Here is a 99062-nt window from a genome sequence, read left to right on the forward strand (position 1 = left end):
AATTGAAAAAGCTTATGAGCATGGAATTGAACGTGATCAGTTAATGAACGCGTATCGACGATTTAAAGAAATTGTACCGAGTAAATCAGAAGAAAAAAAGATTTGTGGAGAGTTTGAAGAAATGAGCGGATACTCTACTTATCGCACTATACAATTAAGTAAGGGACGACAAGCTGGAGATAAAATCAGAATGAAAAAATAATAAGTCTATAAGAAACCCTCGAATACGAATATCGTTCGAGGGTTTCTTGTGTATTAACCTATTCATAGACAAAAGCCTAATATTACCATAAAGAGCCTAAATAAAGCTTTTTTGAGTTTATGCTAGTTTATATAGGGGTAAGAGTTCTTTAAATACAACTTCAACTTTATTTAAAAATTCAGCAGGCTTCATCGAGATTGCTTCCTCTCTAGGAATGTGGAAACCACATAAAATCTCAGCCTTTTTAACCTTCTGTAATCGTTCAAACATATCTTTTAATTCATCTTTTGATAAATCTCTATGTACTTTAGCTTCAGGTTTTGTATGATCAGTTGACCAAACAAACTCACCTGGTGTTGATTTGTATAATTCATCTATTTTTGCCTCAAGTGTTTTTCCGTAATCATCTTTATTAGGAGCTTCATAAATAACGGCGAACCAAATAAAAACATGAGTCTCCCATAAGCCAATTTGGAAATGGGGAAGCATTTTGTACCCTCGATTGTTGCTAGCGAATGCTACCCAAGTATCCTTAGGTGGATTAATAGTTCTTCTAGCATGTTTGGCAACATGAGCATACATTTCATTGCCAGTAAGGTTAGCGAGAGTAGGAGAAAAGTGATTACCTAAATACTCAAGTTTTGGTCGAATAGTGTGGATTAAAGCCTCCATTCTATCTTCCAGACCATCTATGTGGAATACTTCAAAATCTTCATTAGTAAAACCTGTAAACTCCATCTATATACCTCCTAGGGGATTTGTCAGTATTGTAGCATAATAAATTTAAAACCTAAAACTAGTTTGCCTACCAAGAACTGAAATGCTTGTATCATTCTAACTGAAGCTTTGTAAACACCTAATTGAATAGGTTTCTCTAAGGTTCTAAAAAAATAAAAAATAAAAAAATACAGGTTATGAACAAAATGGTTACAACAATACAAGGTTCTTCATATTATAATATCAAAAATAATTTGAAAAGTTTGAAAAGTAAAGAGTGAAAGGGGGCACCTCTTGTGAAACAAGTGATGAATTCTTTAAAAAAGAAAGCAGTCGAAAAAGAAAGAACAGCAGTATTGAGATTAGAAATGGACTATGAATTAGCACTTTTATTTGAAGCAATGACAGAAAACAATGAAAAACAAAAAACGAAAAGTATTGAAAAATTGGAAAATATCCGAAGTGAACTAATTAAATTAAAAGCTTTTTAGAAAAGAGTATAAGGAGAACTTCGGAAATAATGAGTAGTTATTATAGACCCAATCCTGGTTAATTACGAACTCCACATCCAAGTAGGGGTTCGTTTTATTTTACCAGGTAATGTATCACAACATTTGGAAAGTATATATGTTGAAGGAAGACTTGCTTTACTATAATCTAAATACAAGCTCTACCCTTTCCAATCAAGCTATTTACATAAATAAATATATAAACGTCTTAATAATAAGCCTTATAAACAAACAAAGGATGTTGATGATGAATGTATTGGGTTGAAATTGATAATTACGCCAAACAGTGGATAAAAGAAGCAGGGACAAGAATTAAAAAATCGTTTGATCAAACATTGACGATTGAAACAAAGTCCAATGCCAATGATCTTGTCACCGATATGGACAAAGATACAGAGCAATTCTTTATTTCAAAAATTAATGAAACATTTCCTGAACATAAAATTTTAGGTGAAGAAGGTTTAGGGGATGAACTTGAAGAACTAAAGGGAATTGTTTGGATTATAGATCCTATAGATGGAACTATGAATTTTGTCCATCAACAACGTAATTTTGCTATATCAGTCGGAGTATATGAAGATGGCGTAGGAAAGATTGGCTTAATTTACGATGTGGTCCATGATGAGTTATACCATGCTATTGAGGGTAATGGAGCGTATATGAATGATTTACGTTTAAAGCCTTTAAAGGAAGTTCCTATAGAAGAAGCGGTAATAGGATTAAATTCTACGTGGGTCATTAAAAACAAGAGGATTGATTCTAATTTATTAGCACCGCTAGTAAAAGCGGTTCGCGGGACGAGATCTTATGGTTCTGCTGCCATGGAGATGGCTTATGTGACAGCGGGAAGATTAGATGCCTATATTACATTACGTTTGTCTCCATGGGACTTTGCGGCTGGCTTAGTATTAATTAAAGAAGTGGGAGGAGTAGCAACTACTCTTAACGGAAAACCGATAAATTTATTGGAACAGAATTCAGTTTTTATCTCTAAACCTGGTTTTCATCAAGCTGTATTAAAGGAATTCCTCAATAATGGTGAATGGTGAACTTAAATATCGAGACTTGTCTCATCAAGATATTCCTTTTTTTCTAGAGCTAGCTCGGGAAAATAAAATATGGAGAGAGATTGAGTTAAAAGGCGAAAAGCTTGAAAACTATATAGAGACTTATAGTTATTTGAATGGTGAGTGGAGATTATGGACCCTTCAAAAAGATTTTATTGGAGTAAGTTTTCATACAAAATTAGCTCCTTCAAACGGTAAGCCTTGGTTCGGGACACTAATCATAACAGTAAAATTTCAAAAGCAAGGAATCGGCAAAGCAATAATCGAGAAAATAACTTCAGAATTAAAAGAAGAAGGAATGAATGTCATATTTGCGGGAATTCCTTTTGACCAGTACAATTGGATTGATTTTTTAGGAAAGTGCTCTTTTGAACAATTCAAAATAGAAAAAGATGACCAAGGGAATTCCTATTTAATAATGATTAGACCAATTCAATAGCGAAAAAACGATTGGTTACGCACCAATCGTTTTTTTTTCGTCTCATTATAAAAGTCCCTGTTCACGCATTTTCTTTTTTGTTTTAAAGCCAAATCCCATAACTACAATTAAAGCAACAATAGCGGCTGCAATGCCAAGGAAGCTTCTAAAACTTATGGCAATTCCAATTCCCATCATACATGCTGCAGAGGCAATTGCAAAAAATAATAAGGGCCATTTAATTTGATTCATGTGGGTAAACCTCCTTGAATGGAGTAAATTAATAGAAATTTTAAGAGAATTAGCTTCTAATTTACGTTTAAACATCATAAATATGCTATTCTTTACTATTTTACACAAAAATCTTTTAGGTTTCCACTTTAATTATGGTATAATGTTTCAGTTAGTCAAAAGGATTCGATTTAAATGAAAAAAGTCTTCTGAAATTAGCTAATCATTATTTTTTATAAATTAGGTAGGAGTGAATTTTTTGAAAATTAGAGAAGATATTCGCAACATCGCAATTATTGCCCACGTTGACCACGGGAAAACAACCCTAGTTGACCAGCTGTTAAAGCAATCCGGAACTTTCCGTTCGAATGAGCATGTTGAAGAACGTGCAATGGATTCGAATGATTTAGAAAGAGAACGTGGAATTACAATCTTAGCTAAAAATACGGCTATTCAATATAAAGATACTCGTATTAACATTCTAGATACACCAGGACATGCTGACTTTGGTGGAGAAGTAGAACGTATCATGAAAATGGTTGATGGTGTACTTCTTGTTGTAGATGCATATGAAGGTTGTATGCCTCAAACACGTTTCGTTCTTAAAAAAGCTTTAGAACAAAACTTAACACCAATTGTGGTTGTAAACAAAATTGACCGTGATTTTGCTCGTCCGACTGAAGTAATTGATGAAGTACTTGACTTATTCATTGAACTAGAAGCAAACGAAGAGCAGCTTGAATTCCCAGTTGTTTATGCTTCAGCTATTAATGGTACTGCAAGTTTAAATCCTGAAAAGCAAGATGAGAATATGGAATCATTATACGAAACAATCGTAGAACATATCCCTTCACCAGTTGATAATCGTGAAGAGCCATTACAATTCCAAGTAGCTTTATTAGACTATAATGACTATGTAGGGAGAATTGGGATTGGTCGTGTATTCCGTGGAACAATGAAGGTTGGCCAACAAGTTGCCTTAATGAAGTTAGATGGCTCTGTAAAGCAATTCCGTGTAACTAAAATATTCGGTTTCTTTGGTCTAAAACGTCAAGAAATTCAAGAAGCATATGCGGGTGATTTAATCGCTGTTTCAGGAATGGAAGATATTAACGTTGGTGAAACAGTTTGTCCATCTGAACATCAAGAAGCACTTCCTGTATTAAGAATAGATGAGCCTACACTTCAGATGACGTTTGTAGTAAACAACAGTCCATTTGCAGGTAGAGAAGGAAAATACGTAACTTCTAGAAAAATCGAAGAGAGATTACGTGCTCAGCTTCAAACAGATGTAAGTTTACGTGTAGATAATACGGACTCTCCAGATGCATGGATTGTATCAGGACGTGGTGAGCTCCACTTATCAATTCTAATTGAAAACATGCGCCGTGAAGGTTATGAGTTACAAGTATCAAAACCAGAAGTTATCGTTAGAGAGATTGATGGAGTCCGTTGTGAGCCTGTAGAACGTGTTCAAATTGATGTTCCAGAGGAGCACACAGGTTCAGTAATGGAGTCAATTGGTGCCCGTAAAGGTGAAATGGTTGATATGATTAACACTGGTACAGGAACAGTTCGTTTAATATTTATGGTTCCTGCTCGTGGTCTAATCGGCTATACAACTGAATTCTTAACGTTAACTCGTGGTTATGGAATCATCAACCATACTTTCGATAGTTATCAACCAATGGCTTCTGGCCAAGTCGGTGGAAGACGTCAAGGTGTTCTAGTATCAATGGAGGCAGGTAAAGCTTCTACTTATGGGATTATGGGCGTTGAAGACCGTGGTGTAATCTTCGTAGAACCTGGTACAGAAATCTATGAAGGTATGATTGTTGGAGAGCATAATCGTGAAAATGATATTACTGTTAATATCACTAAGGTTAAGCAAGCAACGAATATTCGTTCTGCAAACAAAGATCAAACAACAACAATGAAAAAACCAAGAATCATGACTTTAGAAGAAGCTTTAGAGTACTTAAATGAGGACGAGTATTGTGAAGTAACTCCTGAATCTATTCGTTTACGTAAGAAAATATTAGATAAAAATGAGCGTGAAAGAATCGCTAAGAAAAAGAAATATGCTGAAATGAACTAGGGCTCCAAAAAGGGGGAGTAGAGGACTATGAACGTAACCGAACGCCTATCTTTTTTTGCTGCACTTTTTAAAGTAGATGATAATCCTACTACAGGTATGTGGTGGCTATATATAACAATTGTTATTTTATCCATCATTGTCTTCAAGTTAGGATTTGCGAAAAAATTACCGTTAGTGAAAGCTGCGGTAATTTACCTCTTTTTAATACTTGGCTGTACCGTTTTAACATTTTTAGGTGTGTTTTTACCTGTAGCTGAAGGGTTAGTTGTTGCGGCTTTAATATTAATCATTTATAAAATCCGTCTGAACCAAGAGAGAAAACAAAAGGGAAATGAGACCGCATGAATTCTCTTCAAGATGCATTATATAATTGGCTAACTATTAAAGTAGTTATTGACGAAAGACCAGATGACACAGCTGCTGTTGAAACAGAAAATATGTTTTACAAGATGTTAACGGAAGACCATGCCCTTAGCAACATTGAAGTGACTAAGGATGATGTAATGTATTATGTTCATTATGATCAAAACGGGGATCGCAAGAAAAATAGGTTCCCTTGTGAGTTGATTGATGTTATGTTAGAACAAATCAATGATGAACCAGAAAAATACATTAATTATCCGACAGAATAAAAAAATCCACTCGCTACCGAAGGCGAGTGGATTTTTTATATAGAAAGTAAGCTGTAATTCCAAGAATGAGGCTATAGATGATATGCCCTAGCGTCCAGTAGAAAAAAGCGAGCATATCTGTTATAGCGGGGACAGCTTGAATAGCTAGCATAGAAAGCGGAAAAAACAAGAAAACGGTTGGAAAGGTTATAAAAATAGCCAATCTTAAAAATTGATTTGCTTTCTGCGCTTTTGTTTTTTCAATCAAGCTCAAATATACATAGCATAATAATATAGAAAAAATTAGATGAAAAATAAATTCACCTATTTCCCCCCACCTTATTTCATTCAATAGTGGGATAAAGTCAATATTAAGCAAAAGTGTATAGACTTTAATTGTTGTGAATGATTCCACTATCTTCAGTAGGAATCCAAGGAAACAACCAGACACAACCCCGAGAATGAAGGATGCTTGAATTTTACCACTCATCTTCTACTTGTGCCGGTTTATACAAATTAAAATTTCCGGTAGCAATTCTTTCGTTTGTACGTCTAGTAATTCTCTCCTCGCAATCTTTACACATAAATGTGTGAATAGGTCGGTTACGAAGTCTTTTTGCTTGAACAGAATCATCAATAATGGATTCAATTTTATCACATAAAACACATTTGACTCTCATATGGTAACACCTCTAATTTATAATTCGACAATTTAAGTTTATTTCATTAATCTTACAGTAAAAGTTGTAATCATAGGAATGTTTAATTTCAGCAGTTTATAATGGAGCGGAAATGAACAATCAAAGATATTAACTATATTATAGTATAACATGTATAAGGAGGGGAATCTCTTTTCCAACGTGAAAGTGTTTAAAATGTTGAAAGATAAGGATAGTAGTTATATGATAAAGGTAGTTCTGAAGGAGGGAATGGGATGGCAAACCAAGTTGAACCAAAGTTAATTAAACCATTATATGATGTATTACAAAAAGAGCGCTTTGTCACTTTATCTACAGTGGATTTTGAATCAGGAGGACCGAATGTTAGTGCAATTTCTTGGGTGCTAGCAAAGGATGAAGAAACGATTTATTTTGCTGTTGATAACCGTTCAAGAATCATCCAAAATATTAATCAAAACCCATTAGCAGTTATTAACTTAATTGCGAATGAATCTACATATGCTGTTACGGGCACAGCTTCAGTTAAAGTTGAAAAATTAGATGAGGTTCCTTTAAAACTAGCATTAGTCGAGATTAAAATTAAAGAAGTTCGTGATGTTATGTTTTATGGATCAAAAATCACTGTGGAACCTGCATATGATAAGACCTATGATAAGGTTGCAGCAAACCGTCTAGATACACAAGTAATGGATGCAATGAGAAAAGCTTAGTCCCGTTTGGACTAAGCTTCTTTAAATTTATTAGAGACGAATTTAATTTTGTTCGTTTCTGTTTTCTTTATGGTGTTTAGATTGTTTTTGCTGATTTTTTTCAAGCTTTTGGCTTTCGCTTGTATTGAGTTTATTTTTAGGCTTCTCAAGGGACTCTTTCGGGTTAGGGTCAACGATATCTGCTGGAATCTCTGGCATTAAACGCCCAGCGATATCCGCAAGTTCATTCATAATACCTTGAACAGGCTTACCGCTTTGAATATCCTCTGAAATTTCCCTTAATCTAGCATTTAAATCAGGATCTGCAATAACAATTGCATTTGCACCATGGGGATCTTGTTTTAAGCTTTCAGCTACAGAGTATTTAATCGCCCCTACTTGAGAGCGTTCAATATCTTTATCCACATCGATTCCAACTACAGCATATCTCCCTAGTACAACGGCAGTTGCATCATGAACGTTTGGTCGACTCGAAGCAAGCTCAACCAAGTGGCGTGAGATTTCCTGTCCAGTTTGTCGGTCAACAACCGGTATCGTACTGTCTTTTACACCAACTGTACGTCTACCTTGTGCCTCACTTTGATTATTTTCCCCAGCTTGATTGTTAGTGCCACACCCCGCTAGAAGGGCAATGGATAAGATAGCAAAGAATAACTTTTTCAATTCATAATCACCCCTTAAAAGTAAAATACACAAAATTATCTTCCGAAAAGGATTTATTCTCTATTCGGCCAAAACACTTATCAATAAACAGCCGCTAAAAAGATTTTTTAAAATATATAGGGTTCATTACTGATTATTGTGCAAAATTTCTTCTATCTTTATTCTAGAAAACATATATTTTACCAAGAGGATAAGCCATCTGGAAGAAAGTACTAAATTTTTGCTAGACAGACATTAATAAAGACCCAAGAGGAGCAGGAGGCATCAGATTGAGTAAAATTTACGTGTTAGATACCAACGTCTTGTTACAAGACCCGTATTCCATATTTTCATTTGAAGAAAATGAAGTAGTCATCCCAGCTGTTGTTCTTGAGGAAGTCGACTCAAAAAAGCGATATATGGATGAAATCGGAAGAAATGCAAGACAAGTATCAAGGTTAATTGACAACCTGAGGCAAACCGGGAAACTTCATGAGAAAATCCCTCTTGAAAATGGTGGGGTATTACGAATTGAACTGAATCATCGTTCTTTTCATCAGCTCCAAGAAATATTTGTGGAGAAGACAAATGATAATCGTATATTAGCTGTTGCAAAAAACCTTTCATTAGAAGAAGAAACAAAAGAAGATGGAAGAAAAGTGGTGTTAGTTAGTAAGGATGCACTAGTTCGAGTAAAGGCAGATGCAATTGGACTTCATTCTGAGGACTTTCTAAGTGATAGGGTAATTGAAAATGATCATATTTATACAGGTAATCTCGAGGTATATATAAATGTCGATTTGTTAAATCGTTTTTATGAAAAGGGCGAATTACCTTTATCGGAAATCTCAAACCATCCCTTCTATCCTAATCAATTTTTAATTATGAAGGATGCTCTTGGTTCCTCTGCCTCTGCAATCGGAATGGTTGATCCAAGAGAAAAGAAAGTAAAAAAACTCATTTTTGATCATGACCACATATGGGGAATACGTCCAAGAAATGTCCAACAAACGATGGCGATGGAACTGTTATTAAGAAAAGACTTGCCATTAGTTACTCTTATTGGTAAAGCAGGGACAGGGAAAACGTTATTAGCTTTAGCAGCAGGGCTTATGCAAACAGAAGATTTTAGAGAATATAAGAAGTTGTTAGTAGCAAGGCCGATTGTACCTGTTGGTAAAGATATTGGCTATTTACCTGGAGAAAAAGAGGAAAAACTTCGTCCATGGATGCAGCCTATTTATGATAATCTAGAGTATTTATTTAATGTAAAAAAGCCGGGTGAATTAGATGCTATTCTAGCTGGAATGGGATCAATTGAGGTAGAGGCTTTAACCTATATAAGAGGGAGAAGTATACCTGAACAATTTATTATTATTGATGAGGCGCAAAACTTAACTAAACATGAAATAAAAACAATCCTCACTCGTGTGGGTGAAAAGAGTAAGATTGTTTTAATGGGAGATCCTGAGCAAATCGACCATCCGTACCTGGATGCTTATAATAATGGCTTGACTTATGTTGTTGAAAAGTTTAAGGATCAATCCATCGCTGGGCATGTAAAACTATTTAAAGGTGAGCGATCAGGTCTTGCTCAATTAGCGGCCGATATACTCTAGAAATTGAAGTATAAAACCTTAACTACAAGATACAACAGTTTTTTAATAGGATATTTATTAAGGCGGCTCTAACGAGAAAAGGGGCCAAATTTGGTCCCTTTCGCGCGCCGTTCTTATAGATTTTTAACTTTTATTTCTTGATCCGAAGAAAGTGCTTACTCGACTCGAAACGCTTTTACACTTTTAATTGGGTTCTTCTCATTAGAGCCATCCCCATAATAGATATGGACAGGTCCACCGTCCTTCAATGGCTTTCCTTCCTTTGAAAAACCTAAAATCAGGTTTTCGCCCTCTTCTAGTGGAAGCTTCATTTCTCCATCTTCTAGTTCAATGAATAAGTACTTTGCATCTTCATTTATCCCTGCATTCTTCAAAAAGGGCTTTAAAGGAAGCCCGAAGCTGCCTGTCAAAACTTTCTCTTTTTCAAACTTTTTTTCAGTAGCTAAGGTAGGTGGGTAGACAGCACCTTCCATAATCTCACGGTCCCAGTGTTTGGAGATTGACTTTTTATATTCTTCCAGGTCGTCTCGATCTTCATTTGAAGAATGGAAAAAAGTATTTAAATCCACTCTTCTATCATCAAAAATCCATACACCAGGATCTAAAGTAATATTAAACGTTACATTTCCTTTAATCATGATAATATTTTCCATAAAATAAATTGCCTCCTAAACATGTCCCTAAACAGAGTTACTAATATATAGACATTTTTTTTCTTACATTGTTATGCCTATTCCTGAGTATAACGATAAAGTTGAAAAAAGTCATATTTCTCGTGTAAAATAGAAGAATTTTGGGAACTCCTAAAATAGTTAAAAATCATAGTCCCAAAAAACTCTTGATTACTTCTAATTTCTAAAAAAAGAATTGAGCGAATAAATGATGGTGAAACTTAGTTAAGGGGTAAACATAGATGACATGTAAAACGAATGAACATTTAGAAGAGTTAATTGCAAGTGTTAGACATTACACCCAATTTGGAAAGGTTGCCGATTATATTCCCGCTTTAGGTAAAGTAAATGGTCAAGATTTATCAATTGCTATATATGACGTAAATTCAGGTTGTTTATATGCAGGTGATTATCGAAAAAAATTCACATTACAAAGTGTATCAAAAGTATTGTCCTTGGCTTTAGTACTAATGGATAGAGGAAAAGACTACGTATTTGAAAGAGTGGGAATGGAACCAACAGGTGATCCTTTTAACTCCATATCTAAGTTAGAATCCTCTATTCCTTCAAAACCACTAAACCCAATGATTAATGCAGGCGCGCTTGCTGTAACGGACATGATTATAGGTGGGAGTTTAGAGGAGAGATGGAAAAGATTATTAACTTTTATTAAGGAATTAGGAAATGATATCGAAATTGAGTGTAATATGGAGGTTGCCCAATCTGAATTTGAAACTGCTTATCTAAATCGTGCACTATGTTTTTTCATGAAACAGCATGGTATTATCCAAGGGGATATAGAGGAACTAATGGACTTGTATACTAGACAATGTGCGATTGAGATGGATTGCTTTGATTTAGCTAGAATTGGTGCTGTCTTTGCTTTAAACGGGAATGATCCAGAAAGTGGTAAACAATTAATACCTAAGGAAATTGCCCGTATTTGTAAAACATTTATGGTTACGTGTGGAATGTATGATGCTTCGGGTGAGTTTGCAATGAAAGTAGGGATTCCTGCAAAAAGTGGTGTTTCAGGTGGTATTCTAGGAGTGGTACCAGGAAAGCTAGGAATCGGTATATTCGGTCCATCCCTAGATGAGAGAGGAAATAGTGTAGCGGGATTGAAACTATTGGAGAAATTAGCAAATGAGTATGATTTTAGTATATTCTAGTAAATGTTGGGTCTTAAATAAGTAAATTAGATTCATTTGTCAATTGTATTTCCCCTGATAATTCTTGCATTTTCTAGGCCTTGCGTTTAAAATTTAAGGATAGGATAATCGCTCGGAAACGGGGGGATCAATGTTGGCGTCCGAAATGATAATCGATCACAGTGAAAAGGCAAATGCCCTACTAAAGGCTGATGCTGATAAAATATTAAAGCTAATTAAAGTGCAGATGGATAACTTAACTATGCCTCAATGTCCGTTATACGAAGAGGTACTAGATACACAAATGTTTGGTTTATCTAGAGAAATAGATTTTGCTGTTCGTCTAGGTTTAATTGAAGAAAAGGATGGTAAAGCCATTCTTGCCGAACTAGAAAAAGAACTATCAGCTCTACACGAAGCATCACAAAGAAAATAAACAAAAAACTCAAACACCTTTTTATGGTTGTTTGAGTTTTTTTATAAATAAATTTATACTAATCTATACTCAAAGTAGGTGGAAGCTTATATTACAAAACGGTTACTTATTGGCTGAAAAGATGGGTTTCCTTTAAGTCTAATGATAGAATAAATTAAATAAGGTTTATTATATAAATTGAGGTCTGATAATCTAAAATGTTAGCTAGCTTTAAATTATGTATCATAATTAATAAAAAGTATAACACTTTTGTGTAGAAAAGTCAGAAATAATGTGTTACATTTAAATTGACTTTTCTTCTCTTTAAATGAAGGATATTTAATACTATCGTAGAATAAGTAATACAACGAGAAGATGAGGAAGAGATAGCATGTTCAAAAAAATAATAAAATCATATGATTATTCCCTAATATTAGTCGTACTTCTACTATCGGTATTTGGTCTGGTAATGATTTATAGCGCTAGTATGGTCACTGCCATCCAAAGGTATGGCTATGAGAGTTCTTTCTTCTATGACAAGCAAAAATTACATCTCATAGTGGCGGCTTTTGTGTTTTTATTTTTTGCATTGATGCCGTATAAAATTATGTTGAGTAATAAAATCCTTATTCCAATGGTGTTCGGATCTCTTGGAGCATTATTACTCATAAAGGTTTTTGGTCATGTTGCAGGTAATGCACAGAGCTGGTTTAAACTAGGTACTTCAAGTATTCAGCCTGCGGAATTTGTAAAGATTAGTATGATTATTTATTTATCAGCTGTCTATGCAAAGAAACAAACATACATAAATGAGTTTAACAAAGGGGTCATACCTCCTTTAGTTTATTTAATCTTAGCTTGTTTCCTAATTGCTTGGCAGCCAGATTATGGAACAGCTGCTCTTATTGTTATGATTGCAAGTACGATTATCATTGCATCTGGTATGAATATAAAAAATATGCTCAAATTGGCGGGATTAGGTACAATCCTTTCAATCCCCTTGCTCATATTCTTGAAGGATAAAATCTTTTCTGATGTAAGAATGGGGAGATTTATCTCCTTTATGGATCCTTTTGCTGAAGGTGTAGCAAATAAAGAGGGCTATCAAATTATAAATTCATACATCGCACTTGGTGCAGGTGGTGTCAAAGGATTAGGTTTAGGTCAAAGTATTCAAAAACTAGGATATTTACCAGAACCACATACGGATTTTATTATGGCTGTTATTGCTGAAGAATTAGGGCTTTTTGGGGTGTTATTCGTATTATTCTCACTCGGGTATATCGTATTAAAGGGGATATATATTGGCTTAAAAGGGAAAGATCCATTTGGTAGTTTACTAGCTATCGGGATTTCTAGCATGATAGGTATTCAGTCTTTTACCAACCTTGGTGGATTATCAGGTGTTATTCCATTGACTGGGGTACCCCTACCATTCGTTAGTTATGGAGGATCCTCTTTGCTGCAGCTTTCAATTGCTATGGGGATATTAGTAAATGTTTCAATGTTTGTTAATTATGAAAGAAAATATAAGAATAAAGATAGTGTTAAGCAGCAAGCTAACCAAGAAAATACGGTAACTGGCAATGCTATTCAATTTCGTAAGTAAGCGCTCAGGTATTCCTAGCGCTTTTAATATAAGTCTCATTCACCATTTAAATTGGAGAATGTAGACCAATATATGTAGAAAATACAAAATTTTTCGAAAGTGTTCTATATTAGGTAACTAGTGAAATATTTTTATTTCATGTACTTACCTATACTATCGCACTCTAATTAATTGACGCGTTAATTCTGTTCTTTATTTCAATAGTGAATTAGGGGACATACTATATAGAATAAGATGAGGTGTTTCTTTTGAGTAGAAGAATCAACAAAGTACTAGTAGCTAACAGGGGAGAGATTGCTATTCGCGTATTTCGCGCATGTACCGAATTAAATATTCGTACCGTAGCAATCTATTCTAAAGAAGACTCCGGTTCCTATCACCGTTATAAAGCTGATGAAGCTTACTTAGTTGGAGAAGGAAAAAAACCTATTGATGCTTATTTAGATATTGAAAATATTATTGAGATAGCAAAATTAAGTGACGTTGATGCCATTCATCCAGGGTATGGTTTCTTATCAGAAAATATTCAATTTGCTAGAAGATGTGAAGAAGAAGGCATTATTTTTATTGGACCAAAATCTAAGCATCTTGATATGTTTGGGGATAAAGTAAAGGCTAGATCCCAAGCGCAGTTAGCGAATATTCCAGTTATTCCTGGTTCAGACGGTCCAGTTAAAGGCCTAGAGGAAGTGGTCAGTTTTGGTAAGCAACATGGATTCCCGATTATTATAAAAGCATCTCTAGGGGGCGGAGGTCGAGGCATGAGAATTGTCCGAAGCCCAGAAGAAATAAGAGAGTCTTATGATCGAGCGAAATCTGAAGCTAAAGCCGCCTTTGGCAATGATGAAGTGTATGTAGAGAAGTTTATTGAAAAACCAAAGCATATTGAAGTCCAAATTATTGGTGATAATAGCGGGAACATCATTCACCTTTTTGAACGTGACTGTTCTGTTCAAAGAAGGCATCAAAAAGTAGTAGAGGTAGCACCATGTGTATCCATTTCAAGTCAGTTACGTGATGATATATGTAATGCAGCTGTAGAGTTAATGAAAAATGTAGACTATATAAATGCAGGTACGGTAGAATTCTTGGTCGCGGGGGGTGAATTCTATTTCATCGAAGTTAATCCACGAGTACAAGTAGAACATACCATTACAGAAATGGTTACAGGCGTGGATATCGTACAAACACAAATATTAGTAGCAGAAGGACATCATTTACACTCTGAAGTGATTGGAATACCGAAGCAAGAGGATATTAAAATCAATGGCTATGCTATACAGTCTCGTGTAACGACTGAAGATCCATTAAATAATTTTATGCCTGACACGGGTAAAATCATGGCTTATCGTTCAGGTGGTGGGTTTGGTGTACGTCTTGACGCAGGTAACGGATTCCAGGGAGCAGTTATTACACCGTACTATGACTCATTATTAGTCAAATTATCTACTTGGGCTATGACTTTCGAGCAAGCGGCAGCAAAAATGGACCGAAATTTACAAGAGTTCCGTATCCGTGGTATAAAAACAAACATTCCATTCCTAGAGAATGTAGTAAGGCACCCTAATTTCATATCAGGTGAGTATGACACATCTTTCATTGATAAAACACCTGAATTATTCCTGTTCCCAGTTAGAAAAGACCGTGGTACAAAAATGTTATCTTACATCGGTAATGTGACTGTCAATGGATTTCCGGGAATTGAGAAGAAGAAGAAACCTGTATTTGAAAAACCTCGTGTACCAAAAGTAGGTAGTATAGAGTTTGCAAAAGGAACTAAACAAATTCTAGATGAGCAAGGTGCCGATGGATTAGTTAAATGGATTAAAAATCAAAAAGAAGTATTATTAACAGATACAACTTTTAGAGATGCACATCAATCATTATTAGCTACTCGTGTTAGAACAACGGATATTAGTCACATTGCTGAACCTACTGCAAAGCTTTTACCAGAGATGTTCTCCTATGAAATGTGGGGTGGAGCAACGTTTGATGTTGCCTATCGATTCTTAAAAGAAGATCCATGGGATAGACTACTAACTTTAAGAGAGCAAATACCAAACGTATTATTCCAAATGCTTCTAAGAGCATCCAATGCTGTTGGATATAAAAATTACCCTGACAACGTTATTCGAGAGTTTGTTGAGAAATCAGCACATACAGGAATAGACGTATTCAGAATATTTGATAGTTTAAACTGGGTTAGAGGGATGGAAGTAGCGATTGACGCTGTTAGACAGACAGGTAAAATCGCTGAAGCTTCTATTTGTTATACGGGTGATATCTTAGATCCGAGTAGAAGTAAATATGACTTAAATTACTATAAGAGTATTGCAAAGGAATTAGAGCAACAAGGTGCACATATTTTATGTATTAAAGATATGGCTGGTTTATTAAAACCACAGTCAGCCTACAAATTAATCTCTGAGCTAAAAGAGACAATTGATATTCCTATCCACCTACACACTCACGATACTAGCGGAAATGGTATTTACACCTATGCTAAAGCGATTGATGCAGGAGTAGACATTGTAGACGTTGCTTTAAGTACAATGGCTGGACTAACTTCACAACCAAGTGCAAATACACTCTATTATGCTCTAGAGGGAACAGACAGAAAGCCAAACGTAAACATTAAATCACTCGAACAATTATCTTATTATTGGGAAGATGTTAGAAAATACTATAGAGATTTTGAAAGTGGTATGGTCGCTCCACATACGGAAGTATATGAGCACGAAATGCCAGGAGGTCAATATAGTAACTTACAGCAACAAGCTAAGGCAGTCGGGTTAGGAGACCAGTGGGAACAAGTTAAAGAAATGTACTCTCGCGTAAACAAAATGTTTGGTGACATCGTTAAAGTTACTCCGTCTTCCAAAGTAGTAGGTGACATGGCACTATATATGGTTCAAAACCAATTATCTGAAGAGGATGTTCTAACTAGAGGGGAAAACCTTGATTTCCCAGACTCAGTAGTTGAGCTATTTGAAGGGTACCTCGGTCAGCCATATGGTGGATTCCCTAAAGAATTACAGAGAGTCATCTTAAAAGGGAGAGAACCAATTACAGTTCGTCCTGGAGAACTTTTAGAAGAAGTGAATTTCAATGAAATTAAAGAAGAACTCTTTAAAGAACTGGCTCGCCCAATTACAGATTTTGATGCAATCGCATATGCCTTATACCCTAAAGTGTTTAAGGAATATACAAATATCGTAGAACTATTTGGAGATATTTCAGTACTAGATACTCCTACATTCCTTTATGGTATGAGATTGGGAGAAGAAATTGAAGTAGAGATTGAAGTTGGTAAAACATTGATTGTTAAGCTCGTTTCTATTGGTCAGCCTCAAGCTGATGGAACGAGAGTAATCTATTTCGAGCTGAATGGCCAGCCACGTGAAATTGTTGTTAAGGATGAAAGTATTAAATCAACAGTAGCAACGAAAATGAAAGCAAATCCAAAAGATGAAAACCATATTGCTGCATCTATGCCAGGTACAGTCATTAAAGTATTAGTAGAAAAAGGGGAGAAAGTGGAAAGAGGAGATCACCTCATGATTACGGAAGCTATGAAAATGGAAACCACTGTTCAAGCACCTTTCTCTGGAGTAGTAAAAGACATCTATGTAGCTAATGGTGAAGCAATACAAACAGGTGATTTATTAATTGAGTTGTCTAAATAGTAAATAAAACAAATAAAAAGTTGCGGCCAATTGGCTGCAACTTTTTATTTATTATCTTTTTTATGGAGTCATGGAAGTTGGCTTAGAATTAACTTCTGTATTTCCTAATGACTTTTCATTCTTCTTACTTCTAGACACTAGTAAGATGAAATAACTTAAAACACCGAATAAACAAGAGATGAAAAACGCATGAGAGAGAGCAATATAAAGATTTAGTCTAGTCAGAACAACTAATGCTCCTGACATAACTTGAAGTGAAACTAAGGTAAAGGCTATAATTGAACCCCAGTACACAACTTTTTGGTGTTTATAGTGTTTAATTGCTAGATAGGTAATATAACCAATCCAAATAAAGATTAAACCAGCAGCAAAGCGGTGTCCCATTTGAACCCACTCATAGAAGTTTGTTGGTAGCCCAGGTTCTGAATTTATACATAAAGGCCAATCCCGGCAAACTAAACTAGCATTTACGTGGCGAACTAACGCCCCAGTATACACTACGATATAACTATATAAGCTCACTCCAATAATATGTTTCCTTAATCTACTATCAATGATAAGTTTTTCAGCTTCAAATCTTTTATCTACTTCAAAAATTAAGAGAGTTAATAGCAATACTGCAGAAAATGAGATAAGCGAGATTCCGAAATGTAGGGCAAGTACAAAATCAGATTGCCCCCAAACTACAGCAGCAGCTCCTATTAGCCCCTGAAGGACTAAGAAAAAGAATGACAACAATGATAAAAATTTAGTTTCCCTAATATGGCCGATTGCTTTCCATGTCCAGACAGATAAGATTAAAACCATAATCCCAACTCCACCTGAAACGACGCGGTGTGCAAGTTCTATAACCAATTCTGGGGTAATATCCGTTGGAATTAATTGTCCGTTACATAATGGCCATGATCGTCCACATCCCATACCGGATTCTGTTTTAGTAACAAGTGCTCCTCCTAATAAAATGAGTAGCATTCCAAAAGTTGTTAACACAGCAAACCATTTTAGTGCACGTTGCAAGTAATCACCTTCTACTATTAATTAATAATCGGAGATATAAAAAATTCTAATATATATTTAAAATCCTTCTTTGGAAATAAAAATATAGTGAATAAGGTAAAATACTCTTTTTATCCACCTTTTCGATAGTACACAATATTAATCGAATTTACAACAATAAAAAATATCAATGTAATTATATTAAAAAAGGTTGAAACTTGGGAAGGAGTTTGCTAGAAATATATAGGGGGTATATGGTATTGCTGATTTCTAGGGGCAATAGTCGTAAGTGGCATGAAGGATTAAGCATATATAATATGAAACGACAAAAATTATATCGGATTTTACGAATTGCTATTTTACAAAAATATCCTCATGTTCCTGTAATTTTATAATTAGGTCACAAATTATTCATAAATATTTCAAAAAAAATTCACAAAAACCTTTGAAAGTGTGATTTAATATACAGGAGGAATACATGTTTTTCGACATAATTCTTTAACAATATTACTACAATTTAGATAGTGAAAATATTTCATTTCTAAATTTTTATCCTTATCTTTATATTGTATATAGCTTTAGATGTGGATAAGTAGTATAGTTGTTATAGTTTGTTTTTTTATGACATTAGTTTATTTCCTATTATTCTTGATGATGTGGGTGTTAGTATTTGTTACCGCTACCATTTTATTATGGATTCTTGAAGGTACTTCTGCCACGGTTAGGATTATAGGATGGCTATTTATCGGTTAATATGGATACAAAGAATGAAAGTTGATAAAAAGGGTTTAAATTAGATGTTCTGTGCTCTACAATATCTAACTATCATGTTTGTGTCTATGTTAAATGTCACACTCAATAATTTTGTTAGGGGATTCTTTCTTTACTAGAGAAATAGTAAAGAGAATTTATCTATAAATTTTTTTGATCAAACAATTCAAAGAAATATTTCACGAAAGAGGGGTTTGATTAAGCTATGAAAAGGCTTGCGAAATGGCGTCTGTTTTCACTTTTTACGATCATGACGCTCATTCTCTCCGGTTGTGGTGAACCGTTCCTATCAACGTTAAGACCAGCCGGTGAAGTTGCGAAAACGCAATATGATTTAATGCTGTTATCTACAGCAATTATGGTGGGAGTAATTGTTGTTGTAACACTGATCTTCCTTATTGTTATTTTTAAATTCCGTCGTAAAGATGAGAAAATTCCAAAACAAGTAGAGGGAAGTCACACTTTAGAGATTATCTGGACAGTTATTCCGATTATCTTACTTTTAATTCTTGCTGTACCAACTGTTACATCTACATTTAAACTTGCAGATGTATCACCAATGGAAGAATTAAATGAAAATGGTGAAAGAGATGTGCTCGTAGTAAATGTACGTGCAAATCTATATTGGTGGGAGTTTGAATACCCTGACCAAAAAATCGTTACATCCCAAGATTTAGTAGTCCCAACAGGTGAAAGAGTGTACTTCAACATTAAAGCTTCTGATGTTAAACACTCATTCTGGATTCCTGCTGTCGGTGGTAAAATGGACACAAACACTGACGGAGTTAACAAATTCTGGTTAGAGTTTGACCAAGAAGCTGCTAATGAAGCAGGAGACTTATTCTATGGTAAATGTGCTGAGCTTTGTGGACCTTCACATGCTCTAATGGACTTTAAAGTTAAGGCTTTACCTCGTGCAGAGTTTGACCAATGGGTTACTGCAATGCAAGATGTAGAAGATCCAGCTAAAGCTGAAACACCTTTAGCACAACAAGGTCAAGAAATCTTTAACAACAGCTGTATTGGATGTCACGCTGTTACACCTTCTAACAGTGCGCCTGAGGCGGCTCGACTTGCACCTAACTTATCTAACTTCGGTGAGCGTTCTCGTATCGCTGGTATTTTAGATTACAATGAAGAAGAATTAAAAAATTGGTTAAGAGATCCTGAAGTATACAAACCAGGTAATAAAATGACTGGAACATATGGTCAATTATCTGAAGAAGAATTAGATGCTCTTGCTGAGTATTTAATGAACTTAAAAGTTCAGGATTAATTGGGGAATTGTTTGAAAGGGAGGTAAAATTGTGAGTACCTATACTCAGAAAAAAGGGTTTGGTGCGACGCTTTGGGACTATTTAACAACAGTAGACCATAAAAAAATCGCCATCCTTTATCTAATAGCTGGTGGTATCTTCTTCGTCCTTGGTGGACTAGAAGCTATGTTTATCCGTATTCAGCTTGCTGTACCGAACAATGATTTTGTAAGTGCTGGTTTATATAACGAAATTTTAACCATGCACGGTACAACAATGATATTCTTGGCAGCGATGCCTTTAGTGTTCGCATTTATGAATGCCGTTGTGCCTCTTCAAATTGGTGCACGTGACGTTGCATTCCCATTCCTAAACTCATTAGGATTTTGGTTATTTTTCTTTGGTGGTGTGTTCCTTAACCTTTCATGGTTCTTAGGTGGAGCACCTGACGCTGGTTGGACTTCTTATGCTTCTTTATCATTAGCATCTGAAGGTCACGGTATTGATTTCTATACGCTAGGATTGCAGATTTCCGGAGCGGGTACATTAATCGGTGGTATTAACTTCTTAGTTACAATCATAAATATGCGTACTCCTGGTATGACTTATATGCGTATGCCATTGTTTACTTGGTCATCGTTTGTAGTTTCTGCACTTATTCTATTTGCATTTCCTCCATTAACAGTTGGTCTTTTCTTAATGATTTTCGATCGACTATTTGGAGCTAATTTCTTTGATGTAGCCAACGGTGGTAACACAATTATCTGGGAGCATTTATTCTGGATTTTTGGTCACCCTGAAGTTTATATCTTAATCTTACCTGCATTCGGTATCTTCTCTGAGATCTTTGCAACGTTCTCTAGAAAACGTCTGTTTGGTTACTCTTCAATGGTATTTGCAACTGTGTTAATCGGTTTCTTAGGATTCATGGTATGGGCTCACCACATGTTTACAACTGGTTTAGGTCCAATCGCTAACGCTATTTTTGCTGTTGCTACTATGGCAATTGCAGTACCAACGGGTATTAAAATCTTTAACTGGTTATTTACGATGTGGGGTGGAAGTATCTCTTTCACAACTCCAATGTTGTATGCCATTGCATTCATTCCATCATTCGTAGCAGGTGGAGTAACTGGTATCATGAACGCAGCAGCTTCTGCTGACTATCAGTTCCATGATAGTTATTTCGTAGTAGCTCACTTCCACTACGTTATCGTAGGTGGGGTAGTACTAGGATTATTAGCTGGAACTCACTTCTACTGGCCAAAAATGTTTGGAACAATGTTAAATGAATTCTTAGGTAAAATTACTTTCTGGTTATTCTTAATCGGTTTCCATTTAACATTCTTTATTCAACATTTCTTAGGATTAATGGGTATGCCACGTCGTATCTTTACATTCTTACCAGGTCAAGGTTTAGAAACAGGTAATATGATTAGTACAGTTGGTGCATTCTTCATGGCTGTAGCAGTTGTTATCTTACTAATCAACGTTGTTATTACTCAAGTTAAAAATGTTCAAGTTGGAAATGATCCTTGGGGTGATGGCCGTACACTTGAGTGGGCGATTCCTTCTCCACCTCCATTCTACAACTTTAAGCAACTTCCATTAGTTCGTGGTTTAGATGCTTACTGGTTAGAAAAAATGGAAGGTAAAAAAGGTATGACACCAGCTGAACCAATTGGTGACATTCATATGCCAAACTCTTCATTTATTCCATTTATGATTTCATTTGGACTATTTGTAGCTGCATTTGGTGCAATGTATCGTGTGGATTACTCTTGGGGCTTACCGGTATTAGTAATTGGTATGTTAATTACTATCCTGTCTATGGCGGTCCGTTCTGTTAAAGACGATCACGGATTCCATATTCACAAAGAAGATTTAATGAATGATGATGATAAAGGGGGTAAGGCATAATGGCAGCTGAAGAAAAAATGACTTTAGAAACATGGCCAGCTTCGCCTGAAAAACAAACCCTCGAGGGAAAAAATAAATTTTTAGGTTTCTGGTTATTCTTAGGGGGAGAGACAGTTCTTTTCGCTTCTCTCTTTGCCACTTACCTTGCTTTAAAAGATAAAGTTCCTAGTGCAGAGCACGCACTTGCTAAGGATTTATTTGAATTACCACTAGTATTTGTAGCAACAATGCTACTTTTAACAAGTTCATTAACAAGTGTTTATGCAATGTACCATATGAAGAACTTTAACTTTAAGAAAATGCAACTATGGTTAGGAATCACTGTTCTACTAGGATTAGCATTCTTATTGCTTGAAATTTATGAGTTTAATCACTATGTTCATGAATTTGGGCATACATTTACTAGTAGTGCCTTTGGTTCGGCATTCTATACATTAGTTGGATTCCATGGTGGTCACGTTGCTTTCGGTTTACTTTGGATTACAACATTAATGATTCGTAATTCAAAAAGAGGATTAAACCTTTACAATGCTCCGAAGTTCTATGTTGCAAGCTTATACTGGCACTTCATTGACGTTGTTTGGGTATTCATCTTCACAGTAGTATATTTAATGGGAATGGTGGGATAAACTGATGGCGAGTCAACAAACGAACTCAGGTAACCCAAGAGTAGACATTGAATATCGTCGCAAAAAAAGTGCAGAGGAAATGAGACACCAAATTATCTCATTCGCTCTAATGATATTCTTAACACTTGTAGCATTCGTAGCTGTAGGATATGAAGGATTTTCTAGCTGGTTCATTGTTCCTTTCATCTTGCTATTAGGATGTGTTCAAGTAGTTTTCCAATTGTATTATTTCATGCATATGAGTCATAAAGGGCACGAAGCTCCTGCTTTATTCCTATACTCTGGCTTATTAGTAGGATTAATTACAATTCTTGCTTTTGTAACAATTGTTTGGATCTAATAACAAAGTAAAATCGGCTTTTTAAAAGCCGATTTTATTTTTGTCATTTTATTGTTTATCCATTCTTATGGAGTTGTTATCACCGAAATAGTTAAGAAAATAAAGGAAGTTTTGTTTCATTGTTTACCTGCTTTTGATAGAGTATAATTAATAGAGAATGTTCAATCTTTATGTATGAACATATATTTACTGGGCAATAATTTTGACAATGCCTTCATGATAAAAGAGGTGAACTATATATGTTATCACTAGATATTTTTGGATTTAAAGCTTTATGGAGTCCGTTCTTTTTTCTTTTATTGGTAGCTGTTTTAATTGGATATTTTCTATTAACGGTTACTTACCGTAATCGATTTAAGCATAGTGAACCTTTAACTAGAAAAGAAGCAATTATATTTACAATTACAATACTTCTATTATATATAGTTAAAGGATCTCCCTTGGACTTAATGGGCCATATTACGTTTTATGCTCATATGACACAAATGGCTATTCTATATCTTGTTATTCCTCCTTTATTAATAGTGGGGATTCCACAGTGGGTTTGGAGAACCGTTTTAAGTAAGCCAGTAATAAAAAGGGTTTTTAACTTTCTAACGATGCCCTTAATTGCATTAATTTTATTCAATGGAGTATTCTCTATTTACCATATTCCTGATGTATTTGATGTCATTAAGGTGGATATGTGGTTGCATGCTATATATACTAGTTTGATTTTCATTCTTGCTATATGTATGTGGTGGCCACTTGTGAATACACTTGAGGAATACCAGACTTTAAGTGGATTAAAAAAAGTAGGGTATATATTTGCTGATGGAATTCTTTTAACCCCGGCATGTGCCCTTATCATATTTGCAGATACTCCTATGTATGCTACATTCTCAGATCCACGTGCATGGATGCAAGCCCTTGAGCTTTGTGTGTCTCCATCGATGTTAGCTACATTAGATTTAAGTGGTCCTGAAATGTTTAATTCGATGTCTTTACTCCATGATCAACAACTTGGTGGAGTACTGATGAAAATCATTCAGGAGATTGTGTATGGATATGTATTAGCGCAAATCTTTTTTAGTTGGTATCGTAAAGAACAAAGAGATAGTGAAAAAGTTGATAAAGAGGCACTAAATCAATCAAATCCTCAATTTGTAAAATAAAAGCATCGGAAAACGATGCTTTTTTATTTGATACTCACTATTTTCATGTTAATTATGTCTAATTAAGTAACTTTCCTTAAACAACTAGTTTGCGTGTTGAAAAATAAGACTATGTCTACTAAAATTAAAAATGTGTGATTAATGAACAAACTTAGTTTAATGAACAAACATTAGAACGATGAGAACTTTTGCACAGAGAGGAAGACACTATGGAATATTCATTACCAGTACTACCAACGATAAGTACTACATTTATAGTTCTTAGCGCTATAACTGTTGCTATTGGTTGGTGGCAAATTAAGCAGAGAAAAATAGAAGCGCATAAAAAGACCATGTTTCTAGCGGCTATTTTTGCTATTATCTTCTTTATCATTTATGCTTCAAGAACCATCTTTGTCGGAAATACAGCTTTTGGTGGACCAGAGGATATTAAGATTTACTATACTTTATTCTTAGTCTTTCATATCATACTTGCCACAACGGGAGCAGTGTTTGGAATTGTAACTCTTTTAACAGGATACAATAATAAATTGGCCAAACATAGAAAGTTAGGTCCCATTACGAGCATTATCTGGTTTTTTACAGCTATAACTGGTGTAGCCGTTTATTTGCTTTTATATGTTTTCTACCATGGTGGAGAAACAACTTCAGTCATCAAAGCAATCTTAGGATTTTAATGTAAACCGTCACTAAACGAGTGACGGTTTTTTGCTTGAAAAATAAAGGGCTACTATAATAGTCTTAAATAAAGGGGTTATTGGATGGAATAAAGAATATAAGTAACAGAAATAGTTTTAAGGGAGAAAGAGATATGGAAATTAAAAAATTGACCGAAAAAGATTATTTAGAATCGATGAATTTGTCTATGTATGCCTTTCAATATGAAGTGCCAGAGGCGGATATTCCAAAGCGAAAGGAAACGCTTAAAGAACATAATGTATTGTGTATATGGGATGATGAACAACTTGCTGCAAAGCTACATATTTTACCGCTATCTGTTTATGTACAGGGTCAGGAGTGGAAGATGGGAGGGGTAGCTGGTGTTGCTACTTATCCAGAGTATAGAAGAAGAGGCTTTGTGAAATCTCTCATCCTAGAATCTTTGAAAGAAATGAGAGAAGCAAAACAAATTATTTCTTTATTACATCCATTTGATATCGGTTTTTATAGAAAATTTGGATGGGAAATCATGTCCGATTATAAGAAGTCGACGATTGAAAAGTTGGATCTAAAAAAAGTAGGAGAAGTGTCTGGAGTAGTAAAGAGATTTACGAAGGAAAAGCACACCTCTCAAATTGAGGACATATATAAGGAGTTTGCAAAGCAGTATTCTGGAACACTTGTTAGAACGACTAAATGGTGGCTTAATCACGTCTATCATAATCAACAGGTAGCAGTATACTTTAATGAGCAAGGGCATGGAAAAGGCTACATTGTCTATAGTTTAAAAGACAATGTTATGGATATACAAGAAGTGGTAACATTGAATCATGAAGCTGAAAAGGGTTTATGGAATTTTATTTGTCAGCATGATTCTATGGTTGATAAAGTGAATATAATCACTTCCATTCACACAAACTTCCCATACTATTTAAACCAGCCGAAAGTAAAAATGGAAGTTTACCCTTATTTTATGGCTCGGATTGTGGATGTTGAGAGATGCTTAGAGTTATTTACATTCAATTCGACTGATAAGGATGTATTTCTCCATGTAGATGATTCATTCTCTCCATGGAATAACGGTACATACCAAATTTCTAGTACTGGGGTTAAAGTTTTTAAGAACAAACCAGGTAGTCAGTGTACTAATCCACCTAAAGTAGGAATACATCTAAATATAAATGCTTTAACAGCCATTTTACTAGGCTACAAGCGACCACAAGAGTTATTTTATCTTGAAGAGATCTCAGGACGTACTGAAGACATTGAAGCATTAGAAAGCCTAGTTCCAAATCAAAAATCATTTTTCTATGATTTCTTTTAAAGGAGACAAATTAAAAAGGTGAACCACTTTTATTAAAAGGGTTCACCTTTTTTCAATAGAGAGCAAATCGACTCAAAATGTACAGTTGCTTACAACTTAAAGTTTAATTTTATAATCCCTGCTTCTTTCGCTGAGTTAAAGGCGATTAAGATTAGTGGTCCAATAATGAATCCTAGTATTCCAAATAATTTTAAGCCTAAATACATGGCGATTAATGTTGAAAGTGGTGATAAGCCAATATGACTTCCCATCACTTTAGGTTCAACTGTACGTCTAATAATTAAAAGAATTGCTGCTAAGATAGCCAGCTGCGTACCTAGAGCGACATTTCCAATAATTAAATGGAAGAGCGCCCAAGGTCCTAATATGACGATGGAACCGATTATAGGTATAAAATCAATTAGCCATAAGATAAGGGCCATAACCAATGCTATTTCCGGAGTAATAAATAATAGACCAATAAATGATACGAGAAAAATAATGACACTAACTAGAAACTGAGCTTTAAAGAAACCAAATATAACGTACGAAAGTCGAGACGTCATAAAGTGCACTTTATCAGCCGTTTTCTCTGTTAAATGATTGTATAATCCGTCTCGCAGTCTCGGTAAATCTATTAAGAATAGAAATAACGCAATCAAGTATACCAAAAAGCTGACTAAATAATTCGGGATATTCGTTAAAAATGCTTTTAAGTTATCTATATTTACATAAGCGACAAGGTCATCTTTTGTTTTATTCAAAAATGATTGAACTTGGTTACTAATTTCATCAACAAACTCAGCAGGTAAATCCTTAGCCGCATTTGTTAAGTTCTCTTCTGCATCTAACCAGGCGTGGGTAATTTCATTAATATATTGCGGTGAATTTTCAACAATCTTAATGGCTTCTGCAACTACTTTTGTCGTAATGAAATATCCAGATAAGCCAATGAAGAAGACAAATGTTAAAAATACAATTAATACCGACAACTGTCTATTTATTTTTGCCTTATCTTGAAGGAGCATGACAAGTGGATGCAAAAATAATGCTGTTATAAAGGCAACTATTAAAGGTACAGATACCGGTAATATGATGTAAGCAAGTAGAGCTAACAAAACAACCACTAATGTGATAATAAAGAACCTCTTAGAGAAGAATGTGGACAAAGTGGGACTCCTTTCTTATGACAAAAATTAAGCGAAATCTTTATAGGTTTACAATGTCTATATGTACTTTTTTTATATAAAGTTCGATTACCAAAATAAGTTAATTTTATCTTCCTAAAATCATTAACAATTAAATTATATTATGCATTTAATGTAATAAACAACAAAAATCCATTATTGTAAGATATTTATTTGTTTATTGTTTTAAAAGTAAGCATCTTAATTTAGATTTTCTTTATATATTCCATTCAAATACATTTTTAAAGTATTACTAATATAGATTAATTGATGAAAGTGGTGAGCCATATGAGTAAGGGGCACATTTCAAGTGAGAAGGAATTAGCCTTAAACAATGTGATTACTGCCATCATAGAATCTAATGTTTCAGAACATGGGGAAATAATCATTTACAAATATAAAAATGATCTCTTAGCGACTCTTCTCAAAAAAAGGTCTGTCGTTAAAAACGGCGTAAACATTAAAATATTTGATGATAAAGATGTGCTTATTCAACTAAATTTAATGATACAAAAGGGTTATAACATGATTAAAAAAATTGAACGCTTACAAAAAACGATTCAAGAAGAAATACAATTATTAACAGGTTTAACAGTTAGACAGATTAATGTTACCTTGTTAGATGTGTTTACTAAATAAAAGCAAAGAAAAAGACGCTATTTGCGTCTTTTTTCTGTTATTACGATTAGTTAGCAAATTTCTCAATCTCAGCTTTTACATCAGTTAAGATTTTTTCACATTGGCTTACTAGAGTTTTAGGGAAAGATTCTCCTTCACCATATTCAATTCCATGTGGATAATAATGTTTGCCTAATAGTGGAGTTAATAATTGGATCACAGCTTTGTGTGCACCAACATCTCCTTCTACTGCATATCCTTGAACTCGAAGGTAGAATACTCCTTCCTTTAATTCAAATTTACGGTCATATGTAACTCTTTCATAATCCCATTGTCCTTCACGAACTAAACCATGCTCTAACATAACTTCATCTAAACGGCTTAAATCCGCTTTTAATTTGTCTAATCCAGTATTACCGAACTTCATAATATTCCCTCCTACTACAAATACATCTTAAGTGTCTGAAAGCGTTATATCAGACATTTTAAGCAAGTTTAACTCAAGTTTAATAATAGTAGAAAAGTGTTAAAGTTGCAATGACAACGTAAAAGAAAACACAGTTCCTTCACAATTTATGATGAAAAAAGGCTCTTTTCTAAAACTTTGTTGCTACTCACATATTTAAATTTTTCTATAAAGTATACGTGTTATATTGGGCTAAAAAGTTATCTGGTTTAGAAAAAGCCTTACCATCTAAATTTGTAGCACTCCTTAACTAATTAAGGGTAAAAATCGGCTTTTGGATTTTTACAATAACAACAATCAAGGAAAACAGCCAAAAAAATGAATTATTTTTTTATTGTTATTGGGGAAACTAGCTTGGAAATAGTTTGGAAGGAGATTTAAGGATGTCTTTTTGGAGAGTAATCATTATTTTTCTTTGTACTTTTGTATGTTTATTCGGTAAGGCAACAGCTTCTATTTCTTCTATCTACCATGTGAAAAAAGGAGACACTCTTTGGAATATTTCTTCTTCATTAAATTTAGATTTTAAAGATTTATTGGATGTTAACCCACAACTTGAAAATCCAGATATTATTTTTCCTGGTGATGAAATAAACATTCCTAGAAAAAAAGAAAATAAATCTCGTTTTATCGGTAAAACACAGAGTATAATCTTTGAGTATGCCAACGAGAAAAGAATAAAGGCGGGACTAACACCTCTCATATTAGATGACGAATTATCGAAAGCTGCAGTATTAAAGGCAGAGGATATGAGAAAAAATGAGTATGTTGCACATAATTCTCCAACTTATGGGAATCCTACAGTTATGTTAGAGGCTTTACATATTCCGTTCCAAACAGTTAAAGAAAATATTGGTGCTGGGCAGAAGTCTGAACAGGAAGTTTTTCATGCCTGGATGAATTCCATCATTCAACGTGAAAATCTTTTAGACAAAGAGGCTACACACATTGGAATTGGATATGCTGAAGGTGGATTGCATGGACATTATTGGACAACCTTCATAATTAAAAGGTAGGAGGAGTAATAATGGATAAAATTCGGGATGTTATGACTAAAGATGTTGAATGCTGTACTTTATTAGATAATGTGTTTGAAGTAGCTGTAAAAATGAAGGATTTAAATGTGGGAGCTATCCCTATTGTAGACAATGAAAAACTAGTTGGGATGATAACCGACCGGGATATTGTTGTTAGAGGAGTAGCGGAAAAAAATCCAGGGTCTACGAAAGTGGAAGAAATCATGAGTGGTGAGATGATCACTTGTACTCCTGATACATCGACGAAAGAAGCAGCTGGTTTAATGTCTAAGCACCAGATTCGACGCCTTCCAGTGGTGGAAAACGATAAGTTAGTGGGGATTGTGGCTCTTGGAGATTTAGCAGTTAGAAAGCGATCAGATGAACAAGCAGGAAGAGCTCTATCAGATATTTCTGAAACGAATGAAACAGGCTACCAACACTAAAAAAGGCACCTCAAGGTGTCTTTTTTAGTTCTCTTTTATAAAAAATATAAAATTTAGTCAAAGATTGTTTCATTTTTGTTAAAACTTATGTTAAACAATTAAACATTCTATCAAAAAGAAAATCATAGATGATATAATATTTAAATAAGAAACGCATACAATGATAGAAAAGATGATAGAGAGGAGGCTAACCTCTGCGCGCACTACTTAGAATTTTATTATTAATTTCTGCAGTACTATTAATTATTTTTTATTTAAACATTTCAGTCGAAGATGACTCGGAGGTCCTAGTGGATGAGAGATCTTCATCTCCTGAGCTTGACCAATCTCTAATTGAAGATGAGAGTATAAAACAGGACCCAGCTCTAAAACTTCCAAAGACAGGGTTACTTACTTTAGTCGGCAAGAGCACTTTAGAGCTTGAAAAAGAACTAGGAAGGCCTATGAGAGTTGACCCTACATACTACGGTTATGACTGGTGGATCTATAATAGTGATCTATCAAATTATATCCAAGTTGGTGTTGCCGATGATAAAGTTGTTACGGTTTACGCTATCGGTCCAAATGTAGATATTACCCCTTTTAAAATTGGTCAGCCTATTGAAAGAATCTATGCTTCAGCCTATATTGAACCTAATATCAGTCTAGAGTATGATGGGAGTTCCTATCGCTTTGAACTATCTGAAGCAGATATGAATACAAGACCACTCTTACAAATGGGTGACGTTTATGTTCAATTGTACTTTGATAAGTTTGACGGAATTTTATCAAGTATAAGACTATTAGATGCTGAAACTCTAATCAAGCTACGACCTTATGAGCTAGTTTATTTAGGAGACTTACTTGAAGTAAGCCCTGCAGAAGAAGGGGCAGAAGAGGAGGTTGAAAAAGGAAGCCAATTGCAAATATTAGATATCACTAATATTATGCGGGAAAGGCACCAGTTAAATAGACTAGGTTTTGACGAAAAAACTACTATCGTTGCTTATAATCATAGTAAAGATATGTTTGAAACAGAAGATTTCTCACATACTTCTGAAAAATATGGGGAATTATCTGATCGTTTAGAAGCAGGAGAGGTTTTTTATCAATTAGCTGGTGAAAATATTGCCGCGAACTATATTGATGCTCCAGCTGTAATGGAAGGCTGGCTAAATAGTAAAGGCCACCGTGAAACTATGTTAAATGATAAGTTTACTCACATTGGAGTTGGGGTGTATAAGAAGCATTACACTCAGAACTTTATTCAAAAATGGGAAGAATAAAGTCTTGACTAAAAATTACAATACTAAGCAATAAAAAGAGTCTAAGATTACCTTAGGCTCTTTCTATTTCATATCTATTAAATTGAAAATAGTGTTCCTTCCAATCTCCATATAGTCTAACTTTATCTCCTACACTTATTGGAATGGGCAAAGTTAGATTGGTAAGGGGAGTAATTTTTTTTACAGTCAGCATTTTAAACTCCGTTTTTAACTTAATCTCCGTAATAAGAATATAACGATGATAATAATACTTTGTTCTTTCCTCATAAATACTTTCAACAGTTCCTATCACCATTGCTTCTTCTTTGACCTCACCTGATTTAAGCCATTTATCATTTTGGATTTTCATTTCTTTTTTCGTTAAATAATAAAAATAGATACATATAATGGGGATAACTATGGCTGTAACCATGCTTTACCACCTCATCATTTTTGGTTTTTGTTCATTCTATTTTCTTTTTCAATAACAAAAAAACTACCGGAAGCTTGGGCTATTTTTTTACCGTCCGACCTGAATACATCGCTTGAGATTACCATTGTTTTCGAACCTTTATGATCAATTTCAGCCCTACATGTTAGGTAGTCACCTTTTCCTACAGTCAAGTAGTGTACGTTAAGCTGAGTGGTCACTGCCCCGTACCCACTAGGTAGTAGAGAATTTGCTAAAGTACCCATAGCTGTGTCTATAACAGTAGCCGTAATTCCTCCATGAACAATACCTAGGGAATTATCCAGAAGTGGAGTAATTGGAATGGTAAGTTCACATACTTGATCTTGGATGGTTCGTTCCATGTGAAGCAGACCACCGATATATGAACTGTTTAGATTCAATTTCTTTTTGTTAAAACCCTCAAGGAGTTGATTTAAGACTTCTAGCTCCTCAGTCGTTGCATCCTCAATACATGTATCAAATAATTGTTGAAGCTTTTCTTTCATTGTAAGTGCACCACCTAATACATTCTGCTATTTTACTATATCATTTATTGTCACTTTTTACATTTTTCTTTTCAGATATGATTTAATTTTGAATCACACTTCTAAAACTAAATCATACAGTATCATAGGCTATTGTATTACTTAGAGGTGAAATACAATGACGAAGAAACTACACCCTTCAGTTGAACAGTTTAAAGGCTTTGTTAAATCAAATCCCAAATTGATCCAAGAAGTTCGTAGAGGAAACACAACGTGGCAGGAGTTATTTGAAGATTGGTACTTACTTGGTGAAGAAGATTCTAGGTGGGATGATTACCGCGATCAGAAGACAAAGGCTAAATCAGAAAAAGCAAAAGAGGAAACTAGTAAAGACTGGATGTCTAGTGTTTTTGGTGCAATGAAGAATATGGACCCAAATCAGTTACAAGGGCATATTACCAATCTTAGTCAGGCGATTGGCGCGATTCAAGGAGTTATTTCTACGTTTCAGGGGGGAAGCAGTCAATCACCCACCTCATCTAATCCAACTCCACAGCAGCCGTCCCATCCCTTCCAATTCAGAAAAGACTAACGGGGGAGTAGAACATGAGAAAGGATGTTATAGACTATATACAGCAACAACCCCAATTAAAACAATATTTACGAGAGCAGCCTATATGGTATCGTAGGTTATCTAGAAATCCAAATGAGTTACAAGCATTTGAGATTGCGTCTTTGCATTATTACAAAAAGACCATTCCTCACCAAGTAGAAAAATTTACAAATGGGTTACAAATGGCTTCGATGATGATGAGCATGTTTCAAGCTATGAATAGCAATCAGACTTAGAAAAGGCTTTTCGCTAGGGAGAGCTTTTTCTTTTTGTCCTAAGTAAAACTTGTTTATATTGTTTTCTAAGGAAAATTATTTAAGACGAAATTAATCATTTCACTTCATAAGCTATTTCATGTTAATATATTAGATGGAGGTGAGCTTATTTGCTTGCTACATCAGAAAGAATTGAAATATTGGACCAGGCAGAAGAACTGGCAAACATGATTTTACAATCAGACATAGCGGAATACTACCGTTTTTGTTTAAATAAATTATCTGAACAAGATACACAGAGGAAAATCAGTGCCTTTGTAAAAGCAAAGGAACAGTATGAGGAAGTCCAAAGGTTTGGCAGATACCATCCCGATTATAAAAAAATTATGATGGATATACGGGAATTAAAAAGAGAAATGGACTTAGATCTCAACGTTGCTGAATTCAAAAGAGCAGAAAATGAGCTACAGGAGCTATTGGATAAGGTAAGTGTAATCATTGGTCACTCTGTATCCGAACATATTAAAGTTCCAACAGGTAACCCCTTCTTTGAATCAAGTTGTGGTGGAGGATGCAGTACTGGGGGAAGCTGTGGTTGCTCATAAGGAGTACATTCTAAAGCATGAATTTTTCATGCTTTTTTCTTTTTATTATACTACTTTCTTAAACGGATACAATTTGTACATAGATTTCCACAACAAAACATCTTTTCTTGAGGCACGTAAAATAGGTGACGATAAACAAAAAGGGGATAATCAGATCTAACATAAATAGTTTCAGAATGAAGCTGCTTGCCTTTCATTACTTTTCCTGCGTTGCTACGAATAAGTTTATTCAAATCCTTTTCTACAAAATTTTCGTTAACTGTAACATATAAAAAAGGAATTCCTGCTACTTTCTGATAATGGCATTGCTGAACTTCTTTTTCCTTTGAAAGTAAGTGAACAAATTCCTCCCAAATCACTTCAAGATTCATCTAGAGTCCCACCATTCTTTTTAATTAAGTATATTTCATTATTAACTTTTTCAGAATATACTATATATTTTAAACAAAGGCTAAACTTTAACTAAGTGTAGGATTGATATTTTATTGTCTACTATGCTAGACTAATAAAAACGCCTGTAGAATTTAAAGGGGAAAATCAAGTATGCTAGGTCAACGACAAGGGATTATTGTTTGGCTTTATTCTCTTAAACAAGCTAAGATGCTTAGAAAATTTGGAAACGTTCACTATGTTTCGAAACGTCTAAAATATGTTGTATTATATTGTGATTTAGAAGATGCTGAAGGAATTATGGAAAAAATTAATTCTTATTCCTTTGTTAAAAAAGTAGAACCATCTTACAAACCGTTCTTAAAAGACGAATATGAAAATTCTAAGCCGGATAAAGCAAAAGAGTATGATTATAAAATGGGAATCTAATTATAAAAAGGTGAGGGATTCCCTCACCTTTTGTGTTTCTCTTATAACCTATTGTAACGGTGGAATATAGTGATTTAATCTTAATATACCTATTAAGTACTGGAAATATAATTCTTTTTCGGAAAATTGGGTAGATGGTTTCACACTCAATTGAATGATTTCCTTCTCTAACGCGCTAGCGGTTTCGTCAAATAAGTCATATCTTTTATTAGGTGTTACATTTGGGTTCGGAATTCCTTCTCGACATATATAGAGGGCTTGGAACTTACCCGGATCTGTTGGCTTGCAGACTACAACAAGTGACGTAACACTTCTCTCGTTAACAGTAGTATGGAGTGCCATCATTTTTGAGAGACGATGACCATTAGCTTTTGCTAACTCAATTAACTCATAAATATCTGAATAACCTTCCCCTAATTCTATGAATCGTTGGATCAAAAAATTTCCTCCTTACAAAATCCTTCTCAAAATAGCTTATAACAGTATTGAAGATTTCCCTCCTACTTTAACATGTTTTTTTCCGAAAAAGAAGTACAAACCCTGGTCCCTATACCCACCAGTGCTTACGGGAGATTTCGATTAATTTAACAAAATCCATATTATTACATAATTCGATCTTTTGTAGGTATTTTTCACTAATTGCTTAAAAAATTATGTGACGTATGTCCTTCTATCTGCTATTGTTAAATTAGGCTCTTTTCTATGACTTATTTACTCTTAACCTACATAATTCTAACATTTAAGAAATGGGCCCAATTCTACAAATCAAGACTTAAAGTAATCTATTTTAAAGGGGAACTTTCAATGTGGAAGACATCGTTCACTATATTTTTCATATTGACTACTGCTATTTCGGCCATGTTATTTTGGCAATGGAATGTTTATTCTAAGCAAGACGAATCTTCCAATAATAGGGTACTAGAACGAGCACATCAGACTATTACTATTGAATCTAAGAAAGAATCTCTAAATGTCACGCAAACGATAACGTGGCTAACTAATGGGAAAGAATATAGTGTTGTTATTCCAGAATCGGTCTCTAAGTGGAGTTGTCTAAAAAAAGATGACGAAGAGTGTGAGTCCAAAGATGAGAATCCTTTCACCTTTAGAGTGGATAATGGACAATTTACTTTTAAACTTAAAGTTCCTATCAATGAAGGTGAAAAATCCTTTTTATTAAATGAATGGGAAGTCAATATACCAGATGTAAAGATGACAAAAACGTCTATAGAAATTGTGGATTATAGTAGAAGAGAAGGGACTTGGGTAACCGGCTTACCTTTAAAAGGAATGAATGAATTAGACTTGATTGACCACTATGTGTTTGAAGGTTCATCTTCAGCTACTTCATTATACTGGCAGTCCAGGCCACTATTCTTAATTCATAATCAGCAGGATCTCTCCTATTATTCTAAAAATAAGGCTCAAGAAATAAATTCATTTAAATCCTTAAAGACTCTAAAAGGTATTCCTTCTTTATCCATTGTTATGACGGATCAATATTCCGAAACCAATGGAAATGGTCTGATAATATCAAAACCTTCTATCAAAGAAAAAACACTTGAGAGAAAGATTATTAGAGCTTATTTTAATACCAAATTTGAACGCTTACCAATAGAAGAAAGTTGGTTAGTGGACGTATTTACTTCCATTGTAATTAAACAAGAAAGTAAATCAGTAAAAGGAAATAAAGTAATAAATGAGCTAAAAAATAAACTGGATAAGGATACTTTCAATAAGTTTATTCAGCAAGTAATAAACGAAGAACAACCTATTAATCCTGAATCCTTGGATCAGTTGCTAGAAGATTTATATGGAAAAGGAACACATTTCTTTAAATTAAATAAAAATGAATCAACCAAGTTCATCCCTCTTTATTTTTACGAGAACCGCAAAGTAGTGATCAATGAAAAAGAACATAAAGATATTGAACTTATCTATAAAGAAGAGCAAAAACTTTTCCCTTTTATAGAGACTATGACTGCCCTCGGTTTTGAAGTAAAGGTGTTATCTGACAAAGAAACCCTACTACTTAGTAAAGGGAATAATAGTTATCGCTTTTTCTTAAACCAAAATATCTTTATATACAATGAAGAAGATTATGGGCTATTAGAGAATCCATTAATCAATTTACACGGACAAATTTATATTGACTTCAGATGGCTGCACACTCTATTTAAAATTTCAATGGATGAAACAGAAGAAAGTATTGTTTTAACTCTACCTGAAGAGTAATGGACTTTATGACAGTCAAAAAAGAAAACCCTGCAGGAAATCCTGCAGGGTCCTTCTATATCCTTTAACAGGATAGAAGGCAAAGGGAGAGGAGAAACCGGAGGAAGAACTTATGGGGAAACGTAAGTCTTCTCCGCGGTTGGCAACAACATCCTCGAATAGATGTTGTTAATTTCATTATTTCCATAAAAGAACGTGTTATACACGAAATCAGTATATTTTTTCATAGAAAAGAGCCTTTCATATTTATGAATAACACACGTAATAATTATGGATGTTAAATAATAGAGAAAGTATGCATGAATACGCTTACAAGAATGTTGTTGGCTACTATCTATCAATTATGGTAGGATAATGAAGAATGTACACATAAGAAAAGAGCTTACAAAATGATTGGTGTGATTGAATGAGAGTTGTTTCAGGAGACTTAAAAGGTAAGTCACTAAAAGCTGTACCAGGTAATACTACTAGACCTACAACAGACAAGGTTAAAGAAGCAATGTTTAATATAATTGGTCCTTATTTTAATGGTGGAATTGGTTTAGATTTATTTGCTGGTAGCGGTGGCTTAGGGATTGAGGCCCTAAGTAGAGGGGCAGATAAGGTTATTTTTGTTGACCGAGATGGAAAAGCTATACAAACCATTAAAGAAAATATTAAAACGTGTGGATTAGAAGAGAAAACAGAAGTTTATCGAAATGACGCCGACCGAGCAATAAAAGCGATTCTAAAAAGAGAACTAGTACTAGATTATATCTTTTTAGACCCACCATATAAGAAGCAGCAACTGCTTAATCTACTGACACTGATAGATAAGGAAAAATTGTTGTCTGAAAACGGAGTTATTGTTTGTGAACATAGTAGTGAAGTGGAGCTTCCAAATGAAATAGGGAGTTTCTTTATGAAAAAGTATGAGAAATATGGAATTATTGCCATTTCTATATATACATATATGCCATAATGGTTGTTGAATAAGGGGGATTCACATGGCAAAAATAGCCGTTTGTCCGGGGAGTTTTGATCCAATAACTTACGGGCATTTAGACATTATCACTAGAGGGGCAAAAGTATTTGATGAAATTAATGTAGTGTTATTAAATAATGCATCCAAACAACCTCTTTTTACCATACAAGAAAGAATGGATCTTATAAGACAGGTAACAAAGCATCTGCCGAATGTCAAAGTGGATTCTTATCAAGGGTTGTTAGTGGACTATGCTAAAGAAGTTGGAGCGAGTGCCATTATAAGAGGTTTAAGAGCCGTTTCAGATTTCGAATATGAAATGCAAATCACTTCTATGAACAGAGTGTTAAATGATGAAATAGAGACGTTTTTTATCATGACTAATAATCAATTCTCTTTCTTAAGCTCAAGTATTGTTAAGGAAGTAGCCAAATACAGTGCAAACATTTCAGAACTCGTTCCACCGATTGTTGAGAAGGCTTTAATGGAGAAGTTTAAATAAACTATAGTGATAAAAAGGAAACGAGCACTTCACTTGTGCTCGTTTTTTATTGTATATCTTTTTTAATAAAAGTTCTGTTCGAGTAGATTAAAATATAAGCAGACAAGGCACAAATGGTTATTATTGGTCCTAGATCTGATAGAAGACTTAAGTTTTTACTAAACCAAGAGCCGTCTCCTAATAACGCTACTGGAATGGCGTTGGATGGTTCTGTGTTACTAAATCTTTCGTAAACGGGTTCCCATAGTAGAAAGGCGAAAATACTAGCAAAGATTCCATGCATGATCCTCGCAACAAAAAAAGGTTTAAAGCGAATATCGGTTTGAGCTAAAATACTAGCAACTTGCGCTTGGACACTGAATCCGCTGAACGCGAGAATAAAACTAGTTATAATCGCTTGTTGCATTAAGGTAGATTCTTGAACCTGGCTAGTAAGTTGGCTACCTAAGGTAATCTCAAATAACCCTGATATAAATGGAATACTTAGCACAACAGGAAGATGTAAAGATTGTAATATGAATTCAACTCCATTTCCTAAAAAGGAGATGATATTAAGGTGGTACAATAGTTTATTAATTACTGAAAATAATATAATAAATCCACCAATCATAAGCAGCGTTTGTATAGAAGACATAACCGCATCCCCTAAAAGCTTACCAATGGGTCTTTCTTCTTTAATCCTTGTTCGATGTAATGCTGAAAATGCAGCTCTTACAGAAAATTTGCTGTTTTGAGTTGAATTGTTATCTTCATCTTTACCATAGAATCTCATTATAAGACCAACAGTAAAATTACCCAAATAATGGGCTAAGGCTAGAAGAATCCCCAGTTTAGCGTTATAGAAGAATCCAACTGAAACGGCACCAAAAATAAAGAGAGGATTTGAACAGTTTGTAAATGAAACAAGTCTCTCTGCTTCAATCCTGGTTAATTGTTCTTCTTGTCTCATTCTTGCCGTTAATTTAGCGCCAGCGGGGAACCCGGAGGCCATCCCCATTGCCCAAACAAAGCCACCGACACCCGGTACTTTAAAAAGGGGTCTCATAAGTGGCTCTAACAAAACACCTATAAACTTAACAACTCCAAACCCAATAAGTAGTTCAGATACGATAAAAAATGGCAATAATGATGGAAATACAATTTCCCACCACATATCTAATCCTCTAATAGAAGCATCAACTGATTCCTGGGGAAAAGAAATGAGGGAAATTGCCATAATTGTAATAGATGAAGCAAGAATTATAGTCTTTAGTTTGGATTGAAACACTCCTGCATCCTCCCTCGAAGGTAACTAACTTGATAACAAATGGCTATATTGGTTATCAAACGTTTCATAAAATTTAGTAAACCCTTTAAAACATGTTAAAATAAAAGTGTTAAAAACTACCTTCAAATTGGTCTTGTCCTCATATAAACCAATATACTCATAGAATTTCAAATTAGACCATAAGATTGAAACAAACGTACATTAAAAGGGATTCACCAAAGGAGGATTTATTCTTGCAGCGTCCGAAGATTGGTTTAGCTCTGGGATCTGGAGGAGCAAGAGGGTTTGCCCATTTAGGTGTCATTAAAGTATTAAAAGATGAAGGAATTCCTATTGATCTTATAGCAGGAAGTAGTATGGGCGCTCTAGTTGGATGCTTTTATGGGGCAGGATTAGATGTTGAGCGCTTATACAAACTCTCAAAAGTGTTTAAAAGGAAGTATTATTTAGATTTTACTGTTCCCAAAATGGGATTCATTGCAGGAAATAGAGTGAAGGAGCTCATTAGAGTTTTTACACATGGGAAAAACTTAGAGCAACTCGATATCCCCGTAGGTGTAGTCGCTACGGATTTAAAGGCAGGAGAAAAGGTAGTATTTAAAGAAGGGCCAATTGCTGAAGCAGTGAGAGCAAGCATTGCCATTCCAGGAATCTTTGTGCCAGAAAAATTTAATGGGAAACTTTTGATTGATGGGGGTGTCATTGATCGAGTCCCTGTTTCCGTTGTAAAAGAGATGGGTGCTGATATTGTAATTGCAGTAGACGTATCGAACGTCAAGACGAATACAGAAATTACTTCGATCTATGATGTGATTATGCAAAGCATTGATATCATGCAAATGGAGCTCGTGGCTAACCGAGAAATAGCCTCTGATATTATGATTCGTCCTAGTGTTGAGATGTATAGTTCACGGGCGTTTACCAATATTGAAGAGATCATTGAAATTGGTGAAAAAGAGACTAAAAAGCATATAGGTGCCATTAATGAATTGTTAAAGCAGTGGAAGGAGAAACCTTAGGATGAACAAAAAGTTTTATATGCGGTCCCTAATGGTATTTGTGGCAATGATTATCTTTATAAGTACATTTTATTCCTTGCCATATTATGTATCAAAACCAGGGATGGCAAAGGAGTTAGCTCCTATTATAGAAGTGGAAAATGGGTTTGAAGAGGAAGGAAGCTTCATGTTAACAACGGTTAGGATGGGGCGAGCAAATATTTATTCTTATCTTCTTGCTAAGGTTAAGGATTATCAGGAAATCTATCCAATAGAAGCAATACGACAAGAAGAAGAAACCGATGAAGAATATAATGTAAGACAGTTACATTTAATGTCTAGTTCAAAAACATCTGCTATTGAAGTGGCCTACAAAAAAGCAGGAATACCAATCAATTATCACTATAAAGGCGTTTATGTTTTAAATGTAATGAAGGGGATGCCTGCAGAAGGGAAGCTACAGCCAGGAGACCGAATATTTAAAATAGATGATATGGAATTCAAATCTTCAGAAGAGTTTATCCAGTATGTAGGGAGTAAAAAGGCTGGAGATGAGATTGTTTTAACCTATGATCGTGGGAATAGAACGAACAGCGTTAAGCTTAATGTTCAGTCCTTTGGTGAAAACATCGAAAAAGTTGGGGTAGGAATTGGTCTTGTTGATGATAAAGAAATTGAAGTAGATCCTGAAGTAAAGGTTGAAACCAGCGATATTGGTGGTCCATCTGCCGGCTTAATGTTCTCTTTGGAGATTTATAATCAATTAACTAAGGTGGATCTAACCAGGGGATATGAAATCGCAGGTACCGGTACTATTAGCTCTGATGGAAGAGTAGGAAGAATTGGTGGAATAGAGCAAAAAGTCATTGCTGCAGACAATGCTGGTGCAGAAATTTTTCTTGCACCTTATGAAGATGGAGCAGATGATTCAAATTATCATGCTGCTGTAAAAACAGCTAAGGATATTAAGACAAAGATGAAAATTGTGCCTGCCAATACATTTGATGAGGTAGTAGAGCAACTTATAAAATTAGAGCCCAAATAGCAATTTAACGAAGGAGAGACACCATTTTAAGGTGTCTCTTTTTCTATGCACATGGTTATCTTACTTTCTGATATAAATAGGTGGTTGATTGTATTCCATGTTTATTAAGTTTTGCTGGTACACCTTTATGCCGCCCAAAGCATAAATTTTTGACGCCTTTATGTCAAGGTGAATGTCTGGACTGTCAAATGAACCAAGTTTTGAAACGATGGGAATTTCAATATCCTTTTTCCTTTGATTTAAATAGATTCGCCCTTTTTCAGTCATTCCAAGCAACCTTAGATAAGTAGCTTTACACATTCTCTTTTTCATGTCCTCTTTTTTCGTGTTCGTTAATATATGTACACACATTCTTTGGAGACGTGTCCATGTATATCTTTTTGTTTTTAACTTAGTCATAAAATCTTTAAAAGAATTCGATTGTAATGCAACAGTCAAGAGTCGATTCTCAATTCCTTCTTCTACTTCATATATCTCTTTTAACTCTTCTGGGCTAGAATGAAGAATTCGATACTGAAGTAAAGACCAGTAATGTTCCCATTGATGAAATTGCTTAAAATGAATGTAATAATCATTTAGTAAATCATATGTAGTCTGTGGTACATATTGAGATACTGTTTCAATATCTCCTCCATCTGAAAAAAGAGCTTTTCGGATGCTAGTAGCACTTGCAATCGTCTCAGATGCAAAATGCTCATCATGATAATCAGCATTCTTTCTTGTAATGGTTAAAGCCTTCATAGGAACATTCAGTTCTCTAATCGCTTTTATATAATGAAAGCCGAGTATATTATTAGGTTTTGATAAGTCTAAAATTTCTTTTGAAGGTGATAAATCTTTAAAGGCAGTGGATGTAGCTTTCGGATAGCTATATCCTTCATTCATGTAGTACTTAATTTTTTCTTGATACAAGTCATGACTATCATCTAAAAATTGGATTGTCTGGTGAAAATCATATATGTCCCCTGATTCACTTCCGAAACATAAAGATTCACATCCTGCAGAAGCCAAAATAGACACCGCCCCTTTTGCGAAGGTTTCCGCTTTTTGAGTGGCAAACTGGTAAGGTAGTTCAAATACTAGATCAACGCCAGCTTTTAATGCCATATGTGCTCGGTTCCATTTGGGGAGTAGTGCAGGCTCGCCTCTTTGAAGAAATTGTCCGCTCATCGCTGCAATAACAACATCCGCTTCTCCTTCTTCTATTGTACGTTCTAAGTGAAATGCATGACCATTATGGAAAGGGTTGTATTCCACTATCACTCCAACAGCTCTCATTTTTACAACTCCTTGATATTTAAAAAGAAATTCTTTAACATGGGGATAGGCTGTTTTCTATGAGGTTCCTTATAGTTGTTAACTAAATAACCAACTAGTGTCATGTTGTGTACATATATCTAACGTTTAAAAGGTTAATAAGTAATGTGTTCTAACTAAAAATAGCCAAAGGAATATTCGCAACAAAAAGATTAAAGTTTTCTTATATTGTCTACATTATAGTGTAAAGAAAAAATATTGACAAATAATTATATGAAAGCTATAATTACCTTTGTTGCCTTGGGGTGATTCGTATGAAATGGACATTAAGTCAGTTACAAAAATACCGAAGCAAGGATTTTCCTGTTGATGAAATGGTTAACGTAGATGAGATCAAACAAACTGATCAAACGATACGTGAAGTTTCGCCAATGCATGTAACGGGTCGAGCTGATATAGATTCGACTAAAGTGACTTTTCATTTAAAAATAAAAGGTCATCTAGTTCTGCCTTGTTCTCGTACTTTAGTTGACGTGAATTATCCAATTAATGTTGAAACAACGGAAACATTCCTCTTAAAAGGCTCAGATTATGAGACTGAAGAGGAAGTTCATCAAGTAAAAGGTGATGTGATAGACCTAATGCCGGTCTTAACAGAGATTCTTTTGCTTGAAGTACCAATGCAAGTTTTTTGTGATGATAATAGTGAAGGTGGGGCTCCACAATCTGGTAAGGATTGGGAAGTCATACATGAGCTAGAAAAGCAGGACAAGATTGATCCTCGCTTAGCAGGACTTGCAAAATTATTGGATCAAAATGATACTTCTTCTGATTCATAATAGAACAAGAAGAAAAAAGAAACATTTGAAGAACCAGCATGATCTGGCCTTCATACTTTCTTAATTATCTTTAAGGAGGTGGGAATAATGGCTGTACCTTTTAGAAGAACATCTAAAACTGCGAAAAGAAAACGTCGTACCCATTTTAAACTACAGGTTCCTGGTATGGTAGAATGCCCAAACTGTGGAGAGATGAAACTTGCTCACCGCGTATGTAAAGCTTGTGGAACATACAAAGGAAAAGAAGTTGTAAACGACTAATTTTCTAATAAGATAAAGCACAGGAACATTTTGTTCCTGTGCTTTTGTCGTTTTAAGAATAAATCATGTCCAAATGAATTGTTTATCCTCTAGATAATATTTACAATGAAAGAAATGGATACAGGAGGACGCTAATGAGTTCATACATAATAAATGAAAGTAAAGACGGAGTTATACAATTTACCATTAACCGAGCTGAAAAAAGAAATGCTGTAAACTATGAAGTAATGGAAGGATTACAAAAAGCTATACAGCTGGCTAATAAACCTGAAAGCAAATTATTGGTCATTACCGGAGCGGGGAATGAAGCATTTTGTTCAGGTGGAGACCTTTCCGTTTTTCACTCTTTGAGAACAGAAGAGCAAGCTTACGGAATGCTATCAAAAATGGCAGGAATTCTTTATGATTTAATGATGCTAAAAACGCCTTCTGTGGCCCTAATGAATGGGACAGCTGTAGGGGGAGGGTGCGAACTTGCAACGGCATGTGACTTCCGGATAGCTCGAAAAGGTATAAAGGCAGGCTTTATTCAAGGAAAACTGGTTATTACTACTGGGTGGGGCGGAGGTTCTTTTCTATTTGAAAAGATAGCATACCCAAATGCATTAAAAATGTTAACAGAAGCAAAAACCTATCCGGTTGACGAGTTGTCTCAATTAGGTTTTATTAATTATATTTTCGAAGGGGAGCCTGAAGAGGGACTAGCAAACTTTATTAAAAATATGTTAGCTATCGACGGTGATGTTCACAAAGCGTATAAAGAAATGGCTACCAGGAAATGGGAAGGTCAAAACTTAAGGGGGAGAATCGAAGAAGAGGTTCGACGCTGCTCAGTCTTATGGGAGAATGAAAAACACCATAAACAAGTTGATTTGTTTATTAATAGAAAATAGTACTCTACCCTTAATTAAATCTTTTTAAACTTAATTTTAGTAGGACAACTAGATAATAATTAAATGTGCTAAAAAGTACATGATATCAGTCTATCTTTTCTAGTAGATGCATATGTATGAATAAAAAACACTAGGAGGGATTTACTGATGCCAACAAATCGACAAGATGCTTGGTCACAAGATGAAGATATCCTACTTGCTGAAGTAGTTCTGCGTCACATTCGTGAGGGAGGAACACAACTGCAAGCCTTTGAGGAAGTAGGGAGGCAGTTATCAAGGACTTCTGCTGCATGCGGTTTCCGCTGGAATTCTTATGTAAGAAAACAATATAAATCGGCCATAGAATTAGCAAAGAAACAGAGGAAAGAGTTGAAGAAAAATACCCATTTAGAAGAGGTGCCAATAGAGTCACAGGAAAAAACTACCATTAACGACCCTGCACCTGAACCCGTTAATCATGAAACGAGAAAGCTAGCTTTTAGTTACGAAGAATTAGCCGCCTTTATCAAAGAGCTTTATAATAGAGCAGATGAGTCAAATGGGAAAAAAGAAGAAATTCAAGCTTATGAAGGGAAGATTCAAGGGCTTGAGAAGCAAATTTTCTATTTAGCTGCTGAAAATGAAAAGCTTGCAAAAGAGAAAAATATGATTGAAGAAGATTACAAAGCTTTAATTGAAATTATGGAAAGAGCTAGAAAAATGGTCGTACTTCAAGAGGAAGATCGTCAACAAAAAGTGAAATTCCAAATGGATAGAAATGGTAATTTAGAAAGAATAGAAAAATAAAGAAAAAGCGGGCTATTATAGTCCGCTTTTTTGTATTTCTAACTCATTCAAAATAATACAAGCTTTACTAGATTTGATATACTTTATGCTTGTGTTTATTTATTTATCTCTTTAGGAAACCAGACTAGAGGATTTTCTCCCAGATCTCTTTCCATTTCATACTCAACTGGAGTGAAGTCCATTCTTTCCCAGAACTCTTTTGATTTAACTCTTGGATTTGTTTTGATGGCCAAACCAAAGCATTTCGCAAAGTTCACTAGCGCTGTACCAAAGCCTCTATGTTGGTAGTCAGGTAGGACTTCTAGTTTCCAGAGCTCAAGGTAATCTTGAGGAGGGTTAAAATAGCGGTTAAATTTAGCTTCAACTTGGTATAAGCTCATTCTAGCCACTAGTTTATCGCCGAAATAAATACCATAAAATGGAGAATCACTATCATTTTCTATAATGTTAGCTTCTAGGTCCTCTAACATAGATAATTCTTGTAATCCATACTCTTTAAACCTTTTAAATTCTTCTAATGTTTTATAATTGACCTTAAGCTTTTCAACTTTATAAGTCATTATAAGCCCCCCTATCGTGTTGTAGGTTACATTCCACCCTTTAATAACTAATCAGTTAAGTTTTAAAATAATTTTGTAATAAACCTAGTATGATGCAATTAACCATTACTGGTATAATAATTTCAAGATAGCAACTTGTTAGAAGCAAATTTAAATTAATATGTCTCTTTTTTTATGAATAAACATAGTTATAATTATTCTATAATCTGTATTAAAGAATGCGAACATGAATCTATTTTCATTATATAACAAAGATACAAAAAATTCTGCAAAAAATGTAGAAAGCGTTTGCAAAATTAGAAGGAAAATTAGATGTTATTGTAGAAATATTAATATTGAAGGATATTTACACTCAGAAAGGGGATCAAGAGTGAAAAAAATATTGATTGCAAATAGGGGAGAAATCGCTTCACGTATCATTAGAACTTGTAAAGAATTAGGTATAGAAACAGTTGCTGTTTATTCTGATGCCGATGAGCAGATGCCGTATGTTAAGGAGGCTACCACTGCCTATCGTATTGGTGAGCCACCTGTTAATAAATCTTATTTAAAAGTGGATACGATTTTAGAGATTGCAAAGAATGAAAAAGTAGATGCAATCCATCCGGGATATGGTTTTTTATCTGAGAATGCCAAATTTGCGTTAGATGCTAAAGAAGCAGGAATTGTCTTTATTGGTCCAAACCCTGAAACCATTGAGCTTATGGGCGATAAGATTGCTTCAAGAACGACCATGAGCAAAGCAGGTGTACCGGTTGTTCCAGGAAGTGAAGCTGGAGTTAGCACATTAGAGGATGCTATTAATTTAGCAAATTCCATTGGGTACCCTGTTATGTTGAAGGCCAGTGGTGGTGGCGGTGGAATCGGAATGATTCGCTGTGAAAATGAGCAAGCGCTCGCTAAGTCTTATGAGTCAACTAAAGCTCGGGCTAAAGCATACTTCGGAACAGATGAAGTTTTCGTTGAAAAATGTATAGAAAATGCTCGTCATGTAGAAATACAGATCTTTGGTGATGGCTTTGGCAATATCGTTCACTTGTTTGAGAGAGATTGCTCGATCCAAAGAAGACATCAAAAAGTGGTTGAGGAGACTCCTTCTCCATTTTTATCTGATGAAACAAGAAATAAAATGTATGAAACAGCTATAAAAGCTGCCGAGGCCGTTCATTATGTTAATGCTGGTACGATTGAATTCATTGTAGATGAAAAAGAGAATTTTTATTTCCTTGAAATGAATACAAGACTACAAGTAGAGCATCCAATAACGGAAGAAATAACAGGACTAGACTTAGTGAAATGGCAAATCCTCGTGGCGAGAGGAGAAAAACTTCCATTACTTCAATCTGAAATAAGTAGAAGTGGCCATGCAATCGAGTTCCGCTTGTATGCAGAAGATCCAAAAACTTTCTTACCTTCACCAGGAAGAATTGAAACATTCGAATGGAAAAAAGGTAAGGGAATCCGAGTTGACAATGGATTTGCTTCAGGAACAGTCGTGTCCCCTTTCTATGACCCAATGATTGCAAAATGCATTTTATTTGGGGAATCAAGACAAGAGGCACTACAAGTTGCCCGCGAGTTTTTCGAAGAACTGAATGTAACAGGTATCAAAACTAACGCACCATTATTTAAAGACTTACTTGAAGAAGAAGAATTTGTAAAAGGAAATTACACAACTGCTTATTTATCAAATCGTGCAGCTGTGAAAAAATAGGAGGAACTTAAAATGAAAGAAATTACATCAACGATGGCAGGTACAGTATTAAATGTTTTAGTAAACGCAGGTGATAGCATTACTGAAGGTCAAGAAGTATTAATGCTTGAATCAATGAAAATGGAAATTCCAGTTGAAAGTAATGTAGCAGGTACTGTTACTGAAGTTAAAGTTTCAATCGGTGATTTTGTAAACGAAGGCGACGTATTACTTGTATTAGAATAGTACTTTTTTAAATATATAAAGTTGTAAAATAGGTACCTTAGTGAGCTTTACAGACTTGCTAAGGTACAAAAGGATAAATTTCTATACGAGGGGGAGAAACATGACTACAGCAAAGACGCTTTCCGAAACACTTTTAGAAAAAAGCAGAGAAATTGAAGCTGGCGGACATCCGAAGTACCACCAAAAGAATGAACAACAAAATAAACTTTTTGTTAGAAAACGCTTAGAGTTATTATTCGATAATGGTGAATATACGGAAGATGGAAAATTTGCTAATTGCAAAGAGGCAGATCTTCCTGCTGATGGCGTAGTAACAGCAACGGGGAAAGTAAATGGACAAACTGTTTGTGTAATGGCAAATGACTCAACGGTAAAAGCTGGTTCTTGGGGAGCAAGAACGGTTGAGAAGATCATCCGTATTCAAGAAGTGGCTGAAAAATTAAAAGTACCTTTACTTTATTTAGTAGATTCTGCTGGAGCTAGAATCACAGATCAACTTGAAATGTTCCCTAATCGTCGTGGAGCAGGTAAAATCTTTTACAATCAAGTTAAATTATCTGGAATGATTCCGCAAATTTGTTTATTATTTGGACCTTCAGCAGCAGGCGGAGCGTATATTCCTGCTTTCTGTGATATCGTTATCATGGTTGACCAAAATGCATCAATGTATTTAGGATCTCCACGTATGGCTGAAAAAGTTATCGGTGAAAAAGTTACTTTAGAAGAAATGGGCGGAGCGCGTATGCATTGCTCTGTTAGTGGTTGCGGAGATGTTTTAGCATATAGTGAAGAAGAAGCGATTGAATCTGCTCGTAATTATTTAACTTATTTCCCTGCAAACTTCCAAGAAAAAACAAAAGCAGTTGAAGCAGTTGCACCTAAAAGCGGTCGTGCATTAGAAGATATTATTCCTGTCAATCAAAATGCACCTTTCGATATGTACGAGTGTATTGACTCTTTAATTGACGAAGGAAGTTTCTATGAAATCAAGAAACTATTTGCACCTGAAATCGTAACTGGACTTGCTAGAATGAATGGAAAACCAGTTGGTATTATTGCTAATCAGCCAAAAGTAAAAGGTGGAGTTTTATTCGTTGATTCAGCGGATAAAGCGGCTAAATTTATTCAATTATGTGATGCTTTCCATATCCCATTATTATTCTTAGCTGATGTACCTGGATTTATGATTGGAACAAAGGTAGAGCGTGCTGGTATCATCCGTCATGGAGCGAAGTTAATTGCGGCTATGAGTTCAGCAACCGTACCTAAAATTTCTGTAGTAGTTAGAAAAGCTTATGGTGCAGGATTATACGCAATGGCTGGCCCAGCATTCGAACCAGACTGCTGTATTGCGTTACCTACAGCGCAAATTGCAGTAATGGGGCCTGAAGCTGCAGTTAATGCCGTTTATTCAAATAAAATTAACGAAATTGAAGATCCAAAAGAAAGAATTGCGTTTGTTCAAGCTAAACAACAAGAATACAAAGAACATATTGATATTTACAAATTAGCTTCGGAAATGATTGTAGATGACATAGTTTCACCGAGTGATTTAAGAAATGTCCTAATTGAGCGTTATGCAATTTACTCAACAAAAGAAATGGACTTTGGTGTTCGTAAACATCCGGTATATCCTGTATAATTTAATATGATAAAAATCCCTTTTCTTAGTGAATGGGGATTTTTTTATGTAATTATTTAAATATTTCAATAATATTTGCAAAATTGGTCATAATTTAAAATACCTTTCTTTTAAACTCCTTTTATCTTCTGTTAAAATGAGGATATAACTTAGGTAAAGAAACCTAGGAAATGGATAGCGTTTTTTACATATAGCCCAAGGGGGTCTTTTAATGAGGATTGGAATTATTGGCGGGGGCTCTATTGGTTTACTTATATCATATTATTTAAGTTTCAAACATGAAGTTACGGTTTATACGAGAACAAGTAATCAAAAGAAAAAGCTATTAAAAGAGGGGGTTTTTCTAGAAAGGTCGAACAATAAAGATAATATTAGTGTGAATGCAAAACTATATACAGAGTGGTCATCAGGTACAGAGGATTTAACTGTTTTCTGTGTTAAACAATATCAGTTGACTGAAGTTATACAGAATATGAACATAGGTGCAGGAGACCATCTATTATTTTTACAAAATGGCATGGGACATTTAAAGCTACTTGAGAGTTTAAATATACCGAATATTTACGTTGGCGTTATTGAGCACGGAGCATACCGTATAAATAATAATACTGTATCTCATACTGGAATAGGCATAGCAAGAATAGCGAATTTTAAAGGGGTAGAAAATTCTTTCATCCGTTCGTTTACCTTACCTTTAAAAGATTCTTTTCCTTTCGTAGTTGAAGAAAATTACATGGAGATGCTACTAAAAAAATTAGTAGTGAATGCTGTTATAAACCCATTAACAGCCATTTTAAAGACACCAAACGGGAAATTAATAGAAAATCCCTACTACAAGCAATTATTTGATTCTCTATTTAATGAAGTTAATGATATTTTACAGTTAGAGGCAAAAAACACATACTATCAAAATTTAGTAGATATTTGTAAGCAAACGGCTAATAATCGGTCGTCTATGTTAAAGGATATTGAGGAAAATCGAAAAACAGAAGTAGATGCCATACTTGGTTATTTAATAGAAGTAGCTGCAAAGAAAGAGATAGATGCTCCAATCGTAAACACATATTATCATTCAATAAAGGGTATGGAGTTTGAGGGAGAGGGGAAATAGGGATGTCAGCTTTTTTCTCTAGTATTATAGCTACATTTATCACACTACCTATACTAGGATACTTGATTGTCTTTATCATAAGCAAACAAATAACAAAGCACCATCGCCGCTCGGTTAAGATTGCTCTAGATGCGAGTACGATTTTGTTTATTTTATCTGTACATTTCTTAATCATAGTCATCTGGCAAAAATCATTCCTATGGATGATTCTTCTCGGTTTAATTAGTGTAGCTATCATTGTTGTCGTCTTAAATTGGAAACTTAAAGAGGAAATTGATTTTACTAGAGTTTTTAGAGGCTTTTGGCGTTTTACTTTTATGATTTTCTTTTCTATCTACATTGTCCTCATTTGTATTGGGCTTTTTAAAAGTATTTCTAGTTCAATGTTATAGATATTCTAGAGTAAAGATAGATTATAAAAAATCTTATATTGGGAATGGTTAAAGCAAATATAAATTTTATAGGCAAAGTTTTTTATTTTACATATAGACAGTGCTATACTCTAAATGGAATAAATTGTTGACTAGAAAGGAAGTACATAAATGGAGATTTTTAATCTCTTCATCCCAGCAACGAATCAATTAGCTACTGATTATACATTAAATAAACTTAATATAGATCGTTTTTTTCATTATAATTACCAAGATTCTTCGGACTATAAGAAACGTCTTATTGATTTGAAAAGCCAGCCCTTTATGCGTAATGAACTAGCCGATCATATTACTCAGTTTATGGGCAAATACCCAAGCTCAGATCAAGTCTTGGCTTCGATTGATAAGTTGAGGCAAAAAGATAGTGTTGTTGTTATTGGTGGGCAACAAGCGGGGGTTTTAACTGGCCCACTTTATACAATCCATAAAGTGATTTCTATAATTAAGCTGGCTGAAGAAAAAGAAGTGGAGTTAGGTGTACCGGTTGTTCCTGTGTTTTGGATTGCAGGGGAGGACCATGATTTTGATGAGGTTAACCATGTATTTATTGAAAACGAGAGCAAACTAGAGAAAAAAGTGTATCCAGAAAGAGTTCTGGATAAGAGAATGGTGTCAGATGTACCTATTAATAAAACTATTTGTTTGCAATGGACAAATAAAATAATTGAGACTTTAGGTGAAACGGTACATACAAAAGGTCTTTTAGACTTAGCTGAAAAATCTATTAATAGCTCTGAAACCTTTATTGACTTTTTTGCTCATATAGTAATGGAGCTTTTTAAGGAACACGGTTTACTCATTGTTGATTCAGGAGATAAAGAACTTCGAAAGCTAGAAAAAGAAATATTTACGAAACAAATAAAAGAATCTATTCATATTACAGAAGCCTTAAAAGTCCAACAAGTTGAACTACAGAATCAAGGATACAATAACGGTATTTCCATTACAGACCAAGCAGCTAATCTATTTTTTTACGATGAAACTCATCATGAACGTATCTTACTAGAATACAATCAGGAAATGAATCAATTTGTAGGTAAAAACGATTCTGTTTCATTTACAAAAGAACAGTTATTGGAAATCGCTGCTGAATTCCCAGAAAAACTTAGCAATAACGTAGTGACTAGACCACTAACACAAGAGTGGCTTTTTCCAACCCTTGCCTTTATTGCTGGTCCAGGTGAAATTTTATACTGGGCTGAATTGAAAAAAGCATTTGAGTTATTTGGATTAAAAATACCACCTATTGTTCCTCGTTTAAATATTACTTTATTAGAAAGAGATATTGAGACAGATCTAAATGATTTAAACTTAAGCGTAGAAGAAGTTCTTCAATTAGGTGTAAATAACAGTAAGGAACAGTTTTATAATGAAGTAAAAGATAATACTTATGATCATTTATTTATTCAAATGAAGGATCAGTTAAAGCAAAACTATGAACAAGTACGATTAAAGACATCAAATGAATATCGAGGATTAGCTCCATTGCTTGAGAAAAATGAAACTATTTTATTCAATCAAATTGATTTCATGGCAAATAAAATAGAAGAAGCACAGAAACTTAAACATCAAGTAAGGCTAAATAAATACGACCGAATCGCCAATTCCTTAAAGCCATCAAATTATCCACAAGAGCGTATTTGGAATGTTTTCTATTACTTAAATCAATATGGTTTAACATTCATAGATGAACTTCTAAAACAACCATTCCGCTTTGATGGAAACCATAATGTGGTGAAGCTTTAATAAATGATTTTTGACTTTATCTAAATAGATAAGGTCTTTTTTTGTTCAAAAATGGTTCTAACTTTAACTATACTGAGTTGATTGGAGCGGAAGGCACTTGACTCCAGCGGGATGTAGAGGGAATGGGAGACCCCACAGGCGGTAAAGCCGAGGAGGCTCCCATCCCTCCCCGCGGAAAGCAAGTGCCTGGAGCGGAAATCAACGGGCAAACTTCAGAGACAAGTCAATATATTATGAGAAAATACCTTAGTTCACAAACATTGAATAATCTAAAAGAACTAAATTCGAATCTATTTGATAAAATCTTTTCCATAAAGAAGGAATTTAATGGAGATAGTAGAATTTATAAAAACATGTGGAGGAAAGTGGGGGATTGTGGTACATTTAGGGTAGAGAGTGGGGGTAGTAGGCATGTTTATGGGTGAATACCATCATAATGTTGATAGCAAAGGCCGTCTAATCGTGCCTGCCAAGTTTCGTGATCATCTTGGTGAAATGTTCGTGTTAACACGAGGCTTAGATCAATGTTTATTTGGTTACCCATTAGAAGAATGGAAACTACTTGAAGATAAACTAAAAAACCTACCACTTACTAAAAAAGATGCCCGTGCGTTTACCCGATTTTTCTTTTCTGGTGCCACTGAATGTGAACTGGATAAACAAGGAAGAATAAATATAGCTGCTCCTCTAATGCAATACGCAAAGTTAGAAAAAGAATGTGTCGTCTTAGGGGTTTCCAATCGAATTGAGATTTGGAGTAAAGAGCTTTGGGAAGGCTATTTTGCTGAATCTGAAGACTCTTTCGCAGAAATTGCAGAAAATATGATTGGATTCGATATATAAAAGATTAAATAATTGTTTCGTTTAGAGTATTCCTTTATAACGAAACACGAATAATAAGAATTGCTATGTAAGGTTTATTTTAGCGTTCATTTTAGAAAGGTGGACATCTATGTTTGAACATACAACAGTGTTATTAGATGAAACGGTCGATGGATTAAATATCAATCCAGATGGAATTTATGTAGATTGTACAATGGGAGGGGCGGGGCATAGTGCTTTAATCCTGTCGAAGTTGTCTGAAAAGGGAAAGCTATATGCTTTCGACCAAGATGAAACAGCGATTGCCCATGCAAAGGAAAAACTAGCGGAATATGGAGATCGAGTTACCATCATTAAAAGTAATTTCGAGCACTTACAAGAAGAGTTAGAAAAGTTAGGAATACATAAAGTAGATGGTGTTTTATATGATTTAGGGGTTTCTTCACCTCAACTTGATACACCTGAACGAGGATTTAGTTATCATAACGATGCTCCATTAGACATGAGAATGGACCAAGATGCCGATTTTTCAGCCTATGATGTAATCAATCATTGGTCATACGAGGAAATGGTGAAAATTTTCTTTAAATATGGGGAAGAGAAATTTTCTAAGCAAATAGCTAGAAAAATTGAAGCTAATAGAGCGACTAAACCAATAGAAACTACTGGGGAATTAGTAGAAATCATTAAGGATGCCATTCCTGCCCCAGCGAGAAGAAAAGGTGGACATCCTGCCAAAAGAATCTTTCAAGCTGTAAGGATAGCTGTTAATGATGAATTAGGTGTTTTCGAAAGATCATTAGAACAAGCGATACAAATCCTGAATCCTGGTGGAAGAATTAGTGTGATCACATTCCATTCTCTTGAGGATAGAATTTGCAAAGTTACCTTGAAGAAACATAGTGAGACACCAAATTTACCTCCTGGAATTCCAATCATTCCAGATGAGTATAAACCTATATTAAAACTAATAACACGAAAGCCGATTTTACCTTCAGACGAAGAACTTGAGGCAAATAATCGTGCAAGGTCAGCAAAGTTACGAGTTGCGGAAAAGCTATAATCATTTAACATTGGAGGGATATTGATGAGTAATTTAGCAAGGAAACTTCAACAAGAGCAAGAACAAGTCCAGCAAACGCAATATCAAACGGTACAAGCTCCAAAAAAATCAAACAAGTTTAAGTTATCTCCAGGTGAAAAGGTTCTAGGTTTGACTTTTTGTGCTATTGTTTGTTACGGTGCTGTAACCATTATTGGCAATCAGTCTGATATATATCAAGTAAATAAAGACATACAAAGCACAAAGGTGGCTATTCAAGAACAAACAAGAGCGAATAATGACCTTGAAATGCAAGTGAGTGAATTAAAAACTTATGAAAGAATTTGGGCTAAGGCAAAGGAACTGGGCCTTAAGCTAAGTGAAGATAACGTTAAGGTTGTGCAAGATTAATGAAGAAACAACCATATATGAATGTAGGAGCAGCGTTATTATTTGGATTATTTAGCCTGCTCTTTTTTGTCTTAATGTTCCGTTTTGTTTCCATACAGGTTACGGGAGAAGTAGCCGGCCAGCCTTTAGCCGCTCAGGCTCAGGCAAAATATTTAAAAAAAGGTGAGCTAAAAGCAAAAAGAGGAACGATTTATGATCGAAATGGAGAAGTCATTGCAGAAGATACTGCATCTTATACACTTATTGCTATATTAGATGAAAAAATGACAACCAACAAAGATAGGCCAAGACATGTTGTTGATAAAGAAAAAACGGCTAGGGAACTAGCTAGATATATCAATATAAAAGAATCAGAGATTTATAGAATTCTTTCTAAAGAAGGTCCGTTTCAAGTAGAGTTTGGAAAAGAAGGTAAAGATATTTCTTTACAAACAAAAGGGGAGATAGAAAAACTAAAGTTACCTGGAATTACTTTTTTACGTGATTCAAAAAGGTTTTATCCTAACGGGGTATTTTCTTCTCACCTAGTTGGTTATGTAGATAAGAAAGAGGGAGAAGCAAAGCAAGAAGGTCAATTAGGAATTGAAAAAACGATGAACGACATCTTAACGGGGAAAGATGGTTCCATCAATTACGAAAGTGATTTGTGGGGATATATTTTACCAAATGGGAAGGAGAAAGTTATTCCTGCAAAAGATGGTCAAGATGTTTATTTAACAATAGATAAGAAGATACAGACATTCCTTGAGGATGCTATGGGCCAAGTGGCTAAGGAATATAAACCTAAAAAAATTATCGCTATTGTTGCTGATCCAAAAACGGGCGATATTTTAGCAATGGGACAGAGACCCACTTTTCATCCTAAAACAAGAGAAGGAATTGCGGATAGCTGGCATAACGAGGCAATTGAAAACTCATTCGAACCAGGATCAACGATGAAAATCTTTACTTTAGCTGCTGCTGTTGAAGAAAAGGTTTTTAATTCAAATGAAACTTACCATTCGGGTTCATACAGACCAACCGAAAACTCAAGGGCCATCCATGACCATAATACAGTTGGATGGGGTTCTATAAGCTATCTAGAAGGGGTTCAGCGTTCTTCAAACGTAGCTTTTGCCAAGTTAGTAAAGGAAAAGTTGGGCTATGAATCATACCGTGATTACTTAACAAAATTTGGATTCGATAATCCGACTGGTATTGAATTACCGGCCGAAACAAGTGGGAAAATTGTTTATCAATATCCATTAGATAAGATTACAACTGGTTACGGGCAAGGATCAGCCATTACACCTATTCAACAAATTCAAGCAGCATTTGCAGTTGCTAATGATGGTAACATGCTTAAACCACATGTAATCAAAAAAGTCGTGAATCCAAACACAGGAGAAGCGAAGGAGACACAACCAGAAGTTGTAGGGACCCCTATTTCACCTAATACAGCTAAAGAAGTAAGAGAAATTCTTGAGACGGTTATTACTTCTGAAAAAGGGACCGGTTATGGACGTTATAATATAGAGGGATATGATGTAGCGGGTAAAACAGGAACTGCGAATCTAACAGAGAAGGGAATCTATTTAACAGGTAAAAATGATTATGTGTTTTCCTTTTTAGGTATGGCTCCAGTTGATAACCCAAGGTTGATAGTCTATGTTGCAGTACAACAACCAGATGTTGAACACTACGCTTACGGTTCAGAACCTGTATCAAAGATTTTTAAACCCGTTATGAAAAATAGTCTTCAGTACTTAAATATACAACCAAGTAAACAGAAGAAAGCTAAAACAATAAAAATGCCAGACCTTTCTAAGTTAACAGTTGAAGAGGCTACAAAAAAATTAAATGATCTTGGAGTGAACCCTGTTTTCTTAGGAAAAGGTTCTGAAATCATTAAACAACTTCCTGAAAAGGGTAGTCCGCTTTTAGAAGGAGAAAAAATAGTTATTAAAACTAATGGCAAATTAAAGGCCCCTGATATGACTGGATGGTCTTTAAGAGATGTTATAAAAGTGGCAAGTCTTGCTGAAGTCGAATTAAATATGACAGGTAGCGGATATGTGGTTAAACAGAGTATTCAAGCAGGTCATCGCTTAAAAGAAAATGACTACTTATTAATACACCTGGAAACCCCTTTACAACAAATAGAGTCTTCCAAGAAAAAGGAAGAAGAGGTTGAGAGCGAAGAGGAAAATGTAGAGGGAGCTTAATTTATATTAAGGTTAGAACGTTCAAGAAGTTTGAACGTTCTATTTCTTTTTGTACAAGCATATAGTTGAACGAGCCATATTGTAGGGAGGTTCGTCCAATGCGAGTTTCAAATGTAACAGTGAGAAAGAGGTTAACAATAGCATTATTATGTGGAATTTTAATTTTCTTCATAATCGATGTTAGGCTAGGGTATGTGCAGTTTTTTCTAGGGAATTGGTTAACAGATGGAGCGAAGGATTCTTGGAGTCGTAATATTCCTTTTGAACCTGAACGGGGGGAGATTGTTGATCGGAATGGAGTAGCATTAGCTACTAACATGAGTGCTCCTACTGTTTATGTTGTACCAAGACAAATTAAAGACCCCGTTGAAACGGCGGAAAAACTTGCAGCTGTGTTAAATACATCAAAAGAAAAACTGTATAAGGATATTACAAAAAAAGAGATGAATGTTAGGATCTCTGGCGGCAGAAAAATTACACATGAAAAAGCAAAAGAAGTAAGATCGTTAGGATTAGAAGGAGTTTACATTGGCGAGGATTCAAAAAGGCATTATCCATTCGGAAACTACTTATCCCATGTTTTAGGTTTTGCCGGTATTGATAATCAAGGCTTAATGGGATTAGAACTTTATTATGATAAGGATTTAAAAGGCGAAAAAGGGTCTGTTCAGTTTTATGCAGATGCTAAAGGAAAACGAATGAATGACATGGCAGATGATTATGACCCACCTGAAGATGGCTTAAATCTTAAATTAACGATTGATTCAAAAGTACAGACGATTATTGAGAGAGAACTTGATATTGCCCAAGCTACTTATAATCCAGATGGAATTATCGCAATAGCAATGAATCCTAATAACGGTGAAATTTTAGCAATGTCTAGTAGACCAGGATTTGACCCAGCTAAATTTCAAGAAGTTGCTCCTGAGGTATACAATCGAAACTTACCTGTATGGAGTACATACGAGCCTGGTTCTACCTTTAAGATTATTACTCTAGCAGCGGCATTAGAGGAAGGTAAGGTAGATTTAGAAAACGAACATTTTCACGATTCAGGTTCTGTGAAAGTGGGAGGAGCTAATCTTCGTTGCTGGAAAAGAGGGGGACATGGTAGTCAAACCTACCTTGAAGTGGTACAAAACTCATGTAACCCAGGATTTGTAGAGCTTGGAGAAAGATTAGGAAAAGAAACTTTATTTAAATATATTAGAAACTTTGGTTTTGGTGAAAAAACCGGAATAGACCTTCAAGGAGAAGGAAAAGGGATTCTATTTAATCTAGACCGAGTTGGTCCAGTTGAACTTGCAACCACTGCTTTTGGACAGGGTGTGTCCGTTACACCAATCCAGCAGGTAGCCGCATTATCAGCCGCTATAAACGGTGGAACCTTATATACTCCTTATATTGCTAAAGAATTAATCGACCCAAAAACGGGAGAAGTTGTAATGAAAAAGACTCCTGTGGCTAAAAGGGAAGTAATATCTGAAGAAACTTCAAAAGAAATTAGACATGCTCTAGAAAGTGTAGTTGCACAAGGTTCAGGGAAAAAGGCATTCGTAGAAGGATATCGTGTTGGTGGAAAAACAGGGACGGCCCAAAAAGTTAAAGATGGGCGATATATGGAAAACAACCACATTGTTTCATTCATTGGTTTTGCCCCAGCGGATGATCCAGAACTAGTTGTTTATGTAGCTGTAGATAACCCAAAAGGAACTGTTCAGTTCGGGGGAGTTGTTTCAGCACCGATTGTCGGTAACATTATGGGAGACAGCTTGAGAGCCTTAGGTGTGAAACCGAGAAAGGGACAACTAGAAAAAGAATATACGTACCCTGACACTCCAATGGTAGAGGTACCGAACGTAGTGGGGATGACGAAGAAAGAAATAGGAGAGATTTTCGTTAACCTTAGAATTGATGCTAGTGGTGACGGAGATACTGTAATAAAACAAACTCCTCAACCTGGCATAAAACTGAAAGAAGGTTCTACTATCAGGTTATACTTTGATAAGAAGGAATAAGGCTTGATACAAAAACTAAACAAACTACTGAGAGTACACAACATAGAATAGGGAGAGGGCGGCACTAATACTCGCCGCCCTCTTTGTTATTGAAGGAAATAATGACCCTATTAGAGAATAATAACATAACGATAAGAGGTCTTATGAACAATAATATCTCTTTATCATATACTAAATAGATTTATCGTTACAAATATGATAGGAACGTATCTTTTTTATTTCCAATTTATAATAAAATGGCTAAATGAGCGGTAATCATGTAAAATAGTAAGCGCATGTTTTTTAAAGTAATTGGGATGCGAAGTGTCATTAGAGCGCAAATAACAGACTAAATATATAGTTGAATGATTACAGAATTGCGTGTTTAGAATGAGAGGAATTGATTTTATGAAGTTACATAGCTTATTGAGCCACTTGCAGTTGCTTGTACCGTTTAACGGACCAAACCCTGATATTTCATCTATAGAGAATGATAATCGCAAAGTTCAAGAAGGCAGTTTGTTCATCTGTATTAAAGGTTTTACTGTAGATGGACATGACTTTGCCAAAGACGCGGTTGCAAAAGGTGCAGCTGCTGTTATAGCTGAGAGAGACCTAGGGCTTAATGTACCTGTTATTATTGTAAAAGACACAAAAAGAGCAATGGCTGTGTTAGCAGATGCGTTCTATAACCAACCTAGTCATAAGCTTCATCTTGTAGGTGTAACAGGAACAAATGGTAAAACAACGATCAGTCACCTCATAGAAAAAATATTTGCTGATGCCAAACAACGCACAGGGTTGATTGGAACGATGTACACAAGGATTGGGTTGAAAGAGTTAGAGACAAAAAATACGACACCGGAAAGCTTAACTCTTCAAAAAACATTTTCACAAATGGTTGATGAAGGTGTTGATTCAGCAGTAATGGAAGTCTCTTCACATGCACTTGTAGAGGGTAGAGTCCATGGAACAGACTTTGATATAGCTGTATTCTCTAACCTAACACAAGATCATTTAGATTTTCACCATACGATGGATGAATATAGAAGAGCTAAGGGTTTATTGTTTGCTCAACTTGGTAATATATTCAATATTAACAATCCTAAATTTGCCATCCTTAATGCAGACGATCCTGCTAGTGAGGAATATAAGGTATCAACATCTGCTCATGTGTTAACCTATGGAATCGACCAAGAGGCAGATTTAAGAGCAGTCAATATCCAGATGACCGCAAAGGGAACAGAATTTGAGCTATTAAGTCCTTATGGAAAACATAAAATAGTCATGAATTTAATTGGGAAATTTAGTGTGTATAACGTGCTTGCTAGTATTGGGGCAGGTCTTGCTTCTCGTATTAGTTTGAACCAAATTATTCAAACAATTGAAAGTGTTCAAGGAGTCGCTGGCCGCTTTGAAATTGTAGATGGGGGACAGGATTTTACCGTCATTGTTGATTACTCTCATACTCCAGATAGTCTAGAGAATGCATTAAACACGATTAAACAGTTCGCTAAAGGGGATGTTTATGTAGTTGTTGGGTGTGGAGGAGACCGAGATCGTACGAAACGTCCTGTAATGGCAAAAATAGCTTTTGACTGCAGTGACTTCCCAATTTATACTTCTGATAATCCGAGGAGCGAAGACCCTGAACTGATTATTAAAGAAATGGAAGCAGGAGTCGAAGGACAAAAATATGTATCTATTGTCGATCGTAGGGAAGCTATCCAGTATGCCGTAAAACATGCTAAAAAAGACGATGTTATTTTAATTGCTGGAAAAGGCCATGAAACGTATCAACAAATTGGTGATCAAGTATTTGAGTTTGATGATCGCTTAGTAGCAAAAGAAGCTATCATGGAGAAAGAAGCTAATTAAGTTTTAGGAAACAAGATACTTATCTATATACTAAATATTAATCAATATTACAGTTCACTGAAAGGCAAAAAGAATATGTTAAAAAATCATACAATGTTTAACGCAATTATAAATATGACGAATTTCCTTATTTTAAATGAAAAACTTCTGAATGATGGTACCAGCACATATGATAGTTCTGTAAAGGTGGAAAAGTTGTCTAGAATCCAACACATACAGTCACTAGAAAGGAGGGGGTAATATGTGGGAGCAAGTTATTTTTTTCACAATCCTATTAGGCTTTTTAATTACTGTTTTATTATCTCCAGTATTTATTCCCTTCTTAAGAAGGTTGAAATTTGGACAAAGCATTCGTGAAGAAGGACCTAAATCACATCAGAAAAAATCAGGTACGCCTACTATGGGCGGTATTATGATTTTACTATCTATCGTGATTACCACTTTAGTGATGACAAGTAAATATGCAGAGCCAACTGTAAAAACATATTTACTTTTATTAGTAACACTTGGATTTGGTTTATTAGGCTTTTTAGATGACTTTATCAAAGTTGTCATGAAACGAAATCTGGGACTTACTTCCAAACAAAAGTTATTAGGTCAAATTATTATTTCTGTTGTATTTTACTTTATTTTTAAACAAAATGACTTTTCAACAGAGGTTTCAATTCCGTTAACAGACTACTCAATAGACTTAGGGTTTGGATATGTATTTTTTATTATCTTCTGGTTAGTAGGGTTTTCTAATGCAGTTAACCTAACGGACGGTTTAGATGGTCTAGTATCTGGTACAGCTGCGATCGCCTTTGGTGCTTTCGCGGTATTAGCTTGGAATCAATCTCAATTTGAACTATCCATTTTTTCTGTAGCAGTTGTCGGAGCAGTACTTGGTTTCCTTGTATTTAACGCACACCCTGCAAAAGTCTTTATGGGAGATACAGGTTCATTAGCACTAGGTGGAGCGATTGCAACCATAGCCATTTTAACAAAATTAGAGATTATTTTAATTATTATCGGAGGAGTATTTGTTATTGAAACTCTTTCCGTTATACTACAAGTAATATCTTTTAAAACAACTGGAAAAAGGATTTTCCGGATGAGTCCACTTCATCATCACTACGAACTAGTTGGTTGGTCTGAATGGCGAGTAGTAGTGACGTTCTGGAGTGTTGGAATACTTTTTGCAGTACTTGGAATTTATATCGAGGTGTGGTTGTAGTTGAAACAGATAAATGATTACCGTCATAAAAAAATATTAGTTTTAGGATTAGCAAAAAGCGGGGTTGGTGCGGCCTCGCTTTTACATAAATTAGGGGCTTTTGTTACGGTCAATGATAAAAAGCCGCTTTCAGAGAACCCTGAGGCACAGGGTCTATTAGAACAGGGGATTACTGTTATTTGTGGAGATCATCCCATTGACTTGCTTGATGAGGGATTTGAGCTAATTGTAAAAAATCCAGGAATTCCTTATCATAATCCAATGATTGAAGGAGCTCTTTCGAGAGGAATTCCCGTCATTACTGAAGTTGAGCTAGCTTATAAAATTTCTGAAGCTCCCTTTGTAGCTATTACGGGTACGAATGGAAAAACAACAACGACCACTTTGGTGTATGAAATGCTTCATGAAGGGGCAAAATCGCCTCTTATAGCGGGTAACATTGGCACAGTAGCTTCAGATGTAGCTCAAGAGGCTACCGAGGATCAGACTATTGTTATTGAGCTTTCTTCGTTCCAGCTCATGGGGATTCAAACCTTTAATCCTAAGATCGCAATTTTAATTAATTTATATGATGCTCATTTAGATTATCATGGAACTCTACATGAATATTGGCAAGCGAAAGCGAATATCACGTTGAATCAAACCGAAAATGATTATTTTATTTGTAATAGCGATCAGCCTGAAGTAATGGAAATTGCTCGTCAGTCCAAAGCAAAGATTGTCCCATTTTCAACTAGTAGGATTCTTGATAATGGTGCTTTTGTTCAGGATGGATGGGTGTATTTTAACCAGGAAAAAGTGATGAATACAGTGGATATCGTGCTTCCGGGTGCACATAATCTTGAAAACATCTTATCAGCGGTTGCTGCAGCAAAAATATCAGGTGTAACAAATGAGGCAATCTATAAAGTTCTTAATACCTTCAAAGGTGTAAAGCATCGCCTTCAATATGTTCATGAATTTGAAGGTAGAAAGTTTTATAATGACTCAAAAGCTACGAATATTTTAGCAACTAAAAATGCCTTAGCAGCCTTTAATCAGCCTATCGTTTTGCTAGCAGGTGGGTTAGATAGGGGAAATGAATATGATGAATTGGTACCTTCTCTAAAAAATGTTAAATCAGTCGTAACATTCGGTCAAACGGCTGAGAAAATTGAGAAAGCAGCCCTTGAAGCAGGAATAAAAACGGTACAGCGTGTCGATAATGTTGAAAAAGCAGTACCCGCTGCCTTTAATCTTTCAAAGCCTGGAGATGTAATACTTTTATCACCTGCATGTGCAAGCTGGGATCAGTATAAAACTTTTGAGGTTAGGGGAGACATTTTTATCGAAGCGGTGCATAAGCTTAAGTAAGGGCTTGTCTACAAAACGGAACATAAGTGTTTGGCATAATGTTTAGTCATCTGTTCTAAGACGGAGTAAAACCTTACGTGTAAGCCCTAAAACTTGCATTCGAGGTGTGTTGCGTTGCCGACTAAGAGAACTACTCCCGATTTAATCTTAATGATTGTAACATTTACTTTACTTGCTGTTGGACTAATTATGGTTTACAGTGCAAGTGCGGTATGGGCGGAGTATAAATTTAATGACTCCTTCTTTTTTGCAAAAAGACAAATGTTGTTTGCTGGTGTTGGAATCTTTGCTATGTTTTTCATTATGAACATAGATTATTGGACATGGAGAAAATTTGCAAAGGTTATCCTGATCGTCTGTTTCGTTCTTCTTGTCCTTGTATTAATACCAGGGATCGGGAACGTTCGAAATGGGTCAAGAAGCTGGATTGGTGTAGGTGCCTTTTCTATACAGCCATCTGAGTTCATGAAACTAGCAATGATTGCGTTTTTAGCAAAATATTTATCGGAAAATCAAAAGAAAATCACTTCTTTTAGAAAAGGATTAGTTCCCTCTCTAGGATTAGTATTTCTCGCTTTTGGTATGATTATGCTTCAGCCCGACTTAGGAACTGGAACGGTTATGGTTGGAACATGTGTAGTGATGATTTTTATAGCTGGGGCTAAAATTAGCCACTTTGTCGGTTTAGGGATGTTAGGTGTTCTAGGGTTTGTTGGCCTAGTAATTTCAGCTCCTTACCGAATAAAAAGGATTACTTCCTTTTTAGATCCATGGCAAGATCCGTTAGGGAGTGGATTCCAAATTATCCAATCCTTATATGCAATAGGGCCAGGAGGATTATTCGGCTTAGGTTTGGGACAAAGTAGGCAGAAATTCTTCTACTTACCTGAACCACAAACTGATTTCATCTTTGCTATATTGGCAGAAGAGCTTGGATTTATTGGCGGATCGTTTGTACTTTTACTTTTCTCTCTATTGTTATGGCGTGGAATAAGAATTGCTTTAGGAGCACCCGATCTATTTGGAAGTTTCTTAGCCGTAGGAATCATAGCAATGGTTGCTATTCAAGTTATGATTAACATTGGGGTTGTAACAGGGCTAATGCCTGTAACAGGGATCACTCTCCCGTTCTTAAGTTATGGTGGATCCTCTCTAACCCTCATGTTAATGGCCATTGGGGTACTATTAAATATTAGCCGACATTCTAGATATTAAGAGTTTAAGCCTGAGAAGTTCATTTGGAACATTCTCAGGCTTATTTTCGTTCGGAGAATAATCGACCAATATCTTCTAAAATAGGTTAAAATGTTTTAAAAGAATTATTTACAGCGAAGGGGATTATCATGAAGAGTTTTTTTAAGTTATTTATTGTAATTATTTTGTTCATAAGTGTATTTCATCACCCAAAACAAGCAGATGCTGCCGGTAAAGTTATATGTATTGACCCCGGACATCAAAAAGTAGGAATAAATAAATTAGAACCCATTGCACCAGGATCTAAATCAATGAAGCCAAAGGTTTCCTCCGGAACGGCTGGGATTGTAACCAAAAAACCTGAATACGTACTAGTTTTGGAGGTCTCGAAAAAACTTCAGAGTGAATTAAAAAAACGAGGCTATAAGGTTTATATGACACGAACTACTCATAATGTATCTTTAAGTAATGTGGACCGTGCCAAGTATTGTAATTCAAAGAAACCAGATTTGACCATTAGAGTCCATGCTGACGGCAGTACAAACAAAAACGTCTCAGGAATTCATGTACTCTATCCATCTGCAACTTATACAAAATCAATTAACTCTAAAAGTAAAAAAGCAGCTGAAATCGTAATCAACGAACTCATAAAAACGACTAAAGCTAAAAAGTTCAATGGAAAAGGACTATCTCCAAGAACCGACCTCACCGGATTCAATTGGTCAAAGCACCCCGTAATCCTACCCGAAATAGGATTTATGAGTAATAAAATAGAAGATAAAAAACTTTCAACCAAAGCATACCAACAAAAAATTGCTGTGGGTATTGCTAATGGTGTTGATAAGTATTATAAAAATGGGAAGAAATGACCTAATATTTAACGAACATTTTTAAAGATGTTCGTTTTTTGTTTTGTTCTTGATTGTAGAAAATAAATTGTAACTTTTAACAAAGTTTAAATCGCTGAGTGGATTGCAGCGGAAGGCACTTGACTCCTGGGGGATTAGCGTTTCAGTCGAGACCCCACAGGAGCTTGCGACGAGGAGGCTTGACGAACGCCCCCCGGAAAGCAAGTGCCTGGAGCGGAAAGGAACGGACTAAATAAATGAACCAATTTACTTTAAAGGTTCCGAATTTTGGAATTTAGGAAATCAATTATTATAGTTCATGGTGGAATTAACGGCTTGTCTTTTAGTATGATATAGGTTGGAAAAAAATTAATTTGATTAAATAGCAACATTATATTATCATCTTAATTTTCAGGCGTATGCCTTAATTAACACTACTAGAATATTACTTAATGGCAACAAAGAAACAAAGTTTACGAATCAAACAAAAAATATTACATTTAAATGACATTCTATCATTGTTTCCTTTATTCCAATTAGAATATAGTAGAATGAGTAATGCGAGGAAGGTGAAATAACACCAAAGGCTGTTTTCAGCAAGTTTAAAACTGTTACAGTAAAGAGGACAGCATAGTTAAAACAAAAAACACTTTTTCTCATGAGGTGAAAGAATGCGTATTGTTGTTAGTGGAGGCGGTACTGGAGGACATATTTACCCAGCACTTGCACTTATAAGAGAGATAAAAAAAGAGAACGAGTCAGCACAGTTTTTATATATAGGAACTGAAAAAGGGCTAGAGAGTGGGCTAGTCACTCGTGAAAATATCCCTTTTAAATCAATACATATTACTGGATTCAAAAGAAAGCTGTCTTTTGAAAATGTAAAGACGGTATTAAGGTTTTTAAAAGGTGTTAATGATAGTAAAAGAATGTTAAAAGAGTTTAAGGCAGATGTAGTCATTGGGACAGGTGGATACGTTTGCGGGCCTGTTGTATATGCTGCAGCTAAACTTGGGATACCAACTATTATTCATGAGCAGAACAGTGTTCCTGGTTTAACGAATAAATTTTTAAGTCGTTATGTAGACCGGATTGCTGTGTGTTTTGAAGAAGCAAAGAATTTTTTTCCATCTGAAAAAGTTATATTAACGGGTAATCCACGTGCATCTGAAGTACTCGGGCAAGATGGAATACAAGGGAGACTCACGGCAGGTTTAAAAATAGGTGTTCCCACTGTCTTAATTGTTGGTGGAAGCAGAGGGGCTAAACCTATTAACAGTGCGGTGTTAAAGTCTCTATCAGAACTGGGAGGTAAACCATATCAAGTCCTTTATGTAACTGGTGATGTGCATTATCAAGAGGTTCAAAAGGAAGTCAACTTGATTGGAAATCCCGATAATGTTGTCATAAAGCCTTTTGTTCATAATATGCCAGAGGTCTTAGCAGGCATAGACTTAACTGTTGCTCGCGCAGGGGCAACCACTTTAGCAGAATTAACTTCTTTGGGGATTCCAAGTATTTTAATTCCCAGTCCGTATGTTACAAACAATCACCAAGAAAAGAATGCACGTGCTTTAAGCGATCATGGTGCTGCTTTATTATTGCCGGAAAAAGAATTAACAGGTAAAAAGCTTGTTGAACAAATAGACTCCATTTTAATGAATGAAAACTTATTAATAGACATGAAACAGAAAGCACAAAAATTAGGAATACAGGATGCTGCCAGTAGACTGTATAAACTAATGGAAGAGCTCGTAAAGAAAAAACAAAAGTAGCCTAGAAATGACATCTGCATATGATAATGTAACACAGTAACGGAAAGGGAGGTATATATGAAGGAATTCATATCAGAACTTAAAGAATTAAACGTAGGAAAAGTAAAGGAAAATGAACTTTTAGCAAATCATACAACCATTAAAATCGGTGGTCCTGCTGACTTACTCATTGAACCATCCTCTGTAGATAATTTAAAGAAGGCGATGGAGCTTATCCGTAAACATAAGGTTAAATGGATTACGATCGGAAGAGGATCTAATTTGCTTGTTTCAGACAAAGGAATAGAAGGTGTGGTCATCAAACTGGGACCTGGACTTGATCAATTAGAGATGAGCGGAACAGAAATCACTGTAGGTGGCGGTTATTCATTAGTAAGCTTAGCCACTTCTATCAGTAGAAAAGGGTTATCAGGTCTTGAGTTTGCAAGTGGAATTCCTGGTTCTGTTGGTGGCGCTGTATACATGAATGCAGGAGCACATGGCTCAGACATTTCAAATATTTTAAAGAAAGCACTAGTTTTGTTTGAAGATGGGAAATTAGAATGGCTAAGTAAAGATGAAATGGAGTTTTCTTACCGTACATCTGTATTGCAAAAGAAACGTCCTGGTGTTGTTGTTGAGGCTGTTTTCCAACTAACAGAGGGGAAAAAGGATCAAATACTAGCTGAGATGCAGAAAAATAAAGATTATCGAAAAGAAACTCAGCCTTGGAATTTTCCATGTGCGGGAAGCATTTTTAGAAATCCACTTCCAAATTATGCAGGGAAGTTAATTGAGGTTGCAGGATTAAAAGGGTTCTCCATAGGTGGGGCAAAAATTTCAGAGATGCACGGTAATTTTATTGTTAATACAGGAACAGCGAAGGCAGAGGATGTATTAGCTCTAATACAGCATGTAAAAAATACTATTTATGACTTATATGAAGTGAAAATGGAAACTGAAGTGGAAATAATCGGTCGAAAGTAACAGGAAATTCTCCTTACTGGTTCCAAATATTGTGGTATAATATTACCCTAGAATAGCAAATTTTTTGTAATTATTAATCTTTACTGGGTGCTTTGAAAACTTAATAAGGTACAATAACCACTGTTTTTCTAGGGTAGATTTATCTCATGATGTACAGGGATATTAATCAATATCATTAACCATAAAGGTTTTTATTGCATAATAACCATACAGGAAATATGACCTAAATGTATTAGAACGGCATGATTACTCGTGCCGTTGTTTTTCTCTTAGACTAAACATAGTCAACTTTAGGACAAGCAGATAGAGAAATAACTGTTTGGGGTCGTTGAGGAGAACATGTAATTAATAATGTTAATTATTTCCTTTAAAGAGTAGGGGTGTACGGAGAATGGATAAGGGGAAGGTTGTTTCAATAGAAGATCGAATTCCAAAGCTCAAACAACAAAGACGAAAAAGAGCGAATAAAAGACTCATCTTCCTTCTCTTACTATTTTTTTCCTTAATTGTTTGTGTCGTATATTTTCAGTCTCCTTTAAGTCATGTTAAGGCTATCAAGGTATCAGGGAATCGCATTTATACAGAGGAAGAATTGATTAAGATAACAGGCTTAACTAAAGACACAAACATGTGGAATATTAATCAAGAAGAAATTACAAGCAAATTGAAGAAATTGCCAGAATTAAAGGATGTTAAAATTGACATCCAGCTTCCTAATACAATTAATATTCACACAGAGGAATGGCAAAGAATGGCTTACATAGCTAAAGAAGCAAAGTTTCAGCCTGTATTAGGTAATGGAGAAATCTTAGAAAAAACAGTCTCAGAACTTCCAGTCAATGCTCCCATTTTAGTTGGATTTACAAAAGGGGATGTCATACGGGAAATGATAACTGGACTTGAATCAATACCAGAGGAAGTTTTAAATTCTATATCAGAAATTCATTATTCACCAAAAGATACGGACAAATATCATATTACTCTTTTTATGAACGATGGCTTTGAAGTAAGTGCTTCATTAAGAAGTTTTTCAGAAAAAATGCCTCATTACCCTTCAATAGTAAGTCAATTGGATCCGAGTAAAAAGGGGATAATCGACCTTGAAGTTGGCTCGTTTTTTAAAGCCTATGAAACGGAAGGGGAGGAAGGACTTGAAAATGAAAATGAAAGTGAAGGGTAGATATGTGATCCTCTCACTCGTTTGTTTAGTTTTGGGATATATAATGGCTTTCTCCTATCATCTTACAAAAAAAGAAAATAGCTCTTCTCCTATTACCAATAGCCAATGGGAGAGAGACATGCAACTCCGAAATCAACTTATCGATTTGGAAAAAACAAATCGGAGTCTGCAAAAAGAATTAAAAGAAAAGCAAGATAAGTTATTAGAGATTGAAAAAGATCTGGCAAAGGAAGAACAGGTGTTTTTTAATCTAGCTGAAGATGCGGAAAAATTTAGAATGTATTTAGGGAAAGTGAAAGTAAAAGGCAAGGGAGTTAAGGTGACACTTGCTGATGGAGATTACAATCCTGATGAAAAAAATATAAATAATTATATTGTTCATGAACATCACGTTTTTAAAGTTGTAAATGAGCTTTATATTTCCGGTGCTTCTGCAATTGCAATAAATGGACAAAGACTTCAGCACAACTCCTATATTCTTTGTAACGGTCCAGTTATTGAAATCGATGGAACCCAACATCCAGCTCCTTTTGAAATAACTGCAATTGGTGACCCGGAGGTTTTATCTTCTGCTCTGAACCTAACTGGCGGTGTAAAGGACATGTTGGTGAATGAGAATGTTCAATTTACTTTAGAGAAAAAAGATGAAATAAAGTTGGAGCCAATTTTAGGAACATAGGATGCTGATTATGTAGGTGCTTAGTATATTAGCACCCTTCAATATTAAATTTTACAAAAAAATATATGAAAACAACCATTATGTAAAAGCCTTGTCCACTAAGAGAAGGAAAGTTAGGTGAATTTACGTGGACAGAAAAAAAAATTATAGCTTAACGATTATAACGATTATTGTCGGCTTTATGTTAGCTGTTCAGTTTCAAACAGTCCAACAACCTAAAGTTCGTGATACTCGTGATACTTGGCAATTACGTGAGGATTTAGCGAAGGAAAAAGAGTTACAGTCAAAACTGATTAGAGAAATTAGGTCTAATGAAACGAAATTAGCAAAGTATGAAACCGAGCGGAAAGTTAGTAAAGAACAGGCTCTGCGTGATACTTTAATTGAACTAAAAACCGAAGCTGGGCTAACGGAAGTAACGGGTGCAGGTATAACGATGTTTATTGAGCCTCTTAGTGAAGAACTATTTATAGGTGAAGCACGAGATATTTATTTTTCTGCTGATCTTTTAAAAAGGTTACTTAATGAGCTTAATATGTACGGGGCTTTACATGTATCAGTTGGTGGTCAAAGGGTGATAAATACAACGGTCATTAGAGATATTAATGGAGAAACAAAGATTAATGGACGGTCACTTAACCGTTTTCCAATTGAAATCAAAGCACTTACAACTGATCTTGTAACAGCTGAAAAGTTGTATAATCGGATGCAAGTTTCAAAAGCGCTTGAAGACTTCTTTATTGATAACCTTAAAGTGAGTATAAATAAACCAGAAATTAGAACGACTATTCCTCCTTATGAGGATTCTATTAGAGTTCGTTATATGGAGCTGGTAAAACCTGACGAAGGAGGCAAATAATATGTGGCTTCCAATTCTAGGATTAATTATTGGGGTAATTCTGGGCTTATTAACTGATTTTTCTATCCCAGATGAATACTCTAACTATTTGTCCATAGCTGTTTTAGCAGCACTTGATACATTGTTTGGAGGAATAAGAGCACACCTTCAAAATGTCTACGATGAAAAGGTATTTGTCTCAGGTTTCTTTTTCAATATTATTCTAGCTGCAAGTTTAGCTTTTCTAGGTGTTCATATTGGTGTAGACTTGTACTTAGCAGCCGTTTTTGCATTTGGGGTAAGGCTATTTCAAAATATTGCTGTCATCCGTAGAATATTATTGACAAAATGGTCTACAAAACAATAAAAATTAGAAAAATATTGATTTTTATAAAGGGAAAATCCTAATTTTGACGAATAATTTTATAGATGATAAATATTCATACTTTTTTTGAAGAACGAAGAGGGAAAGAAATACTTTAATATAACTTTTTCCTCCTAAAATATCTTCATAAACATAACGGTAGAATATTCATTTTACTTACTTATAAACCAATTCGTTTAAATAACATGATTGTTGTTCAACTTTATTGAATGTTAAAAGGAGGTGCCAGAGAATGAACAGCAATGAAATTTATGTAAGTCTTGACATCGGTACATCCAGTGTAAAAGTAATCATTGGGGAAATGGTCAATGACTCTTTAAATATTATTGGAGTAGGCAATGTGAAGTCTAAAGGATTAAGAAAAGGCTCCATTGTTGATATAGATGAGACCGTTCATTCTATTAAAAAGGCGATCGAACAAGCTGAAAGAATGATAGGAATGGAAATCACAAAGGTAATTGTTGGTGTAACAGGTAATCATGTAATGTTACAACCATGCCATGGTGTAGTGGCCGTTTCTAGTGAAAACAGAGAAATTACGAATGAGGATATTGCTAGAGTAATAGATGCCGCACAGGTTGTAAGTATACCTCCTGAAAGGGAAATTATTGATGTTATACCAAAGCAATTTATTGTAGACGGTCTGGATGAAATTAATGACCCTAGAGGAATGATAGGGGTTAGGCTTGAAATTGAAGGAACGATTATAACAGGATCTAAAACGATCTTACATAATACACTTAGATGCGTTGAACGAGCGGGATTAGAAATTCTTGATATCACCCTTCAGCCTCTGGCAGCAGGTGCATTTGCTTTATCAAATGATGAAAAGAATCTAGGGGTTGCTCTTGTAGATATTGGTGGTGGTTCTACCACAATTGCCGTATTTGACCAAGGACATTTAAAGTCAACCAGTGTTATTCCGATTGGTGGAGAGCATATTACAAAAGATTTATCCATTGGTCTACGTACATCCACTGAAGATGCAGAAAAAATTAAAGTAAAACATGGTTACGCTTTCTATGACCATGCATCTGAAGAGGAAGTGTTCAGTGTACCTATAATAGGGAGTGATCAGCATCAACAATTTAACCAATTAGAGATTTCTGATATCATTGAAGCCAGATTGGAAGAATTGTTTGATTTAATCCAAAACGAAATAAAACGTTTAGGCGTTCACGATTTACCTGGTGGATATGTATTAACGGGTGGGGTTGCTAATTCACAAGGCTTACTCGAATTAGCTCAAATCGTATTCCAAAATCGTGTTCGAATAGCCATCCCTGATTATATAGGAGTGCGCGAATCACAATATACAACTGCAGTGGGCTTAATCAAATTTGCTTATAAAAATGCAAAAATTCAAGGAAGAGCCATGAGCAACAGTGCAGTTGCTGGTGAAGTAAATGAAAAGCGTGTTCAGAAACAACCGCAACCAAAAACAAAGCCGGAAAAACAACCGGAAGAAAAAATTACATCAAGAGTTAAAAAATTCCTTGGATACTTTTTTGAATAAATTCAGGACTACATATCTCTTAGATATTTAGTCGAGGCTACCAGGAATAACGACGAATTAGGAGGATTTGTCATGTTGGAATTTGATACGAATTTAGATTCTTTAGCTACGATAAAAGTTATTGGCGTTGGTGGCGGCGGTAATAATGCGGTAAACCGTATGATTGAACATGGTGTTCAAGGTGTAGAGTTTATTGCAGTTAATACAGATGCACAAGCGTTAAACTTATCAAAAGCTGAAATTAAAATGCAAATCGGGGGCAAATTGACTCGTGGTTTAGGAGCAGGTGCAAACCCTGAGGTTGGTAAAAAAGCTGCTGAAGAGAGTAAAGAACAGCTTGAAGAAGTCCTAAAAGGCGCAGACATGGTCTTCGTTACAGCTGGAATGGGCGGAGGTACTGGAACTGGAGCAGCTCCAGTTATCGCTCAAATTGCTAGAGATTTAGGTGCTCTAACAGTAGGTGTTGTAACTCGCCCATTCACATTTGAAGGTAGAAAACGTTCAACACAAGCTGCTGGTGGAATTTCCTCTATGAAGGAAGCAGTAGATACGTTAATCGTTATCCCTAATGATCGCTTATTAGAAATCGTTGATAAGAGCACGCCAATGCTTGAAGCATTCCGTGAAGCAGATAACGTATTACGTCAAGGTGTACAAGGTATATCTGACCTAATTGCTACACCTGGTTTAATCAACCTTGACTTTGCTGATGTTAAAACGATTATGTCTAACAAAGGCTCAGCTCTTATGGGTATTGGTGTTGCAGCAGGTGAAAACCGTGCAGCAGAAGCGGCTAAGAAAGCAATTTCTTCTCCATTACTAGAGAAGTCTATCGATGGAGCACAAGGTGTACTTATGAACATCACGGGTGGATCAAACCTAAGTTTATATGAAGTTCAAGAAGCCGCTGATATTGTGGCTACTGCATCGGACCAAGATGTTAACATGATCTTCGGTTCCGTTATTAATGACAACCTTAAGGATGAAATTGTCGTGACGGTAATCGCTACAGGCTTTAATGAAGAAGTAGCTGTACCAAAGCAAGCTAGACCTTCTTTCGGACAAGTAAAACCTTCTATTGATAAAACTAGAAGAGAACCTAAACGTGAAGAAGAAATGATTCAGGAACCGGTTAGAACGGTTTCAAGTCATCAAGCAGAAGATACATTAGATATTCCAACATTCTTACGTAATCGTAACCGTAGAAGGTAATACCAAAAACAAGGTCTAAAATGGGCCTTGTTTTTTTGTTTTTTGCCACCATATCCTCTTTTCCATTAATATCTCATTCCCCTTAAATATGTTTAGAACAAGAATGCTAGAAAAGTGTTGGCCCCTCTTTGCCAGAAGATATTTTTGCAATAGATTAATTTTCCACTTTGGAGGTTTTAAATGGCCTTTTGTTATCAAATGAGAAAAATTGACAAAAAACGAATGAATCTCTGAAAAATTCTCCCTTTTAGGTTACAGAAAGTGACACACTTCATTATGGAATGTACGCTATACTTTTTCATAACAGATTAATAGAGAAGTAAAATTCGTTAAAATATTATTTTTATACGATAGGGTCAGGTGAGTGTATTAAAAAATAGAGTTCCCATTTACTTAAGAGGAGGAAAATAATTGACCGTCTATTTAGATATTATATGGGCATTAAACTTTTTATTTGATAGTTTGCTCCTATACTTAACGGCAATTATTTTAAAAAGAGATTTCAAGTATTGGAGAGTTTTTACTGGCGGTTTTATCGGATCTATTATTATCCTATTAACCTTTACTCCTTTCAATGACTATTCGGGTCACCCGTTAGTTAAATTATTGTTTTCTGTAGTTATGGTTTTTGTTGTCTTTGGCTATAAGAGGCTTCGCTATTTTATAAGTAATTTGATGACCTTTTATTTGACGACATTTTTAGTCGGAGGAGCTTTAATAGGGACTCATTATTTTGTTCAGTTTGATTATCAATTATCGTCGTCCGTACTACTAGCAAGTGTTCACGGATTTGGAGATCCGATTAGTTGGTTATTTGTCATACTAGGATTTCCAATTGCTTGGCATTTTTCTAAGACGAACATTGAAAATATTGAAATGACAAAAATACGTTATGACCAATTACTTGACGTGTGCGTTTGCATAGAAGGTAATAAGCTTCGGTTTAAGGGACTTATAGACAGCGGCAACCAACTGTATGACCCAATCTCTAAAATGCCTGTCATGTTTGTCTCAATAGCTAATTTAGGAGATGATCTTCCTGACGTGATTACTAGGTTAGCAAGTGAACCAGACTCTATTATTTTAGGAGAAGAATCCATTTCACCTGAATGGGAAAATAAAATGAGAATTATTCCTTATAAAGTCGTAGGACAAGAACATCAACTGATCATTGCTGTTAAACCAGATGAAATCATCTTCGAGAAGGAGAATGAGACTTTGTTAGTTGAAAAAGGTTTAGTTTCCTTTACAAAACAACAACTCTCCTCTGATGATGCTTTCCAGTGCATTGTTCATCCGAAAATGCTAACGACTACCAAAAAGGTTCAGACCCATTCAAAAGTAAGCTAGCAGCAGATATCACGGAAAGATAAAGTAACCTATAATACTATACTCAAAAAAACATAAATTAGAAGGAGGACAACTCATGAAAAGTTTAAAACTTCGCTTATCCTACTACTGGTATAAATTATTAATAAAATTAGGTCTTAAAACAGATGAAATATACTACATTGGTGGAAGTGAAGCTTTACCCCCTCCTTTAACAAAGGAAGAAGAAGAACTTCTCCTAGAGAAACTTCCAAAAGGTGATAAAGCAGCAAGGTCTATGTTAATCGAAAGAAACTTAAGACTAGTTGTTTATATCGCTAGGAAATTTGAAAATACCGGAATCAATATTGAAGACTTGATTAGTATAGGAACAATTGGACTCATAAAAGCCGTTAATACTTTTAATCCAGAAAAGAAAATAAAGCTAGCTACATATGCTTCAAGGTGTATTGAAAATGAAATTCTTATGTACTTAAGAAGGAACAATAAAATTAGATCTGAGGTTTCTTTTGACGAACCATTAAATATTGATTGGGATGGTAATGAATTATTGTTATCTGATGTATTAGGGACAGAGGAAGATATTATTACAAAGGATTTAGAAGCTAACGTAGACAAAAAGCTTTTACTAAAGGCACTTCACCAATTATCTGACCGAGAAAAGCAAATTATGGAGTTGCGCTTTGGATTAGGTACTGGAGAAGAAAAAACCCAGAAAGATGTTGCTGATATGCTAGGGATTTCGCAATCCTATATATCTCGATTAGAGAAAAGAATTATTAAACGATTAAAAAAGGAATTTAATAAAATGGTATAGATAGAAAAATTTTTCAACAAAAATTTTAATGTCATTTTTCCCTTGTCCTGTAAATGTTTTACAGACTATTGAGCATTTGTGGGGCTGGAATAGGGTGCATATTTTTCCTTCTGGAGGAGATACTGTTTTTTGTACAGCAGCTCCTGTAGGAGGGAAAAGAATTGACTCGAAATAAAGTTGAAATTTGCGGTGTAGACACATCAAAGCTTCCAGTTTTAAAGAACGAAGAAATGAGAGAACTCTTCAAGCAAATGCAGAGCGGGGAATATTCAGCCCGGGAAAAGCTTGTTAATGGAAACCTACGTCTAGTATTAAGCGTGATTCAGCGGTTTAATAATAGAGGTGAGTATGTAGACGATTTATTCCAAGTAGGCTGTATTGGCTTAATGAAGTCAATTGACAATTTTGACTTAAGCCAAAACGTAAAGTTCTCTACCTACGCTGTTCCAATGATTATTGGAGAAATACGTCGTTACTTAAGAGATAATAATCCAATCCGTGTCTCTCGTTCGTTAAGAGATATCGCTTATAAAGCTCTACAAGTAAGAGAACGATTGATGAGTGAGACATCAAAGGAACCAACAGCCGAGGAAATAGCAAAGGTTTTAGATGTTCCACATGAAGAAATTGTATTCGCATTAGATGCGATTCAAGATCCTGTGTCACTATTTGAGCCTATCTATAATGATGGTGGAGACCCAATATACGTGATGGATCAGTTAAGCGATGAAAAAAATAAAGATATCCAGTGGATTGAGGAAATTGCCTTAAAAGAAGGAATGAGACGTTTGAATGAGCGAGAAAAGCTCATTTTACGCAAACGATTCTTTCAAGGAAAAACACAAATGGAAGTCGCAGAGGAAATTGGCATCTCACAAGCCCAAGTTTCTCGGTTAGAAAAAGCTGCTATCAAACAAATGAATAAGAATATACAAAGCTAAAGCTACCTTAACAGGTGGCTTTTTGTTTTTATTTTTATCTTGCATATCACTCATTTATTTCATGACCCACTAATATACTTTTAATAGAAGATTGTGGTGGGAGTGAATACAGTGGTCAAAATATCTGAATTTCAAATAAAAGATGTTGTTAATGTCGCAGATGGAAGAAAGCTTGGAAATATTGGAGATATTGATATTAATTTAGCAACCGGGAAAATTGATTCTATTGTTATTAGTGGTGCCGGGAAGGTGTTAGGTTTCTTTGGTCGTGATGAAGATGTTGTCATTCCATGGAAAAACATACTTAAGATTGGAACGGATGTTATTTTAGTACGTTATAAAGATGTAAATGAAGGGAAGTACTTAGAGGAAGAGGGTTAATCTTCCTTATTTTGCTGTGTTCATGGGTGTTGTATGTTAAACTATAGAAAACTTAAGCCTTCTAGTTTTTTATTAAATACAAATTTAAAAGAGGTTAGGAAATGGAACCATTTGTTTTAAAAGATAAAGAATATTTTCATATTCCTTCATGGGAAACAGTAAATCCTCATTTAGTTGTAGGTTTCACGACGAAAAATGGCGGAGTTAGTAAGGAGGCTTTCTCAGAGTTAAACCTTGGTTTTCATGTTGGGGACACTACCGACGATGTCCGTCATAATAGGGGCTTATTATCTACTCAGCTTGGCATTTCCTTGAATTGCTGGGTAGGTGCTGAGCAGACACATGAAATTCACATTGAAAAGGTCAGTAAGTCAATGCGTGGGAAAGGCTCTAGCGATTATGAAAGTACATTTAAAAGAACGGATGGTTTCTTTACAAAAGATACAGGTGTGTTGTTAACCTTGTGCTACGCTGATTGTGTACCGATTTATTTTTATGCTCCTAAATATAAAGCAATTGGAATTGCCCACGCAGGCTGGAAAGGTTCAGTTGATGGAATTGCTGAAGAAATGGTAAAGGTTTTTACAGAAGAAGGCATTCCAACAATGGACATTTTAACTGTGATTGGCCCGTCCATCTGCGAAAAATGTTATATTGTAGATGATAAAGTTATCACGAAAGTACAAAATAGACTAGAACCTGTCGAAAAAAAACCATATAATCTAATTAGTGGTAATCAATATTACTTAAATCTGCAGGAATTGAATAAGCAGATCCTTATAAAATCCGGTATATTGGACAAAAATATTCAGATAACGAATTTTTGTACTAGCTGTCATAAAGAGACTTTTTTCTCGCACCGACGTGATAAAGGAAAAACAGGACGTATGATGAGCTTTATCGGCTGGAAGGAGGATTAATAAAGATTTAATGAGGGTTCAGGACAATCTAGCGCAAATCATGACACAAATATCTGCTGCTTGCGAAAAATCAAATCGACAAACAGAAGAAGTGACCATAATCGCTGTAACAAAGTATGTAAGTTTAGAAAGAGCGGCTGAGGCGGTTCAAGCAGGTGTAACTCATTTAGGTGAAAACCGGGAAGAGGGTTTATTGGCAAAGTGGGAACATTTACAAGATAAGCCTACGTGGCACTTCATTGGGTCCCTACAGTCTAGGAAGGTAAAGAGCATTATTGATAAAGTAGATTACATACATTCCCTTGATCGAATAAGCCTTGCAAAAGAAATTGACAAGCGTGCTAGTCATAAAATAAATTGTTTTGTTCAGGTAAATGTTTCTGGTGAAGAATCTAAGCAAGGATTAGAACCGGATGCTCTTATCCCATTCATACATGACTTAATGGACTTATCAAACATTCATGTGGTTGGTTTAATGACCATGGCACCTTACACTTCTGATGAAACAGTACTTAGAAAATGTTTTAGAACATTAAAAGAACTACAAGTGCAAGTCCAACAATTACAATTAACTTATGCTCCATGTAAAGAACTGTCCATGGGAATGTCCAATGACTTTTCAATTGCAATTGAAGAAGGAGCAACGATGATACGGATTGGAACAGCCTTAGTCGGAGAATGAAAATAGGAGGTGTAAAAAATAATGAGCTTAAAATCAAAATTAAAAACATTTTTTTTCCTAGATGAAGAATATGACTATAATGAAGAGGAAATGCACACAGAGACGCAGCAACAGCCTGTTAAACAAACAGGGAAGCAAACACAATACCAGCAACCTGTTCAACAAAAACAAAACGTTGTTAGCCTTCAAAGTGTTCAAAAGTCTTCAAATTCTAAAGTAGTATTAATTGAACCAAGAGTCTATGCAGAAGCTCAGGACATTGCTGATCAATTAAAAAATCGAAGAGCCGTTGTAGTTAATCTCCAAAGAATTGAAAGAGAGTCTGCTAAAAGAATTATTGACTTTCTAAGTGGGACTGTCTATGCAATCGGTGGAGATATTCAAAAGGTTGGTACTGATATTTTTCTTTGCACCCCAGAAAATGTAGAGGTTTCTGGCAGTATTTCTCAAATGTTACAAGAGACAGAAATAGATAATTCGAGGTGGTAGATACTAATGACATTCATCTTTGGTGTTTTAACAACGCTAATTTCTTATTACTCGTGGGCTTTAATTATTTACATTTTACTATCTTGGTTTCCTAATGCTCGTGAAAGCGGAATTGGTCAATTTTTAGCGCGCATTTGCGAACCGTATTTAGAGCCATTTAGAAAAATTATTCCCCCGCTGGGTATGATTGATATTTCACCTATTGTTGCAATCTTAGTTCTACGTTTTGCAACAAATGGTTTGCAGCAGTTATATATTTGGATGCTTTAATCTTATGGCTGTTTTCTTATATTTTGTTGATGTTAGTACAATCATTCATTTATCCTTATTTCATTCCATAATAATAGGATAATACACGTATTAGCATAGAAACAATTTATGTGAAAGCAGCTTTTTGCTTATAATTGAAGGTGGTACATATGAATATATACCAACATTTTCGTAAAGAAGAAAGAGAATTTATTGATCAAGTTCTTGATTGGAAAGATCATGTTGAGAATACTTATGCTCCAAAACTGACGGATTTTCTTGATCCAAGGGAGCAACAAATAGTAAAAATGATTGTTGGAAAACAATCTGATGTAAGATGTGATTTTTTTGGTGGATATGATGGATCAGAACGTAGACGAGCGCTTTTTTATCCAGATTATTATGAAGTAAAACAAGAGGATTTTCAGGTACAATTATTCGAAGTAGAATATGCAAAAAAGTTTCTTACAATAGCACATAAACAAGTGCTAGGTAGTTTAATGTCTTTAGGATTAAAACGTGGAAAATACGGAGATATTTTAATCAAAGATGAACGGGTACAGTTTTTTACTGTTAAGGAAATAAAGGACTACGTTGGCCTTAATCTAAATTCTATAGGTAGGGCAACCATTTCAGTTAAGGAACTACCTTTAGAGAACTCCATTCAAACGGATGAAACTTGGGAAGAAGCTTCAACAACAGCTTCATCACTACGATTAGATACTTTACTATCCGCTGTATTTAATATCTCGAGACAAAAGTCACAGCTCTTTATTCAACAAGGCCATGTAAAAGTAAACTGGACAACCGTTGAAAATACAGCGTTTGAATGTGGGGAAGCAGACGTCCTCTCCCTAAGAGGACACGGCCGTGCAAAAATTAGTTCAATCGAGGGAAAGACAAAAAAAGACAAGTGGCGTATCGTTTATGGTAGACATAAATAAATATCTATCTGTTATAAGAATTTTGAAAAAAATAAAAAACTTGCAGGAAAATAGATATAACTGTCGAATAATAACACTAAGTACATATTGAAGGAAAATCTTTGTCCAAATGGCTTTGTTATAGAATCTAGTTGATTGCAGCGGAAGACACTCGACTCCTACGGGAGAACGGGTCATGGGAGACCCCACAGGCGCTATGCGCCGAGGAGGCTCCCAGACTCGCCCGCGGAAAGCGAGTGTCTGGAGCGGAAATCAACGACATAATAGAGCTTAAATAAATCACAACAATGATGGAGGTGGCCACATGCCATTAACACCGTTAGACATACATAACAAGGAATTTAACAAAGGATTTCGTGGTTATGACGAAGACGAAGTAAACGAATTTTTAGACCAAGTCATCAAAGATTATGAGTTAATCATCCGTGAAAAAAAAGAACTAGAAGAAAAACTTAATAACCTTAACGATCGCCTAGGTCATTTTACCAATATAGAAGAGACACTAAACAAATCGATTATTGTTGCACAAGAAGCAGCAGAAGAAGTTAGACGTAATGCACAAAAAGAAGCAAAACTAATTATTAAAGAGGCAGAAAAGAACGCCGATCGTATTGTAAACGAATCTTTATCAAAAGCGAGAAAAATCGCTTTAGAAATTGAAGATTTGAAAAAACAATCAAAAGTGTTTAGAACTCGATTTAAAATGCTAATCGAGGCCCAGCTAGACATGTTGAACAATGACGATTGGGATCATCTATTACAATATGAGTTAGACGCAACTGAAATAAAATCAGCTACTAATCGTGAAGAAGAAGATACATTAGCTTGACGAAAGTCGGTCTAATCGCATATAATTTCATAACAAAAGTTAATCATTTATTACGATGATAGGGACAGTACAATTTTATTAGCTTTTTTTAGCGAGTCGGGAACGGTGGGAGCCTGATGAAAGCCAAAATTGGAAGATCACCCTTGAGTACCAAGTTGAACGTCTTTTTTGACTACTAAACGTTGGCGTGTTATTCACGTTACGAATACTTGAGCGGATAGATTTTTCTGTCTACAAGGGTGGTACCGCGGGAATATAACCTTCTCGTCCCTTTTTTAGGGATGAGGAGGTTTTTTGTGTTTTCAGACTATTAAATGATTAATCTGAGAAGAATGAGTGGAGTGAAAAGATATTTCATTCAGTGGGAGGAAGTTGGAAAATGGATTACAAAGATACCTTATTAATGCCTCAAACAGAATTCCCTATGCGTGGGAATTTACCAAAAAGAGAACCTGAAATTCAAGAAAAATGGGTAGAACTTGATATTTACTCTAAAGTTCAGGAAAGAACGAAAGACCGTCCTATGTTTGTCCTTCATGATGGACCTCCATATGCAAATGGAGACATCCATATCGGGCATGCCTTAAATAAAATTTTAAAGGATTTTATCGTACGTTATAAATCAATGAGCGGGTTTAATGCTCCTTACGTTCCTGGTTGGGATACGCACGGTCTACCTATTGAGCAGGCTCTTACAAACAAAGGGGTTAAGCGTAAAGAATTAACGGTGGCTGAATTCCGTAAGCTTTGTGGAGAGTATGCTTATGATCAAATCGATAACCAACGTGAACAATTCAAACGTCTTGGGGTTAGAGGAGACTGGGAAAATCCTTATATCACTCTAACACCTGAATATGAAGCTCAACAAATTAAAGTGTTTGGTGAGATGGCTAAGAAAGGCTATATCTACAAAGGACTAAAGCCTGTTTATTGGTCTCCATCAAGTGAATCTGCACTAGCAGAAGCAGAAATTGAATATAAGGATAAACGTTCACCATCTATCTATGTTGGATTCCAAGTGAAAGATGGAAAAGGTGTATTAGATACAGATACGCAAATCGTTATCTGGACAACAACTCCTTGGACTATTCCTGCTAACCTTGGAATCAGTGTACACGCTGACTTAAATTACGTGGTTGTTGAAGTGGAAGGTCAAAAATATTTAGTAGCACAAGACCTATTAGAAACAGTGACGAAAGAGATTGGTTGGGAATCACCTCAAGTTGTAAAAACAGTTAAAGGTCAGGAGTTAGAATATATTGTAGCTAGTCATCCTTTATATGACCGTGATTCTCTTGTTATGTGTGGAGAGCATGTTACTACAGAAGCGGGTACTGGCTGTGTTCATACAGCACCAGGACACGGGGAAGACGACTTCTATGTAGGTCAAAAATACGGATTAGACGTACTAAATCCAGTGGATGATAAAGGTGTTATGACTCATGAGGCGGTAGGCTTTGAAGGTTTATTCTATGATGAGGCTAATAAGCCAATTACAGAGAAGCTTCAAGAAGCAGGGAAGTTATTAAAGCTAACTTTCATCACTCACTCTTATCCACATGATTGGAGAACGAAGAAACCTGTTATTTTCCGTGCAACTGCTCAATGGTTTGCTTCCATCAAGGATTTCCGCGAGGACCTATTAGAAGCAGTTAAAGAAACTAAATGGGTACCAGCATGGGGAGAAACTCGTCTATTTAATATGGTTCGTGACCGTGGAGATTGGTGTATTTCTCGTCAACGTGTTTGGGGTGTTCCAATCCCTGTATTCTATGCTGAAAATGGGGAGCCTATCATCACGGATGAGACTATTGACCACGTTTCTACATTATTCCGTCAACATGGTTCAAATATTTGGTTTGAGCGTGAAGCGAAAGATTTATTACCTGAAGGATTTACTCATGAGGGAAGTCCAAATGGTACGTTTACAAAAGAAACAGACATTATGGATGTTTGGTTTGATTCTGGATCTTCACATCAATCTGTACTAGAAGAGAGAGATGACTTACAACGTCCTGCTGATTTATATTTAGAAGGTTCTGACCAGTACAGAGGTTGGTTCAACTCATCATTATCTACAAGTGTAGCTGTTACTGGAAAAGCTCCTTACAAAGGTGTTCTAAGCCATGGTTTCGTATTAGATGGTGAAGGAAGAAAAATGAGTAAATCGATTGGAAATGTAGTTGTACCTGCTAAAGTAATGAATCAGCTTGGTGGAGATATTTTACGTTTATGGGTTGCTTCTGTTGATTATCAATCAGATGTTCGTGTTTCTGATGCGATTTTAAAACAAGTTGCAGAAGTGTACCGTAAAATTCGTAACACATTCAGATTCCTATTAGGAAACCTATCTGATTTCGACCCTAAGACAGATGCAGTAGCATTAGAAAACTTAAGAGAAGTAGATCAGTTTATGTTAGTTAAACTTAATAAAGTGATTAAAACGGTACGTAATGCATATGAGAATTACGATTTTGCTGCCATTTATCACGCAATCAATAACTTCTGTACACTAGACTTAAGCTCATTCTATTTAGACTTTGCAAAAGATGTATTATACATTGAAGCAAAAGCAAACTTTGAGCGACGTGCCATTCAAACGGTCCTTCATGAAAGTTTAATGGCTTTAACGAAACTAGTTTCACCGATCCTTGCACATACAGCTGATGAAGTATGGGCTTATATTCCTTCTGTTCAAGAAGAAAGTGTCCAACTTACTGATTTACCTGAATATAAAGAGATTCCAAATGCGAAAGAATTAGAAGATAAATGGACTTCTTTCATGAAGCTTCGTGACGATGTATTAAAAGCTTTAGAGGAAGCACGTAATGCAAAGGTAATTGGTAAGTCATTAACAGCAAAAGTCACTTTATATGTTAATGAAAATACAAGAAACTTATTAGATTCGATTTCTGAAAACTTACAACAATTATTTATCGTTTCAGGCTTTGAAGTTGCTGGTTTCTACGACCAAGCACCAGCTGAAGCAGTTAAGCTTGAAAATGCTGCTATTGTGGTTTCAAAGGCTGAGGGTGAAACTTGTGAACGCTGCTGGACAGTAACGCCAGAGGTTGGCCAAGTTGAAGAGCATCCAACACTTTGCCCACGTTGTGCAGAGGTTGTAAAAGAAAATTATAATCATTTAGTATAAATGCTTAGGGATAGTTCTTCTTTAGCTTTTTAAAGAGGGACTGTCCCTTTTTCTTCCTCCTCCGTTAATTGTTGTTTTGTTTGTAAATTGTTTTACCGTGTCAATCGATTACTAGCGGAAATACTAATTACACAAACAAGACAATTAGTCAAACAGCCAATAATTAGAATGGGGGTAACGGTATGGAAGCATTTGAAGAAAGGCTCTATTCAGAACTCCGTAAAACCCAAGAAGAATTATTAGAGAGACTTGAAAACGGTAATGGATCAAAAGTTAAGCAATGGATTAAAGAAGAGTTAGACGATATTAATTCGGCGATAGGCAAACTACAAAAAGGTGATTTCGGTAAATGTGAGATTTCAGGAGAACTCATTCCGCTGGATTTATTAAAACAAATACCAACTTTAAAAACATTGGAAGACTGTCAGGGTTTAGACCGATTTTATTGTAAGTCTATTTATTAGGCTGTTAAAATACACGAACAGTTACGTTTTATAGAAGATTATGCTAAAATGCAAAGGTAACAATTATAGAACGGTTTGGAGGTTGCCTTTGTGTTTTATTACATAATAATCGCACTATTTATTATTGCACTTGATCAGTGGACAAAGTGGCTAATCGTAAAAAAGATGGAATTGGGAGAAAGCATCCAAGTAATTGAAAATTTTTTATATATTACTTCCCATCGAAACCGAGGAGCAGCATGGGGGATTCTACAAGGACAAATGTGGTTCTTTTATGTAGTGACAATAGTCGTTATCATTGGAATTATCTATTACATGTATAAGGCAGCTAGAGGCAAATGGCTATTAGGTGTTTCACTAGGATTTATGCTTGGTGGTGCAATTGGTAATTTTATTGACCGTGTTTATTATAAAGAGGTTGTCGATTTTATTAATACCTATATTTTGGGGTATGACTTCCCTATCTTTAATATTGCGGATTCGGCTCTTGTAATTGGGGTTGGGATGTTGATGATTCAGATGTTCAAAGAAGAGAGAGAATTGAAGGAGAAAACAAATGGAGAAAATGGAACACATAGTTAATGAAGAACAAAAAGGTGATCGACTAGATAAAGTATTATCAACCATTAATGATGAATGGTCACGTACACAAGTACAACAATGGATTAAAGATGGAAATGTACTTGTAAACGGTAAAAATATAAAAACGAATTACAAATGTAGTTTGAATGATGAGATAGAAATTACTGTTCCAGAGCCGGAAGAATTAAATGTTGTTCCAGAGGAAATGAATCTAGATATTTATTTTGAAGACCAAGACGTCGTTGTTGTTAATAAACCACGAGGTATGGTTGTTCACCCAGCTCCGGGTCACATGACTGGGACTCTTGTTAACGGCTTGATGGCCCACTGTAAGGATCTTTCAGGGATTAACGGGGTATTGCGTCCGGGTATCGTTCACCGCATTGATAAGGACACTACTGGACTTCTAATGGTGGCTAAAAATGATATGGCCCATGAAAGTTTAGTTAATCAGTTAGTGGCTAAAACGGTCACAAGAAAATATAGAGCGATTGTTCATGGTGTTATTCCCCATGATCATGGTACCATTGATGCACCTATAGCACGTGATCCTAGGGACCGTCAAAGTATGACGGTTGTGGATAATGGAAAACATGCTGTTACTCACTTTCAAGTACTAGAGCGCTTTAAAGATTTTACTTATATCGAGTGCCAATTAGAAACAGGAAGAACTCATCAGATTCGTGTTCACATGAAATATATTGGGTATCCGCTAGCAGGAGATCCTAAGTATGGACCAAGGAAGACGATTGATTTTAATGGACAAGTACTTCATGCGGGAATTCTTGGATTTGATCATCCTAGAACAAAAGAGTATATTGAACGTGAAGCCCCGCTACCAGAGGACTTTCAAGCTTTATTAGAGGAACTTCGTAGCAATACTTAACCAAATTCGAATCTATTTATACATTTTATTTTTAAATGATGTTGACAAGATTCTACATTAGGTATAAGATTACCTTAGTTGAATAAGTCCTTTAAATCAGTCCCGTGAGGCTGAGAAGGAAACGGATAATAGCAAGGGGATAATTGTACCCTTTTGCACCCGAGCCCTCTCATCCCATGATGAGAGGGTTTTTTGTTAAGAAAGTATAAGCTTTTGGAGTTAGACAGCTGTCTAGCTCCAGCGCCTAGCCCTTGTCGGGGCTGATCAAGGCGCTTGCGCTTTTCTTAATGAACCGTTTCCCACTTTTTAGAAGAAGGGGTGGAAAATCATGTCGCAAAAGGCAATTGTTCTTGATGAGCAAGCAATAAGAAGAGCTCTAACTAGAATAGCCCATGAAATTATTGAGAAAAATAAAGGTATAGAGGGTTGCGTTATCGTAGGAATTCGAACTCGTGGGATTTACTTAGCCGAAAGATTAGCCCAACGAATTGAGCAAATTGAAGGCAAAAAAGTCTCAGTAGGCGAACTAGACATTACTTTATACCGTGATGATTTAACAAAGAAGACGGCAGACCATGAACCGCTAGTTAAAGGTTCTAATATCGCGAAAGATATTACGAATCAAAAAGTCATTCTTGTTGATGATGTTCTTTACACAGGCAGAACAGTAAGAGCAGCATTAGATGCCTTAATTGATATCGGAAGACCAGCTTCAATCCAATTAGCGGTGCTAATTGACAGAGGTCACCGAGAATTGCCAATAAGAGCAGATTATGTAGGTAAAAACATACCTACTTCAAGTTCAGAAAAAATCGTCGTAGAATTAGAAGAAGAAGACGGCGTAGATCAAGTTAGCATTTTTGAAAATTAAATAGTAACCCTTTTAAATAAAGTCCAGAGAGGCTTTCAAGGGGGATGGAAAGCAAGATATCAGCATTTTGCTTTATATAACCCTACCCTCTTTGTGTCTTTTTCAAAGAGGGTTTTTCTGTAAAGACAACAATAATGACACATTAAAAGGAGCACACAAATGAGCAGACCTATTTTAGACGTAAAAGATGTACCATCACCAAGTCAGTGGATTACCCTTAGCTTACAGCACTTATTCGCAATGTTCGGAGCAACGATCTTAGTACCTTATCTAGTTGGACTAAGTCCAGCAATCGCACTAATCTCAAGTGGTCTTGGGACAATAGCATTCTTAATCATAACAAAGTTTCAAGTACCGGCTTACCTAGGTTCTTCCTTCGCTTTCATCGCTCCAATTATAGCGGCAAAAGCTGCTGGTGGACCAGGAGCTGCCATGATTGGAAGTTTTATGGCAGGTTTGGTTTACGGAATTGTTGCATTAATTATCAAAAAAGCAGGCTACCGTTGGATCATGAATTTACTGCCTCCAATTGTAACAGGTCCAGTTATCATCGTAATTGGATTAGCTCTTGCAGGTGTAGCAGTCGATATGGCCATGAATAACCCGGCAACACAGGAATATAGTTTATTACATTTCTCAGCAGGTCTAATCACATTAGCAGCAACTGTAATCTTCTCCATTTATGTTAAAAAAGGAATGTTAAGCTTAGTACCTATCTTAGCTGGAATTATCGTAGGTTATGTCTACTCACTAGCAATCGGAATTGTAGACTTCTCTTTAGTGGCAAAGGCTAGTTGGTTTGAAATGCCGGAATTTTTAGTACCATTTGCAGACTACGAAGTAAGAATAACACTAGATATCGTTCTTTTAATGGTACCAGTAGCAATCGTAACTTTATCTGAACACATTGGTCACCAATTAGTATTAAGTAAGGTTGTAGGACGTGATTACATTAAGGAACCAGGCTTACACCGCTCAATCCTTGGTGACGGAATGGCTACAATGATCTCTGCGTTAATTGGTGGACCTCCAAAAACAACTTATGGAGAAAATATCGGTGTACTTGCCATTACTCGAGTATACAGTGTATATGTCCTTGCAGGAGCAGCAGTTATCGCAACTATCTTCGGGTTTATCGGAAAAGTAACAGCGTTAATTAGCTCGATTCCAACACCAGTTATGGGAGGGGTATCCATCCTACTTTTCGGAATCATCGCTTCATCTGGTCTACGTATGTTAGTGGATAGCAAGATTGATTTCGGAGACAAACGTAACTTAGTAATCTCTTCTGTAATCTTAGTAATTGGAATCGGTGGAGCGTTTATCAAGGTATCAGAAAGCTTCCAAATTCAAGGAATGGCTCTGGCAGCACTTTTAGGAGTAATCCTTAACCTTATTCTACCTGGTAAAGAAACAGCAGGTGAAATGTTTATAGAAGAAAAGAAAGATGATGTAGCTTAATACCACCTTTTAAAGGAAGTCCAGAGAGGCTAAGAAGGGTGTTGAAAGTCAAGTCATTACGGGTAAAGTATACCCTTAAAATGACAAGCTTTTAACTAATCAGCACCCTGACCAAAGTAGTCAGGGTGCTTTTTGCATAAGAGATTAAAGTTTCAGGGATTTGGGGGAATCGTTGTGAAGCACTTATTGACCACATCAGAATTATCAATATCTGAAATCGAACAAATACTTTCAGAGGCTCGAGGCTTTAAAGCTGGTGAAAGTTGGTTACCGCATAACCAGACCTTCGTTGCAAACTTATTTTTTGAACCAAGTACTAGAACAAAGTGCAGTTTTGAAGTAGCAGAAAGGAAATTAGGCTTAGAGGTTATTCCTTTTGAAGTGGCAACTTCTAGCGTACTTAAAGGAGAAACTTTGTATGATACGATTCGCACTTTAGAATCAGTTGGTGTAAATGCGGTAGTGATTCGACACAATATTGATAATTATTTTGACGAATTAGTAGGGAAAACAAACATCCCGATTTTAAATGCAGGAGATGGTTGTGGACATCATCCTACACAGTCTTTATTGGATTTAATGACCATTCAAGAGGAATTTGAGACGTTTCAAGGAATCAAGGTAGCTATCATCGGTGACATTCGCCATAGCAGAGTCGCCAGGTCAAATGCAGATGCGCTTGTAAGGCTTGGAGCTGAAGTTGTGTTTTCAGGACCACAAGAGTGGTTTGATGAATCTATGCGTCAAAATGGTCATTACGAAAATATTGATACAGCGATTGAAACTTCAGATGTGGTTATGCTCTTAAGAATACAACACGAAAGACATAGTGACTCAGATAAACATACTGCCGAAGAGTACCACAGACAATACGGGTTAACTATTGATCGAGAAAAGAAAATGAAGCCAAATAGCATTATTATGCATCCTGCACCCGTAAATCGAGATGTAGAAATTGATGGTAGATTAGTAGAATGCGAGCGTTCAAGAATCTTTAAACAAATGGAAAATGGTGTTTACGTAAGAATGGCTGTGTTAAAAAGAGCACTAGATCAATATCAAGGAGGAGTTAATAATGTCAATGATTATCAAAAACGGTTACTTGCTTACTGAGAATGGTGATTTGGAAAAAAACGATATCTTCATTCAAGATGGAGTCATCCAAGAAATCGCAGAGAGTATTCAAAGTGAGGCGACTGAAACGATTGACGCTGAGGGTTTATTAATTGCTCCAGGCTTTATTGATCTTCACGTACATTTACGTGAACCAGGTGGAGAAAAAAAGGAAACAATTGAAACAGGAACTCTTGCTGCAGCTAAAGGTGGCTTCACAACGATTGCTGCCATGCCAAATACTCGCCCGGTACCAGATACGAAGGAACAGCTTGAATGGTTAAATAAAAGAATTGAAGAAACTGCAGCGGTTAAGGTACTTCCATATGCTTCAATCACCATTAGGGAACTTGGTCAGGAGTTAACTGATTTTGATGCATTAAAGAGTGCAGGTGCATTTGCTTTTACTGATGATGGAGTAGGAGTTCAATCTGCTGCCATGATGCTAAATGCAATGAAAAATGCTTCAAAGATAAACATGCCAATTGTTGCACACTGTGAAGAAAATACTCTCATTAATAAAGGTTCTGTTCATGAAGGAACATTCTCCAAAGAAAACGGCTTAAATGGTATTCCTTCTGTATGTGAATCTGTACATATAGCAAGGGATGTTCTGCTTGCTGAAGCGGCTGACTGTCACTACCATGTTTGTCACATTAGTACAAAAGAGTCTGTGAGAGTGGTAAGAGATGCAAAACGTGCTGGAATTAAAGTTACAGCCGAGGTTACACCACACCATCTGCTTCTATGCGATGAAGATATCCCTGGTTTAGATACAAACTATAAAATGAATCCTCCACTAAGAGGGAGTGCTGATCGAGATGCGCTAATCGAGGGATTACTAGATGGGACGATTGATTTTATCGCAACGGACCATGCGCCTCATATGGCAGAGGAAAAAGAAGAAGGAATGCAGCTAGCTCCATTTGGAATTGTTGGACTAGAAACAGCTTTCCCACTTCTTTATACACACTTTGTTGAAAAAGGAATTCTAACTTTAAAACAATTAATCGACTTCTTAACAGTAAAACCAGCAGAAACATTTAGTTTAAAATCTGGAAAAATTGAAATAGGTGCTCATGCAGATATCGTGTTATTAGATCTAAAACATAAAGAGTCAATTGACCCTAATCAGTTTTTATCAAAAGGCAGAAATACTCCGTTTGCTGGTTGGGAATGCAAAGGCTGGCCGGTAACAACATTGGTTGATGGAAAAATAGCTTGGAGTAAAGGGAGCGTTGAAGTATGAAAAAACAATTAATTCTTGAAGATGGAACGGTGTTTGTTGGTGAAGGTTTCGGTAGTAATAGCCCTTCCATTGGTGAAGTCGTTTTCAATACAGGTATGACAGGTTATCAAGAGATTTTATCTGACCCATCTTACTGTGGTCAAATCGTAACATTAACTTATCCATTAATTGGGAACTATGGAATCAACCGAGATGATTTTGAATCTATTACTCCAGCTATTAGTGGTTTTATCGTAAAAGAAGCAGCAGATTTTCCTTCTAACTGGAGAAGTGAAACGTCTTTAGATGAGTACTTTAAAATTAAAAACATCCCTGGTATTGCGGGAATTGATACGAGGAAGTTAACGAGAATTATTCGTCAGTACGGAACACTTAAAGGTGCTATCTGTAATATGGAAGAAAACGTTGATTCTGTCATTGAAAAGTTAAGAGCCACTCACTTAAGAAATGACCAAGTGAAACAAGTATCAACCAAAACGCCTTATCCAAGTCCTGGACGAGGAAATAGAGTGGTACTAGTAGATTTCGGTATGAAACATGGTATTTTAAGAGAATTAAATAAACGTGATTGTGATGTAATTGTTGTTCCTTATAACACGACTGCAGAAGAAATCCTAAACTTAAGCCCAGATGGTGTCATGCTTTCTAACGGACCTGGGGATCCAAAGGATGTACCTGAGGCAATTACGATGATACAAGGATTGTTAGGCAAGGTGCCATTATTCGGAATCTGTTTAGGTCACCAATTATTTGCCCTAGCTTGTGGAGCTAATACAGAAAAGATGAAGTTCGGACATAGAGGATCAAACCATCCAGTTAAAGACTTAACAACAGGTAAAGTGGCTCTTACTTCACAAAATCATGGCTATGCTGTTGAGCCTGATTCTATTGTCGGAACAAAGCTAGAAGTAACTCATATTGCCTTAAATGATGGAACAATTGAAGGATTAAAGCATAAAGATGTACCTGCGTTCACGGTACAATATCACCCTGAAGCATCACCAGGACCAGAGGATGCGAACCATTTATTTGAACGATTTTTACAAATGATTGAATCTAAGAAACAGGAAGGTGCTTATACATGCCAAAGCGTACAGATATAAATAGTATTTTAGTAATCGGATCAGGACCTATCGTTATCGGGCAAGCAGCTGAGTTTGATTATGCTGGTACTCAAGCTTGTATCGCACTTAAAGAAGAGGGTTACCGTGTAATTCTAGTAAACTCCAATCCTGCAACAATTATGACAGATACAGAGATTGCGGATGCAGTCTATATTGAACCACTTACTCTTGAATTTGTGAGCCGAATCATTCGTAAAGAGCGTCCAGATGCATTAGTGCCAACGTTAGGTGGGCAAACGGGCCTAAACTTAGCTGTAGAATTAGCAAAATCAGGTGTATTAGAAGAATGTGGTGTTGAAATTTTAGGAACGAAATTATCCGCTATTGAACAGGCAGAAGATCGTGATTTATTCAGAACATTAATGAACGATTTAAACGAGCCAGTACCTGAAAGTGAAATTATCCATAACTTAGAAGAAGCCTATAAATTTGTTGAAGTGGTAGGTTACCCAGTTATCGTTCGTCCTGCCTTTACTCTAGGTGGAACTGGTGGAGGAATTTGTCACGATGAAGAAGAACTAATCGAAATCGTGACAAGTGGGTTGAAAAACAGCCCAGTAACTCAGTGTTTACTTGAAAAGAGTATCGCTGGTTTTAAAGAGATAGAATACGAGGTAATGAGAGACTCAAACGACAATGCGATTGTAGTTTGTAACATGGAAAATATCGACCCAGTTGGAGTTCACACAGGAGATTCAATTGTAGTGGCACCAAGTATGACTTTAAGTGACCGTGAATACCAACTGTTAAGAAATACATCATTAAAAATCATCCGCGCATTAGGAATTGAAGGTGGCTGTAACGTTCAGTTAGCTCTAGATCCATATAGCTTTAATTACTACATTATCGAAGTGAATCCAAGGGTAAGCCGCTCATCAGCACTTGCTTCAAAAGCAACTGGTTATCCAATTGCGAAATTAGCGGCTAAAATTGCGGTTGGTTTAACGCTGGATGAAATGATGAATCCTGTTACAGGGAAAACTTATGCATGTTTTGAACCAGCACTAGATTATATCGTTACGAAAATTCCACGCTGGCCATTTGATAAGTTTGAATCTGCTAATCGTTCATTAGGAACACAAATGAAAGCAACGGGTGAAGTCATGGCGATTGGGCGTACGTTTGAAGAGTCATTATTAAAAGCCATTCGCTCACTTGAAGCAAACGTATTCCACTTAGCACTAAATGATGCTGACGAGATTGATAATGAGCTTTTAGAAAAACGTATTAGAAAAGCTGGAGATGAGAGATTATTCTACATTGGTGAAGCATTAAGACGTGGAGTAACAATCGAAACGATTCACGAATGGAGCCAGATTGACTTATTCTTCCTTAATAAAATGGCTAGAATTATCACATTTGAAAAGGCTTTGGCTACAGTACCTTTTGATGCTGAAATGGGTAGAAAAGCAAAAGAAATGGGCTTTGCAGATTCTGTACTTGCAGAACTATGGAATGCTACAGAAATCGAAGTATACAACTGGAGAAAAGAGCAAAATATTATCCCAGTTTATAAAATGGTTGACACGTGTGCAGCTGAGTTCGAATCAGAAACTCCTTATTTCTACGGAACATATGAAGATGAAAACGAATCAATCGTAACAGACAGAAAAAGTGTGGTTGTACTTGGTTCAGGTCCAATCCGTATTGGTCAAGGAATTGAGTTTGATTACTCTACTGTACATGCTGTATGGGCGATCAGAGAAGCAGGCTATGAAGCAATTATCATCAATAATAACCCAGAAACGGTTTCCACTGACTTCAGTATTTCTGACAAACTATACTTTGAGCCGTTAACGATTGAAGATGTTATGCACATTATCGACCTTGAAAAGCCTGAAGGAGTAGTGGTTCAATTTGGTGGTCAAACAGCGATCAACTTAGCTTCTAAGTTAGTAGAACGCGGTGTGAAAATTCTTGGAACAAGCTTAGAGGATTTAGATCGTGCAGAAAATCGTGATAAGTTTGAACATGCCTTAACAAATTTAAACATTCCACAACCTAAAGGTAAAACGGCTTTATCCGTTGAAGAAGCGATTGAAATTGCTACGGAGATTGGCTACCCAGTACTAGTAAGACCATCATACGTACTTGGTGGAAGAGCGATGGAGATTGTTTATAAAGAAGAAGAGCTTTTACACTACATGAAAAATGCGGTTAAAGTAAATCCAGAGCATCCTGTTCTAATTGACCGCTATTTAACAGGTAAAGAAATTGAAGTAGATGCGATTTGTGATGGCGAAACGGTTGTGATCCCAGGAATCATGGAACACATCGAGCGCGCTGGTGTTCACTCTGGTGACTCGATTGCTGTCTATCCGCCACAAAGTATTTCTAACGTATTAAGAGAAAAATTAGTAGACTACACAATGAAACTGGCTAAGGGCTTAGGAATTGTTGGGCTATTAAATATCCAATATGTAGTGGCAAAAGAAGAAGTCTATGTACTTGAAGTAAATCCTCGCTCAAGTCGTACTGTACCGTTCTTAAGTAAAATTACAAACGTGCCGATGGCGAAAATAGCAACAAAAGTGATCCTAGGTCAGTCCCTAAAACAACAAGGATATGAGTCAGGCTTAGTTCCAGAAAAATCAGGTGTATACGTAAAAGTACCGGTGTTCTCTTTTGCTAAGCTAAGAAGAGTAGATATCACATTAGGTCCAGAAATGAAATCTACTGGTGAAGTAATGGGGAAAGACTCAACACTTGAAAAAGCTTTATATAAAGGATTAGTAGCATCAGGTATGAAGATTCCTAACTTCGGTACGGTGTTAATGACAGTTGCAGATAAAGACAAAGAAGAAGCTCTACAACTGGCACAAAGATTCGTGTCGATTGGCTACAGATTAATGGCAACTAGCGGAACGGCACAATTCTTACAAGATGCTGGTATTCCAGTAAAGGTAGTAGACAAAATTGGGTCAGAAGGCCCTAACTTAATTGATGTGATTAGAAATGGAGAAGCACAATTTATTCTAAACACTTTCTCTAAAGGAAAACAACCTGCACGTGATGGCTTTAGAATTAGAAGAGAATCAGTTGAAAATGGTATCCCATGCTTAACATCTCTTGATACGGCTGAAGCGATTTTAAGAGTACTAGAATCAATGAACTTCTCTGCTGAGGCGATGGATAAACAGGTTGAAAAACGGGAGGCGGTCTTATCGTGATCAAAAACGAACTTTGTACCATCATCTCTCAAAAAGAAATCGCTGAAAATATTTATGAGCTCACCCTACAAGGTGAGCTCGTTCAAAGTATGAATGAACCTGGCCAATTTGTTCACATCAAAGTGAGTAACGGTTTTGATCCACTGTTAAGAAGACCGATTAGTATTGCGAATATTGATCAGTTTAATAACCAGTTTACGATGATTTACCGAAAAGAGGGTCACGGAACAACATTATTATCGGAAAAATTAGCTGGCCAAACGGTAGACGTTTTAGGTCCACTAGGAAATGGTTTCCCAGTTGAAGCGATTAAAAGTGGAGAAACCGCACTTTTAGTAGGTGGGGGAATTGGAGTACCACCTTTATATGAATTATCACAGAGATTAGTAGAACGTGGTGTGAAGGTTATTCATGTACTAGGTTTCCAATCAAAAGCAGCTGTGTTTTACGAAGAAGCTTTTGCTAGGTTAGGAGATACTTTTGTCGCTACAGTAGATGGAACTCACGGAACAAAAGGATTTGTTACGAATGTAATTGAAAATAACAACCTAGACTTTGATGTTTTATACACTTGTGGTCCAACTCCTATGTTAAGAGCATTAGAGCAAGGATACTCTCATAAAAAGGTGTATTTATCACTAGAAGAACGTATGGGTTGTGGAATTGGAGCTTGTTTTGCATGTGTTTGTCATACAGGTGATGATCCTACAGGATATACGTATAAAAAAGTATGTAGTGATGGTCCAGTATTTAAAGCAGGGGAGGTTGTCATATGAACCGATTGCAAGTAGAGCTACCAGGTTTAAATCTAAAAAATCCAATTATGCCAGCTTCAGGTTGCTTTGGATTTGGTAGAGAATACAGTCAATTTTATGACCTAAGTACGTTAGGTGCCATTATGATTAAAGCAACAACCGTCGAGCCACGTTTCGGAAATCCAACGCCAAGGGTTGCTGAGACTTCAGCGGGTATGTTAAATGCAATCGGCTTGCAAAATCCTGGACTTGATAAAGTAATTAATGAAGAGCTTACATGGTTAGAACAATTTGATGTACCTATTATAGCCAACGTTGCAGGATCTTTAGAAGAAGACTACGTTCAAGTGGCAAAGGAAATCTCTAAATCACCAAATGTTCACGCTCTAGAATTGAACATTTCTTGCCCAAATGTAAAAACAGGTGGAATCGCTTTTGGTACCATTCCTGAAATTGCAAAGGGTTTAACGAAGAAAGTAAAGGCCGTTTCAGACGTACCCGTTTATGTTAAGCTTTCACCTAATGTTTCTAACATCGTTGAAATGGCAAAAGCGGTTGAAGCAGGTGGTGCAGATGGATTAACAATGATTAACACGTTAATTGGTATGCGAATTGATTTAAAGACGGGTGTACCTGTATTAGCAAATAAAACAGGTGGATTATCTGGTCCGGCCATCAAACCAGTGGCTATTCGAATGATTCACGAGGTTAGCCAACATGTTTCTCTACCAATCATAGGAATGGGTGGGGTTCAGTCTGCAGAAGATGTGATTGAATTTTTCTACGCTGGAGCAAGTGCAGTTGCTGTAGGAACAGCCAACTTTGTCGATCCTCTCATCTGTCCTAAAATTATTGAGGAATTACCTGAATTGTTAACTGAGTTAGGCTTTGATCATATTTCGGAATGTACGGGAAGGAGCTGGAATAAACGTGAAAAACTCGCTCATAGTCGCGCTTGATTTTGCAAATAAACAAGAAGTTCATCAATTTTTAGAACCGTTCGGTAATGAACAACTTTTTGTAAAAGTAGGAATGGAGCTCTTTTATCAAGAAGGTCCAAGTATCGTGTATGAATTAAAGGAGAAAAACCACCAAGTATTCTTAGATTTGAAGCTACATGACATTCCGAATACAGTGGGAAGTGCGATGAGAGGGTTAGCGAAACTAGGCGTTGATCTTGTCAATGTTCACGCTGCAGGTGGGAAAGACATGATGATGGCTGCTCTTGAAGGATTAGAAGTAGGAACGCCTGCTGGATTTGTAAGGCCAAAATGTATTGCTGTAACGCAACTCACTAGCACATCTGAAGAGCAAATGAATAGAGAGCAATTAATTAATGTGTCACTAGAACAGTCTGTGCTGCATTATGCAAGTTTAGCAAACTCTGCAGGGTTAGATGGTGTTGTTTGTTCTTCACATGAAGCTAGTATAATCCGTGAACAAGTTGGAGCAGACTTTTTAACAGTCACACCTGGTATTCGTTTAGCATCTGATGAAGTCCAAGACCAAAAAAGAGTAGCAACGCCTGAGTTTGCACGTGGGGCCGGAGTATCAGCGATTGTAGTTGGCCGTTCAATTACAAGAGCAGAGGATTCAGTACAAAGTTATCATCAATATAAACAAGCATGGGAGGGCGTATTAAAATGAAACGTTTAATAGCTGAGAGATTACTAGAAATCGAGGCTGTTGCCTTACAACCAAATGATCCTTTTACGTGGGCATCAGGAATACAGTCCCCTATTTATTGTGACAATCGCTTAACACTGTCTTTTCCTCAAGTTAGAAAAGAAATTGCAAACGGCTTAAAAGACATCATATTAGATAAGTTTCCTGGAACGGAAGTGGTGGCGGGTACAGCTACTGCAGGAATTCCACATGCAGCATGGGTTAGTGAACTGTTAGACTTACCAATGTGCTATGTTCGATCAAAAGCAAAAGGACATGGTAAAGGGAATCAAATTGAAGGTAAAGCTTTAGAAGGCCAAAAGGTTGTGGTTGTAGAAGATTTGATTTCTACAGGAGGAAGCGTCATTACGGCTGTTGAAGCTTTAAGAGAAGCTGGCTGCGATGTACTTGGAGTTGTCTCCATTTTTACATATGAGCTAGAAAAAGGAAAAGAATTACTAGCTGATGCTAACATTACTTCTTATTCATTAACGGATTTCTCTACACTATCTGAAGTGGCAAAAGATAAAGGCTATGTTAAGCAAGAAGATATGGCAAAATTAGATGAGTGGAAAAAAGATCCTGCTTCATGGGGGAAAGTAAATAGTTAAATAGGATAAGATAGTGGCATTTAGCTGCTATCTTTTTCTTGTGTGCCAGGCATGGCAATTATCTAGGTGGTGAAAGTCCACTGTGGGGGTACACATCGACCAACCACTAAGGAAGCGCAAGGTACTTATCGTGAGATAAGGGCTGGAGGAAGCGTGG

At 35.8% G+C, this 99062-nt stretch carries 100 protein-coding genes and 1 other annotated feature (1 of these 101 running past the window's edge); of the genes, 85 read left to right on the top strand and 15 right to left on the bottom strand.

Annotated elements, in window-relative coordinates; all coding sequences use genetic code 11:
• Positions 1-202 carry the 3' portion of a UPF0223 family protein gene (locus tag SM124_RS02605; RefSeq protein ID WP_322444929.1) on the top strand. It extends 74 nt beyond the left edge of the window, so the window shows 202 of its 276 coding nt (coding positions 75-276); the start codon falls outside the window, past its left edge; the stop codon is at positions 200-202.
• 117 nt (positions 203-319) lie between these two features.
• Here the strand turns inward: SM124_RS02605 and SM124_RS02610 are convergent, their stop codons facing one another.
• The gene (locus SM124_RS02610) at positions 320-940 is read right to left on the bottom strand and encodes a YktB family protein (RefSeq protein WP_322444930.1); all 621 of its coding nucleotides are present in this window, start codon (positions 938-940) and stop codon (positions 320-322) included.
• Positions 941-1215: 275 nt separating this feature from the next.
• Here SM124_RS02610 and SM124_RS02615 point away from each other — a divergent pair, with 275 nt between their 5' ends.
• From SM124_RS02615 to SM124_RS02625, 3 genes are all read left to right on the top strand, one after another.
• A complete protein-coding gene (locus tag SM124_RS02615; RefSeq protein ID WP_322444931.1) occupies positions 1216-1410 on the top strand; it encodes a YkzI domain-containing protein in 195 nt (64 codons plus the stop codon).
• 269 nt (positions 1411-1679) lie between these two features.
• Positions 1680-2477 (top strand): inositol monophosphatase family protein, encoded by a 798-nt coding sequence (locus tag SM124_RS02620; RefSeq protein WP_322444932.1) that lies wholly within the window; start codon positions 1680-1682, stop codon positions 2475-2477.
• Positions 2464-2934, top strand: coding sequence for a GNAT family protein (locus tag SM124_RS02625; protein WP_322444933.1), 471 nt, complete (start codon positions 2464-2466; stop codon positions 2932-2934). The genes SM124_RS02620 and SM124_RS02625 overlap by 14 nt, the downstream gene beginning before the upstream one ends.
• A gap of 45 nt (positions 2935-2979) precedes the next feature.
• Here SM124_RS02625 and SM124_RS02630 read toward each other — a convergent pair whose 3' ends face one another.
• Positions 2980-3165, bottom strand: coding sequence for a YlaF family protein (locus SM124_RS02630; protein ID WP_322444934.1), 186 nt, complete (start codon positions 3163-3165; stop codon positions 2980-2982).
• A gap of 238 nt (positions 3166-3403) precedes the next feature.
• On the opposite strand from SM124_RS02630, the gene typA reads away from it, so the two are divergent.
• The 3 genes from typA to SM124_RS02645 are packed head-to-tail and all read left to right on the top strand — an operon-like array spanning position 3404 to position 5874.
• Complete coding sequence (gene typA / locus SM124_RS02635) at positions 3404-5242, top strand: translational GTPase TypA (protein ID WP_322444935.1); 1839 nt, start codon at positions 3404-3406, stop codon at positions 5240-5242.
• A 27-nt stretch (positions 5243-5269) separates the two neighbouring features.
• Positions 5270-5587 (top strand): YlaH-like family protein, encoded by a 318-nt coding sequence (locus tag SM124_RS02640; RefSeq protein ID WP_322444936.1) that lies wholly within the window; start codon positions 5270-5272, stop codon positions 5585-5587.
• Complete coding sequence (locus SM124_RS02645) at positions 5584-5874, top strand: hypothetical protein (RefSeq protein WP_322444937.1); 291 nt, start codon at positions 5584-5586, stop codon at positions 5872-5874. Before SM124_RS02640 ends, SM124_RS02645 begins: the two co-directional genes overlap by 4 nt.
• Positions 5875-6332: 458 nt before the next feature.
• On the opposite strand, the gene SM124_RS02650 is transcribed toward SM124_RS02645, so the two are convergent.
• On the bottom strand, positions 6333-6533 hold the full coding sequence (locus SM124_RS02650; RefSeq protein WP_322444938.1) for a YlaI family protein: 201 nt from the start codon (positions 6531-6533) through the stop codon (positions 6333-6335).
• A gap of 254 nt (positions 6534-6787) precedes the next feature.
• Here SM124_RS02650 and SM124_RS02655 point away from each other — a divergent pair, with 254 nt between their 5' ends.
• The gene (locus SM124_RS02655; RefSeq protein ID WP_322444939.1) at positions 6788-7243 is read left to right on the top strand and encodes a pyridoxamine 5'-phosphate oxidase family protein; all 456 of its coding nucleotides are present in this window, start codon (positions 6788-6790) and stop codon (positions 7241-7243) included.
• Between the two features lie 42 nt (positions 7244-7285).
• Here the strand turns inward: SM124_RS02655 and SM124_RS02660 are convergent, their stop codons facing one another.
• A complete protein-coding gene (locus tag SM124_RS02660; RefSeq protein ID WP_322444940.1) occupies positions 7286-7906 on the bottom strand; it encodes a YhcN/YlaJ family sporulation lipoprotein in 621 nt (206 codons plus the stop codon).
• Positions 7907-8175: 269 nt separating this feature from the next.
• Between SM124_RS02660 and SM124_RS02665 the strand changes: the two genes are divergently transcribed.
• Positions 8176-9504 carry a PhoH family protein gene (locus tag SM124_RS02665; RefSeq protein WP_322444941.1) on the top strand — a complete coding sequence of 443 codons (1329 nt, stop codon included), beginning with the start codon at positions 8176-8178 and terminating at the stop codon, positions 9502-9504.
• Positions 9505-9659: 155 nt separating this feature from the next.
• Here the strand turns inward: SM124_RS02665 and SM124_RS02670 are convergent, their stop codons facing one another.
• Positions 9660-10157: a molybdopterin-binding protein gene (locus SM124_RS02670; protein WP_322444942.1), complete on the bottom strand. Its 498-nt coding sequence runs from the start codon at positions 10155-10157 to the stop codon at positions 9660-9662.
• Between the two features lie 260 nt (positions 10158-10417).
• Between SM124_RS02670 and glsA the strand changes: the two genes are divergently transcribed.
• From glsA to pyc, 4 genes are all read left to right on the top strand, one after another.
• The gene (gene glsA, locus SM124_RS02675) at positions 10418-11347 is read left to right on the top strand and encodes a glutaminase A (protein WP_322444943.1); all 930 of its coding nucleotides are present in this window, start codon (positions 10418-10420) and stop codon (positions 11345-11347) included.
• A 133-nt stretch (positions 11348-11480) separates the two neighbouring features.
• On the top strand, positions 11481-11762 hold the full coding sequence (locus SM124_RS02680; protein WP_322445042.1) for an Fpa/YlaN family protein: 282 nt from the start codon (positions 11481-11483) through the stop codon (positions 11760-11762).
• 370 nt (positions 11763-12132) lie between these two features.
• Entirely contained in the window at positions 12133-13350 is a 1218-nt protein-coding gene (locus SM124_RS02685) for an FtsW/RodA/SpoVE family cell cycle protein (protein WP_322444944.1), read from the top strand.
• 248 nt (positions 13351-13598) lie between these two features.
• Positions 13599-17036 (top strand): pyruvate carboxylase, encoded by a 3438-nt coding sequence (pyc, locus tag SM124_RS02690; RefSeq protein ID WP_322444945.1) that lies wholly within the window; start codon positions 13599-13601, stop codon positions 17034-17036.
• 60 nt (positions 17037-17096) lie between these two features.
• On the opposite strand, the gene SM124_RS02695 is transcribed toward pyc, so the two are convergent.
• Positions 17097-18053 (bottom strand): COX15/CtaA family protein, encoded by a 957-nt coding sequence (locus SM124_RS02695; RefSeq protein ID WP_322444946.1) that lies wholly within the window; start codon positions 18051-18053, stop codon positions 17097-17099.
• 955 nt (positions 18054-19008) lie between these two features.
• On the opposite strand from SM124_RS02695, the gene coxB reads away from it, so the two are divergent.
• From coxB to SM124_RS02730, 7 genes are all read left to right on the top strand, one after another.
• Entirely contained in the window at positions 19009-20079 is a 1071-nt protein-coding gene (gene coxB, locus SM124_RS02700; RefSeq protein WP_322444947.1) for a cytochrome c oxidase subunit II, read from the top strand.
• 31 nt (positions 20080-20110) lie between these two features.
• On the top strand, positions 20111-21979 hold the full coding sequence (gene ctaD, locus SM124_RS02705) for a cytochrome c oxidase subunit I (RefSeq protein WP_407691366.1): 1869 nt from the start codon (positions 20111-20113) through the stop codon (positions 21977-21979).
• On the top strand, positions 21979-22608 hold the full coding sequence (locus SM124_RS02710; RefSeq protein WP_322444948.1) for a cytochrome (ubi)quinol oxidase subunit III: 630 nt from the start codon (positions 21979-21981) through the stop codon (positions 22606-22608). The genes ctaD and SM124_RS02710 overlap by 1 nt, the downstream gene beginning before the upstream one ends.
• A 4-nt stretch (positions 22609-22612) precedes the next feature.
• On the top strand, positions 22613-22948 hold the full coding sequence (gene ctaF / locus SM124_RS02715) for a cytochrome c oxidase subunit IVB (protein WP_322444949.1): 336 nt from the start codon (positions 22613-22615) through the stop codon (positions 22946-22948).
• A gap of 239 nt (positions 22949-23187) precedes the next feature.
• The gene (gene ctaG, locus SM124_RS02720) at positions 23188-24102 is read left to right on the top strand and encodes a cytochrome c oxidase assembly factor CtaG (protein WP_322444950.1); all 915 of its coding nucleotides are present in this window, start codon (positions 23188-23190) and stop codon (positions 24100-24102) included.
• 209 nt (positions 24103-24311) lie between these two features.
• Positions 24312-24779, top strand: coding sequence for a DUF420 domain-containing protein (locus SM124_RS02725; protein WP_322444951.1), 468 nt, complete (start codon positions 24312-24314; stop codon positions 24777-24779).
• Between the two features lie 134 nt (positions 24780-24913).
• On the top strand, positions 24914-26086 hold the full coding sequence (locus SM124_RS02730; protein WP_322444952.1) for a GNAT family N-acetyltransferase: 1173 nt from the start codon (positions 24914-24916) through the stop codon (positions 26084-26086).
• A gap of 89 nt (positions 26087-26175) precedes the next feature.
• Here SM124_RS02730 and ytvI read toward each other — a convergent pair whose 3' ends face one another.
• Positions 26176-27234, bottom strand: coding sequence for a sporulation integral membrane protein YtvI (gene ytvI, locus SM124_RS02735; RefSeq protein WP_322444953.1), 1059 nt, complete (start codon positions 27232-27234; stop codon positions 26176-26178).
• A gap of 306 nt (positions 27235-27540) precedes the next feature.
• Here ytvI and SM124_RS02740 point away from each other — a divergent pair, with 306 nt between their 5' ends.
• Positions 27541-27891, top strand: a complete 351-nt coding sequence (locus SM124_RS02740) for an Asp23/Gls24 family envelope stress response protein (RefSeq protein WP_322444954.1) — start codon at positions 27541-27543, stop codon at positions 27889-27891.
• Between the two features lie 46 nt (positions 27892-27937).
• Here SM124_RS02740 and SM124_RS02745 read toward each other — a convergent pair whose 3' ends face one another.
• A complete protein-coding gene (locus SM124_RS02745; RefSeq protein ID WP_322444955.1) occupies positions 27938-28297 on the bottom strand; it encodes a YugN family protein in 360 nt (119 codons plus the stop codon).
• A gap of 422 nt (positions 28298-28719) precedes the next feature.
• Between SM124_RS02745 and SM124_RS02750 the strand changes: the two genes are divergently transcribed.
• The 3 genes from SM124_RS02750 to SM124_RS02760 all read left to right on the top strand — a co-directional run bounded on the left by SM124_RS02750 (position 28720) and on the right by SM124_RS02760 (position 31063).
• Positions 28720-29352: a CAP domain-containing protein gene (locus tag SM124_RS02750; protein WP_322444956.1), complete on the top strand. Its 633-nt coding sequence runs from the start codon at positions 28720-28722 to the stop codon at positions 29350-29352.
• 11 nt (positions 29353-29363) lie between these two features.
• Positions 29364-29798, top strand: a complete 435-nt coding sequence (locus SM124_RS02755) for a CBS domain-containing protein (protein ID WP_322444957.1) — start codon at positions 29364-29366, stop codon at positions 29796-29798.
• Between the two features lie 194 nt (positions 29799-29992).
• Positions 29993-31063 (top strand): CAP domain-containing protein, encoded by a 1071-nt coding sequence (locus tag SM124_RS02760; protein WP_322445044.1) that lies wholly within the window; start codon positions 29993-29995, stop codon positions 31061-31063.
• Between the two features lie 52 nt (positions 31064-31115).
• Here SM124_RS02760 and SM124_RS02765 read toward each other — a convergent pair whose 3' ends face one another.
• Positions 31116-31475, bottom strand: a complete 360-nt coding sequence (locus SM124_RS02765) for a hypothetical protein (RefSeq protein WP_322444958.1) — start codon at positions 31473-31475, stop codon at positions 31116-31118.
• A 14-nt stretch (positions 31476-31489) separates the two neighbouring features.
• Entirely contained in the window at positions 31490-31999 is a 510-nt protein-coding gene (locus SM124_RS02770; protein ID WP_322444959.1) for a PaaI family thioesterase, read from the bottom strand.
• Between the two features lie 157 nt (positions 32000-32156).
• On the opposite strand from SM124_RS02770, the gene SM124_RS02775 reads away from it, so the two are divergent.
• The 3 genes from SM124_RS02775 to SM124_RS02785 all read left to right on the top strand — a co-directional run bounded on the left by SM124_RS02775 (position 32157) and on the right by SM124_RS02785 (position 33411).
• A complete protein-coding gene (locus tag SM124_RS02775) occupies positions 32157-32570 on the top strand; it encodes a YlbD family protein (protein WP_322444960.1) in 414 nt (137 codons plus the stop codon).
• 14 nt (positions 32571-32584) lie between these two features.
• Positions 32585-32827, top strand: coding sequence for a YlbE-like family protein (locus SM124_RS02780; RefSeq protein WP_322444961.1), 243 nt, complete (start codon positions 32585-32587; stop codon positions 32825-32827).
• A gap of 149 nt (positions 32828-32976) precedes the next feature.
• Positions 32977-33411, top strand: a complete 435-nt coding sequence (locus tag SM124_RS02785) for a YlbF/YmcA family competence regulator (RefSeq protein WP_322444962.1) — start codon at positions 32977-32979, stop codon at positions 33409-33411.
• Between the two features lie 50 nt (positions 33412-33461).
• Here the strand turns inward: SM124_RS02785 and SM124_RS02790 are convergent, their stop codons facing one another.
• The gene (locus tag SM124_RS02790) at positions 33462-33782 is read right to left on the bottom strand and encodes a hypothetical protein (RefSeq protein WP_322444963.1); all 321 of its coding nucleotides are present in this window, start codon (positions 33780-33782) and stop codon (positions 33462-33464) included.
• A gap of 172 nt (positions 33783-33954) precedes the next feature.
• Here SM124_RS02790 and SM124_RS02795 point away from each other — a divergent pair, with 172 nt between their 5' ends.
• Positions 33955-34230 carry a YlbG family protein gene (locus SM124_RS02795; RefSeq protein ID WP_322444964.1) on the top strand — a complete coding sequence of 92 codons (276 nt, stop codon included), beginning with the start codon at positions 33955-33957 and terminating at the stop codon, positions 34228-34230.
• Positions 34231-34278: 48 nt separating this feature from the next.
• On the opposite strand, the gene SM124_RS02800 is transcribed toward SM124_RS02795, so the two are convergent.
• Positions 34279-34668, bottom strand: a complete 390-nt coding sequence (locus SM124_RS02800; RefSeq protein WP_322444965.1) for a DUF7147 family protein — start codon at positions 34666-34668, stop codon at positions 34279-34281.
• Between the two features lie 366 nt (positions 34669-35034).
• Here SM124_RS02800 and SM124_RS02805 point away from each other — a divergent pair, with 366 nt between their 5' ends.
• The 3 genes from SM124_RS02805 (at position 35035) to coaD (ending at position 37931) form a co-directional block, all read left to right on the top strand.
• On the top strand, positions 35035-36465 hold the full coding sequence (locus tag SM124_RS02805; RefSeq protein ID WP_322444966.1) for a stalk domain-containing protein: 1431 nt from the start codon (positions 35035-35037) through the stop codon (positions 36463-36465).
• A gap of 406 nt (positions 36466-36871) precedes the next feature.
• Entirely contained in the window at positions 36872-37426 is a 555-nt protein-coding gene (rsmD, locus tag SM124_RS02810) for a 16S rRNA (guanine(966)-N(2))-methyltransferase RsmD (RefSeq protein ID WP_322444967.1), read from the top strand.
• Positions 37427-37451: 25 nt separating this feature from the next.
• Positions 37452-37931: a pantetheine-phosphate adenylyltransferase gene (gene coaD / locus SM124_RS02815; protein WP_322444968.1), complete on the top strand. Its 480-nt coding sequence runs from the start codon at positions 37452-37454 to the stop codon at positions 37929-37931.
• A 46-nt stretch (positions 37932-37977) separates the two neighbouring features.
• Here coaD and spoVV read toward each other — a convergent pair whose 3' ends face one another.
• Complete coding sequence (gene spoVV / locus SM124_RS02820; protein ID WP_322444969.1) at positions 37978-39198, bottom strand: dipicolinic acid transporter SpoVV; 1221 nt, start codon at positions 39196-39198, stop codon at positions 37978-37980.
• 233 nt (positions 39199-39431) lie between these two features.
• Here spoVV and SM124_RS02825 point away from each other — a divergent pair, with 233 nt between their 5' ends.
• Positions 39432-40217 (top strand): patatin-like phospholipase family protein, encoded by a 786-nt coding sequence (locus SM124_RS02825; protein ID WP_322444970.1) that lies wholly within the window; start codon positions 39432-39434, stop codon positions 40215-40217.
• 1 nt (position 40218) lies between these two features.
• Positions 40219-41241, top strand: a complete 1023-nt coding sequence (locus SM124_RS02830) for a SepM family pheromone-processing serine protease (RefSeq protein ID WP_322444971.1) — start codon at positions 40219-40221, stop codon at positions 41239-41241.
• A 60-nt stretch (positions 41242-41301) separates the two neighbouring features.
• On the opposite strand, the gene SM124_RS02835 is transcribed toward SM124_RS02830, so the two are convergent.
• A complete protein-coding gene (locus tag SM124_RS02835; RefSeq protein WP_322444972.1) occupies positions 41302-42519 on the bottom strand; it encodes a nucleotidyltransferase in 1218 nt (405 codons plus the stop codon).
• A 293-nt stretch (positions 42520-42812) separates the two neighbouring features.
• Here SM124_RS02835 and SM124_RS02840 point away from each other — a divergent pair, with 293 nt between their 5' ends.
• The 4 genes from SM124_RS02840 (at position 42813) to SM124_RS02855 (ending at position 45277) form a co-directional block, all read left to right on the top strand.
• Complete coding sequence (locus SM124_RS02840; RefSeq protein ID WP_322444973.1) at positions 42813-43337, top strand: YceD family protein; 525 nt, start codon at positions 42813-42815, stop codon at positions 43335-43337.
• An 87-nt stretch (positions 43338-43424) separates the two neighbouring features.
• A complete protein-coding gene (gene rpmF, locus SM124_RS02845; protein ID WP_009791160.1) occupies positions 43425-43598 on the top strand; it encodes a 50S ribosomal protein L32 in 174 nt (57 codons plus the stop codon).
• Between the two features lie 134 nt (positions 43599-43732).
• Entirely contained in the window at positions 43733-44491 is a 759-nt protein-coding gene (locus SM124_RS02850) for an enoyl-CoA hydratase/isomerase family protein (RefSeq protein WP_322444974.1), read from the top strand.
• Positions 44492-44638: 147 nt separating this feature from the next.
• The gene (locus SM124_RS02855; RefSeq protein ID WP_322444975.1) at positions 44639-45277 is read left to right on the top strand and encodes an RsfA family transcriptional regulator; all 639 of its coding nucleotides are present in this window, start codon (positions 44639-44641) and stop codon (positions 45275-45277) included.
• Positions 45278-45372: 95 nt separating this feature from the next.
• On the opposite strand, the gene SM124_RS02860 is transcribed toward SM124_RS02855, so the two are convergent.
• The gene (locus tag SM124_RS02860) at positions 45373-45837 is read right to left on the bottom strand and encodes an N-acetyltransferase (RefSeq protein ID WP_322444976.1); all 465 of its coding nucleotides are present in this window, start codon (positions 45835-45837) and stop codon (positions 45373-45375) included.
• A 370-nt stretch (positions 45838-46207) separates the two neighbouring features.
• On the opposite strand from SM124_RS02860, the gene SM124_RS02865 reads away from it, so the two are divergent.
• From SM124_RS02865 to pyrE, 48 genes are all read left to right on the top strand, one after another.
• Positions 46208-47551, top strand: coding sequence for an acetyl-CoA carboxylase biotin carboxylase subunit (locus tag SM124_RS02865; RefSeq protein ID WP_322444977.1), 1344 nt, complete (start codon positions 46208-46210; stop codon positions 47549-47551).
• Between the two features lie 12 nt (positions 47552-47563).
• Positions 47564-47776 (top strand): acetyl-CoA carboxylase biotin carboxyl carrier protein subunit, encoded by a 213-nt coding sequence (locus SM124_RS02870; protein WP_322444978.1) that lies wholly within the window; start codon positions 47564-47566, stop codon positions 47774-47776.
• 100 nt (positions 47777-47876) lie between these two features.
• Positions 47877-49418 (top strand): acyl-CoA carboxylase subunit beta, encoded by a 1542-nt coding sequence (locus SM124_RS02875; RefSeq protein WP_322444979.1) that lies wholly within the window; start codon positions 47877-47879, stop codon positions 49416-49418.
• 211 nt (positions 49419-49629) lie between these two features.
• Positions 49630-50529, top strand: a complete 900-nt coding sequence (locus SM124_RS02880) for a 2-dehydropantoate 2-reductase (RefSeq protein WP_322444980.1) — start codon at positions 49630-49632, stop codon at positions 50527-50529.
• A 2-nt stretch (positions 50530-50531) separates the two neighbouring features.
• Entirely contained in the window at positions 50532-50921 is a 390-nt protein-coding gene (locus SM124_RS02885; RefSeq protein ID WP_322444981.1) for a DUF3397 domain-containing protein, read from the top strand.
• A 150-nt stretch (positions 50922-51071) separates the two neighbouring features.
• Complete coding sequence (gene bshC, locus SM124_RS02890) at positions 51072-52706, top strand: bacillithiol biosynthesis cysteine-adding enzyme BshC (protein WP_322444982.1); 1635 nt, start codon at positions 51072-51074, stop codon at positions 52704-52706.
• 411 nt (positions 52707-53117) lie between these two features.
• Positions 53118-53549: a division/cell wall cluster transcriptional repressor MraZ gene (gene mraZ / locus SM124_RS02895; protein ID WP_322444983.1), complete on the top strand. Its 432-nt coding sequence runs from the start codon at positions 53118-53120 to the stop codon at positions 53547-53549.
• A 109-nt stretch (positions 53550-53658) separates the two neighbouring features.
• Positions 53659-54591, top strand: a complete 933-nt coding sequence (gene rsmH, locus SM124_RS02900; RefSeq protein WP_322444984.1) for a 16S rRNA (cytosine(1402)-N(4))-methyltransferase RsmH — start codon at positions 53659-53661, stop codon at positions 54589-54591.
• Between the two features lie 24 nt (positions 54592-54615).
• The gene (gene ftsL, locus SM124_RS02905) at positions 54616-54981 is read left to right on the top strand and encodes a cell division protein FtsL (RefSeq protein ID WP_322444985.1); all 366 of its coding nucleotides are present in this window, start codon (positions 54616-54618) and stop codon (positions 54979-54981) included.
• On the top strand, positions 54981-57185 hold the full coding sequence (locus SM124_RS02910) for a penicillin-binding protein (RefSeq protein ID WP_322444986.1): 2205 nt from the start codon (positions 54981-54983) through the stop codon (positions 57183-57185). The genes ftsL and SM124_RS02910 overlap by 1 nt, the downstream gene beginning before the upstream one ends.
• A 98-nt stretch (positions 57186-57283) precedes the next feature.
• Positions 57284-59203 (top strand): stage V sporulation protein D, encoded by a 1920-nt coding sequence (locus SM124_RS02915; protein ID WP_322444987.1) that lies wholly within the window; start codon positions 57284-57286, stop codon positions 59201-59203.
• Positions 59204-59590: 387 nt separating this feature from the next.
• Positions 59591-61060: a UDP-N-acetylmuramoyl-L-alanyl-D-glutamate--2,6-diaminopimelate ligase gene (locus tag SM124_RS02920; protein ID WP_322444988.1), complete on the top strand. Its 1470-nt coding sequence runs from the start codon at positions 59591-59593 to the stop codon at positions 61058-61060.
• Positions 61061-61301: 241 nt separating this feature from the next.
• Entirely contained in the window at positions 61302-62276 is a 975-nt protein-coding gene (mraY, locus tag SM124_RS02925) for a phospho-N-acetylmuramoyl-pentapeptide-transferase (protein ID WP_322444989.1), read from the top strand.
• Positions 62277-63629 carry a UDP-N-acetylmuramoyl-L-alanine--D-glutamate ligase gene (murD, locus tag SM124_RS02930; protein WP_322444990.1) on the top strand — a complete coding sequence of 451 codons (1353 nt, stop codon included), beginning with the start codon at positions 62277-62279 and terminating at the stop codon, positions 63627-63629.
• A gap of 150 nt (positions 63630-63779) precedes the next feature.
• Positions 63780-64844 (top strand): stage V sporulation protein E, encoded by a 1065-nt coding sequence (spoVE, locus tag SM124_RS02935; RefSeq protein ID WP_407691370.1) that lies wholly within the window; start codon positions 63780-63782, stop codon positions 64842-64844.
• 128 nt (positions 64845-64972) lie between these two features.
• Positions 64973-65692 carry an N-acetylmuramoyl-L-alanine amidase family protein gene (locus SM124_RS02940; RefSeq protein ID WP_322444992.1) on the top strand — a complete coding sequence of 240 codons (720 nt, stop codon included), beginning with the start codon at positions 64973-64975 and terminating at the stop codon, positions 65690-65692.
• 650 nt (positions 65693-66342) lie between these two features.
• Positions 66343-67446: an undecaprenyldiphospho-muramoylpentapeptide beta-N-acetylglucosaminyltransferase gene (gene murG, locus SM124_RS02945; RefSeq protein WP_322444993.1), complete on the top strand. Its 1104-nt coding sequence runs from the start codon at positions 66343-66345 to the stop codon at positions 67444-67446.
• Between the two features lie 57 nt (positions 67447-67503).
• Entirely contained in the window at positions 67504-68412 is a 909-nt protein-coding gene (gene murB / locus SM124_RS02950; RefSeq protein ID WP_322444994.1) for a UDP-N-acetylmuramate dehydrogenase, read from the top strand.
• Between the two features lie 391 nt (positions 68413-68803).
• Positions 68804-69592: a cell division protein FtsQ/DivIB gene (locus SM124_RS02955; protein ID WP_322444995.1), complete on the top strand. Its 789-nt coding sequence runs from the start codon at positions 68804-68806 to the stop codon at positions 69590-69592.
• On the top strand, positions 69570-70271 hold the full coding sequence (locus tag SM124_RS02960) for a DUF881 domain-containing protein (protein ID WP_322445045.1): 702 nt from the start codon (positions 69570-69572) through the stop codon (positions 70269-70271). Before SM124_RS02955 ends, SM124_RS02960 begins: the two co-directional genes overlap by 23 nt.
• A 127-nt stretch (positions 70272-70398) precedes the next feature.
• Positions 70399-71130: a DUF881 domain-containing protein gene (locus tag SM124_RS02965; RefSeq protein ID WP_322444996.1), complete on the top strand. Its 732-nt coding sequence runs from the start codon at positions 70399-70401 to the stop codon at positions 71128-71130.
• Between the two features lies 1 nt (position 71131).
• Complete coding sequence (locus SM124_RS02970) at positions 71132-71476, top strand: small basic family protein (RefSeq protein WP_322444997.1); 345 nt, start codon at positions 71132-71134, stop codon at positions 71474-71476.
• Positions 71477-71726: 250 nt separating this feature from the next.
• The gene (gene ftsA, locus SM124_RS02975; RefSeq protein ID WP_322444998.1) at positions 71727-73010 is read left to right on the top strand and encodes a cell division protein FtsA; all 1284 of its coding nucleotides are present in this window, start codon (positions 71727-71729) and stop codon (positions 73008-73010) included.
• Positions 73011-73082: 72 nt separating this feature from the next.
• Entirely contained in the window at positions 73083-74222 is a 1140-nt protein-coding gene (gene ftsZ / locus SM124_RS02980) for a cell division protein FtsZ (protein WP_322444999.1), read from the top strand.
• A 411-nt stretch (positions 74223-74633) separates the two neighbouring features.
• Complete coding sequence (spoIIGA, locus tag SM124_RS02985) at positions 74634-75572, top strand: sigma-E processing peptidase SpoIIGA (protein ID WP_322445000.1); 939 nt, start codon at positions 74634-74636, stop codon at positions 75570-75572.
• Positions 75573-75648: 76 nt separating this feature from the next.
• Complete coding sequence (sigE, locus tag SM124_RS02990) at positions 75649-76368, top strand: RNA polymerase sporulation sigma factor SigE (protein ID WP_322445001.1); 720 nt, start codon at positions 75649-75651, stop codon at positions 76366-76368.
• 161 nt (positions 76369-76529) lie between these two features.
• Positions 76530-77309, top strand: a complete 780-nt coding sequence (gene sigG, locus SM124_RS02995) for an RNA polymerase sporulation sigma factor SigG (RefSeq protein ID WP_322445002.1) — start codon at positions 76530-76532, stop codon at positions 77307-77309.
• A gap of 111 nt (positions 77310-77420) precedes the next feature.
• A complete protein-coding gene (locus SM124_RS03000) occupies positions 77421-77690 on the top strand; it encodes a YlmC/YmxH family sporulation protein (protein ID WP_322445003.1) in 270 nt (89 codons plus the stop codon).
• Positions 77691-77791: 101 nt separating this feature from the next.
• Complete coding sequence (pgeF, locus tag SM124_RS03005) at positions 77792-78610, top strand: peptidoglycan editing factor PgeF (protein ID WP_322445004.1); 819 nt, start codon at positions 77792-77794, stop codon at positions 78608-78610.
• Positions 78611-78620: 10 nt separating this feature from the next.
• Complete coding sequence (locus tag SM124_RS03010; protein ID WP_322445005.1) at positions 78621-79292, top strand: YggS family pyridoxal phosphate-dependent enzyme; 672 nt, start codon at positions 78621-78623, stop codon at positions 79290-79292.
• 21 nt (positions 79293-79313) lie between these two features.
• On the top strand, positions 79314-79781 hold the full coding sequence (locus SM124_RS03015) for a cell division protein SepF (RefSeq protein ID WP_322445006.1): 468 nt from the start codon (positions 79314-79316) through the stop codon (positions 79779-79781).
• A 6-nt stretch (positions 79782-79787) separates the two neighbouring features.
• Positions 79788-80051, top strand: a complete 264-nt coding sequence (locus SM124_RS03020) for a YggT family protein (RefSeq protein WP_322445007.1) — start codon at positions 79788-79790, stop codon at positions 80049-80051.
• A gap of 149 nt (positions 80052-80200) precedes the next feature.
• Positions 80201-80974 (top strand): YlmH family RNA-binding protein, encoded by a 774-nt coding sequence (locus SM124_RS03025; RefSeq protein ID WP_322445008.1) that lies wholly within the window; start codon positions 80201-80203, stop codon positions 80972-80974.
• A 304-nt stretch (positions 80975-81278) separates the two neighbouring features.
• Positions 81279-81803: a DivIVA domain-containing protein gene (locus tag SM124_RS03030; RefSeq protein ID WP_322445009.1), complete on the top strand. Its 525-nt coding sequence runs from the start codon at positions 81279-81281 to the stop codon at positions 81801-81803.
• A 46-nt stretch (positions 81804-81849) separates the two neighbouring features.
• Positions 81850-82078: a binding site (T-box leader), on the top strand.
• A 104-nt stretch (positions 82079-82182) separates the two neighbouring features.
• Positions 82183-84954 (top strand): isoleucine--tRNA ligase, encoded by a 2772-nt coding sequence (ileS, locus tag SM124_RS03035; RefSeq protein ID WP_322445010.1) that lies wholly within the window; start codon positions 82183-82185, stop codon positions 84952-84954.
• A gap of 182 nt (positions 84955-85136) precedes the next feature.
• Positions 85137-85418, top strand: coding sequence for a hypothetical protein (locus SM124_RS03040; protein WP_322445011.1), 282 nt, complete (start codon positions 85137-85139; stop codon positions 85416-85418).
• Between the two features lie 90 nt (positions 85419-85508).
• Positions 85509-86000 carry a signal peptidase II gene (lspA, locus tag SM124_RS03045; RefSeq protein WP_322445012.1) on the top strand — a complete coding sequence of 164 codons (492 nt, stop codon included), beginning with the start codon at positions 85509-85511 and terminating at the stop codon, positions 85998-86000.
• The gene (locus SM124_RS03050) at positions 85975-86886 is read left to right on the top strand and encodes an RluA family pseudouridine synthase (RefSeq protein ID WP_322445013.1); all 912 of its coding nucleotides are present in this window, start codon (positions 85975-85977) and stop codon (positions 86884-86886) included. The genes lspA and SM124_RS03050 overlap by 26 nt, the downstream gene beginning before the upstream one ends.
• Positions 86887-87214: 328 nt before the next feature.
• Positions 87215-87757, top strand: a complete 543-nt coding sequence (pyrR, locus tag SM124_RS03055) for a bifunctional pyr operon transcriptional regulator/uracil phosphoribosyltransferase PyrR (RefSeq protein ID WP_322445014.1) — start codon at positions 87215-87217, stop codon at positions 87755-87757.
• Positions 87758-87916: 159 nt separating this feature from the next.
• Positions 87917-89218, top strand: coding sequence for a solute carrier family 23 protein (locus tag SM124_RS03060; protein ID WP_322445015.1), 1302 nt, complete (start codon positions 87917-87919; stop codon positions 89216-89218).
• A gap of 174 nt (positions 89219-89392) precedes the next feature.
• Complete coding sequence (locus tag SM124_RS03065; protein WP_322445016.1) at positions 89393-90331, top strand: aspartate carbamoyltransferase catalytic subunit; 939 nt, start codon at positions 89393-89395, stop codon at positions 90329-90331.
• On the top strand, positions 90294-91580 hold the full coding sequence (gene pyrC, locus SM124_RS03070) for a dihydroorotase (protein WP_322445017.1): 1287 nt from the start codon (positions 90294-90296) through the stop codon (positions 91578-91580). The genes SM124_RS03065 and pyrC overlap by 38 nt, the downstream gene beginning before the upstream one ends.
• Positions 91577-92683, top strand: coding sequence for a carbamoyl phosphate synthase small subunit (locus tag SM124_RS03075; protein WP_322445018.1), 1107 nt, complete (start codon positions 91577-91579; stop codon positions 92681-92683). Before pyrC ends, SM124_RS03075 begins: the two co-directional genes overlap by 4 nt.
• The gene (carB, locus tag SM124_RS03080; RefSeq protein ID WP_322445019.1) at positions 92662-95874 is read left to right on the top strand and encodes a carbamoyl-phosphate synthase large subunit; all 3213 of its coding nucleotides are present in this window, start codon (positions 92662-92664) and stop codon (positions 95872-95874) included. The genes SM124_RS03075 and carB overlap by 22 nt, the downstream gene beginning before the upstream one ends.
• Positions 95871-96650 carry a dihydroorotate dehydrogenase electron transfer subunit gene (locus SM124_RS03085; protein ID WP_322445020.1) on the top strand — a complete coding sequence of 260 codons (780 nt, stop codon included), beginning with the start codon at positions 95871-95873 and terminating at the stop codon, positions 96648-96650. The genes carB and SM124_RS03085 overlap by 4 nt, the downstream gene beginning before the upstream one ends.
• On the top strand, positions 96647-97588 hold the full coding sequence (locus SM124_RS03090; protein ID WP_322445021.1) for a dihydroorotate dehydrogenase: 942 nt from the start codon (positions 96647-96649) through the stop codon (positions 97586-97588). The genes SM124_RS03085 and SM124_RS03090 overlap by 4 nt, the downstream gene beginning before the upstream one ends.
• On the top strand, positions 97560-98276 hold the full coding sequence (gene pyrF, locus SM124_RS03095) for an orotidine-5'-phosphate decarboxylase (protein ID WP_322445022.1): 717 nt from the start codon (positions 97560-97562) through the stop codon (positions 98274-98276). The genes SM124_RS03090 and pyrF overlap by 29 nt, the downstream gene beginning before the upstream one ends.
• Positions 98273-98905, top strand: a complete 633-nt coding sequence (gene pyrE / locus SM124_RS03100) for an orotate phosphoribosyltransferase (RefSeq protein WP_322445023.1) — start codon at positions 98273-98275, stop codon at positions 98903-98905. Before pyrF ends, pyrE begins: the two co-directional genes overlap by 4 nt.
• The last annotated feature ends 157 nt before the right edge of the window (positions 98906-99062 follow it).

The sequence above is a fragment of the Robertmurraya mangrovi genome, assembly GCF_034427655.1.
Taxonomy (GTDB): domain Bacteria; phylum Bacillota; class Bacilli; order Bacillales; family Cytobacillaceae; genus Robertmurraya_A; species Robertmurraya_A mangrovi.

Bases quoted from the DNA above. Each gene is read 5' to 3' on its own strand.
- SM124_RS02790 (WP_322444963.1), bottom strand. From the start codon at position 33,782: ATGAATCTTGAAGTGATTTGGGAGGAATTTGTTCACTTACTTTCAAAG.
- SM124_RS02795 (WP_322444964.1), top strand. From the start codon at position 33,955: ATGCTAGGTCAACGACAAGGGATTATTGTTTGGCTTTATTCTCTTAAA.
- SM124_RS02920 (WP_322444988.1), top strand. From the start codon at position 59,591: ATGAAGTTACATAGCTTATTGAGCCACTTGCAGTTGCTTGTACCGTTT.
- SM124_RS02630 (WP_322444934.1), bottom strand. From the start codon at position 3,165: ATGAATCAAATTAAATGGCCCTTATTATTTTTTGCAATTGCCTCTGCA.
- SM124_RS03050 (WP_322445013.1), top strand. From the start codon at position 85,975: ATGGAGAAAATGGAACACATAGTTAATGAAGAACAAAAAGGTGATCGA.
- SM124_RS02870 (WP_322444978.1), top strand. From the start codon at position 47,564: ATGAAAGAAATTACATCAACGATGGCAGGTACAGTATTAAATGTTTTA.
- SM124_RS02710 (WP_322444948.1), top strand. From the start codon at position 21,979: ATGGCAGCTGAAGAAAAAATGACTTTAGAAACATGGCCAGCTTCGCCT.
- SM124_RS02960 (WP_322445045.1), top strand. From the start codon at position 69,570: ATGAAAATGAAAGTGAAGGGTAGATATGTGATCCTCTCACTCGTTTGT.
- pyrC (WP_322445017.1), top strand. From the start codon at position 90,294: ATGTCAATGATTATCAAAAACGGTTACTTGCTTACTGAGAATGGTGAT.
- SM124_RS03010 (WP_322445005.1), top strand. From the start codon at position 78,621: ATGAGGGTTCAGGACAATCTAGCGCAAATCATGACACAAATATCTGCT.
- SM124_RS02750 (WP_322444956.1), top strand. From the start codon at position 28,720: ATGTCTTTTTGGAGAGTAATCATTATTTTTCTTTGTACTTTTGTATGT.
- pyrR (WP_322445014.1), top strand. From the start codon at position 87,215: ATGTCGCAAAAGGCAATTGTTCTTGATGAGCAAGCAATAAGAAGAGCT.
- pyrE (WP_322445023.1), top strand. From the start codon at position 98,273: ATGAAACGTTTAATAGCTGAGAGATTACTAGAAATCGAGGCTGTTGCC.
- murG (WP_322444993.1), top strand. From the start codon at position 66,343: ATGCGTATTGTTGTTAGTGGAGGCGGTACTGGAGGACATATTTACCCA.
- coxB (WP_322444947.1), top strand. From the start codon at position 19,009: ATGAAAAGGCTTGCGAAATGGCGTCTGTTTTCACTTTTTACGATCATG.
- rsmH (WP_322444984.1), top strand. From the start codon at position 53,659: ATGTTTGAACATACAACAGTGTTATTAGATGAAACGGTCGATGGATTA.
- SM124_RS02775 (WP_322444960.1), top strand. From the start codon at position 32,157: ATGACGAAGAAACTACACCCTTCAGTTGAACAGTTTAAAGGCTTTGTT.
- SM124_RS02765 (WP_322444958.1), bottom strand. From the start codon at position 31,475: ATGGTTACAGCCATAGTTATCCCCATTATATGTATCTATTTTTATTAT.
- SM124_RS02855 (WP_322444975.1), top strand. From the start codon at position 44,639: ATGCCAACAAATCGACAAGATGCTTGGTCACAAGATGAAGATATCCTA.
- carB (WP_322445019.1), top strand. From the start codon at position 92,662: ATGCCAAAGCGTACAGATATAAATAGTATTTTAGTAATCGGATCAGGA.
- rpmF (WP_009791160.1), top strand. From the start codon at position 43,425: ATGGCTGTACCTTTTAGAAGAACATCTAAAACTGCGAAAAGAAAACGT.
- SM124_RS02745 (WP_322444955.1), bottom strand. From the start codon at position 28,297: ATGAAGTTCGGTAATACTGGATTAGACAAATTAAAAGCGGATTTAAGC.
- SM124_RS03015 (WP_322445006.1), top strand. From the start codon at position 79,314: ATGAGCTTAAAATCAAAATTAAAAACATTTTTTTTCCTAGATGAAGAA.
- mraY (WP_322444989.1), top strand. From the start codon at position 61,302: ATGTGGGAGCAAGTTATTTTTTTCACAATCCTATTAGGCTTTTTAATT.
- SM124_RS03075 (WP_322445018.1), top strand. From the start codon at position 91,577: ATGAAAAAACAATTAATTCTTGAAGATGGAACGGTGTTTGTTGGTGAA.
- SM124_RS02955 (WP_322444995.1), top strand. From the start codon at position 68,804: ATGGATAAGGGGAAGGTTGTTTCAATAGAAGATCGAATTCCAAAGCTC.
- SM124_RS02645 (WP_322444937.1), top strand. From the start codon at position 5,584: ATGAATTCTCTTCAAGATGCATTATATAATTGGCTAACTATTAAAGTA.
- SM124_RS02830 (WP_322444971.1), top strand. From the start codon at position 40,219: ATGAACAAAAAGTTTTATATGCGGTCCCTAATGGTATTTGTGGCAATG.
- SM124_RS03090 (WP_322445021.1), top strand. From the start codon at position 96,647: ATGAACCGATTGCAAGTAGAGCTACCAGGTTTAAATCTAAAAAATCCA.
- SM124_RS02670 (WP_322444942.1), bottom strand. From the start codon at position 10,157: ATGGAAAATATTATCATGATTAAAGGAAATGTAACGTTTAATATTACT.
- coaD (WP_322444968.1), top strand. From the start codon at position 37,452: ATGGCAAAAATAGCCGTTTGTCCGGGGAGTTTTGATCCAATAACTTAC.
- murB (WP_322444994.1), top strand. From the start codon at position 67,504: ATGAAGGAATTCATATCAGAACTTAAAGAATTAAACGTAGGAAAAGTA.
- ileS (WP_322445010.1), top strand. From the start codon at position 82,183: ATGGATTACAAAGATACCTTATTAATGCCTCAAACAGAATTCCCTATG.
- mraZ (WP_322444983.1), top strand. From the start codon at position 53,118: ATGTTTATGGGTGAATACCATCATAATGTTGATAGCAAAGGCCGTCTA.
- SM124_RS02970 (WP_322444997.1), top strand. From the start codon at position 71,132: ATGTGGCTTCCAATTCTAGGATTAATTATTGGGGTAATTCTGGGCTTA.
- SM124_RS02650 (WP_322444938.1), bottom strand. From the start codon at position 6,533: ATGAGAGTCAAATGTGTTTTATGTGATAAAATTGAATCCATTATTGAT.
- SM124_RS03030 (WP_322445009.1), top strand. From the start codon at position 81,279: ATGCCATTAACACCGTTAGACATACATAACAAGGAATTTAACAAAGGA.
- ftsZ (WP_322444999.1), top strand. From the start codon at position 73,083: ATGTTGGAATTTGATACGAATTTAGATTCTTTAGCTACGATAAAAGTT.
- ctaG (WP_322444950.1), top strand. From the start codon at position 23,188: ATGTTATCACTAGATATTTTTGGATTTAAAGCTTTATGGAGTCCGTTC.
- ftsA (WP_322444998.1), top strand. From the start codon at position 71,727: ATGAACAGCAATGAAATTTATGTAAGTCTTGACATCGGTACATCCAGT.
- SM124_RS02850 (WP_322444974.1), top strand. From the start codon at position 43,733: ATGAGTTCATACATAATAAATGAAAGTAAAGACGGAGTTATACAATTT.
- SM124_RS02755 (WP_322444957.1), top strand. From the start codon at position 29,364: ATGGATAAAATTCGGGATGTTATGACTAAAGATGTTGAATGCTGTACT.
- SM124_RS02840 (WP_322444973.1), top strand. From the start codon at position 42,813: ATGAAATGGACATTAAGTCAGTTACAAAAATACCGAAGCAAGGATTTT.
- SM124_RS03060 (WP_322445015.1), top strand. From the start codon at position 87,917: ATGAGCAGACCTATTTTAGACGTAAAAGATGTACCATCACCAAGTCAG.
- SM124_RS02770 (WP_322444959.1), bottom strand. From the start codon at position 31,999: ATGAAAGAAAAGCTTCAACAATTATTTGATACATGTATTGAGGATGCA.
- SM124_RS03040 (WP_322445011.1), top strand. From the start codon at position 85,137: ATGGAAGCATTTGAAGAAAGGCTCTATTCAGAACTCCGTAAAACCCAA.
- SM124_RS02880 (WP_322444980.1), top strand. From the start codon at position 49,630: ATGAGGATTGGAATTATTGGCGGGGGCTCTATTGGTTTACTTATATCA.
- SM124_RS02860 (WP_322444976.1), bottom strand. From the start codon at position 45,837: ATGACTTATAAAGTTGAAAAGCTTAAGGTCAATTATAAAACATTAGAA.
- rsmD (WP_322444967.1), top strand. From the start codon at position 36,872: ATGAGAGTTGTTTCAGGAGACTTAAAAGGTAAGTCACTAAAAGCTGTA.
- SM124_RS02885 (WP_322444981.1), top strand. From the start codon at position 50,532: ATGTCAGCTTTTTTCTCTAGTATTATAGCTACATTTATCACACTACCT.
- SM124_RS02655 (WP_322444939.1), top strand. From the start codon at position 6,788: ATGGCAAACCAAGTTGAACCAAAGTTAATTAAACCATTATATGATGTA.
- SM124_RS02620 (WP_322444932.1), top strand. From the start codon at position 1,680: ATGTATTGGGTTGAAATTGATAATTACGCCAAACAGTGGATAAAAGAA.
- SM124_RS02725 (WP_322444951.1), top strand. From the start codon at position 24,312: ATGGAATATTCATTACCAGTACTACCAACGATAAGTACTACATTTATA.
- SM124_RS02640 (WP_322444936.1), top strand. From the start codon at position 5,270: ATGAACGTAACCGAACGCCTATCTTTTTTTGCTGCACTTTTTAAAGTA.
- spoVE (WP_407691370.1), top strand. From the start codon at position 63,780: ATGATTGTAACATTTACTTTACTTGCTGTTGGACTAATTATGGTTTAC.
- ftsL (WP_322444985.1), top strand. From the start codon at position 54,616: ATGAGTAATTTAGCAAGGAAACTTCAACAAGAGCAAGAACAAGTCCAG.
- sigE (WP_322445001.1), top strand. From the start codon at position 75,649: ATGAAAAGTTTAAAACTTCGCTTATCCTACTACTGGTATAAATTATTA.
- SM124_RS02940 (WP_322444992.1), top strand. From the start codon at position 64,973: ATGAAGAGTTTTTTTAAGTTATTTATTGTAATTATTTTGTTCATAAGT.
- SM124_RS02780 (WP_322444961.1), top strand. From the start codon at position 32,585: ATGAGAAAGGATGTTATAGACTATATACAGCAACAACCCCAATTAAAA.
- glsA (WP_322444943.1), top strand. From the start codon at position 10,418: ATGACATGTAAAACGAATGAACATTTAGAAGAGTTAATTGCAAGTGTT.
- SM124_RS02875 (WP_322444979.1), top strand. From the start codon at position 47,877: ATGACTACAGCAAAGACGCTTTCCGAAACACTTTTAGAAAAAAGCAGA.
- SM124_RS02685 (WP_322444944.1), top strand. From the start codon at position 12,133: ATGTTCAAAAAAATAATAAAATCATATGATTATTCCCTAATATTAGTC.
- SM124_RS02835 (WP_322444972.1), bottom strand. From the start codon at position 42,519: ATGAGAGCTGTTGGAGTGATAGTGGAATACAACCCTTTCCATAATGGT.
- SM124_RS02805 (WP_322444966.1), top strand. From the start codon at position 35,035: ATGTGGAAGACATCGTTCACTATATTTTTCATATTGACTACTGCTATT.
- SM124_RS03020 (WP_322445007.1), top strand. From the start codon at position 79,788: ATGACATTCATCTTTGGTGTTTTAACAACGCTAATTTCTTATTACTCG.
- SM124_RS02610 (WP_322444930.1), bottom strand. From the start codon at position 940: ATGGAGTTTACAGGTTTTACTAATGAAGATTTTGAAGTATTCCACATA.
- bshC (WP_322444982.1), top strand. From the start codon at position 51,072: ATGGAGATTTTTAATCTCTTCATCCCAGCAACGAATCAATTAGCTACT.
- SM124_RS03025 (WP_322445008.1), top strand. From the start codon at position 80,201: ATGAATATATACCAACATTTTCGTAAAGAAGAAAGAGAATTTATTGAT.
- SM124_RS02915 (WP_322444987.1), top strand. From the start codon at position 57,284: ATGCGAGTTTCAAATGTAACAGTGAGAAAGAGGTTAACAATAGCATTA.
- SM124_RS02910 (WP_322444986.1), top strand. From the start codon at position 54,981: ATGAAGAAACAACCATATATGAATGTAGGAGCAGCGTTATTATTTGGA.
- pgeF (WP_322445004.1), top strand. From the start codon at position 77,792: ATGGAACCATTTGTTTTAAAAGATAAAGAATATTTTCATATTCCTTCA.
- SM124_RS02740 (WP_322444954.1), top strand. From the start codon at position 27,541: ATGAGTAAGGGGCACATTTCAAGTGAGAAGGAATTAGCCTTAAACAAT.
- SM124_RS02730 (WP_322444952.1), top strand. From the start codon at position 24,914: ATGGAAATTAAAAAATTGACCGAAAAAGATTATTTAGAATCGATGAAT.
- SM124_RS02625 (WP_322444933.1), top strand. From the start codon at position 2,464: ATGGTGAATGGTGAACTTAAATATCGAGACTTGTCTCATCAAGATATT.
- ctaF (WP_322444949.1), top strand. From the start codon at position 22,613: ATGGCGAGTCAACAAACGAACTCAGGTAACCCAAGAGTAGACATTGAA.